Raw genomic sequence first — 102,125 nt, 5'->3', positions numbered from 1 at the left:
CCGCGGGGCCGTCGCCGGGCCGGGGGGGCGGGGGGGGGGCGGCCGCGGCGGGGGGGGGGGGGGGGGGCGCGGCGCCCCCCCCCCCCCCCCGGCCCCCGCGCACCGCGGCCGGACGGCGCGGCCCCGGTCCGGCCGGTCCCGAAGCCCGGTCCCGGGGAAAGGGCCTAGGCGCGGCGCAGACTCGGTTTGAGGTCCTTGAACCGGCCGAGCAGACCGTTCACGAAGGACGGGGAGTCGTCGGTGGAGAACTCCTTCGCGAGCTGGACCGCCTCGTCGATCACGACCGCGTCCGGGGTGCCGTCCACCCACACCAGCTCATAGGCGCCGAGCCGCACGATGTTCCGGTCGACGACCGGCATCCGGTCCAGCGTCCAGCCCACCGAGTAGGTGGAGATGAGGTCGTCGATACGGTCCGCGTACTCCGCGTACCCCTCGACCAGCTCCATGGTGTACTCGCCGACCGGCGGCTGCCGGTCGTCGGTCCGGGCATGCCGTATCCAGTCGGCGAGGACCGTCTGCACGGACGCCCCGCGCTGGTCGGCCTCGAAGAGAATCTGGAAGGCGCGCTTACGGGCCTTGTTCCGGGCAGCCACGGTTAGCTGTTCACCCGGCCGAGGTACTCACCGGAGCGGGTGTCGACCTTGATCTTCTCACCCGTGGTGATGAAGAGCGGGACACCGATCTCGTAACCGGTCTCCAGCGTGGCCGGCTTGGTGCCGCCGGTGGAGCGGTCGCCCTGGACGCCCGGGTCGGTGTGCTGGATGGTCAGCTCGACGGCGGCGGGCAGCTCGACGTAGAGCACCTCGCCCTCGTGCGTGGCGACGCTGGCGGTGAAGCCCTCCAGCAGGAAGTTGGCGGCGGCGCCGACGGCCTTGCGGTCGACCATGAGCTGGTCGTAGGTCTCCATGTCCATGAAGACGAAGTACTCGCCGTCCATGTACGAGAACTGCATGTCGCGGCGGTCAACGGTGGCCGTCTCGACCTTCACGCCAGCGTTGAAGGTCTTGTCGACCACCTTGCCGGAGAGCACGTTCTTCAGCTTGGTGCGCACGAAGGCCGGGCCCTTGCCGGGCTTGACGTGCTGGAACTCGACGACGGACCAGAGCTGGCCCCCGTCGAGCTTGAGCACCAGGCCGTTCTTGAGGTCGTTCGTGGAAGCCACGGTTGCGGAATCTCCTGGACTGAAGCTGGTGGACGACCGAGGGTGTGCGCGGTGCCTGGGCACTAGAGCGCGAGCAGTTCCTTGGTCGTGATGGTGAGTAGCTCGGGTCCGCCGTCCGCCTCGGGGCGGACGACGAGCGTGTCATCGATCCGGACACCGCCCCGGCCCGGGAGGTGGACCCCCGGTCCGACGGTGACCGGCACACAAGCGTCCAGTTTACCCATGGCGGCGGGGGCGAGCTGCGGGTCCTCGTCGATTTCGAGTCCGACACCGTGTCCCGTACGGGGCGCGAGCCGCTCACCGTGCCCCGCGGCCTCCAGCGGCTGCCGGGTCACCCGGTCCACCTCGCGGTAGCCGGTGCCCGGCACGAGGGCCTCCCGACCTGCCCGTTGTGCCGAGAAGACCAGCTCGTACAGGTCGATCTGCCAGTCGGCGGGGGAGGTTCCGATGACAAACGTACGACCGATCAGACACCGGTAGCCGCGGTAGTCGGCGCCGAGGCTGACGGAGAGGAAATCGCCCTCCTCGACCCGCCGGTCCGAGGGAAGGTGGCCCCAGCGGCCGGAATGGGGGCCGGTGGCCACGGCGGTGGGGAACGCGGGGCCGTCGGCGCCGTGGTCCACGAGCCGGCGCTCCAGCTCCAGCGCGAGATGCCGTTCGGTGCGGCCGACCAGGATCGATTCCAGCAGTTCGCCCAGCGCCTGGTCGGCGATCTCGGCGGCGATCCGCAGACAGGCGATCTCCGCCTCGTCCTTGACGATCCGCAACTGCTCGACGGCGCACCCCAGGTCCGCGAGACGCAGCCGGGGCGCGACGGAGCGGACGGCCCGGTGCCGGGCGACGGTGAGGTGGTGCTCCTCGACGGCGAGCGACTCGACGGCGGGCGGGACGAGCAGGCCCGCGGCGGCGGCCACGGGGTCACCGGCGGTGGACAGGACGGTGAGCCCGAGCTGGTCGTCGAGCCGCGCCTCGACGTTCTCGCCCGCGTGGGTACGGGGGCAGAGCAGCGTGTCCTCGCCGGGGCCGAGCAGCAGCACGGCACCGGGCGGCGCCCCGCCCGCGAGATAGCGGACGTTCGCGGGCCGCGAGATCAGCGCGGCCGCGCTGCCCGCCGCGGAGCACCGGTCACGCAACCGCGCACGGCGGACCGCGAACACGTCTGACATGAACCGAGCGTATGAGCGCGGACGTGACCCGGCCGGTTCAGCGCGTCCGACCGGGGGGCGCGGGCAGGGGCGCCCGGCGCGCCGTCACCAGCTCGGCGGGCTCGTCAGGGCGCGCGCCAGCACATCGTCGAGGACCCGGGCGGTGGTCTCCACGTCGAAGCTGGAGTTGTCGATGATGGGCAGCCCCGAGCCGTACCAGCCGGCCATCCTGCCGTGGATGCCCGCCACCTCCTCGTCCGCGAGCCTGCGGTTGCCGCTGCGCTCGGCGTTGCGCTCCAGCACGATCTCCAGTCCCGGCAGCAGCACGACGGGCAGCAGCCCCGGGCCGACATGGCGCTTCCAGCCGCCGAGCCCGACGACCGGGCGGTCCGGGAAGACGGCGTCGTCGAGGATGCAGGAGATCCCGTTGGCCAGGAAGTTCCGCGCGGCGAAGCCGCAGGTGCGGCGGGCCAGCCGGTACTGCGCCTCGGAGTGGTCGTTCCATCCGCTCTGCGGGTCCGCGAAACCCGAGCGGACCCATTCCCGGACGTCGTCGAGGCTGATGTGGGCCGTGGGCACCCGCCGACTCGCCGCCCAGTGGCGGGCGACGGTCGTCTTGCCCGCGCCGGCCGGGCCGATGAGCAGGACGGCGAGGGTCGCCGTGCCCGTGCCGCCGTCGGGGGCGGGCGGCGGAGCGGGGATCGGCACAGGACCGCCGGGCGGCAACCGGATGTGCCCGGTGGAGTCCGGGGGCGGCGGCGGACCGGCCGGCGGGCCGGGAGGCGGCGCGGGCGGCTGCCGGTGGGCGCCACCGGGAGGCGGCACATAGGCGGACCCGGGAGCCTGATGCTGCCCCGGCGCCTGATGCGGGCCGGGAGGCTGGTGCTGCGCCGGCACCTGGTGCTGTCCGGGAGGCTGGTGCTGTCCGGAAGGCTGGTGCTGTCCGGAAGGCTGGTGCTGTCCGGAAGGCTGGTGCTGTCCGGAAGGCTGGTGCTGTCCGGGAGGCTGGTGCCGGCCCGGGACAGGGTGCTGCGGTCCCGGCACCTGGTGCGGTCCCGTCCAGCCCGGGGCGGGCTGCTCCCCCCGTGACGGCCGCGGGATCCCCGGCCCCGTCGGCGGGCCGGGAGGAGGAGCCTGCTGCGCCCATCCGCCTGCGTGCTGCATCCGGTGCCACTCCGTCTCGTACGACTGACGCTCTGGCGGCCCCGCGGGCCAACGCGTTACCGAACGGTACCGCCCCCGGCCGCCGCACGGGCAACGACCGGGGTCCGTATCCGGGACCGGGGCGCCGGTCACCGCCGCCCCGGCGGGGCGCCCGGCACCGGAGGGCGCCCGGTCAGCCGGTCAGTTCCTCCGCCAGGGCCCGCAGCGCGAGCCGGTACGAGCCGATCCCGAAGCCCGCGACCGTACCGCTGGCGACGGCGGCGACCACCGAGGTGTGCCGGAACTCCTCGCGCGCGTACGGGTTCGAGATGTGCACCTCGATCAGCGGGGCGGTGCGCTGCGCCGCCGCGTCCCGCATGCCGTACGAGTAGTGCGTGAAGGCGCCCGGGTTGAGCACGACCGGGACCGATCCGTCCGCCGCCTCGTGCAGCCACCGGATCAGCTCGCCCTCGTCGTTCGTCTCCCGTACGTCGACGTCGAAGCCCAGCTCCTTGCCCAGCGTCCGGCAGGCGTCGACCAGTCCGGCGTACGACGTCGCCCCGTACACATCCGGCTCGCGCGAGCCCAGACGGCCGAGGTTTGGCCCGTTGAGCACGAAGACCCGTCGGGTCACGCCGACACCTCCCCGTACGCGGCGAGCAGCACCGCCGGGTCGGGCCCCTCCAGCACGGTGGGCTTGGCCAGACCGTCCAGCACGATGAAGCGCAGCAGATCGCCGCGGGACTTCTTGTCGACCCGCATGGTCTCCAGCAGCTTGGGCCACTGGTCGCCGCGGTAGGTCAGCGGCAGCCCGACGGACTCCAGTACCGAGCGGTGCCGGTCGGCGGTCGCGTCGTCGAGACGCCCGGCCAGCCGGCCCAGCTCCGCCGCGAAGACCATGCCGACCGAGACGGCCGCGCCGTGCCGCCACTTGTACCGCTCGTTCTTCTCGATGGCGTGCGCCAGGGTGTGGCCGTAGTTGAGGATCTCGCGGAGACCGGACTCCTTGAGGTCGTTGGAGACGACCTCGGCCTTGACGCGGATGGAGCGCTCGATCAGCTCGGCGGTGTGCGCTCCGGACGGGGTGCGGGCTCCCTGGGGGTCCGCCTCGACCAGATCGAGGATGGCCGGGTCCGCGATGAAGCCCGCCTTGATGATCTCGGCCATGCCGCTGACGTAGTCGTGGACACCGAGCGAGTCCAGCGCGGCGAGATCGCAGAGGACCCCGGCGGGCGGATGGAAGGCGCCGACGAGGTTCTTGCCCTCGGCGGTGTTGATGCCGGTCTTGCCGCCCACCGCCGCGTCGACCATGGCGAGCACGGTGGTCGGTACGGCGATCCAGCGCACCCCGCGCAGCCAGGACGCCGCCACGAACCCGGCGAGATCGGTGGTGGCACCGCCGCCGACCCCGACGATGACATCGGTCCGGGTGAAGCCGGTCTGCCCGAGCGCCTTCCAGCAGTACGCCGCGACCTCGACGGTCTTGGCCTCCTCGGCGTTGGGCACCTGGATGGCCACGGCCTCGTACCCCTGGTCGGCGAGATCCTGGCGCAGCGCCTCGCCTGTCCCGGCGAGCGCCTCGGGGTGGATGACGGCGACCCGCCGGGCCTTCTGGCCGATGAGGGCGGGCAGCTCCCCCAGCAGCCGCCGGCCGACCAGCACCTCGTACGGATCGTGTCCCGCCGTGCCACCGACCTGGATACGGGTGACTGCCTGGTCCGTCATACCTGCTTCTCCTTGCCGGGGGTCCGGGACCCGTCCGCGGGGTGCTGCTTCAGCCCGAGTGCGTCGAGGACCGCGTCGGCGACCTCCTCGGGGGTCCGGTCGTCGGTCGCGACCACCACGCGTGCCACGTCCGTGTAGTGATGGCGGCGTGCGTCCAACAGCTCCTTCCACTGCTTGCGGGGGTTGACCACCAGCAGCGGGCGCGCGGTGTTCAGTCCGACGCGCTTGACCGCCTCGCCGACCTCGACCGAGAGATAGACGACGGGCAGCCCGGTGAGCAGTTCGCGGGTGCCGGCGTCGAGGACCGCGCCGCCGCCGAGCGCCAGGACACCGGGGTGCTCGGCGACCGCCTCCCGTACCGCCGCGCGCTCCAGCTCACGGAAGTACTCCTCGCCCCCCTCGATGAAGAGGTCCGAGACCGGCTTGCCCTGCGCGGCGACGATGTCGGCGTCGCTGTCGCGGAAGCCCGTGCCGAGCCGCTCGGCGAGCAGCTCGCCCACGGTCGTCTTGCCGACGCCCATCGGACCGACCAGGACGACCACCGGTCCCGGTCCGCCCGCCGGCTCCGGGGCGCTCATCGGATCGTGAGGTTGTCGAGATACGACCGGACATTGCGGCGCGTCTCCGTGACACTGTCGCCGCCGAACTTCTCGGCGACCGCGTCCGCGAGGGTCAGCGCGACCATGGCCTCGGCGACGATGCCCGCGGCGGGCACGGCGCACACGTCGGAGCGCTGGTGGTGCGCCTTCGCGGCTTCGCCCGTGACCACATCGACGGTGGCGAGCGCCTTGGGCACGGTCGCGATGGGCTTCATCGCGGCCCGTACGCGCAGCAGCTCACCCGTGGTCAGACCGCCCTCGGTACCACCGGAGCGGCCGGACGCGCGCCTGATGCCGTCGCCGGTCGCCACGATCTCGTCGTGCGCCTGGGAGCCCGGTACCCGCGCCAGGCCGAAGCCGTCGCCGACCTCGACACCCTTGATGGCCTGGATGCCCATGAGCGCGGCGGCGAGCCGCGCGTCGAGCCTGCGGTCCCAGTGGACATGCGAGCCGAGCCCGACCGGCACGCCGTACGCCAGCACCTCCACGACACCGCCCAGGGTGTCGCCGTCCTTGTGGGCCTGGTCGATCTCGGCGACCATCGCCTTGCTCGCGTCCGCGTCCAGGCAGCGCACCGGGTCGGCGTCGAGCCTCGCCACATCGGCGGGGGCCGGGTACACGCCGTAGGGGGCCTTGGCCGTGGCCAGCTCCACGACATGGGAGACGATCTCGATCCCGGCCGTCTCCTTGAGGTACGACCGCGCGACGGCGCCGAGCGCGACCCGGGCGGCGGTCTCCCGGGCGCTGGCGCGCTCCAGGACCGGCCGTGCCTCGTCGAAGCCGTACTTCTGCATTCCGGCGAGATCGGCGTGACCGGGCCGGGGGCGGGTCAGCGGCTCGTTGCGGGCGAGCCCCGCGAGCACCTCGGGATCGACCGGATCGGCCGACATGACCTGCTCCCACTTGGGCCACTCGGTGTTGCCCACCATGATCGCAACGGGCGAGCCCATGGTCAGCCCGTGTCGTACGCCACCGAGGAAGGTGACCTCGTCACGCTCGAACTTCATCCGCGCGCCCCGTCCGTAGCCGAGGCGCCGACGGGCCAGATGGTCCGCCACCAGGTCGGTCGTGATCGGCACGCCGGCGGGTAGTCCCTCCAGCGTCGCCACGAGTGCGGGGCCGTGCGACTCCCCCGCGGTCAGCCAGCGCAACCTGCTCAACGGTGCTCCTCATGCTCGCGCCCTCGACTGGTGGTGGCGCGGCCGGTGCGCGGCCCTGGCCCGCCATGTCCGATCTTCCCACGCTCCATGGGAGGAACCGCCGTCACGTCCAGCGAACGGACACCACACCGGCCGGGACCGGCCAGGACCGGCCGGCACGCATCGAGCGGAGACCGCGACTCCAGTTCAGGAACGAACAGGAACGAACAGGAACAGACACGAAAGGTCACGAAAGGTCACGAAGGGAGGAGGGGGAGGAGACCCTACGCCTGCGCCCTGTCGCCGAGGGCCCGCTCGCCCGCCTTGCGCATCGGCGCGAGGGGTGCGGGCGAGCGGCCCGTCATCCGCTCCACCTGGAGTACGGCCTGGTGCACGAGCAGGTCGAGACCGGAGACGACCGGGCCGCCGCGCCGCGACCAGGCGGCGGCGAGGCCGGTGGGCCAGGGCTCGTAGAGCACGTCGAAGAGGGTGCCGGGCCGGTCGGGGACCGAACGGGCCAGCGCGTCGGTGGTGCCCGCCGGGGTGGTGGCGATCACCAGGGGTGCCTCGAAGGCCTCGGCGGCGTCCGCCCACGCGGCCGTACGGACCTCGGCACCGAGCCGCTCGCCCCAGCCGCGCATCTCGGCCGCGCGGGCCTCGCCGCGTACATAGGCGGTGATCGGCCCCGTACAGATCCGGGAGAGGGCGGCGACGGCGGACGAGGCGGTGGCGCCCGCGCCCAGGATCGCCGCGGAGCCGGCCGTACGGACGCCTCGCTCGTGCAGCGCGGCGATCATGCCGGGGATATCGGTGTTGTCCCCCGTGCGCCGACCGTCCTCACCGAGCAGGACCGTGTTGACCGCCTCGACCGAGGCCGCCGTATCGGTGATCTCGTCCAGCAGCGGGATGACGGCCCGCTTGAGCGGCATGGTCAGCGAGAGCCCGGCCCACGAGGGGTCCGCGCGAAGCCCGTCGAGGAAGCCGAGCAGCCCGGCCTCGTCCACCTCGAACCGGTCGTAGGACCAGTCCGTGAGGCCGAGGCCGGCGTAGGCGGCCCGGTGCAGCACCGGCGAGAGCGAGTGCGCGATGGGCGCCCCGAGAACCGCCGCCCGCCTGCGTGGATTCACCGCTTCGAGTTCTCCTTCTGGTACTCGGCACGGTTGCGCTCGTGCTCCTCGTTGGTCTCGGCGAAGAGCGTCTTGTCCTCGGTGACCGAGACGAAGTAGTACCAAGGACCGGGTGTCGGGTCGAGCGCCGACTGAAGGGCTTCGGCACCCGGGTTCCCGATGGGACCGGGCGGGAGACCCTTGATGTCGTACGTGTTGTACGGGTCCTTGATCTTCCGCAGGTTGTCGACGGCGCCGATGTCCAGCCTGCTCGTGCTCTTGATGTAGTTGATCGTGGAGTCGAATTCGAGACGGCCGACGGTCTCCGTGTTGTCCGGTTCCAGACGGTTGTAGACGACGCGGGCAACCTTGTCGAAGTCGTGCTTGTACTTGCCCTCCGCCTGGACGAGGCTCGCGACGGTGATGACCTCCAGCGGGGACCTCAGACCCAGCTTCTCGGCCTCGTCCGCCAGATCCACCTTGCTGTACTCGGCGTTGGCGCGGGCGACCATCTTCTTCAGGATGGTCTCCGGCTTCATGCCCTTGGCGACCGGGTAGCTCGCCGGGAACAGGAAGCCTTCCAGCGGGTCCTTGATGTCCTTGGAGCCCTTCGCCCAGGCCGGCAGTCCGAGGTTCTTGGCCTGCGCCTTGGCGATCGCCGCGGTCGAGCCCTTCTTGAGTTCGAGCCGCTTGTCCATCTGCTCGTAGACCCAGACATTGCGCTTGCCCTCGGGAATGATCAGCGCGTTGTGGCTGGTCGGGCTGAGCATCGTCTTCACGGCCTGGGCCGCGGACATGCCCTTGCTGAGGGTGTAGACGCCCGCCTGGATCGAGTTGCCCTTGGGGTTCTGCCGCTGTGCGGCGACGAACGCGCCCTGGCTCTTGACCACGCCGCTCTTCACCAGGATCGAGGCGATCTCGTAGCCGCCCGCGCCCTGGGGGATCTCCACCTGGACGGAGCCGGAGCCCTCGCCCACGAAGTCCGGCGGCGCGCCGAACTTGGACTGCCAGAACTGGTAGCCGACATAGCCGACGCCGCCGACGCCGCCGACCAGCACCACGCTCAGGAAGAGACAGGCGAAGCCGTTGTGGCTCTTCTTCTTGGTCCTGCCCCGGCGGTCCCGGCCGTTGCCCCGGCGGTCGGTACCCGGTTCGTCCCGCTCGGCGTCATCGCCCTCGTCGCCGTCGTCGCCGGTGAAGAAGGGGTGGGCCTCGTCCTCCTGGCCCTCCTCCCACTCGCCGTCCGGCTCGGGTTCGGCCTTCCGCTGCGCGGGCGGCTGCGGTGGCGGATACGCGTCGGGGGTGCCGTAGAAGTCCTGGTTGGAGCCGTAACCGACATCGTGCGAGCCGTCGTAGGGGCCTGCGGGATTGCCGGCGTACGGCATGGTGGCCTGCTGGCCGGTGTCCCAGGCGCCGTTGTACTGCGTGTCGGTGTACTGGGGTTGCTGCGGCTGTTGTTGCTGCTGGTGCTGCTGCTGCTGCTGGGGATGGTGGGCCTGCGGGTGGTGTGCCTGCTGGGGATGTGCCTGCTGCGGGTGGTGCGGCTGCGGCTGCTGCGGACCGCCGTACTGCTGGGCGGCGTACTGCGGCTGTCCTGCCTGCTGTCCCACATGCGGCTGTCCGGTGTGCTGCTGCGCACCCTGCTGCTGCCCGACGTGCGGCTGCTGTCCGGTGTGCTGCTGCTGCCCGCCCTGCTGCTGGCCCATGTACGGCTGGCCGCTCTGCTGCTGGCCGTACTGCTCCGGGTGGTACTGCTGCTGGTACGGGTCCTGTCCGCCCCCGTACTGCTGCTGGGGCTGCTGCGCGTGCTGCTGCGGATACTGCTGCTGCGGCTGCCCGCCGTAAGGAGCCTGGCCGTCCGTGGACTGCTGCGCTCCCCACCCCGGGTCCCCGTACAGGGGGTCCTCGGGGTGCCACGGTTCGGAGCCGGGGCCCCGGCCATAGTCAGTCATCGATCCCCTAGAGCCGCGAGGCGGCGGTGGCTGAGCGGTGGCACGGCATCCGTTTCGCCTCTTTGTTGTGCGGTGATTGTTCGAACACCACCGCATCGCGCGGAACGTTACCGTATCGCGATCAGATGACCACTTCGACGCCCTCACCCGGGGGCTCACCAGAGACCCGTTCGGCCTCCAGCGCGCTCTGAAGGATGACAACCGCCGCCATTTGGTCGATAACGGACCGGCCTTTCTTGGACTTCACGCCCGAAGCGCGCAGTCCCTGACCGGCAGTCACCGTACTCATCCGCTCATCGACCAGTCGTACCGGCAGCGGCGAGACGCCCCTGGCCAGCTCCTGTGCGAACACACGTACCTTCGCCGCGGCCGGTCCCTCGCCCCCGTTGAGGGACCGGGGAAGCCCGACCACGACTTCGACCGGCTCGTACTCCTCGACAAGCTGCCGCAGCCGCCGGTGGGCGGCCGGGACATCACGTCCCGGCACGGTCTCCACCGGTGTGGCGAGGATCCCGTCGGGGTCGCACGAGGCGACCCCGATCCGGGCGTCCCCGACATCGATCGCGAGCCGACGTCCCCGTCTCATCCGGGATCAGATCCCTTTCCGGCCGTGTGACGACCGGTCCGCGCGGTGCGCGGGCCGGCCGGCCGGCGCCGGGTCGGCCCCGGCCGCCGCGTGTACGCCGGTCACGAGGTCTCGGCGACGAGGCGCTCGACCGCGGCCACGGCGTCCCCGATGGCGTCGGGGTTCTGGCCGCCGCCCTGGGCCACGTCCGGCTTGCCGCCACCGCCGCCCCCGAGGGTCTTGGCGGCGGCACGCACCAGGTCACCGGCCTTGAGACCGCCCCGGCGGGCGGCCTCGTTGGTGGCGATGACCGTCAGCGGACGTCCGTTGGCCGTGGTGAACAGGGCCACGACGGCCGGCCGGTCGACGGCCCCCGACTGCTGGTCCAGCCGGCCCCGGACATCGAGGACGAGCTTGCGCAGATCGTCGGCCGAGGTGCCGTCCGGCACCTGTCCGGTGACCAGGGCCGTGCCCCGTACGTCGATGGCGCTCTGGGCGAGCCCGGCGGCGGCGGCGAGGACCTTCTCCGCGCGGAACCTCTCGATCTCCTTCTCGGCGTCCTTCAGCTTGGCGAGCATGCCGGAGATCTTCTCGGGCAGCTCCTCCGAGCGGCCCTTGACCAGCTCCTGGAGCTGGGCGACGACGGTGTGCTCCTTGGCCAGGAAGTTGTACGCGTCGACGCCCACCAGGGCCTCGATACGACGGACACCCGAACCGATGGACGACTCACCGAGCAGCTTCACCAGGCCGAGCTGGGCGGTGTTGTGGACATGCGTACCGCCGCACAGCTCCTTGGAGAAGTCGCCGATCGTGACCACGCGGACCCGCTCGCCGTACTTCTCGCCGAACTCAGCGATCGCGCCCTGCTTCCTGGCCTCGTCGATGCCCATGACCTCGGCATGGACATCCAGCTCACGGGCGAGGACCTCGTTGATCTTCTGCTCGACATCGAGCAGGACCGTGCCGGGTACGGCGGCGGGCGAGCCGAAGTCGAAGCGGAAGCGGCCCGGCGAGTTCTCGGACCCGGCCTGGGCGGCCGTCGGGCCGAGGGCGTCGCGCAGCGCCTGGTGCGTGAGATGCGTGGCGCTGTGGGCACGGGCGATGGCGCGGCGGCGGTTCAGATCGATGGCGGCATAGGCGGAGGCGCCCACCGTCACCTCACCGACCTGCACGGATCCCTTGTGCACGGAGACACCGGGGACCGGCTGCTGGACGTCGCGCACCTCGATGACCGCGCCGGTGTCGAGCCTGATCCGGCCCTGGTCGGCGAGCTGGCCGCCGCCCTCGGCGTAGAAGGGGGTGCGGTCGAGCACGATCTCGACCTCGTCGCCCTCGGTGGCGGCGGGCGAGGGCACTCCGTCGACGAGCAGTCCGACGATGGTCGACTCGTTCGCGGTGGCGGTGTAGCCGGTGAACTCGGTGCTGCCGCTGGCGTCGGCGACCGCGCGGTAGGCGGACAGGTCGGCATGGCCGGACTTCTTGGCCCTGGCGTCGGCCTTGGCCCGGTCGCGCTGCTCCTTCATCAGCCGGCGGAAGCCGTCCTCGTCCACGGACAGGCCCTGTTCGGCGGCCATCTCCAGGGTGAGGTCGATCGGGAAGCCCCAGGTGTCATGGAGCAGGAAGGCCTGGTCGCCGGAGAGGACCCGGCCGCCGGCGGCCTTGGTCTCGGTGACGGCCGTGTCGAGGATGTTGGTGCCGCCCTTGAGGGCCTTGAGGAAGGCGGCCTCCTCGGCGAGGGCCACGGTCTCGATGCGCCGGCGGTCGGTCTCCAGCTCCGGGTACTGCTGCCCCATCGTCTTGATCACGACATCGGTGAGATCGGCGACGACCGCGTCCGTGGCGCCGAGCAGACGCATATTGCGGATGGCGCGGCGCATGATGCGGCGCAGCACATAGCCGCGTCCCTCGTTGCCGGGGGTGACCCCGTCGCCGATCAGCATCACGGAGGTACGGATATGGTCGGCCACCACACGCAGGGCGACATCGGTGGAGTGGTCGGCGCCGTACCGCACCCCCGTCAGCTCGGTGGCCTTGTCCATGACCACCCGCAGGGTGTCGGTCTCGTACATGTTCTGTACGTCCTGGAGGATCATGGCCAGGCGTTCGAGGCCGAGACCCGTGTCGATGTTCTTCGACGGCAGGTCCCCGAGGATCTCGAAGTCCTCCTTCGAGGTGCCCTCGCCGCGCTCGTACTGCATGAAGACCAGGTTCCAGATCTCCACATAGCGCTCGTCGTTGACGGCGGGGCCGCCCTCGACACCGAACTCGGGGCCCCGGTCGTAGTTGATCTCGGAGCAGGGTCCACAGGGTCCGGGAACGCCCATCGACCAGAAGTTGTCCTTCTTGCCCAGCCGCTGGATGCGCTCGGCCGGTACGCCGATCTTCTCGCGCCAGATCCGCTCGGCCTCGTCGTCGTCGAGGTAGACGGTGATCCACAGACGCTCGGGGTCCAGCCCGTACCCGCCGTCGGCCACGGGAGTGGTGAGCAGCTCCCAGGCGTAGGTGATGGCGCCTTCCTTGAAGTAGTCGCCGAAGGAGAAGTTGCCGCACATCTGGAAGAAGGTGCCGTGCCGGGTGGTCTTGCCGACCTCTTCGATGTCCGGCGTGCGGACGCACTTCTGGACGCTGGTGGCGCGGGGGGCGGGCGGCTTGACCTCGCCGAGGAAGTACGGCTTGAAGGGCACCATGCCCGCCGGGACCAGCAGCAGAGTCGGGTCGTCCGCGATGAGCGACGCCGAGGGCACGACGAGGTGCCCGCGCTCCTCGAAGAAGCTCAGCCAGCGGCGGCGGATTTCAGCCGACTCCATCAGTGGTCCTCTTTCCGGTTGTGCGGGTTGTAGGGGTGAGTGGTGCGGGGAGGCTCGGTCCGCTCGATGGCGGCCAGCCGCCGGGGCGCGGGCAGGGCACGGGCGTCCGGTGCGTCCAGCCCCAGTGCCTCGCCCAGCTCGGCCTCGCGGCGCGCCATGCCCGCTCTGACGTCAACGGCGAATTCCCGCACCTTGTGCCCGGCGTCGATCGCCTTGTTCGCCGCCTGGGCGGCGAGGCTCTCGGGGGTGAGCTGCCTGAGCTTGCGGTGGACCTTGGTGGTGGCCCAGACGCCGGCCGCGGCGCCCGCGGTGAACCAGAACGTACGGCGGAGCATCGCTGCGTCAGCCCTTCTTGTTCCTGCGCCGGGCGGCCGGGAGCGTACGTCCCGTGACCACTCTGCGGCGGGTGGCCGGTTCGGCGGCCCCGTTCTCCGTGGCGGCCGGTCCTCTGCGTCCCATGGCCTGGCGAACTCCGTAGCCGAATGCCGCGACCTTGACGAGGGGTCCGCCGAAGGTCGAGGCAACCGTCGTGGAGAGCGCCGAGGCGTTGGAGGTGACTTCCTGGACGTCCGTCGCGATGGCGTCGACGCGGTCGAGCTGGGTCTGTGCGGAGCGGACCGTCGCGGAGGCGTCCGCCAGCAGCGGAACCGCCTGCTCGGTCACCTCGGCCACGAGCCGGGTGGTCGCCCTGAGGGTCTGGGCCAGCCTCACCAGCACCACGGCCAGGAAGGAGACCAGGATGGCCCAGAACACGGCCACCAGGATCCCGGCAACCTCTCCACCGGTCACGCCGCACCGCTCCCTGATCGTCGACGGTCTTCTGGAAAGCGACTGGAAAGTCGTCCTCCGACCTTATCGCGCCGGGGGTCGCGCCCCGTACCGCATTACGTGCTCCCCGGACGGGGACCGCCGCCCAGGATTGTACGGAGTGCGGCGGGTTGAGTACTCTGCGTGTCCCATGCGACGGTCCTTCCGCTCCGGTCCCTCCGCCGACGCGCCTCCCCCGGTTCCCGGCAATCTTCCCGCTGAGCTGAATCGCTTCGTCGGACGCGACGACGAGCTGTCCGGCCTGACGCGCCTGCTCGGTGAGTCCCGGCTGGTCACGGTGGTGGGAGTCGGCGGGGTGGGCAAGACGCGGCTGGCGCTCCGGACGGCCGACGTTCTGAAGAAACGCTACTTCGATGGCGTCTGGCTCGCCGAGATCGGTACGCTCCACGACCCAGAACTGCTGGCGCACTCCCTGGTCGAGGCGCTCGGGCTGACGGACCAGAGCGGCCGGCCCCCGCGCCGGGTGCTCGTCGAGCACCTCGCCACGCGCCGGCTGCTGCTGGTGCTCGACGGATTCGAGCAGCTCGTCGACGCGTGTGCCGAACTGATGCGGGAACTGCTGCGCCGGGCACCGCAGTTGACGGTACTCGCCGTGGGACGGCGCCCGCTGCGGGTGGAGGGCGAACTGATCTTCAGGCTGGCCCCGCTGCCGGAGCGGGACGCCGTGCGGCTCTTCACCGACCGGGCCGCCGCCGGATCGCCCGGCTTCCGGCCGACCGGGGCGCGTGAGAGCGCCGTACGGGAGCTGTGCCGGCGTCTCGACGGGATCCCGCTCGCGGTGGAGCTGGCGGCGGGACGGCTGCACGCCCTCTCCGTGGAGCAGATCCTGGAGCGGATCGACGACCGCTTCCGGGTGCTCACCGAGGGCCTGCGGGGCGCTCCGGTCCGCCATCGGACGCTGCGGACGGCGATCGGCTGGAGCCATGAGCTGTGCACCGCGCCGGAACGGCTGCTCTGGGCACGGCTGTCGGTCTTCGCGGGCCCCTTCGACCTGGAGGCGGCCGAATACGTCTGCGGCGGCCCCGAGTTACCGGCCGAGTCCGTGCTCGATGTGCTCTCCGGGCTGATCGCCCAGTCCTTGGTCGTACGGGAGGAGACCCCGGCCGGGGTGCGCTACCGGATGCTGTCGACGGTCGCGGCCTACGGGGCCGAGTGGCTGGCGGCCCTGGAGGACACCGCGCGGATGCGCCGGCGGCACCGTGACTGGTACATGGGGCTCGCCACCTGGTACGAACTGGACTGGTTCGGCCCGCGCCAGGCCGAGGTCGCGGCCGGCACCGAGAGCGCGCTGCCCAATCTGCGGGCCGCCCTGGAACTGTGTCTGGACTCCCCCGACGAGGCGCATCTCGGCCAGCATCTCGCGGGCACGCTGTGGTTCTGCTGGGTCGGCTGCGGACGGCTGTCCGAGGGGCGGCACTGGCTGGACCGGGCGCTCGCCCTGGACTCCCCGCACGAGGAGTCACGGCTCAAGGCGCTGTGGGTGCTGGGGTATGTGGCCGTCCTCCAGGGCGACAGCGCGGCGGCGATGGGCGCCCTCTACGAGTGCCGGGAGGAGGCGGCCCGTACGGACAACGCGCTGGCGGGCGCGTACGCGGTGCACCGGCTGGGCTGCCAGGCGCTGCTGTCGGACGACATGCCCCGGGCCGAACGGCTGCTGCGTACGGCGCTCACCGCCTACCGGGAGCTGGGCGAACTCAACAGCAATGTGCTGATGGGGCAGACCGAACTGGCCATGGCGCTGGTCTTCCAGGGGGATCTGGAGACGGCCGTCGCCCTGTGCACGGAGGTCCGGGAGATCTGCGAGGACAGCGGTGAGCGCTGGTCGCGGGCGTACGCGCTGTATGTGCTGGGCTACGCGCACTGGACCCGGGGCGAGCACACCGAGGCACGCGCGCTGGTCGCGGAGTCCGTCGCCATCCACCATCTCTTCCACGATCTGGTGGGGCTGGTGCTCGCCGTCGAGCTGATGGCCCTGGTGACCGCGAGCGAGGGCGATCCGGCGGAGGCTGCGGTGCTCCAGGGAGCCGCGTCCGGGCTCTGGGAGTCGGTCGGCCCGCCGCTGTTCGGATCGGCGTACTTCAGCGGGCCCCGGGTGCTGTGCGAGCGGCAGGTGGGCGAGGTGCTGGGTCCGGCGGAGTACGCGCGGTACGAGAGCGAGGGGCGCGGGCTCCCGGTGGACACGGCGGTGCGCAGGGCACTCGCCGAACGCCCCCGGCCCGCGACGGTGCCGCGCCAGTCGCCGGGACCGCGCAGAACGTCCCGCGGCACACGGAAGCCCGCCGGCTCCCCCACCGGGAAGGGCGGGGAGACGGCGGGCTGACGGTGCGCGAAGTGCCGTGGAATCAGGCGCTGTCGAGCGACCGGACCCGGATCAGCGGGCGTAGTACTCGACGACGAGCTGCTCGTCGCAGATGACCGGGATCTCCTTGCGCTGCGGGTCACGGTCCAGGCGGAACGCCAGGGCCTTCAGGTTGACCTGGAGGTAGCGCGGGGTCTCGCCGTCGGTGTCGTAGCCACCCTCACGCGCGACCTGGAAGGGGACCTTCTCGCGGCTGCGCTCGCGGACCATCACGACATCGTCGGGACGGACGCGGAAGGACGGCTTGTCGACCTTGCCGCCGTTGACCTCGATGTGACCGTGGACGACCATCTGGCGGGCCTGGTAGATGGTGCGGGCGATGCCCGAACGCAGGACCAGCGCGTCGAGACGGCGCTCCAGCTCGACGACCAGGGCCTCGCCCGTCTTGCCCTCGGCCTTCTTGGCGCGGTCGTAGGCGCGGGCCATCTGGCGCTCGCTGATGTCGTACTGGGCGCGCAGACGCTGCTTCTCCAGCAGACGGACCTTGTAGTCACTGTTCTGCTTGCGTCCACGACCGTGCTCACCCGGCGGGTAGGGACGGGCCTCGAAGTACTTGACGGCCTTCGGCGTCAGCGCGATACCGAGCGCACGGGACTTCTTGACCTTGGGACGCGACTGGTTAGGCACGTTCTCCAGACCTCCGTTGTAGGTTAGGTTAGGCTCACCTTACTCAAGGAGATCGCATGTCCAGCTCCGGGAACACCACGCGCATCACAGACAGCCTCGACGCGCAGGGCACCGATTCGACGGAGGTCCGATCAGCTCATGGTCAGCCGCGTCCCAGCGGGCTTGAAATCGATCGGATGCCGTCAGCAGCCGAGCGCACACGAACTCTCGTACAGAGTACATGCTCGGCGGTGCTGCTCATCCCGGGTCTGGACCGGGCGGCGCCCCACCAGCTCATGCCCGAGACCAGGACCGTCGGGCCCGGCGGCGAGGTGCTGCTCGTCCTCCCCGCCGGCTCCCCCGCCGTACGGGCCGCCGCCCGCGCGCCGGAGGACGGACTGACGGCGGTGCTGGAACTGGCGGATGTCGCGCCCGTCTCCGTGCCCCACCGTATACGGGGCCGGGCCTGGCTCTCGGGAGCGCTCACCCTGGGCGACGCGATCCCGGCGGAGGCCGGGCGGACGGCTCTTCGGCTGGCGGTGGGCGAAGCGCATGTGGACGATCTCTGGGGCACCGGCCGGGTGGAGCCCGAGGACTTCGCGGCGGCCGTGCCCGACCCGCTGACCGAGCACGAGGCGGAGCTGCTCCAGCATCTCCACTCCACGCACGGCGCCGAGGTACGGGCCCTGGGCGGGCTGCTCGGCAAGCGCTCCGGGTCCCTCTCGGCGGCCGGGACCGCTGCCGTGCCGGTCGGGCTCGACCGCTTCGGGCTGCGGGTGCGCTTCACCGGGGTGCGGTGCTTCGACGCCCGCTTCGACTTCCCCGAGCCGGTACGCGACATGAGCGAGCTGCGCCGGGCCCTGCACACGCTCTTCGACGCGGCCTCGCACTGAGCCCCCGGCTTCGCGCCGGGACGGCGGCCCGCACGCCTCAGCCGTCCCGGCCGCCGTCGCCCCGCAGCCGTTCGCGCACCTTGTCCACCACGTCCGCGTACCGCGCCTCCGCGCCGTACCGCGTGGGCTCGTAGTAGCGCTTGCCCCGCACGGCGTCCGGGGCGTACTGCTGGGCGGCGATACCGCCGGGCACATCATGCGGATAGACATAACCCTGAGCGTGGCCGAGCTTGGCCGCGCCCTTGTAGTGACCGTCGCGGAGATGGGCGGGAACGGGTCCCGCCAGCCCCTTGCGCACATCCTCCAGCGCGGCCGAGATCGCGGTGGTGGCCGCGTTCGACTTCGGCGCGAGCGCCAGCGCGATGGTGGCGTGGCTCAGCGTGAGAGCGGCCTCCGGGAAGCCGATCATGGCCACGGCCTGGGCGGCGGCGACCGCGATCGGCAGCGCGGCCGGGTCGGCGAGGCCGATGTCCTCGCTCGCCGAGATCATCAGCCGCCGGGCGATGAACCGGGGGTCCTCGCCCGCGTCGATCATCCGGGCCAGATAGTGCAGCGCCGCGTCCACGTCGGAGCCGCGGATCGACTTGATGAGCGCGCTCGCCACGTCGTAGTGCTGGTCGCCGTCGCGGTCGTAGTTCACCGCGGCGCGGTCGACGGTCTCCTCCACCGTGGTGAGGGCGATCTCGCCCTCACCCTTGTCGAGCGCCGCGCCGGCCGCCGCCTCCAGCGCCGTCAGCGCGCGGCGGGCGTCACCGCCCGCGATCCGCAGCAGATGCGCCTCGGCGTCCCCGGGGAGGGTGAGCGCGCCGCCGAGCCCGCGCTCCTCGGTGAGCGCCCGGCGGAGCAGACCGCGCAGATCGTCGTCCGTGAGCGGCTCCAGCGTGAGCAGCAGCGATCGGGAGAGCAGTGGGGAGATCACCGAGAAGTACGGATTCTCGGTGGTGGCGGCGATCAGCGTCACCCAGCGGTTCTCCACGGCGGGCAGCAGGGAGTCCTGCTGGGCCTTGCTGAAGCGGTGGATCTCGTCCAGGAAGAGAACGGTGTCCTTGCCGAAGCCGCCGGAGGCCCGGCGGGCCCCGTCGATGACGGCCCGTACCTCCTTGACGCCCGCCGTGATCGCGGACAGCTCCACAAAGCGCTTGTTGGTCGCCTTGGAGACGACATACGCGAGGGTCGTCTTACCGGTGCCCGGCGGGCCCCAGAGGATCACGGACGAGGGGCCCGCGGGGCCGCCGCCGCCTTCCCCCACCAGCCGGCGCAGGGGCGATCCGGGCTTGAGCAGATGTGCCTGCCCGACGACTTCGTCGAGGACACGCGGGCGCATCCGGACGGCCAGGGGGCTGCTGGACGGATCCTTCTCCTGGCGTTCTTCGGCGGCTGCGGTAAAGAGGTCGGGCTCCACGCGTGAAGCCTATGCCAGACCACCGACAACGCAGGTCCGGACGGTCGCGGCACGCTCGCCGGACGGTCGCGGCACGGCCGCCGGACGGTCCCTCGGCTCGTGCCGCCGGACGGCCCCTCAGCTCGTCCAGAAGTCCCACCAGCGCGTCAGGATCAGCATCCCGATGATCCCGATGTGCAGCGCGGGCAGTACCCAGGTGAACTCACCGAGGAAGCCGCGCAGCGCGCCCGGCGCGGGCAGCACTCCCTGACGCACGTTGTGCGAGGTGACGTACCAGAACATGACGATCGTGGCGACCCAGGCCAGACAGCACCACAGGCAGAGCGAGTTGATGCTGTAGAGCGACTGGTACTGGAGCCAGGTGCAGAACCCGACACCGAACAGCGTGCCCGCGTTCAGCCCGAGCCAGAACCAGCGCCGGTAACGCGCCCCGGCCAGCAGCCCCGCACCCACCGCGATCACCACCGCGTACGCGACCAGACCCAGCACCGGATTCGGAAAACCGAACACCGACGCCTGCTCGCTCTTCATGATGTTGCCGCAGGACACCACCGGATTCAGACTGCACCCCGGCGTGAAACCCGGATCCTCCAGCAACTTGAACTTGTCCAGCGTGATCACCCACGCCGCCAGCAGCCCCGCCGCCCCCGTGACCACCAGCAGCAGCGCGAACCCCCGGCCACCGCCCGCCGCGTGTGCGGTGCTCCGCTCCTCCCGCTCGGAGGAGACGTCGTCCAGTGCTGCACTCGTCATGTCGGTATCGCCGTTCCCTCACTCTGGGGCCGTCCGGGGCATCCGGGGCCGTCCGGTGGGCGCAGGCTCATTGTGCCGCACACCCGCCCCGGGCCACCGTTCGCCCGGCATAAGGAACGGGACGAACGGAAGGCCCGGACGGTGTTCCCGTCCGGGCCCCCTGTGTCCCCGCCCTCAGCCGAGCCGCCGTGTCAGCTCCGTCACCAGGGCGTCGAGCGCGACCGGCGCCTGCTCGCCGCTCTCCATGTCCTTGAGCTGGGCCACACCCTCGGCGAGATCGCGCTCGCCCGCGACGATCGTGTAGCGGGCACCGGACCGGTTGGCGTTCTTCATGGCGCCCTTGAGGCCCTTGCCGCCGTACGCGAAGTCGGCGGCGACACCGGCCCTGCGCAGTTCCGTGACGACCCCGAAGAGCGCGCGCCTGGCCTCCTCGCCCAGCGGGACCGCGAAGACGCTGGTGGCGCCGGGAAGGTCGAGCCGGATGCCCTCGGCCTCCAGCGCCAGCACCGTACGGTCCACCCCGAGCGCCCAGCCGACGGACGGCAGCGCGGGGCCGCCGATCATCTCGGAGAGACCGTCGTACCGGCCGCCGCCGCCCACCGCGGACTGCGCGCCGAGACCGTCGTGGACGAACTCGAACGTGGTGCGTGTGTAGTAGTCGAGACCGCGTACGAGCCTCTCGTCGTCCTCGTACACCACACCCGCCGCGGTCAGCAGCTCCCTGACCTCCTCGTGGTAAGCCTTGCAGGCGTCGCAGAGGTAGTCGCGGAACAGCGGCGCCCCGACGAGCTGCCGGCGCACGTCGGCGCGCTTGTCGTCGAGGACCCGCAGCGGGTTGATCTCGATACGGCGGCGGGTCTCCTCGTCCAGGTCGAGGGCGCGCAGAAAGGCCTGGAGCGCCTCCCGGTAGACGGGCCGGCACTCCTTGTCGCCCAGCGAGTTGAGCAGGATGCGGAAGTGCCGCAGACCGAGCGAGCGGTACGCCTGGTCGGCCAGAATGATCAACTCGGCGTCCAGCGCGGGGTCCTCCGCGCCGATCGCCTCGGCGCCGACCTGTGAGAAGTGCCGGTAGCGGCCCTTCTGCGGGCGCTCGTAGCGGTAGTACGAGCCCGAGTACCAGAGCTTGACCGGCAGGTTCCCGGTCTTGTGGAGGTTGGCCTCCAGCGCGGCGCGCAGGACGGAGGCGGTGCCTTCGGGGCGCAGCGCCAGCCTGTCGCCGCCCTTGGTCTCGAAGGCGTACATCTCCTTGGAGACGATGTCGGTGGACTCGCCGACGCCGCGGGCGAACAGCTCGACGTTCTCGAAGCCGGGCGTCTCGACATAGCCGTAGCCGGAGTTCCTCAGCGGTGCGGAGATGGCCTCGCGCACCGCGAGGAAGACCGCGGAGGCGGGCGGGATCAGATCGTAGGTGCCCTTGGGGGCCTGGAAAGTACTCATGAGGATCCGGTGCGTCACATTCCTCGTCGCGGAGCGGCGGCGGGGCCGCTTCCGTAGCCGGCGGCCACATCCCTCAGATAGGGGTTGGTGGCGCGCTCGCGGCCGATGGTCGTCTGGGGGCCGTGGCCGGACAGCACCACGGTCGAGTCGTCGAGCGGCAGGCACACCCGGCCCAGCGACTCGATCATCTCGGCGTGGTCGCCGCCGGGCAGGTCGGTGCGTCCGACGGAGCCGGCGAAGAGCAGATCGCCCGAGAAGAGGACCGGGGGGACATCTCCCCCGCCGGCCGCCTCGGGCATTCCGAACGTCACCGACCCCTTGGTATGGCCGGGCGCGTGCGCGACGGTGAACTCCAGGCCCGCCAGCGGCAGTCGGGCACCGTCGGCCAGCTCCTGGACATCGTCCGGCTCCCCCACCGTCAGCTCGCCCATCAGCGGCATCCCGATCGAGCGGCCGAGCGCCTTCTCCGGGTCGCTCATCATGTACCGGTCGGCGGGGTGGATCCACGCGGGCACGTCATGTGCTCCGCACACCGGGACTACCGAGGCGACATGGTCGATGTGCCCATGGGTGAGGATGACGGCGACGGGCTTGAGCCGGTGCTTTCGTACGGCGTCCTCGACACCCTGGGCGGCCTGATGGCCGGGGTCGATGATCACGCACTCCTCACCCGCGGCGGGGGCGACCAGATAGCAGTTGGTCCCCCAGGCCCCGGCGGGGAACCCGGCAATGAGCACGATCGTCCTTATATGTCGTCCGTCGGAAGAATGCAGCAGATCAGAGCCTACCGGCGCTGCTCATTCCACAGCCAACCCAGATACCGTACGGGGCCAGGCCCGTACGGCCGGACCGACAGGATCACTTACACATACGAGGAGTAGACCCGGTGGTCAACAGCGATCAGCGGCGGCGCCAGCTCGCCCGGGAGAAGTTCGAGCGGCAGCAGCAGCGCCGGGCGGAAGCCAGGAAGAAGGCGAATCGCCGCAACACCATCATCGCCGTCGTACTGGCCGTCGTGCTCGTGGGCGGCGCCGCCGCGTACGCCACCGGCTCCCTGAGCGGCGACGACGAGGACAAGGCCACCGCGGCGGACTCGGCACCGTCCGCGGAGGCGACCCCGTCGCCGTCGCCGTCGGCGAGCGAGAGCAGCACGCCCGAGCCCAAGATGACGATCGACAAGTCGGCGAAGTACACGCTGTCGGTCAAGACCAACCAGGGCGACATCGCGATCACGATGGACGCCAAGAAGACACCGCACACGGTGAACTCCTTCAAGGCCCTCGCGGACAAGGGCTACTTCGACAACACGAAGTGCCACCGGCTGACCACGGAGGGCATCTTCGTCCTCCAGTGCGGCGACCCGAAGGGCGACGGGACCGGCGGCCCCGGCTACACCATCCCCGACGAGAATCTGACCGCGCTCGGGAAGGCGGCGGCGGACGGCAGCGTCACCTACCCCGCGGGAAGCGTGGCCATGGCGAATACCGGCCAGCCGCACACCGGGGGGAGCCAGTTCTTCCTGGTCTACAAGGACACCAAACTCCCGCCCAGCTACACGCCGTTCGGGACGATGGACGAGACCGGGCTCACGACCGTGAAGAAGGTGGCCGAGGCCGGTGTGACGGGTGGCACGGGCGACGGTGCGCCCAAGAAGGCCGTCACCGTGGAGAAGGGCACGGTCGACAAGGCGTGACCCTCTGAATTTCGGCCGTGCTGAGTGCGGACAGCCGGGCGGCCGGTCGCCTAGATTGGCGTTGTGCAGGGCGGGCGCAGCCCGTTCCAGGAAACTGTGGATGATGCCCGGGGCCGTGGCCCTGGTGGGCATCAGGTGGAGGAGGCGCTGTGAGCAGCGACCCGTGGGGCCGCGTCGACGAGACGGGCACCGTGTACGTGCGGACGGCCGAGGGCGAGCAGGTCGTCGGATCGTGGCAGGCAGGCTCTCCGGATGAGGCTCTCGCCTATTTCGAGCGCAAGTACGAGGGCTTGGTTGTCGAGATCGACCTCCTCGAACGGCGGGTGAAGACCACCGATCTGTCCGCGAAGGACGCGCAGACGGCCATCGAGCACCTTCGCGGACAGATCGACGAACACCACGCGGTGGGCGATCTCGACGCACTGCGCAAGCGGCTCGACGGACTGGTCGCGACGGTCGACTCCCGCCGTGAGGAGCGCAAGGCGCAGCGGGCCAAGCAGACCGACGAGGCGCGTCACGCCAAGGAGGCCCTGGTCACCGAGGCGGAACAGCTCGCCCAGAGCGACCAGTGGCGTTCGGCCGGTGAACGGCTGAGGGCCCTGGTGGACACCTGGAAGGGCCTGCCGAGGCTGGACAGGAAGTCCGACGACGAGCTGTGGCACCGTTTCTCGCACGCGCGCTCGGCGTTCTCCAAGCGTCGCAAGGCCCACTTCGCCGCGCTCGACGCGCAGCGCGAGGACGCCCGTAAGACGAAGGAGAAGCTGGTCGCGGAGGCCGAGTCGCTCTCCGGCTCCACCGACTGGGGCACGACGGCCGCGCGCTACCGCGAGCTGATGACGGACTGGAAGGCGGCGGGCCGCGCCCAGCGCGAGGCCGAGGACGATCTGTGGAACCGCTTCCGCGGCGCCCAGGACGTCTTCTTCGCCGCGCGCGGTGAGGTCTTCGCCGAGCGTGACGCCGAGCAGACCGAGAATCTGAAGCTCAAGGAGGAACTGGCGGTCGAGGCCGAGCGGCTGCTGCCGGTCACGGACCTCAAGGCGGCCAGGGCGGCCTTCCGGGCTCTCAACGAGCGCTGGGAGGCCATCGGCCATGTGCCGCGTGACGCCAGGCCCAAGATCGAGGGCCGGATGCACACGGTGGAGCGGGCGCTCCAGGAGTCCGAGGAGAACGAGTGGCGCCGTACGAACCCGGAGGCGCGTGCGCGTGCCGCGGGTCTGACGGGGCAGCTCCAGGCGGCCGTCGACAAGCTGCGTAGCCAGATCGACGCGGCGCGCGCGGCGGGCAACAACGCCAAGGCGGACAAGCTCGCCAAGGAACTGGAGGGGCGCCAGGCCCTGTTGGACCAGGCGCTGAAGGGTCTCCAGGAGTTCGGCGGCTGAGAGCAGCCGGCACCTGATCAGAGATACCCGGCACCTGATCAGAGATACGCGGAAGGGCCCCGTACCCGCTCGGTACGGGGCCCTTCCGCGTTCGTGTTCGTACGGGACCGTGGCCCGCGTCCGCTACGGCCTGCGGGCCGAGGTGACCCGGTAGACGTCGTAGACGCCCTCCACGCCGCGTACCGCCTTCAGTACGTGCCCCAGGTGCTTCGGATCGCCCATCTCGAAGGTGAACCGTGAGGTGGCGACCCGGTCGCGGGAGGTCTGGACGGCCGCGGACAGGATGTTCACATGCTGGTCGGACAGGACACGGGTGACGTCCGACAGCAGCCGCGAGCGGTCCAGCGCCTCGACCTGGATGGCCACCAGGAACACCGAGGACTGGGTCGGGGCCCACTCGACCCCGAGAATCCGTTCGGGCTGCTGGGAGAGCGAGTCGACGTTGACGCAGTCGGCCCGGTGCACCGAGACACCGCTGCCACGGGTCACGAAGCCGATGATCGGGTCACCGGGAACCGGCGTACAGCAGCGGGCGAGCTTCACCCACACGTCCTCGACGCCCTTGACGACCACACCCGGGTCGGCGTTGGAGCGGCGCTTGGCGCGTCCGCGCGAGGGCGGCGCGCTCTCGGCGATGTCCTCGTTGGCGGCCTCCTCGCCGCCGAGGGCCTGCACCAGCTTCTGGACGACGCCCTGCGCGGCCACATGGCCCTCGCCGATCGCCGCGTACAGCGAGGAGATGTCGGGGTAGCGCATCTCGTGCGCGAGCGTCACCAGCGAGTCCCCGGTGAGGATGCGCTGGATCGGCAGGTTCTGCTTGCGCATGGCGCGCGCGATGGCGTCCTTGCCGTGCTCGATCGCCTCGTCGCGGCGCTCCTTGGAGAACCACGCGCGGATCTTGTTCCTGGCCCTCGGGGATTTGACGAAGCCCAGCCAGTCGCGCGAGGGACCGGCCCCGGAGGCCTTGGAGGTGAAGACCTCGACCAGATCGCCGTTGTCGAGGGTCGATTCGAGCGGTACGAGCCGTCCGTTGACCCGTGCCCCTATCGTGCGGTGGCCGACCTCCGTGTGGACGGCGTACGCGAAGTCCACGGGGGTCGCACCGGCCGGCAGCGCTATGACATCACCCTTGGGGGTGAAGACGAAGACCTCGTTGCGCGACAGGTCGAAGCGGAGGGACTCCAGGAACTCGCTGGGGTCCTCGGTCTCCTTCTGCCAGTCGAGGAGCTGGCGCAGCCACGCCATGTCATTGACGGTGTCCTGGCCCGCGCCCTTGCCCGCGTTCCTGGGCACGTCCGTACGGACCTTGGAGGCCCCGGCGACGGCCTCCTGCTTGTACTTCCAGTGGGCGGCGATGCCGTACTCGGCGCGGCGGTGCATGTCGAACGTACGGATCTGGAGCTCGACCGGCTTGCCGTTGGGCCCGATGACCGTCGTGTGCAGCGACTGGTACATGTTGAACTTGGGCATCGCGATGTAGTCCTTGAACCGTCCGGGCACCGGATTCCACCGGGCGTGGACGGTGCCGAGCGCCGCGTAGCAGTCACGGACGGTGTCGACGAGGACCCGGATGCCCACCAGGTCGTAGATCTCCGCGAAGTCCCGGCCGCGGACGATCATCTTCTGGTAGACGCTGTAGTAGTGCTTCGGCCGGCCGGTGACGGTGGCCTTGATCCGGGCGGCGCGCAGATCGGACTGGACCTCGTCGGTCACTATGGCCAGATACTCGTCGCGCTTGGGGGCGCGCTCGGCGACCAGCCGGACGATCTCGTCGTACATCTTGGGGTAGAGGATCGCGAAGGCCAGGTCCTCCAGCTCCCATTTGATGGTGTTCATGCCCAGCCGGTGGGCCAGGGGCGCGTAGATCTCCAGCGTCTCGCGGGCCTTCTTCTCCTGCTTCTCCCGCTTGAGATAGCGCATGGTGCGCATGTTGTGCAGCCGGTCGGCGAGCTTGATGACCAGGACGCGCGGGTCCTTGGCCATGGCGACGACCATCTTGCGCACGGTCTCGGCCTGGGCGGCCTCGCCGAACTTGACCTTGTCCAGCTTGGTGACACCGTCGACGAGCAGCGCGACCTGGTCGCCGAAGTCACGGCGCAGGGTGTCCAGCCCGTACTCGGTGTCCTCGACGGTGTCGTGCAGCAGCCCCGCCATCAGGGTGGCCGGGTCCATGCCCAGCTCCGCGAGGATCGTCGTCACCGCGAGGGGGTGGGTGATGTACGGGTCGCCGCTCTTGCGCTTCTGGCCGCGGTGCCAGCGCTCGGCGACCTGGTAGGCGCTCTCGATCTGGCGCAGTGTCGCGGTCTCGATCTTGGGATCGTTGCCCCGTACGGTCCGCAGCAGCGGCTCCAGGACGGGGTTGTACGGGGAGGAGCGCTGCACCCCGAGACGGGCGAGCCGGGCCCGTACGCGGTTGGAGGAGCCCCCGGAGCGCTGCGCGGCCGTGGCACCGGGTTTCGGGGCGCTGACGGGCGTCGAGGGGCGCTCCGGCGCGGGCCTGGCGGCCTGGGCGGGCTCCACGGGCTCCGTGGGCCGGGCGTGCGAGATCTCGGCAGGGGTCCGCGCGGCCTTCGCGTCGGCGCTCGCCGCGGCGTTGTTCCGTGGTGCGGCTGTCGCCGCCGCGGTCTGCTCGGCGTGGTGATCGGGCGTCGCGGCGGCCAGTGGCTGGATCTCTTCTGGCAAGAGCGCTCCTCGTGCGGATCCAGGTCCCCGGTCAGGCCCGGATCTCCATGGTATCGACCTCGGGCGTCCCTCTCGCCCCAGGACCGGGACTCCACCGAACGCGGGACGGGCACCCGGTTGTTCCCGGGTGCCCGTCCTGTCGCTCGGTATTCCGCTCAGCGCGTGGTCAGAGCGTGATCAGCGCGTCCAGCGGGGCGCCGCGCAGTTCCGGTTCCAGCCGGGGCCGGCCGCCCAGGAATCCCAGTTCCATCAGGACCGCGACCCCCGCCACCTCGGCGCCGGCCCGTCGGACGAGCTGGAGCGCGGCCTCGGCCGTGCCTCCCGTGGCGAGGACGTCGTCGATGACGAGGACACGGTCCGTCGCGTCCAGGTCCTCGGCGTGGACCTCCAGCTCGGCCGAGCCGTACTCCAGGTCGTACGCCTGCGAGAGCGTCGCGCCGGGGAGCTTGCCGGCCTTGCGTACGGGGATGAACCCGAGGCCCGCCCGGACCGCCACGGGGGCGGCCAGGATGAAACCACGCGCCTCCAGGCCGACGACCTTCGTCGCGCCGTGCCGCGCGCACAGCTCGGCGAACGCCTCGGTCAGCGCCGTGAAGGCCTTGGGGTCGGCCAGCAGCGGGGTGATGTCCTTGAACACCACCCCCGGCTCGGGGTGGTCGGCGACATCACGGATACGGCTGAGCAGCAGTTCCCGTGTGGCGTCGTCCGTCATCGGCGTCTCCCGGACGGGCGGCCGCGGCCACCGCGGTTGCGCGGACCGGCCACGGCGGCGGCGGGTGCGGCGGTCCCGCCCGGCTCCACGTCCTCGGGGTCGTCGTCGAAGTCCGTCTCGACGGGCTCCTCGGCCGGCTCGCCCTTGGCGGCGGCCGACGCGCGCTTGGCGAGAACCCGCTTCTTCAGCGCCTTGATCCGCGGGTCGCGTTCCTTCAGGTCGGCGACGAGCGGGGTGGCGATGAAGATCGAGGAGTACGCGCCGGCGGCGAGGCCGACGAAGAGCGAGAGGGAGATGTCGTTCAGCATGCCGGCGCCGAGGAAGCCACCGCCGATGAAGAGCAGACCCGCCACCGGCAGCAGCGCGACCACGGTGGTGTTGATCGACCGCACCAGGGTGCTGTTGATCGACCGGTTGGCGATCTCGCTGTAGGTCCAGCGGCTCTGTTTGGTGATGTCCTTCGCCCCCTCCTTGAGACTGTCGAAGACGACGACGGTGTCGTAGAGGGAGTAACCGAGGATGGTGAGCAGACCGATCACCGTACCCGGCGTGACCTCGAAACCGACCAGCGCGTACACACCGACGGTGATGGTGAGGTCATGGATCAGGGCGATCAGTGCCGCGACCGCCATCCGCCATTCGAAGGCGATCGCGAGATAGATCACCACCAGGATCATGAAGATCCCGAGACCCGTCCACGCCTTGTTGGCGATCGTCTCGCCCCAGCTCGGCCCGACCAGGTCGGCGTTGATCTTCGCCTCGTCGACGTTCAGGTCCTCGGCGAGCTGGGTCTTCACCGCGTCGGCCTGCTTGGTGTCCAGTTCGGTGACCTGGATCCGCAGTCCGCCGTTGCCGAGCTTCTGGACGATCGCGTCGTGCCCGGAGGCCTCTTCGGCGTCCGTCTGGGCCTGGGACACGGAGACGCTCGTGCTCGGGAGGGTGAAGACGGCACCGCCCTTGAACTCGATGCCCATGTTGAGGCCGCGCACCGCCAGACCGACGATGGCCGTGATGGTGATCAGGATCGAGATCCCGTACCAGATCTTGCGCTTCCCGACGAAGTCGTAGCCGACTTCGCCGCGGTAGAGCCGGGCGCCGAGTGCGCCGAGTCGCGACATCTCACGCCTCCTTCGGGTCGGTGGGAGCGGCGCCAACACGGCGGGAGCGGCGCAGCGGCGGCTGGGCGCCGAGCCGCTGCGGGTCCAGTCCGGACCACGGGTGTCCGCTGGCGAAGAACTTCTTGCGGGCGAGGACCGTCATCACCGGCTTGGTGAAGAAGAACACCACGACCACGTCGAGGACGGTGGTCAGGCCGAGGGTGAACGCGAAGCCCTGGACCTTGCCGACGGTGACGAGGAAGAGCACCGCGGCGGCGAGGAACGACACGAAGTCGGAGACCAGGATCGTGCGGCGGGCACGGGGCCAGGCGCGCTCGACGGCCGGCCGGAGCGTACGGCCCTCGCGGATCTCGTCCCGGATCCGTTCGAAGTACACGATGAACGAGTCCGCGGTGATACCGATGGCGACGATGGCGCCGCAGACCGCGGGCAGGTTCAGCGCGAAGCCGATACCCGGGCCGAGCAGGGACATGATCGTGTACGTCATGACCGCCGAGGCCGCGAGGCTGAGGACGGCGATCAGGGACAGTCCCCGGTAGTAGGTCACCAGATAGATGACCACCAGGGCGAGACCGATCGCACCGGCGATCAGACCCGCGTGGAGCTGCTCACCGCCGAGCGCGGCGGTGACCGTGGTGACGCTCTGCTCCTCGAAGGTCAGGGGCAGCGCGCCGTAGGACAGGATGTTCGCCAGGTCCTGGGCGGACTGCTGGGTGAAGCTGCCGGAGATCTCGGCGCTGCCGCCGAGCGTCTGGCTCACCGAGGGCGCCGAGACGACATTGCCGTCGAGGACGATGGCGAACTGGTTCATCGGCGGCTGCTGCTGGGAGAGCTTGCCCGTGATGGACTGGAACTTCTTGGTGCCGGCACCGGTGAAGTCCATGGTGACGATCCACATGCCACGCTGCGGGTCGAGGACGCCCTTGGCGTCGTCGACGTCCGTGCCCTCCAGCTCGGCCGGGCCGAGGACGTACTTCTCCCACGAGCCGGCGGAGTTCTGGCCGCAGGCCACGATCGTGTCCTTGGGCGCCGCTCCCTGGTTGGCCCTGGTGCGCGCGGCCTCCTTGGTGCAGTCCAGGTCCGTGAACTTCTTCTCCAGCGCCGCGGTGGCGGGATCCGGGGACGGAGCGGCCGAGGGGTCCGGGGCGGCCGAGGAGCTGGGCTTGGCGTCCGGGGCGGAGGCACCCGGGGAGGGCGTCTCGTCCTTCTTCAGGGCGTCCGTGACGGCGCGGCCCTGGGTGGTGGCGCTCGCCGAGGGGCTCTCGCTCGCCGGAGAGGACGGGTCACCGGCCGTCGCCTTGTCCGGCGAAGCGCTCGACGAGGGGCTGGGAGAGCCGCTCGGTGAGCCGCTGGCCGGGGGCGCCGGGGCGGTCTTGCCGCCGGCCGCGACGGTCAGCACCGGCCGGAAGTAGAGCTGGGCGGTGGTGCCGACCTGCTCCCTGGCCTGCTTCTCGTTCGTCCCCTTGGGGATATTGACGATGATGTTCTCGTCACCCTGGGTCTGGACCTCGGCCTCGGAGACACCAAGACCGTTGACACGCCGATCGATGATGCTGACGGCGGTGTCCATGTTGGTCTTGTTGATCGCGTTCGGCTTGCCCGGCGTGTTCTTCGCCTGGAGCGTGATGCTCGTGCCGCCCGCGAGGTCGATTCCCAGTCGTGGCGTGACATGACCGGACCAGAACATCCCGCCCGTGAGGGCGACCATGGCAATCAGGAACAGTGCCAGGGTGCGGCCCGGCCTGCCTGGGGACCCCGCTTGCCTTCGGCCCTTATTAGGTGCTGCCACCTTCTCGTTTCTCCCTGTCCAACCGCCCCACGCCGGGTGTGCGCCGGAGCGGCCACGAAGTGTTGTGGGGACCTGCCCCCGCAGAAATCAGCACGGACCGTGAGCCGCGACGGGCCTCGGTGCGGCCCGCCGTGACGGCGTGACTACTTCGCGCCGGCCTCGCCGTCGGCCTTGCCGTCCTTGGGCTCGGCTCCGTCGGCCTCGGTCTCCTTGACCAGGTCGACCTTGGCGTCGTCCCGAGGGGCGGCGGCGTCGGCGTCGAGCAGCGAGGAGGCGTCGTCCGGCACGACCGTACCGTCGGCCGTGAGGTCGTCGCCGTGCACGATGCGGTTGTACTCGTCGTCGTCCAGGACGGCGCCGATGGCGTTCTTGGCGTAGACGGCGTGGACGCCGGGAGCGACCTCCAGGAGGACGGTGTCGTCGTGCACCTCCTTGACGGTGGCGTACATGCCGCCGATGGTGCGGACGCCGGTGCCGGGCTGCATGTCGTTGCGCATCTGCACAGCGGCCTGCTGCTTCTTCTTGGCGGACCGGGTCATCAGGAACATGGCCCCGATGAGCACGACGAAGGGGAGGAGGGCTGCGAGACTCACGGGAGGGTACTTCCTTCACACGACCGCGCTGTGGAACGGCCTGGTATCCGGGGGTGGGTACGCCGACCGGTAGGGGCGGCATCGGCGGAGTCTAAGCGAGTCCGCGTCGTTGGAACAACGCCCAGCACCGCACGCGGGTTCCTGACCCGGGCGGTGTCTTCGTCCTCACGTCCCGAACAGACCCTGCTGACCACCCGCGCCGGAGGCCTGCGGCGGTGGTGCGAGTCCGAGGTGGGCCCAGGCCGCGGGGGTGGCCACCCGGCCCCTGGGAGTACGCGCGAGCAGTCCCTCCCGGACGAGGAAGGGCTCCGCGACCTCCTCCACCGTCTCACGCTCCTCCCCCACGGCCACCGCCAGGGTCGACAGCCCCACGGGTCCGCCGCCGAAGAGCTTGAGGAGTGCCTGGAGGACGGCCCGGTCGAGCCGGTCGAGGCCGCGCGCGTCGACCTCGTACACCGCGAGGGCGACGGCCGCGACCTCACGGTTGATGTGTCCGTCGGCCTTGACCTGGGCGTAGTCCCGCACCCGGCGCAGCAGCCGGTTGGCGATCCGGGGCGTGCCGCGCGAGCGGCCCGCGATCTCGGCGGCCCCCTCGGTGTCGATCTCCAGATCGAGGAGCTGGGCCGAGCGGTGGATGACGCGCTCCAGTTCGGCGCTCTCGTAGAACTCCATATGGCCGGTGAAACCGAACCGGTCGCGCAGCGGGGGCGGCAGCAGTCCGGCCCGGGTGGTGGCGCCGACCAGGGTGAAGGGGGGCAGCTCCAGCGGGATGGCGGTGGCGCCTGGCCCCTTGCCGACGATCACGTCGACCCGGAAGTCCTCCATCGCCATGTAGAGCATTTCCTCGGCGGGCCGGGACATCCGGTGGATCTCGTCCAGGAAGAGAACCTCACCCTCCTGGAGGGACGAGAGGATCGCGGCGAGATCGCCCGCGTGCTGGATGGCGGGTCCCGAGGTGATCCGGATCGGGGCGTTCATCTCCGCCGCGATGATCATGGAGAGAGTGGTCTTGCCCAGCCCCGGCGCCCCGGAGAGCAGCACATGGTCGGCGGTGGCGCCGCGGGCCAGGGCCGCCTTCAGCACCAGGTCGAGCTGCTCGCGCACCCGCTCCTGGCCCACGAACTCGTCCAGTGACTTGGGGCGCAGCGCCGCCTCGACGGCCTGGTCCTCGCCGTCCGCGGACGCGCCGACGAGCCGGTCCGCCGCGTCGAGGGGCGTCTCGTCGCTGGTGTCGTCCCAGTTCACTCTGTGTCTCACCTCGGGGTAGGGCCCCGGGGCCTGGGCCCTCGGGGTGTCGCGTGCTCCGTGCCGGCCGGGCCGTCGCCGGGCCGGCGCGTTCTTGGCCAGGGTCTTCCGTTCGGATCAGGCTGGAGCCCAGCCCGATCCGAACGAAAGGCCCTAGCGCGTTCTGTTCAGGCTCTGGAGCGCGGCGCGAAGGAGCTGCGGTACGGGGGGCCTGGCCCCCTCGGCCACGGCGGCCTCCGCCTGGGGCGTCACCAGGGCGACCGCCTCGTCGGCCTCACGGGTGGCGTAGCCGAGGCCGATCAGCGCGGCGTGCAGCTGGTCGCTCCAGGAGGCGGGGGCGGCGGCGACCCCCTGGCGGCCGACGACCGCGCCGACCGGCTCGCCGAGCCGGTCCTTCAGCTCCAGCAGCAGCTTCTGGGCGCCCTTCTTGCCGATTCCCGGGACGGCCGTGAGCGCCTTCTCGTCCCCGGTGGAGACGGCGACGCGCAGCGCGTCGGGGGTGTGCACGGCGAGCATCGCCTGGGCCAGCCGGGGTCCGACGCCGCTGGCGGTCTGCAACAGCTCGAACACCTGGCGTTCGTCGTCGTCCGCGAAGCCGTAGAGGGTCAGTGAGTCCTCCCGCACGACCAGGGAGGTGGCGAGCTTCGCCTGCTGGCCGATCCGGAGCGCGGCGAGGGTGCCCGGGGTGCACTGGACGGCCATCCCGACCCCGCCGACCTCGATCACGGCCGTGGTCGGGGCGAGCGCGGCGACCGGGCCGCTGACGAAGGCGATCATCGCGTGACCTTCCGTACGGAGGTGCTGATGGGGGGACGGGAGGCGCCCGCCGCCGCCCGCGCCCGCTGGGCCGCCTGCGCCTGCGCCTGCGCCTGCTGGGCAGCCTGGGCCTGCTGGGCAGCCTGGGCCTGCTGGAGTCGGCTGAGGGCGGGGGCACGCCAGATATGGCAGATGGCGAGCGCGAGGGCGTCCGCGGCGTCGGCGGGTTTCGGCGGGGCGTCCAGCCGCAGCAGCCGGGTCACCATCGCGCCGACCTGGGCCTTGTCGGCCCGGCCGCTGCCGGTGACGGCCGCCTTGACCTCGCTGGGGGTGTGCAGCGCGACGGGGATGCCCCGGCGCGAGGCACAGAGCATGGCGACCGCACTGGCCTGGGCGGTGCCCATGACCGTACGCACATTGTGCTGGGCGAACACCCGCTCCACCGCGACGAGTTCGGGCCGGTGTTCGTCGAGCCAGGACTCGATGCCCCGCTCGATGGCGACCAGTCGCGGACCGGTGTCCGCGTCGGCGGCCGTACGGACCACACCCACGCCGAGCATCGTCAACGGGCGGCCGGCGACGCCCTCGACGACGCCGACACCGCACCGGGTCAGCCCGGGGTCAATGCCCAGCACCCGCATCGCGCCCTCCCCCTCGCTCAGTTGTTCGCGCTGATCAGCACAGTAGCGGCAGGCACCGACAACGCGACGGGCCGACGGAGGTGTGTCCCCGTCGGCCCGTCGGCTGAAGCCTCGTCAGACGCCGGCTCAGGCGCCCCTCAGGCGTCGACCTTCTCCATGACGTCGTCCGGGACGTCGAAGTTGGCGAAGACGTTCTGCACGTCGTCGCTGTCCTCCAGCGCGTCGATCAGCTTGAAGATCTTGCGCGCGCCCTCCTCGTCCAGCTCGACCTGCATGGTCGGGACGAAGTTGGCCTCGGCCGAGTCGTAGTCGATCCCGGCGTCCTGGAGCGAGGTGCGGACCGCGACCAGATCGGTGGCCTCGCTGAGCACCTCGAAGGACTCGCCGAGGTCGTTGACCTCCTCGGCACCCGCGTCCAGCACGGCGCCCAGGACATCGTCCTCGCCCAGCTCGCCCTTGGGGACGATCACGACGCCCTTGCGGTTGAAGAGGTACGAGACGGAGCCCGGGTCGGCCATCGAGCCGCCGTTGCGGGTCATGGCGACGCGGACGTCGGAGGCGGCGCGGTTGCGGTTGTCGGTGAGGCACTCGATCAGTACGGCGACACCGTTCGGGCCGTACCCCTCGTACATGATCGTCTCGTAGTCGGCGCCACCGGCCTCAAGACCGGCGCCGCGCTTGACGGCCGAGTCGATGTTCTTGTTCGGCACGGAGCTCTTCTTCGCCTTCTGGATGGCGTCGAAGAGGGTCGGGTTGCCGTCGATGTCGGCGCCACCGGTGCGGGCCGCCACCTCGATGTTCTTGATCAGCTTCGCGAAGAGCTTGCCGCGCTTGGCGTCGATCACGGCCTTCTTGTGCTTCGTCGTAGCCCATTTAGAGTGGCCGGACATCTGCCTGTCTCCTTCGCGTAACCGGTTCTGCCTCTGCTCGGCAGAGATCCTACCGGGACGAGCGCACCCGCCGCCCCGGCCACCGCCTCTCAGGGAGCGCCGGTGGCCGCGCCCCGCGAACCGGCCCGCACCAGCTCCACGAAGAAGCGGTGGAGCCGGTGGTCGCCCGTGAGTTCCGGGTGGAACGAGGTCGCCAGGGCGTTGCCCTGCCGTACGGCGACGACATGGCCGCCGTACTCGGCGAGCACCTGGACCTCGGCGCCCACCGACTCCACCCAGGGCGCCCGGATGAAGACGCCCTCGACCGGGCCGCCCGCGACCCCGGCGATCTCGACGGCCGCCTCGAAGGACTCGTTCTGCCGGCCGAAGGCGTTGCGGCGGACGATCATGTCGATGCCGCCGATGGTCTCCTGGCCGGAGCGCGGGTCGAGGATCTTCTCCGCGAGCATGATCATCCCGGCGCAGGTGCCGTACACCGGCATCCCGGCCCGTACACGCGCCCGCAGCGGCTCCAGCATGCCGAAGAGCGCGGCCAGCTTGGACATCGTGGTGGACTCGCCGCCGGGGACGATCAGACCGTCGACCTCGGCGAGCTCCTCCGGGCGCCGTACGGTCCTGGCCTCGGCGCCCGCCGCGGCCAGGGCGCCGAGATGCTCCCGGACATCACCCTGGAGCGCCAGGACGCCGATCACAGGGGTGCTCATCGGTGGTTACCAGCCGCGCTTCGCGTAGTGCTCGGACTCCGGCAGGGTGTCGATGTTGATACCGACCATGGCCTCGCCCAGGTTCCGGGAGGCGTCCGCGATGATCTTCGGGTCGTCGTAGAAGGTGGTGGCCTTCACGATCGCGGCGGCGCGCTTGGCCGGGTCGCCGGACTTGAAGATGCCCGATCCGACGAAGACGCCCTCGGCGCCGAGCTGGCGCATCAGCGCGGCGTCGGCGGGGGTGGCGACACCGCCCGCGGAGAAGAGCACCACGGGCAGCTTGCCGAGCGCGGCGACCTCCTTGACGATCTCGTACGGCGCCCGCAGCTCCTTGGCGGCGGCGTACAGCTCGTTGTTGTCGAAGCCGCGCAGCTTCGCGATCTCGTTCTTGATCTGGCGGAGATGACGCACCGCCTCGACGACGTTGCCGGTGCCGGCCTCGCCCTTGGAGCGGATCATGGCCGCGCCCTCGGCGATCCGGCGCAGGGCCTCGCCCAGATTGGTGGCACCGCAGACGAAGGGCGTGGTGAAGGCCCACTTGTCGGAGTGGTTGACCTCGTCGGCGGGGGTCAGCACCTCGGACTCGTCGATGTAGTCCACCCCGAGGGACTGGAGGACCTGGGCCTCGACGAAGTGGCCGATCCGCGACTTGGCCATCACCGGGATCGAGACGGCCTCGATGATGCCCTCGATCATGTCCGGGTCGGACATCCGGGCGACGCCGCCGTCCTTGCGGATGTCGGCGGGGACGCGCTCCAGCGCCATCACCGCGACCGCGCCGGCGTCCTCGGCGATCTTCGCCTGGTCCGGTGTGACGACATCCATGATCACGCCGCCCTTGAGCTGCTCGGCCATACCGCGCTTGACGCGCGCGGTGCCGGTCTCGGCGGACTGCGGGGTGACGGGGAGCGTGGTGGACACGAAATCGACCTCACTGGCTGAAAACGATGGGAAACCGCACGGACAGGTAACGCCCGGGAAGCAGTCCACAGCAAGGGCCAATGAACAGCCGGTGGATCCTTCTCCTCGTCGAGGGGCCGCGGCGGGACGCCGGAACGGGCGGCCGGGCGGAGCGCCGGGCCGGGCGGCGCGGCCGGCGCCCGGGGCTCAGACCGAGGAGCCGGGGCTCAGACCGAGGAACCGGGCCGGTCCGCCAGCGCGACGGGCGGTTCGTCGTCCATCTCGAAGGCGAGCGGGAACGGAGCGTGCCCGGCGAGCCTGAACCAGCGCACCTTGCGGTGCCGGCGCAGGGCGCGGGCGGCGCGCACGGCGTCGTTGTGGAAGCGCCGTGCCATGGGCACGCGCCGTACCGAGGCGGCCAGTTCGCCCGCGGCCTCCTCGCCGCCGGGAGCCACCCGTACGGCCTCCACCTGTGCCTGCTCCCCGAACACGGCCCGCAGCGCCTGGCTCAGCTCGCTCTCCGCGACCTCCCGCTGCTCCTCCTCGGCCTGCCGCGCCGCGTGCGCGGCCTGGTACAGCACGATGGACGCGGCGGGATCGAGCACACCGGAGGTCGCCAGTTCCTGGGTGACCGAGGCCCGCCGCAGCAACTGCGCGTCGAGGGCGGCGCGGGCGGCGTCGATACGGGTGTGCAGCCGGTCGAGGCGGCCGGCGGTCCAGCTCAGATAGAGCGCGCAGGCGACGACGGCGACGACGATCCAGATGAGAGTTTCGGTCACGCGGGCAGGCTATCGGGGCGCGCGGCGGGCCGGACGGGACGCTCCCCTCCCCGCCCCCGGAGCCCGGCCCCGGAGGCGGCCGTCCGCACCGTCAGTCGAGCGCGGGGCCGGGGTGGACGGCGGGAGCGGTACGCGCGCGGAAGTGGGCCTCGCCGCTGGTCTCGCCCTCCACCCGGCGGCGCAGCCGGCCGCGCAGTCCCGTGCGTTCGTCCGCCGCCACCGACGCCGCGCCGTCCGTCACCGTCTCGTACACCGCCAGGATGTCCGCCCCCACCGTCGCCCAGTCGAACCGCCGGACATGCGCGCTCCCCCGCTCGCGCAGCGCCTCGCGCCGCTCCGCGTCCCCCAGCAGCCGTACCGCCGCGCCCGCCAGCGCGTCCGCGTCCTCGTTGGTGAACAGCTCGCCCGCCGCCCCCTGGTCGAGCACCTGCGCGAACGCGTCCAGATCGCTCGCCAGCACCGCGGCGCCCGCCGACAGCGCCTCGACGAGGATGATGCCGAAGCTCTCGCCGCCCGTGTTGGGCGCGACGTACAGATCGACGCTGCGCAGCAGCCGCGCCTTGTCCTCGTCGCTCACCATCCCCAGGAACTCGACCCGCGACCGCATCTCCTTGGGAAGCGACTCCACCGCCTCCTTCTCGTCCCCGCGGCCCGCCACCAGCAGCCGGGTCTCCGGATAGACGGCGAGGATGCTGGGCAGGGCCTTCATCAGCACGGGCAGCCCCTTGCGCGGCTCGTCGATCCGGCCTATGAAGCCGATCGTGCGCCCCTGCCACGCGGGATTGACCTCGGCCTTGGCGAAGAAGTCGACATCGACACCGTTCGGGATCACCACGGCGTCACCGCCGAGATGCTCCACCAGCGTCCGCCGCGCGTACTCGCTCACCGCGATCCGCGCGCTGATCTTCTCCAGCGCGGGCTGGAGGATCGGATACGCCGCGATCATGGCCCGCGACCGCGGATTCGACGTGTGGAACGTGGCGACGATCGGCCCCTGCGCGGCCCAGCAGGCGAGCAGCCCCAGCGACGGCGAGGTCGGCTCATGGATGTGGATCACGTCGAACGTGCCGTCGTGCAGCCATCGCCGTACCCGGGCCGCCGACAGGAAGCCGAAGTTCAGCCGGGCGACCGAGCCGTTGTACGGCACGGGCACGGCCCGGCCGGCCGAGACGACATACGGCGGCAGCGGTGTCTCGTCGTCCGCGGGCGCCAGCACGGACACCTCATGACCGAGTCCGATCAGATGCTCGGCGAGATCCCTGATGTGGAACTGGACGCCGCCGGGCACGTCCCACGAGTACGGACAGACGATGCCGATCCTCACCGGGGACTCCCCCCGGGACCGGTCCTTCCGGGTTCGAGATCCGCGAGCCACAGCCGTTGCAGCATGTGCCAGTCCTCCGGGTGCTCGGCGATTCCGGCGGCGAAGACATCGGCCACCGCCTGTGTCATCACAGACGTCTTCTCGGCGCGGGTACCTGTCTCGGGAACCTCGACCGGGGGATGCACCTGTCCCCGCATCACCGGCGAATCGTCGAACCAGAGCGTCGCCGGCAGCAGCAGCGCCCCGGTCTGCTGGGCCAGCAGCGCGGGCCCCGCCGGCATCCGGGCCGTCTCGCCGAAGAAGTCGACCTCGACACCGGAGGACGACAGATCGCGGTCGGCGACCAGACAGACCAGGCCGCCGTTCCTCAGCCGCCGCGCGAGAGCGCCGAACGCGGAGCCGCCCGTGTGCGGCAGCACCTCCATGCCCAGGCTCTGGCGGTAGGCCACGAACCGGTCGTACAGCGACTCGGGCCTAAGCCGCTCGGCGACCGTCGTGAACGGCACCCCCTGTCCTCGGGTGAGCCAGGCGCCCGCCAGATCCCAGTTGGCCAGATGCGGCAGCGCGAGCACCACGCCCCGCCCGGCCGCGAGCCCCTCCGTCAGACAGTGGATGTCCTTGATCTCGACGCCGCCGCTGATCCGCTCCTTGCTCCAGGCGGGCAGCCGGAAGGACTCCATCCAGTACCGCGTGTAGGAGCGCATCCCGGCGCGGGACAGCTCGGCGAGCCGCTCGGGCCCGGCGTCCGGCACGACCCGCGCGAGATTGGCCTCCAGACGCAGCACGCTCGCACCGCGCCGCTTCCAGACGGTGTCCGCGACGGTCCGGCCGAGCGCGACGGCCACGGGCTCGGGGAGCTTCTTGACGGTGCTCCAGGCGAGTCCGTACAGAGAGTCGGTCAGCCGCTCGCTCGCACCGCTCATGAGGCGCTCCCGCTCCCGCGCGGGGTGCTCCCGGTGTTCCCGTGCCCGGCACCGGACGCGGCGGCGTCCGCCTCGGCGGACTCCCGGCGTACGGTGACGACGCGCTGGCCGAGCGTCACCGCACTGCCCACGGCCACGATCCACAGCGCGATGGGCAGCAGGATGTCGATCCCCGGCACACCGAACGCGTGCAGCCCCGCCAGACCGGCCGCGACCAGGGAGATCACCAGCCGCTCGGCCCGCTCGACCAGCCCGTTGACGGCGACCGGCAGCCCGATGGACTCACCGCGGGCCTTGGTGTACGAGACGACCTGGCCGCTCGCCAGACAGAAGATCGCGACGGCGCACAGCACGTTGTTGTCGCCCCGGCCCGCGTACCAGAGCGCGAACCCGCCGAAGATCGCGCCGTCGGCCACCCGGTCGAGCGTCGAGTCGAGGAAGGCGCCCCAGCGGCTGGAGATCCCCGCCTGCCGGGCCATGTTGCCGTCGACGAGGTCGGAGAAGACGAAGACGGTGATGACGATCGTGCCCCAGAAGAACTCCCCCCGGGGGAAGAAGACCAGCGCACCCGCCATCACCCCGGCCGTGCCGATCAGAGTGACCGCGTCCGGAGTCACGCCGCGCCGGAGCAGAAACGCGGCGAACGGTGTGAGGACACGCGTGAAGAATGCACGCGCGTACTTGTTCAGCATGGCCTTCCCGAGGTTCGGTGGGCCGAGCGGCCCCGACGGCCACCGGCTAGGCCCTGTCCGGCCGCTCTTCGCGGGCCCGCGACGGCCGGCACGACACCTCGCCGCACGGCCGGAGTCGTCGGAATCGTCCAGGTACGTCCAGTACGCGCACGATCCCCCGCCTCGCGGTGCCCCTCGTGACCGCGAGGGGCACGAGGAGGTACCCCCTCCACCAGGCGCCACGGCTGACCACGAGGACCGGCCGGACAGGACCGGGCCCATCGTAGCCACGACCCCCACACCGTACCGCCGGGCACCCGGACCGTGCCGCCGCGTACGACGTATGGACGCACCATGGCCGGAGTGCGAAGCTCGAAGGACCACCGCGGGCATCGCCGGAGCTGCCGCGGCGGCTCCCACGGCCCGCGCCTCTCTCCAACTCCTCACCGCGATCGACCGGGAGGCAGGAATCATGGGCGACAAGGCGCACACACACCCCGGGGCCGCCGGAAGGGCGAGGGCGGCCGACCGTCCCGCGTCCGTACGGAACGTGGTGCTGGTCGGCCACAGCGGATCGGGCAAGACGACCCTCGTCGAGGCCCTGGCGCTCACCGCGGGGGCGGTGAACCGGGCGGGCCGGGTCGAGGACGGCGGCACGGTCTCGGACTACGACGAGATCGAGCACCGCCAGCAGCGTTCGGTACAGCTCTCCCTCGTCCCCCTCGAATGGGGCGGGTACAAGATCAATCTGTTGGACACCCCCGGCTACGCCGATTTCGTCGGGGAACTGAGGGCCGGTCTGCGGGCCGCGGACGCGGCCCTTTTCGTTGTCTCGGCCGCCCAGGAGGCGGAGGCCGTGGACGGGGCCACCCGCACCGTGTGGGAGGAGTGCGCGGCCGTCGGTATGCCGCGCGCGATCATCGTCACGCATCTCGACACGGCACGCACCGGTTTCGACGAGATGACCCGGGTCTGCGGGCGGATTTTCGGCGGTGACGACCCCGACGCCGTCCTGCCGCTGTATCTGCCGGTGCACGGCCCGGAGGGCCCGGACGGCCATGCCCCGGCCACCGGACTCGTCGGGCTGCTCACCCGGCAGGTCTTCGACTACTCCTCGGGCGAGCGCCGGGAGACTCCGCCCGGTCCCGGTGAACTGCCGCTGATCGACGAGGCACGCGACCGGCTGATCGAGGGGATCATCGCCGAGAGCGAGGACGAGACGCTCATGGACCGCTATCTGAGCGGCGGCGAGGTGGATCCCAAGACGCTGATCGGGGATCTGGAGAAGGCGGTGACGCGCGGCATCTTCCATCCGGTGCTCGCGGCGGCCCCCGCGCCGCCCGGCGCCCGGCAGGGTCTGGGCACCGTCGAACTGCTCGATCTGATCGCCGCCGGATTCCCGAGCCCCCTGGAGCGGCCGGCCCCCGCGATCACCACCCCGCGGGGCGCCCCGCGCCCCGCCGTCCCGTGCGATCCGCAGGGCCCGCTCGTCGCCGAGATCGTCAAGACCGCCTCCGACCCGTATGTCGGCAGGATCTCCCTGGTCCGGGTCTTCTCGGGCACCCTGAGACCGGACGAGCCGGTGCATGTGTCGGGCCACGGCCCCACCGGCCGTGGAAACGGCGGCCGTGGAAACGGCGGCCGTGCCTCCCGTGAGACGGACGAACGGACCGGCGCGCTCTCCTCCCCCTTCGGCAAGCAGCAGCGGATCCTGGGCCACTGCGTCGCGGGAGACCTCGCCTGTGTCGGGAAACTCTCCGGCGCCGAGACCGGGGACACCCTCTCCGACACGGACGATCCGCTCCTGGTGGCACCCTGGAGCATGCCCGACCCGCTGCTGCCGCTCGCCGTCCAGGCCCACAGCAAGGCGGACGAGGACAAGCTGTCCCAAGGGCTCGCCCGGCTGGTCGCCGAGGACCCGACGATGCGTCTCGAACAGAACCCGGAGACCCGTCAGGTGGTGCTCTGGTGCCTGGGCGAGGCCCATCTGGATGTCGCGCTGGACCGGCTGCGCAGCCGCTACGGGGTCCATGTCGACGCCGTACCGTTCAAGGTCGCGCTCCGGGAGACCTTCGGCGGGAGCGCGACGGGGCGCGGCCGCCATGTGAAACAGTCCGGCGGCCACGGCCAGTTCGCGATCTGCGAGATCGAGGTGGAGCCCCTGGCGCCGGGCTCCGGTGTCGAGTTCGTCGACAAGGTGGTGGGCGGCGCGGTGCCACGGCAGTTCATCCCCTCGGTGGAGAAGGGCATCCGGGCCCAGGCCGCGCGCGGTGTCGCGGCGGGCCGTCCGCTCGTCGACATCCGGGTCACCCTGCTCGACGGGAAGGCCCACTCGGTCGACTCGTCCGACGCCGCCTTCCAGACGGCGGGCGCGCTGGCGCTGCGCGACGCCGCGGGCGAGGTCTCCGTCCATCTGCTGGAACCGGTCGCCGAGGTCCAGGTCCTCGTCCCCGACGAGTACGTGGGAGCGGTGATGAGCGATCTCTCGGGACGGCGCGGCCGGGTCGTCGGCACCGAACAGGCCGGTGCGGGAAGGACCTTGGTCAGGGCAGAGGTGCCGGAGGTGGAGATCGGACGGTACGCGGTGGACCTGCGGTCGGTCACCCACGGCACCGGCCGCTTCAGCCGCGCCTACGCCCGCCACGAGCCGGTGCCGCCGGCGGTCGCGGACCGGCTCCGCGAACAGGAGGGCGTCCTGGCGTAGGAGCTGTCCGGTCGGTCCTCCGCGGCCTCGTGCCCGGTGGGGTGCCGGTGCGTGCCCGGTGGGGTGCCGGTGGTGCGCTCCGCGCCGGGGGCGGCCTCGGAGCCGCCCAACCGGGCCCGTACAGGCGGTTCCTGGCGATCCGTGGCGGGCATGTGGCCGAACCTGTACGGCCGGTGGCCGGTCCGATATACGCCGGTGGCTGAAGAGAGCCAGTCCCATGACGCGGGCACCGCCTCCCGGTTACGCTGGGGTGCCCAGCTCAGCACGTGTGCGGGGCGCGCGAGCCGGGAACAGTTCGCGACAGCGGATCTTGCGGCGAGGGGGATGCGGTGGCGGACGGATTCGACTTCAGCCCAGGGGCACAGATCCCGCTCCAGGGGTCGGCCGGGCAGACCGCGGCGACGAACGCCCTCGCCTCGGCGTCCTACCGGGACACCCCGATGGAAGAGATCCTCAAGGCCGACAACGACGTCCACAAGTCCACGGTGACCAAGGGCAGGTTCACGCTCTTCGAGCCGAATCTGGGCGAGGCGTTCGCACGGGCCCTCCAGCTCCGTACCCTCGGCGGCGGCCGGGGCGCGCTCATCCAGTCCTTCGGCATGGAGCCGCAGACGGTGGTGCTGCACGCCCTCGCCGCGACGCGGATCCGCAAGGACCGCGACCTCAAACTCACCGCCGTGACCGCCGTGTTCGGGGTGCTCTTCCTGCCCGGACTGCTGGTCTGGCTGGGTGTCTTCCAGCTCCGCCGCACGCTCGCGGGCTCCAAGGACCGGCGGGCGGGGCTGATCGGGACCGTCCTGCTGCTGGGCGTGGGTCTGCTGGCCGTGATCCTGCTGCTGCGGCTGCCGTTCGACGGCTTCCTCGGCTGGTATGTGCGCGGCATGATCATCGCCCCTGTCATCGGCTGGGTGCTGGCCCGGCGGATCTGCGAGTCCACCGCCAAGGACCTGCGCGCCCGCTGGTCCGATCTCCTCGCCGGCGGCGGCCTCGGCGCCAAGGTCCCCGAGGCCGTCCCCGGCAACCCCGGTGACGCGACGAGGGAGGCGGTGCGCCAGGGCATCGAGAAGCTCACGGCCGAGCAGCACTCCAACGTCGCCTTCTACGCCGGCCCCAAGGGCATACTCGGCATGGGCACCCGCTGGGGGAGCTGGCAGCTCGCCGAGGCACTGGTGCCCAAGGACCCGGCCAAGGAGATCCACCAGTTCCGCAGCTACGACGTGATACGCGCGATCCACGACCAGCTCAAGCTGCTGGAGCGCGGACCGATCAACTCCGGCGGCTTCCCGCCCCCTTCGGTCAAGCACTGGATCGTCTCGCCCGTCGGTGAGGGCGCCGGCTCGGTGTCCAGGCCCGAGGGCCAGGACGTGGACGCCTACCAGGTCAAGCCCCATGAGATACAGCGGATCTGCAACCACCAGCAGTTCGGCGCCGGCAACCGCCACTATCTCGGCGTGCAGTTCGTCCTCTGGGACGGCCAGCTCGTGATCACCATGATGATCACGGTGACCGTGCTGCACGAGACCCTGCGGATCGAGGTCTCCGGCCATGCCCTGGGCCCGATCCACGGGCTCTTCTCCTCGGGACCGTCCGCCAAGACCGTGAGCCGGCCCAAGACCGTCCGGTTCTGGGAGACCACCTCGCGGACGCTGCCCCTGGTCGAGCCGAAGGAGGCGGTCCGGCTCGCGGTCCGCGCGCCCCTCACCTGGTATCCGCCGGTTCTCGACTTCCTCGGGGGCAAGCTCGCCCTGCCCGAGCCGTTCGGCCTGCGGCACGCCTGGGCCGATCAGCCCTGGCGCCACCGCTTCATGGCCGACGACGCGATGCGCGCCGCCACCCCCGTCCTGCGTGTGGTGCACAAGGCGGCGCTGCGGGTGCTGGACGAGCACGGCGTGGACACCTCGGGCTTCAGCAGCCGGGCCGCTTCCCTCTTCGGCGCGGTGCAGGACCCGTCACCGAAGAAGGTCGACGCGTACGACGCGTAGGGTTCCGCACGGAGACCGGTCCGGCGCGAGCCGGACCGGGCCGCGGGCTACGGCTGTACGGGCTCCGGCGGTATGGGCCAGGCGTCCGCGAGCATCGCACGGGTGTCGGCGAGCAACTGCGGAAGCACCTTCGTATGCCCGACGACCGGCATGAAGTTGGTGTCACCGCCCCAGCGCGGCACCACATGCTGATGGAGATGGGCGGCGATCCCCGCCCCCGCCGCGACGCCCTGGTTCATCCCGATGTTGAAACCGTGCGCGCCCGAGGCGGTACGCAGCGCGGTCATCGCGTGCTTGGTGAACAGACCGAGTTCGGCGGTCTCCCCCTCGTCCAGGTCGGTGTAGTCGGCCACATGACGGTAGGGGACGATCATGGAGTGGCCGCCGTTGTACGGGTAGAGGTTGAGCACCGCGTACACCCGCTCACCGCGCGCCACGATCAGCCCGTCCTCGTCCGACTTGGACGGAATGGAGCAGAAGGGACAGCCGTCCTCGGCGCCCGGCCCGGTGGGCTTGTTCTCGCCCTGGATATAGGCCATCCGATGGGGCGTCCACAGGCGCTGGAACGCGTCCTGGGTCCCCACTCCGATCTGCTGCTCCGGCTCACTCGTCATGCTGTGCAGCATATGACTCCGCCGCCGTGAAGCGTGGTGCAGGGCCCTGCCCCGGTGGCCCCCGGAAGCCCGACGCTCCCGGGGGCCCTCCCCGTGTCCGTGAGGTGACTGCCTGGCGCGGGCGTCAGACCTGGACGCGGCGCTCCACCACATCGACCAGCTTCGCCAGCGCCAGATCGCGCGGGATGCCGTTCTCCTGCGACCCGTCGCGGTGGCGGAAGGACACCGTGCCCGCCTGCATGTCCTCGTCACCGACGATGATCATAAAGGGCACCTTGCTCTTCTGGGCGTTCCTGATCTTCTTCTGCATACGGTCCGAGGACGCGTCCACCTCGACGCGCAGCCCCTTGCGCTTCGCCTCCGCCGCGAACTCCTGGAGGTAGGGCACGTGCGCGTCGCCGATGGGGATGCCGACCGCCTGCACGGGCGCCAGCCACGCCGGGAACGCGCCCGCGTAGTGCTCCAGCAGCACCGCGAAGAACCGCTCGATCGAGCCGAACAGCGCGCGGTGGATCATCACCGGGCGCTGCTTGGAGCCGTCAGGCGCGGTGTATTCGAGGTCGAAGCGCTCCGGCAGATTGAAATCGAGCTGAATGGTCGACATCTGCCAGGTGCGGCCGATGGCGTCCCGTGCCTGCACCGAGATCTTCGGACCGTAGAACGCGGCGCCGCCCGGGTCGGGGGTCAGCGGCAGGCCCTGCTTCTCGGCCACCTTGCGCAGCACTTCGGTGGCCTCTTCCCAGGCCTCGTCCGAGCCGACGAACTTGGTCTCGTCCTTGGTCGACAGCTCCAGATAGAAGTCGGTCAGACCGTAGTCGCGGAGCAGGTTCAGCACGAACGTCAGCGTCGAGTCCAGCTCGTCCGCCATCTGTTCGCGGGTGCAGTAGATGTGCGCGTCGTCCTGGGTGAAACCGCGGGCCCGGGTCAGCCCGTGCACGACGCCCGACTTCTCGTACCGGTACACCGTCCCGAACTCGAACAGACGCAGAGGCAGTTCACGGTAGGACCGGCCCCGTGCGTCGAAGATCAGGTTGTGCATCGGGCAGTTCATGGGCTTGAGGTAGTAGTCCACGCCCTCGTCGAGCTGCATGGGGGGGTACATGCCGTCGGCGTACCAGTCGAGATGTCCGGACTTCTCGAACAGGGCGCCCTTGGTGGCGTGGGGCGTGTAGACGAACTCGTACCCCTCCTCCTCGTGCCGCCGGCGGGAGTAGTCCTCCATGGCACGGCGGACGACGCCGCCCTTGGGGTGGAAGACCGCGAGACCGGAGCCGATCTCCTCGGGGACGGAGAAGAGATCCAGTTCGCTGCCGAGCTTGCGGTGGTCGCGCTTCTCGGCCTCTGCGAGGAACTCCAGATGTGCCTTCAGCTCCTCCTTCGACGGCCAGGCGGTGCCGTAGATGCGCTGGAGCTGCTTGTTCTTCTCGCTGCCCCGCCAGTACGCCGACGCGTTCCGCATCAGCTTGAACGCCGGGATGGCGCGGGTGGTGGGCAGATGCGGGCCGCGGCACAGATCCCGCCAGCACAGCTCGCCCGTCTTGGCGTCCAGGTTGTCGTAGATGGTCAGCTCGCCGCCGCCCACCTCGACATCCGCGCCGTCGTCGGTGGAGGCGGAGCCCTTGATACCGATCAGTTCCAGCTTGTACGGCTCGTCGGCCAGCTCCTCGCGGGCCGCCTCGTCGGTGACGACGCGGCGGGAGAACCGCTGGCCGCGCTTCTGGATCTCCTGCATCTTCTTCTCGATGGCCTTGAGGTCATCGGGGTGGAAGGGGGCGTCCACGTCGAAGTCGTAGTAGAAGCCGTCCTTGACCGGCGGGCCGATACCCAGCTTGGCCTCGGGGAACAGCTCCTGCACGGCCTGCGCCATCACATGCGCGGTGGAGTGGCGCAGGATGTTGAGGCCGTCCTCCGAGGAGATCTCGACGGGCTCGACGACCTCGCCCTCTCCGAGTTCGTACGCGAGGTCCTTCAGCTCGCCGCCGACGCGGGCGGCGATCACGGTGCGCTCTCCGGGGAACAGCTCGGCCGCCGTAGTGCCCGTCGTCACCACGCGCTCTTCCCGCTCGGAATCGCGTTGGATGATCACACGGACGTCTGACACCGGTCTCTCCTGACTCTGGGGCGCGGCAGTGGACACTGCGCGTCTGAATCGTACCGAGCCCGAGGGGGCGCTCGGAAACGGTTACCGGGGCCCGGCCCGCCTCCGGGGCGCACGCCGGTGCGGCCCGTCACGGCCGGCCGCCGTCAGTCACCGCCGCCGCACGCCTCCTCGAAGTAGTCCAGGTTCTCCTGGAGCGACTTCATCAGCCGGTCCCGCTCGGCCTCGTCCACCTGGACGGGCACCACACCGCTGGCGTCGGTGAGCCTGCGGAATCCGCCCCGGCTCTCCAGTCTGCCGACCACCCGGATCGGCAGGCCCACGAGATGCGCGTGTCCGGCGACGCGGTAGGACTCCTCGTCGAGCGCGACCCGTACATGGGGGATCTCCGCCCCGGCGAGGACCCGCAGCCGTACGGATCCGTCGCCGGCGGTGCCGGCCCGGCGCATCCGGATCACCGCGCCGGTGATCCGTACGGGTACGGACGGCTCGTCGCGCAGATACCGTTTGCCCGCCTCGCGGAGCACGGGCAGATCGCCGGGCGAGAACTCCACCGGCTCGGGACGCGCGGCACATCCGTCGGGCACTCCGGCGCCCGGCGCCCAGGCCAGCGCGACCCGCGCGCCTTCCGTGCCCCGTACGAGCGCCACCAGCGCCTCGGTCAGCTCCCGGCTCACGCCGGCCTCCACCGCGGAGTCGAACGCCTCCATGCCCCCGGTGGCCCGCTGGTAGTCGGCTGCCTCGCGGGCCGCGGAGAGCGCGTGGTGGAGCTGTACGGCCACGGCCCGGCCCGTCGTCACCGGCAGGAAGGCGGTCAGCTCGCGGCCGCCCGGCGAGGGTCCGACCAGCACCCGTTCCAGGGAGTCCTGAGCCTGCCTGCGGTGGCGGGCCCCGTAGTAGCCCGCCCGGCCGCGTACGGCGAGCGCCCCGGCGAGCAGCAGTTGTCTGGCCGCCGTACGGAGCTGTTCCTGCACCGTCCACTCCGCCACGCCGGAGGGGCCCGGCGGCACATCGCGCCACCAGCGGATCTCGTCGCTGGGGACGGCGAGCCCGACGAGCACCTCGCGCGCGGACGGCGCCGCGCTGCGGGCGAGCGCCGTGAGGGCCTCGGCGAGCAGGTCCTCGCAGTCGGGGAAGGCGCGGCTCTCGGGGACGAGCAGGCTGGTGCCGCGTCCCGGTCCCGGCGGGGTCCACCGGGCATAGCGCCCGGCGGCGCCGCCACGCCGCCGCCAGCCGTGCCGGGCGAGCAGGGCGCCGAGGACGGCGGGGTCGGTGGTGGTGGGGTCCGGTTCCGAGACGGCTCCCCCGCCCCAGGGTTCCGCGCCGGCCAGGGGCTCCGGAATCCCGGTCGGCGACGGGTGGGAACGTACTGGCTCGTCGGACGGCCCACGCATCACGGTCTCCCTCCCGACCCGACACGGGTCATGATCTCGCAGAGCGCCCGGTCGTCGAAGATCCGCGCGGTGGGCACCCGCACCGTGGTGCGGTACCGGCCGGTCACGGGGTGTCCGGCCAGATTGATCCAGTAGCAGCAGTGTCTGAGGTCGAGCCGGTCATGGCTGGCGCGCAGCCAGTCGTCCTGGGTCCTGGGCACGAGCATCACGACCAGGATCTTGTGCACGGAGACCGGGGTGCGGGCCAGTTTGGCCAGATGGGCGTTGTCGAGGGTGAAGGAGAAGGCGGGCCCCGCCGGACGCGGGGGTATCTGGTAGGTGCTCTTGAGCTGCACCTTGATGGTGACCTCGTCGTCGACGAGATGTCCTGGCGCGCTGTGGCTCACGTGCCAGTCGATGCCGTTGTCGGGAAAGGGCTGGCTGAGTGAGCAGCCCGCCGCGGCGGCGACCGCGTGGAGGTAGCCCACCTGGAGTGTCTCCATGCAGGCGGTGGTGGCGAGTGCTCCGCGGAGCGGTGCCATCCGCTCGGGCAGCAGCCCACCCGGTTCGGGCTTGGCGAGCGCCATGGCTCTGGGTGCCTTCCGGGCCGTACCGGTCAGTTGGAGCGACGGGACGTCAACTCACGTGCCCGACACCTGTGTTGTCACCGTACGGAGCCTCTCGTAAACGGCGCGTACCGAACGACCTGTCCGGGTATCACCGATTCGGGCAGTGGCGTGACGCCATCTGCCGCTCATGCGCGAGGAGTTCGGGGATGACGCGTTGGTATGAGGGACCACTGGCCGCATTCGACACCGAGACGACGGGGGTCGACGTCGAGGAGGACCGGATCGTTTCGGCCGCTCTCGTCGTCCAGGACATGGCGGGTGCCAGGCCCCGGGTGACCCGCTGGCTGATAGATCCGGGCGTGCCCGTGCCCCCGGCCGCGACCGAGGTGCACGGTCTGACCGACGACTTCCTGCACCGCAACGGCCGCTGGCCGGCGCCCGCGATCGAGGAGATGTCCAGGGCGCTGGCCGAGCAGTGCGCGGCGGGGCATCCACTGGTGGTGATGAACGCCCCGTTCGATCTGACCCTGCTGGACCGTGAGTTACGGCGTCACCGGGCCTCGTCCCTGGCCGGCCGTCTGGAGAACGTCCCGCTCTGTGTGCTGGATCCGCGTGTCCTGGACAAGCATCTCGACCGGTACCGCAAGGGCCGCAGGACCCTGGCCGACCTCTGCGCCCATTACGAGGTGGAGCTGGAGGGGGCGCATGACGCGGCCGTCGACGCGACGGCGGCGCTGGAGGTGGTACGGGCGGTCGGCCGCCGGTTCGCGACGCGGATGGAGCGGCTGAGCGCGGCGGAGCTGCATACGCTCCAGGCCGTCTGGCACGCGGCGCAGGCGCGGGGTCTCCAGGCGTGGTTCGCGCGCAACGGTACGGAGGAGTCGGTGGATCCGGCCTGGCCGCTGCGGCCCGAACTGCCCGCCGCTGCCGCCTGACCCGGAGCCGGGTGCCTGTCCTGTTCGGCTGCCCGGAACGCGCGAAGGCCGGTCCGTCGGGGACGGACCGGCCTCTCCCGGTGGGCGATACTGGGTTCGAACCAGTGACCTCTTCGGTGTGAACGAAGCGCTCTCCCACTGAGCTAATCGCCCGGGAACGCACTGAACCATACAGGTCCCGGCGGGTGTCCTTCAAACCGGTTGCCGGGTACTCACCGCCGTATCTGAGTACGGCAGCCCATGGCGTGGCGTGTGGCGCGGACCACACTCGCTGTTATGAAGAACGCTCCGCCGCCCGCCCGGGAGCTGGCGACCATCGACCAGGAGCTGGTCCGACTCGACGCGCGCAGGGGTCAGTTGCTCGCGCGCAGGGCTTATCTGCTGAGTGCGGTGGCCCTCCGGCCGCCGGAGCCCTTCGCGGCGCCGGATCCCTTCGCGCCGCCGACCGCGCCCCTGCGGCCCGCTCGGCCCCCGCATCTCGCCTCGGCCTCATCAGCCGGGCACGCCGCGAGCGGCCCCCACGAGACCTCTCCGCCCCACGCGCAGAACGCGCTGCTCGTCCTCGGCGGGGTGCTGCTGGCGGTCGCCGCGATCGCCTTCACCCTGGTGAGCTGGGGCCGGATGGGGATCGGCGGCCGTGCGGCGGTGCTCACCGGCGTGACCCTCCTGGCGCTGGCGGCGCCGGTGCCCCTGCTGCGCCGGGGGCTCGGCTCGACCGCGGAGGCGGTGGCCGCGCTGGGCCTGGTGCTGACCGTCCTCGACGCGTACGCGCTGTACCGGGTGGGGCTGCCCGGGACGGACGCGCTGGGGTACACGGCCGCCGCCACCGCCGTGCTCGCCGCACTCTGGGCCGGGTATGGAACGGCTCTGGGCGCCCTGCGCGGCCCGCTGCCCGTGGCCGTGCTGACGGCTCAACTCCCGCTGCCGCTTTGGGCACTGGCCGATGGCGCCGCCCCGCTGACCGTGGCATGGGCGCTGCTGGTGACGGCGGCGCTGGACACGGCGCTCGTTCCGCGGACGGGATCCCGTACGGTACGGGGCTTCGCGGGCGCCGCCGCCGGGGCGACGGGGGCCGGGGCACTGCTGACGGCGGGGGCGCTGTCCGTGTCGGCGGGAACGCCCCTGGCAGCGCTCGGGCCGGCTGTCCTGCTGCTCGCGGGCGCGGCCCTGGGGCTGCTCGTGGCCCTGCGCGGGGGAGCCGTCGCTCTTGTGTGCGCGGCGGTGGCGGGCCTGGCGGCGGTCGCGGGGGGCGGCGCGGTGCCGCGTACGGCCGTGCCGGACGGCTGGGCCGTTCCGGTGTACCTGTTCTGTGGCGCCGCGCTGGTGACGGTGGTGCGGACCCGGCTGCCCCGGGCCGTGGTCCGGGGAGCGGCCGCGGCGGCGGGGGCGGTCGGAGCCCTGTCGGTGCTGTGGGCGCTGCCGTCGGTCGCCGTCGCGCTGCTGGGCGGGGTGGTGGCGGTCCCGGAGATCTGGACGGGGATGCCGGCCGTGGCGTGGCCGCGCCCGCCCGCGGCACCGGTGGTGCTGCTGACGACGGCCGTGGTGCTCGCGGCCGTCGCCCACCGTGCCCGGCCGGAGAGCGGGGCCGCCGGAGCAGGCGTTCCCACGGGCGCGCGTACGCCCGCCCTCTGCGGCTCCCTGGCCATCGGCTGGGCGGGGATCCTGGTGCTGCCGCTCACCCTGGACGCCGGCTACCCGCTCGCCGTGGCGGTGCCTCAGATGCTGACGGCGGCGGCGCTCGCGGTGGTCGTAGGGCCCCGGGTCCCCGGGGGTTCACCGGTGGCGCTGACCGCGCTGGGCTGCGCCCTGACGGGCTCGGTCGGCGGCTCCCTGATGTCGCTCGGCACCCGGGCGGCGACGGTGACCGCGCTCGGCGTCATGGCGGCCCTGTTCACCGGGGCCGCCGTGGTCCGGGTGGTGGCCCTGGTCCGCGCGGACTCCCCGCCCTCGGAGGGACCACGTGACGCAGAGGCGCCCGCGCGCGTACGGAGCGGAGCCCGGCCGGTGGCGGCGATCCTCGCGGGTACGGCCGTCGGGTACACGACCGCGCTGGTGGCGACCGCGTGCGCGGCGGCCGGACTGCCCGCCGGGCACACGGCCCTGGCCGTTCTCGTGGTGCCCGCGGGGGTGGCGCTGCTGGGCCATGTCCGGGGCGCGCGGCCGTACACGCGTCCGGTGGCGGCCCCGGTCGAGATCACGGCGGCCGGAGCCGCTCTCCTCGCGGTGCTCCTCGCCTCGGGCCGGGCGTCCGGACTGGCGCTGGTGCTCGCGCTGTGCGGGGTGATCGCGGCGGGCACGGCGGTCCGCCCGGAGCGCCGCACGGTGGCCGGGTACACCGCCACCGCGCTGTTCGTCCTGGCCGCCTGGGTCCGGCTGGCCGCCTCGGACGTGTCGGTGCCCGAGGCGTACACCCTGCCCGTGACGGTCCCCGCGCTCCTGGTCGGGCTGCTGCGGCGCCGTCGCGATCCACGGGCCTCCTCATGGACGGCGTACGGCCCGGGACTCATGGCGACGCTGCTGCCGAGCCTGCTCGCGGCGTGGGGCGACACACACTGGTCGCGGCCGCTGCTGCTGGGCCTCGGCGCCCTGGCCCTCACCCTCGTGGGCGCCAGGACGGGGCTCCAGGCGCCGCTGGTCCTGGGCGGCGCGGTCCTGGGTCTGGTGGCGGTGCACGAGCTGGCGCCGTATGTCGTGCAGGTCGTGGGAGCGCTGCCGCGCTGGCTGCCGCCGGCCCTGGCGGGACTGCTGCTGCTCGCGGTGGGCGCCACCTACGAACAGCGCCTCAAGGACGCCCGCAGGGTGCGCCGGAGCCTGGGCCGCATGCGCTGAGCGGGCGGACGGAGGCGGGGCGCACGGAGGCGGGGCGCGTACCGGGAACGGGGACGCACCGGCGACGGCACGCGTACCGGGAACGGGGACGCACCGGCGACGGCACGCGTACCGGGAACGGGCGAGGCCCCGAAGACCTGTCGGTCTTCGGGGCCTCGGTTCCGGGTGGGCGATACTGGGTTCGAACCAGTGACCTCTTCGGTGTGAACGAAGCGCTCTCCCACTGAGCTAATCGCCCCGGGTGCACCGCACACATTACCCGATGTCAGCGGCGTCCCACGACGCGTGCCGGGTCAGGCCGCGATCTTCCAGGGCATGACGATCCCGAACTTCCAGACGTAGATCCCGAGCAGCGCGGCGATGATCACCAGACCGATAGTGGTCAGGATCATGTTCCGCCGCCGGACCCTGGGATCGAGCGCCTTCTGGGCCGCTTCCGTGACCTTGCGCCGGGTCCAGCGCAGCACCAGCTGGGCCCAGACGAACTCGGTCGCCCAGATCGCCATCCCGCCGAAGATCACCAGCCAGCCGGGGCCGGGCAGGACGAGCATCGCGGCGCCCGCCCCGACCACGGCGAGACCGACCACGAAGACGCCGACCTGCCAGCTCAGATGGAGTGTCCGCGACGCCTGGATGAATCCCGGCGCGCGCGAGCCGAGCTCACGCTCCGGGGCGGTCCCCGGGCCTTCCGTCACATCCCCCGTGGCGGGTCCGGCGGTCGTCGGTACGACGACACTCCCCCGCTCGTCACTCTCCGCATGCATAAGGCCCAACCTACCCGAACCCCTCACATCACTGGAATGGCCGTATGACCTGAAGTCATACACCGCCGTACGAGGTACCTGAAGGCGCACAAAAGAGACAGAGGGGTTTACAACGGCACCATAGGTGGCATGTCGAATTCGCCGACGTGCGAATCCCCGAGCGCACACTGAGCGAAAGGCCCTGGCGCTTATGAACACCACGGTCAGCTGCGAGCTGCACCTGCGCCTCGTTGTATCGAGCGAGTCCTCACTGCCTGTACCTGCGGGCCTGCGGTATGACACGGCCGATCCCTATGCCGTGCACGCCACCTTCCACACCGGAGCCGAGGAGACGGTCGAGTGGGTTTTCGCCCGCGACCTTCTCGCCGAGGGGCTGCACAGGCCCACCGGCACGGGCGACGTCCGGGTCTGGCCGTCCCGCAGTCACGGTCAGGGCGTCGTCTGCATTGCTCTGAGCTCCCCGGAGGGAGAAGCGTTGCTCGAGGCCCCGGCGCGGGCCTTGGAGTCGTTCCTCAAAAGGACCGACGCCGCGGTGCCACCGGGCACCGAGCATCGTCACTTCGACCTCGATACGGAGCTCTCACACATCCTGGCCGAGAGCTGAGCCAGGCAGAGGGCTGCTCGGCGCCGTCCTACTCGGGGAGACGGCGCCGCGCGGACAATCGCATACAGGAGGACACCGGCGCCGACGCCGCGGAACCCACCGCGACGCCGGCGCCGATGCGTTCCCGCGTCGGTGTGCCGGCCGACGGCCCGTTCCCCGCCCGGCCGCTCGGGGCAGCCGCTAAAGTCAGCGGGATTCGGCGGGCACCGGCTCGCGGCAGGCCAGGGAGCGCAGCGTGCTGATTCCCCACGACACCCGGATCGCCCTCGACACGGTGGTCGATCTGGTGAACACCGCCCCCGACGACGGCACAGGCGGCACGGGTGGCACGGGCGGTACGCGGAACGGCACCTCCGACGGTCTCGGGGACATCGAGGCGCTGTACGGCTTCGTACGGAGCCACAACCTCAGCGGCGTGAGCGAGCTGGGCCGGCGCGATCTGCGGGCCGTACTGGACGTACGGGCGCGTTTCGCGGAGGTCTTCGCGGCGGCCGACGCCCGCGCCGCGGCCGATCTGATCAACCGGCTGGTCGCGGGCGCGGGGACGACTCCGCAGCTCACCGACCACGACGGCTACGACTGGCATGTGCACTACTTCGCGCCGGGGGCCTCGGTCGCCGATCATCTCGCCGCCGACTGCGGTATGGCGCTGGCGTTCATGGTCGTGGCCGGCGAACAGGAGCGGCTGCGCCGCTGCGAGGCCCCGGACTGCGGGCACGCGTTCGTCGACCTGTCGCGCAACCGCTCACGCCGTTACTGCGACAGCCGCACCTGCGGCAACCGGCTGCATGTGGCCGCGTACCGGGCTCGCCGCAAGGAAGCGGCCGGCTGAAACTCACAGCAGGAAAAGATCGTGCACCGCTGCCATCAGCAGCAGCGAGCCGATCACCGTCAGGAAGATCATCAACGGCGGCTGGGACAGCGCGAAAAGGCAACCGCGCTGCTCATCGGTGGGTACCGGGGCTTCATCCCGGGAGGTATCGAGCATCTCGGGGCGATCATGACGTACCCCGGAGCACGCCCATGACCAAGAGGCCTTTTCGGCCCGGGAGTTCATCCTATTCCGTGGACAAATCACTGGAACCGCCACCGGAACGCCGCTCACCTGCGATCCTCTCGCGCGATCACCCGGTGGACGGGGGGCGCGAAGATCGTCGGGGGGAGCGCGGAGGAGGCGCGCAGAGCCCCGGAGGCGGGTCGGACGCCACGCTTGTCTCAGACACCATGCTTGCCTCAGACGTCGCGCTTGTCTCAGATGCCGTGCTTCTTGAGGATGGCCTCAATGTCGCTGAAGTCGTCACCGGGCTGCGCCGCGCGCTCGTCGGCCTTGGGCCGGGCGACGGTCCCGCCGCCGGGGCCGAGCGAGGGTGCGGACGCGGCGGGCTCCACCGCCCCCTGCCGGGCCGCCTTCGCGGCCTCCCTGCGCTGCTTACGGGTCCGGCCGCCGCGCCGCTCCACCGCGCGCGTCGTCAGGAAGAGCAGCCACGCCACGGCGAGCAGAGCGAAACCCACCCACGCCGTCAGGCTGAAGGCCGTACCGGCGGCCCACTTCACGAGGCCCGTCATCACCAGGGCGACCGGCACCAGCGCGTAGGCCAGGATCCGCGTCGCGGCGAGGAATCGCTTGCGGTAGGCCGTGATCGCGGCGATGCCCACACCCGCTGCTGACACCGCGGAGCAAATGGTCTCGGCAATCATCAGGTCCTCCAGGCAGAGCGGGTCGTCGGCCGAACACCTTCCCGTCCTCCATCCTGCACCTGACCACCCGCTCGGGGCCACGGTGCGGAACGCCGGCCGGCGGATCTCGGGGAGATCTGGGGGACGGTGTCCTCCCCAGGTCCCGGTTTTGGGCGGGGGCGCCACGTGCTGGGAGACTGCCGCCATGAGCGACTTCACCACCGCGGGACCCGTCGTCCTCGACGTCTGGTTCGATCTCCAGTGCCCGGACTGCCACACCGCCGTGGAGGATCTGCGCGCGCTGCGCGCCCGGTACGGCGACCGGCTGGAGACGCGGCTGCGGCACTTCCCGCTGGAGCGGCACCGGCACGCCTACGCCGCCGCGCAGGCCGCCGAGGAAGCGGCGGAGCAGGGCAGGGGGTGGGAGTACGCGGAGGCCCTCCTCGCCAGGACGGCGGAGCTGACCGCCGGGGGCGAGCCCGTCCTGCTGAAGATCGCGCGTGAGCTGGGCCTGGACGCCGAGGAGTTCGACACCGCCCTGATCGACGGCCGCCATCTCCTGGCCGTCGACGCCGATCAGGCCGAGGGCAAGGCGATCGGGGTGACCGGCACCCCGACGTACGGGATCGGCGGGGAGCTCCTCGACGGCGGCGGGAGCCAGGAGGGGCTGCGCGCCCGGATCGAGGAGATCGCCGACCGGCTACTGGCCGTCTGAGGTCGTGCGCGGAGTCGCGGAGCAGCGATGCCGGTACGCGGGCGTACGCGAGGCCGGTACGCGGGCGTACGCGAGGCCGGTGTGCGGGGCGCTCAGAGGAGCTGCTTGAAGAAGTTGAGGTGGGTCGTCCGGTAGCCGAGTGATGTGTACAGCCCGATCGCCGGGGTGTTGCCCGTGAAGACATGGAGTCCGAGCAGCGTCGAACCGGCTTCCAGGGCGATCCGTTCGGCGAGCAGCATCAGCGCCCGGCCGTACCCCTTGCCGCGCTGGTCCTCGGTCACGGCCACGTCGTACACATACGATCCGGGCCTGCCGGGGCGCACCTCGCGGGGCGCGACCCAGACATGGCCGACCCTCCGTCCCTCGTGGACCAGGACATACAGCTCGGCGCCGGGGGTGGCCGGTCCTTCGGGCAGCAGGTCGCGGTGGCTGGCCGCCGCCTTCGCGTAGGCCTGGTCCGGCGGCGTGCCCCGGTCGATCCAGCTCCGTGCGTAGTTCTCGACGGCCCGCGCCTCCCAGGCGCCGTACTCCGCCTCCGTCATGGGACGGCCGGCCACGTCCTGGGGCAGGGCGGGCGGTCCGGGCGGGAGTTCCTTGTCCATGTTGCGGCTGCGTTCGACATAGCCCAGGGACTCCACCATGCGCAGCGCGGGCAGGGCGTCGGGCGGTACGGAGGCCAGCACCTGGGCGCAGCCCCAGCCGCGCAGGACCTCCTCGGCGGCGAGCGCGGCGACGGTGGCACGGCCGCGCCGCCGGTCGGGTTCGTCGATCCGGAGCGCCCGGATGCTCCCGGCGGTGTGGCCGAAGCCGGGCTCCGTGGCGATCTCTGTCGTCCCGACGGGACGGCTGTTCACGCATACCTCGTAGGAACGTGACTTTCCGCCGTCGTCGGTCTGCCGGAGCGGCCCGGTCGGCCGCAGGGTGGTGGTCATCAGGGGAGTTGTACCCGCCACACGCGGTCGAGTCATCCGGTTTTCGGACCGGAGTCCCCGCCCTGCGGACCGGAGCCGCCGCCCTGCGGACCGGAGCCGCCGTTTTTCCCCGCCACGGACCGGGCGGGCCGGGGAACGGCGGCGCCCGACGGCCATCCGCCGTCAGCCGTCAGCCATCAGCCATCAGCCATCAGCCGTCCAGGATCAGGGACGGCGGCGCCCAGGCCTCAGGGGTCCAGGTCCGCCCCCGCGCGCTCCTCGAAGAGGCGCATCGCCTTGCTGGTCACCGGTCCCGGGGCGCCGGGGAGTTGACGGTCGTCGACCCGGTGCACGGCCTGCACATCGCGCAGGCTGGAGGTCAGGAAGATCTCGTCCGCGCGCTCCAGGACGTCCATCGGCAGATCGGTCTCGCGGGCGCCCGCCCACTCGGCGGCCAGGGCGCGGGTGATACCGGCGAGACAGCCGGAGGCGAGGGGCGGGGTGTGCAGCTCTCCGTCGAGGACGACGAAGACATTGGAGCCCGTGCCCTCGCAGAGCGCTCCGACGGTGTTGGCGAAGAGCGCCTCGGAGGCGCCCCGCTCGTGCGCGCGGGCGAGGGCGACGACGTTCTCGGCGTACGAGGTGGTCTTGAGCCCGGTCAGCGCGCCGCGTTCGTTCCGTGTCCAGGGGACGGTGACGACGGCGGTGGTGTCGGAGCGGCGCTTCGTCGCGCTCGCCGCGACGATCAGGCTCGGGCCCTCGTCGCCCCGGTCGGAGCCGAGCGGGGCGAGTCCGCCGGTGTAGGTGATCCTCAGCCGCCCCAGCTCCATCGGGTTGGCGTCGAGGACGGCCGTACAGGCGTGCCGTATCTCGTCCGGATCGGGTTCGGGCAGCCCGAGGCCCCGGGCCGAGCGGGCCAGCCGGTCCAGATGGCGGGTGAGGGCGAAAGGCTTGCCGTGGACGGCCTTGACCGTCTCGAAGATTCCGTCGCCCACGGTCAGTCCGTGATCGAACACGGACACCCGCGCGGCTTCGGCCGGCCGCAGTCCGCCGTTGACCCAGATCCTCATGACGCGGTCCTTCCGGTTGCCTCGTACACGCCCGACGCTATCGCGAGCAGCCGGGACGCCTTCAGTTCGGTCTCCTCCCACTCCCCCTCGGGGTCGGAGCCCCAGGTGATCCCGGCGCCCGCGCCGAAGCGCAGGACGGGTCCCGCACCCGTGGCACGGTCGATCCAGAAGGTACGGATCCCGACGGCCAGGGCCGCGGTGCCACGGTCCGCGTCGACCCAGCCGACGCCCCCGCAGTAGGGACCGCGCGGCGCCGTCTCCAGCTCCTCGATGATCCTCAGGGCGCTGGACTTGGGGGCGCCGGTGACCGAGCCGGGCGGGAAGGTGGCGGGGAGCAGCTCGGGCCAGCCGGCCTTCTCGGCGAGTTCCCCCCGTACGGTCGAGACGAGATGGACCAGGCCGGGGTGGGGCTCCACCGCGCACAGGGCGGGGACGGTCACGGAGCCGGTGGCGCAGACACGGCCGAGATCGTTGCGGACGAGGTCCACGATCATCACGTTCTCTGCGTAGTCCTTCTCCAGCAGGTCGGAGGCGGTGCGTCCGGTGCCCTTGATCGGCCCGGACTCGACGGTGTGGCCGGCCCGCCCCAGAAACAGTTCGGGCGAGGCGGTGGCGATCTCCACACCGTGGGACGGCAGCCGGATCGTGCCGGCGTAGGGCGCGGGATTGTCGCGCGCGAGCAGCGATGTCAGCGCGTCGACGTCGGCGGCCGCCGGATCGGGCAGCGGCGCGGAGAGAACGCGGCAGAGGTTGACCTGGTAGACATCGCCGGACGCGATGTGCTCGCGGATGCGCCGCACCCCCTGGGTGTACGCGGCGTGATCGAGGGACGACGTCCAGTCGCCGGGACCGGGTCCGCGCCACCGGCCCGGTACGGGAACGGGTACGGGTTCGGTCCGTACCTCCCCGAAGCGGGCGCAGGTGAGCCGGCCTTCGAAGTCCGCGGCGACAGCCCAGAAACCGGCGGAGTCGAGCGCCTCCGGATCATGGGTGACATCCAGCAGACCGGTGGCGACGAGGTCGCCGAAGCGTGCCAAAGGAGCGAGGTCGTGCACGGTTGCGAGTCTAGAACAGGCCCCGTTGGGCCGCTCCGGCCCGAACGCACGGTGAACGCACCGCAGCACGCTGCGGAAACGCGTTTTTGTGCTGGCCCCGGAATCCGCTAGAGTTCAACACGTCGCCGGGCCGTGCAGACGGTCCGGGAAACGACAGGCGGACGTGGCTCAGTTGGTAGAGCATCACCTTGCCAAGGTGAGGGTCGCGAGTTCGAATCTCGTCGTCCGCTCGATGTGGGGGATCTTTTCCTGTCCCCACTGCTCCTGGTGGAGTGGCCGAGAGGCGAGGCAACGGCCTGCAAAGCCGTCTACACGGGTTCAAATCCCGTCTCCACCTCCAAGGACGATTAGCTCAGCGGGAGAGCGCTTCCCTGACACGGAAGAGGTCACTGGTTCAATCCCAGTATCGTCCACTGGATCCTTCTGGATTCCCGCGCGATTAGCTCAGCGGGAGAGCGCTTCCCTGACACGGAAGAGGTCACTGGTTCAATCCCAGTATCGCGCACGCAGTACCCGCACCGGATCGCGAGATCCCGGGAACCAAGATCGCGGGAATGTGTGGAAAACGCAGGTTCACCTGCGCGATTAGCTCAGCGGGAGAGCGCTTCCCTGACACGGAAGAGGTCACTGGTTCAATCCCAGTATCGCGCACAGTCCGGAGCCCCCGGCCGTTTCGACGGCCGGGGGCTTCGTCGTACCGTCTCAGGAGTCTCAGGAGGAGAAGAGCATCCGTCCGAAGCTCTTCTGCCGGTGGTGGCCGCCGTGGTGGCCGCCGTGGTGCGGGGCGCCCCAGGCGGGCGCGGGGGCGGCCGGGTAGGCCTGCGGGGCCGGCGGCACGGGCGGGGCCTGCTGTCCCCACTGGGACTCCAGACGGGTCAGTGCCTCCAGCTCGCCGTAGTCGAGGAAGATCCCCCGGCAGCCGCTGCACTGTTCTATCTGGACACCGTTGCGGTTGTACGTGTGCATCGCTGCGTGACACTTGGGACACTGCATCGTCGGCTCAGCTCCTCGCCGTTCGTCCGTCATCGCCGGAACACCTGCCCGGCGACGGTCGGTTCAGCCTACGACGAGCGAGGGCCCTCCAACGGGGCGGGGAGCGAAGCGATTCGGGCACAGGCGTCGATCATCAGACGCTCGACCTCGTCGAGCGCCCGGTTCTCCGCGACGGACTTGGCGATGGCGAGAGCGGCCGTCTGGACAGTGAGGGCGCGGGCGGGGATGTCGAGCCGTGGCCAGGGGTCCGCGCCGGGGGCCCCAGCGGGTTCCAGGGCAGGATCCACGGCGGGATCCACGGCGGGGCCGCGCGCCGCCCGGTAGGCCCCGAGGAAGCGCTGCCAGACCTCCGGCGCCAGCAGCCCCGCCGCATACCAGGCCGCCGGGCGCGCCAAGTCCCAGGCGGGATCACCGAGTCCGAGATCGTCCACGTCGATGAGCAGCCAGGGGCCGTCGGGGGCGGGGTGGCGGACGAGCTGTCCGAGGTGCAGGTCACCGTGGCAGAGGGTGTGCGGCCCCGGCGGGGGCGCCTCGTCGCGCGCCCAGGCGGGGAGCCGCTCCCAGGCACGCCGTACGGGGCCGGCGGCGGGGTGCGGTCCCGCGGCCCGCATCCGGGCGAGGGCGCGGGCGGCCTTGGCGGGCCCGCGCATGAAGGGCAGTCCGCCGTCCGCCCGCACGCTCCGCGGCGGTACGGAGTGGAGCCGGGCGACGAGTGCGCCCGCCTCCTCCCAGGGGGCCGCGTCGGGGTCGGCGGGATCGACGGGGCTCCCGTAGGGCCACGCGGTGACGGGGCGGCCGTGCACCGTCCCGGCGTCGGCCGGGAGCGGCGGCAGCAGAATCCCGGCGAGGCGCGGGTGCGCGGCAAGGGCGAGCCTGGCGCGGTGCCCGGCGGGATCCGTACCGTCCGCGTGCGCCTTGGCGACGGCCTTCCCGTGGCGTACGACGACTCCTCCGCCACGCTCGGCGAGCACGGCCTCCGGATGCCCGCAGGCACGGCAGCGCGAGGGGGCCGTCCCGGCGTCCGCCCGGGGATCGGTCCCGGGATCGTGGCTGGGATCGTGGCTGGGATCGTGGCTGGGGTCCGCCGCGTGGGCGGCGCGGCGGGCGACACGGCCGAGTGCGTGGACGACGGATGCGGTCATGGCCCCCCGATGCGATGAATTCCCACGAGAACCTTACGATCGGCGCCCACCCGCCGAAAACGCCCCCGGCCCTTCCCCCTGTCCTGTCGTGTCGGGTCGGGTCCGCTTAGTGCCGGGGCGCAGGGTCCCAGGGCGCCGGCCGGCAGTTCGCGGTGTCGGCCGGCTGTGCGGGAAAAGGCGTCGGGGGGCACCCGGGAGGCGTACCGTTGTCCGGGCAGCGCGATGGCCGGTCAGCTCCCCAGCTGACCGGCCAAACGCTGCCGTCCGCCGCACCCCCGTCCCCACGGGGTTGTTGGCCGGATGTCCCCGACCCGGGCCGCTCTCCCGGGTCCGGGGCGCCGCTCAGCGCCCCAGCATCACGCCCACGGACGACGCTTGTGTGACCACCGCTTCCCAGCCGCCGAAGACGACCACGAGCAGTGCCGCCAGAGGAAGGACCATGGCCGTCGCCACCAGCGGGTGGCGCGGTCCGGACCGGCGTCCGCCGAACGCGTCGAACGCTCTGCGTCCCTGCGTACGGATCGCTGCCCGCGGTGCCGTGCCCGCCATGGTCCCTCTCCCCTGTTCTGTCCGGAGAGCGGCGAGTGTCGACCTCGGGGGACGAGTGCTGCACCCGCCGCTCAACCTCCACACTAGGGACGCGCCAGGCCCGGGTCGTCATGCCCGCGTACCGATTACCGGGCCTCCCGGAGGATGAGCCTCCTGCCGCTGGAGTACTCCCCTGGGTGGAGAGAACGCCGCAGGACCGAGGGTCATCCCGGAGACGAGGCGACGCCCCGGGGATGTCTCCGGCGGGTCACCGGGGCGCGGTTCTAGGCGGTGGGGCCGTCCCGGAGGGGGCGCTCCGAGGCGTCCTGCCGTGGCATGGGCTGCTCGACCAGCGCGAGGACCCGCGTGGCCATGAAGCGGGCCGTCCGGACCACCGACCCGTTTCGGGTGACTTCGCTCACTTCCACCACGCCCCGGCGCACCGCCGTCTCCACCCGGCGGCCCGCCCTGCTCGCCACCACTTCATACGTACGCGTCGTGTCCCCCGCGTCCACGACTATCTCCACCCGGTCACCCTTCACGATCCAATCCCCCTTCTGCGACGGACCTTTGAGATCTCGCACGGGCCAGGAGGACTTGGGATCCACCATCCTCCGACCACCACTCAAGTTTCCCACCCCGCACTGACAATCGGTCGGTCCACGAGGGCGCGGCCTATGAGCGCGCCGGGGCGCGGGTACGTAAGCTGTGCCACGTCACACGGACGACCGGGCAGCGGGGATGGACATGGCGATGATGCGGCTCCGGCGCGAGGACCCGCGTGTCGTCGGTTCGTTCCGGCTCCACCGGCGGCTGGGCGCCGGCGGGATGGGCGTCGTCTATCTGGGTTCCGACCGGCGCGGGCAGCGGGTCGCGCTGAAGGTGATCCGCCCGGATCTGGCGGAGGATCAGGAGTTCCGGTCGCGGTTCGCCCGCGAGGTGTCCGCCGCGCGCCGGATCCGCGGCGGCTGTACGGCACGGCTGGTGGCCGCCGACCTCGAGGCGGACCGGCCGTGGTTCGCCACGCAGTATGTGCCGGGCCCCTCTCTGCACGACAAGGTCGCCGAGGAGGGCCCGCTGCCGGCCGCTGAGGTGGCCTCCGTCGGGGCCGCCCTGTCCGAGGGCCTGGTGGCCGTGCACGAGGCCGGGGTCGTCCACCGCGATCTCAAGCCGTCGAACATCCTGCTCTCGCCCAAGGGTCCCCGCATCATCGACTTCGGTATCGCCTGGGCGACCGGGGCGAGCACGCTGACGCATGTCGGAACGGCGGTCGGTTCGCCCGGGTTCCTCGCCCCCGAACAGGTGCGGGGCGCCACGGTGACCCCGGCGACGGACGTGTTCTCGCTCGGCGCCACGCTCGCGTACGCCGCGACCGCCGACTCCCCCTTCGGACACGGCAGTTCCGAGGTCATGCTCTACCGGGTGGTGCACGAGGAAGCCCATCTCGACGGAGTGCCCGACGCTCTCGCGCCGCTGCTGCGTGCCTGTCTCGCCAAGGATCCCGACGAGCGTCCCAGCACACTCCAACTGTCGATGCGGCTCAAGGAGATCGCGGCCAGGGAGGCCCAGGGACTCTCGGACAGCCGGCCGCCCGCCCAGCGGGTACGCGAGGCACAGGAGCTGCCGACGGGGCGGCTGACCGAGCGGTACACCGAGCGCTTCGTCGAGCGGGCCCCCCAGAGCCGTACCCCGGGCGGCTCGGGGCCGTCCGCGTCCCGTTCCGGATCCGCGCGGTCCACGGGCTCCTCACCGCGCACGGGAGGCTCCTCACCGCGTTCCGGCGGCGCTTCCTCCCGTACGGGGGGCTCTTCGTCCCGTACCGGCGGCTCGCGTCCGCAGCAGCCGCGCGGCACCGGGCGTACGGGCGACCGCAGACCGACCGGCGGGCGCTCGACCTCGGCGGGGCGGCGGCCCGCCAATCCACGGCTGCTGCGGCAGCGGCTGATCGTCTTCGTCGTCGTGACGCTGATCGTCGCCCTGGGGATCGCGGCGGCCCAGCAGCTCTGAGCAGGGCCCGGGGCCGGGGTCCGTGGCCGGGGTCCGTAGCCCCGAGTCCGAGGCCGGGGCCCTGAGTCCGGGGCCGGGGCCCTGAGTCCGTGGTCCGGGGCCGGGGTCCGCCGGGTCCCGCGCGGCGTTTCAGGTCCGGTCGTCAGTTCCCCGGCCGGCCCGTTGTCACGGCGTAGAACGCGACCGCCGCCGCGGCGCCGACGTTCAGCGAGTCCACCCCGTGCGCCATGGGGATACGGACCCACTCGTCGGCGGTGTCGAGCGCACGCGCGGAGAGACCGTCACCCTCCGCACCGAGCATCAGCGCGACGCGCTCCAGCCGGTGCGGTGCGGCCTCGTCCATCGCGGACGCGCGCTCGTCGGGGGTGAGCGCCAGCAGTCGGAAGCCCGCTTCCCGTACGGTGTCCAGCGCCCGCGGCCAGCCGTCGAGCCGGGCGTACGGCACGGAGAACACCGCCCCCATCGAGACCTTCACCGAGCGGCGGTAGAGCGGATCGGCGCAGTCCGGCGAGAGCAGGACGGCGTCCATGCCGAGGGCCGCGGCGCTGCGGAAGATCGCGCCGATGTTGGTGTGGTCGTTCACGGCTTCCATGACGGCCACCCGGCGGGCCGTACGGAGGATCTCGGCCACCGGGGGCAGCGGCTTGCGCGCCATGGAGGCGAGGGCGCCGCGGTGGACGTGATAGCCGGTCACGCGCTCGGCGAGACCGGGGCTCACCGCGTACACCGGGGCGGTGGCCTCGTCGATCACATCCCGCATGGTGTCGATCCACTTGGCCGACAGCAGCATCGACCTCATCGCGTATCCGGCCTGGCCTGCCCGGCGGATGACCTTCTCGCCCTCGGCGATGAAGAGGCCTTCGGCGGGCTCGCGCCTGCGGCGCAGTTCGACGTCCGTCAGGTCGGTGTAGTCGCGCAGGCGCGGGTCGTCGGGGTCGTCGACGGTGATGAGTTCAGCCACGGGGTGACACAGCCTTGTCCGATCGGGTCCGGGCGGGGGGCGGAAGCGGTCAGCGGCCGTCGCCGAGGGCCACGACGTCGCCGATGACGATGACGGCGGGAGGCCGTACCCGCTCGGCCCGTACGGCCTCCGCGACGGTCGCGAGCGTGGCGTCGACCCGTCGCTGGGCGGCCGTGGTGCCCTCCTGGACGAGGGCGACGGGGGTGTCGGGTGCCTTGCCGTGCGCGACCAGCGCCTCCGCGATGGCGCCGATCTTGTCGACGGCCATCAGCAGGACGAGCGTGCCATGGAGCCGGGCGAGCGCGGCCCAGTCGACCAGTGAGCGGTCGTCGTCGGGGGCGACATGGCCGCTGACGACGGTGAACTCATGGGCGACTCCCCGGTGGGTGACGGGGATTCCGGCGGCGCCCGGCACGCTGATGGAGCTGGAGATCCCGGGCACGACCGTGCAGGGGATCCCGGCCTCGGCGAGCGCGTGGACCTCCTCCATGCCCCGGCCGAAGACGAACGGGTCACCGCCCTTCAGCCGGACCACGGCCCTGCCCGCCTTGGCGTGCTCGATCAGCGCGTCGTTGATGGCCTCCTGGGCCATGGCACGGCCGTACGGGATCTTCGCCGCGTCTATCACCTCGACATGCGGCGGGAGTTCGTTCAGCAGGTCGCGCGGACCGAGGCGGTCGGCGATGACGACGTCCGCCTCCGCGAGGAGCCTGCGCCCGCGCACGGTGATCAGATCGGGGTCGCCGGGGCCGCCGCCGACGAGGGCGACACCGGGGGTACGGGTGCGGTGGTGGGGCGCGGCGAGGGTGCCGTCGCGCAGGCCCTCGACGATGGCGTCCCGCACGGCGGCGGAACGGCGCGGGTCGCGTCCGGTCAGCACGGCGACGGTGACGCCCTCGCTGCGGCCGGTGGCGGGGGTCCAGGCGGTGGCGGCCTCGGCGTCGTCGCTGCGTACGCACCAGACGCGGTCGCGTTCGGCCTCGGCGGAGGCGGTGCGGTTGGCGGCGGGGTCGCTGGAGGCGATGAGGGCGTACCAGGCACCGGCGAGGTCGCCCTCCTCGTAGCGGCGCCGTTCCCAGCGGATCTCGCCCGCCTCCGCCATGGCCTCGACGGACGCCTTCGCGGAGGGCGAGACGAGCACGATGTCGGCACCGGCCGCGATGAGCGCGGGCAGCCGGCGCTGCGCGACCTGTCCGCCGCCGACGACGACGACGCGCCGCCCGGACAGGCGGAGTCCGACGGGGTAGGCGGGGTGATCGGCGTGCGCGGCGTGCTCGGCCATGTCGGTAGGGGCTCCTCGGGCGGGCGTGTGGATGTGCGGGACGGGGACTGTCCGAAGACGGGCGGGGTGCGGGGACGGGACGGTGGCCGACCCCCGGTGTGGCGGTGAAGCGGCTGGTGGGACGGGGTACGGTCCCGGCGACCACCTTACGGGGAGGGGGCGCGCGGGTCACGGTCGGAGCCGGGTCCGTGGTGACGGGAGCCTTTCTCCCGCGCCGTCCCTTCCCGGAAGCGGGGGCCGGCCCCGGACCCCGGTTCCGCGCAGGGGCGGGGCGGGGCCGGTGGCCCGTAGGGCACGTGCCGTACGGCGGGTACGAGCGGTCCGCGTCCGGTCGGCCGTGGGCGGGGCCGGCACCCGCGCCGGGCCGGGGCGCGCGACGCCCGCGACGGCGGCCCTCCACAGCCCTCGGTACATGCCGCATGCCACACGGCGCGTACCGAGGGAGGACGGCGCCGGCGCCGATGGGCCGACCGGCCCGTCGATGCTCCGGGCCGCCCCGGCGGCGCGTGCCCGCCCCCTCGGGCCCGAGGGGGCGGGACAGCCGGGACAGCCGGGACAGCGGTACGCACGGCGTGGCACCGGACCGTACGCCCACCGCCTGGCGCGTGCCCGCGGGCGGTGGGTGGCGCCGCGGGCACCGGAACAGGACGTACGGCGGGCGGGCTACTTCTCCGTGACTCCCGCCGAGTCGAACGTCGCCACCTCGTGCATCGCCCGCGCCGCGCTCTGCACCACCGGGAGGGCAAGGAGCGCGCCCGTGCCCTCGCCCAGGCGGAGGTCCAGGTCGACCAGGGGGCGCAGACCCAGCTTGTTGAGAGCCGCCACATGCCCCGGTTCGGCGCTGCGGTGGCCGGCGATGCAGGCGGCCAGGGCCTCGGGGGCGATGGCCCGCGCCACCAGGGCCGCCGCGCCCGCGCTGACGCCGTCGAGGATCACCGGCGTACGCAGGGACGCCCCGCCGAGCAGGAAGCCGACCAGGGCCGCGTGCTCCAGACCGCCGACCGCCGCGAGAACGCCGACCGGGTCGGCCGGGTCCGGCTGGTGGAGTTCGAGGCCACGGCGGACGACATCGACCTTGCGGGCGTGCATCTCGTCGTTGATGCCCGTACCCCGCCCGGTGACCTCCATCGGGTCCTGGCCGGTGTAGACACAGATCAGCGCGGCCGAGACCGTCGTGTTGGCGATGCCCATCTCCCCTGTGAGCAGTGCCTTGTTGCCCGCCGCCACCAGATCACGGGCCGTCTCGATGCCGACCTCGATCGCGGCGAGCACCTCCTCACGGCTCAGCGCGGGACCCGTCGTGAAGTCCGCCGTACCGGCCCGGACCTTACGGGGCAACAGGCCCGGCGTCGCCACGAGTTCACCCGCGACGCCCACGTCGACCACACACACCTCCGCGCCCACCTGCGTCGCGAACGCGTTGCAGACCGCGCCGCCGCCCAGGAAGTTGGCCACCATCTGGCCGGTGACCTCCTGGGGCCAGGGGGTCACGCCCTGCGCGTGCACACCGTGGTCGCCGGCGAAGATCGCGACCGCCGCGGGCTCCGGGATCGGCGGGGGGCAGAGCCGCGACAGACCGCTGAGCTGAGCCGAGATGATCTCCAGCATGCCGAGCGCGCCCGCGGGTTTCGTCATCCGCTTCTGCCGCTCCCAGGCCTCCCCCAGCGCCTTGGCGTCCAGCGGACGGATGCTCGAGATGGTCTCCTGGAGGAGATCGTGCGGCTCCTCGCCGGGCAGCGCCCTGCGGCCGTACGTCTCCTCGTGGACGACCCACGACAGCGGCCGTCGCTTCGACCAGCCCGCCTGGAGCAGCTCGGGCTCCTCGGGGAACTCGTCGACGTAGCCCACGCACAGATACGCCACGACTTCGAGGTGCTCAGGCAGCCCCAGCGCGCGGACCATCTCGCGCTCGTCGAAGAAGCTGACCCAGCCGACGCCGAGGCCTTCCGCGCGGGCGGCGAGCCACAGGTTCTCGACGGCCAGCGCCGAGGAGTACGGGGCCATCTGCGGCTGGGTGTGGCGGCCGAGGGTGTGCCGGCCGCCGCGTGTCGGATCGGCGGTGACGACAATGTTCACCGGGGTGTCGAGGATGGCCTCGATCTTCAGTTCCTTGAACTGCTTGGCCCGGCCCTTGGGCAGTGACTTGGCGTACGCGTCACGCTGGCGCTGTGCCAGCTCGTGCATGGACCGCCGGGTCTCGGCGGAGCGGATGACGACGAAGTCCCAGGGCTGCGAGTGGCCGACGCTGGGCGCGGTGTGCGCGGCCTCCAGGACGCGGAGCAGCACCTCGTGCGGGACGGGGTCGGAGCGGAAGCCGTTCCTTATGTCGCGGCGTTCGCGCATCACCCGGAGCACGGCCTCGCGCTCGGCGTCGTCGTAGCCGGAGGCGGCGGCGGTGCCCTGCTGCGGGGCGGGCACGGTCTCGGGGGCGGCCTCGGGCGCGACGGGGAACTCGGGCGCGGCTTCCGTCTCGGGCACCGCTCCGGCGCCCGAGACGACCTCGGCCCGGGGCCCGTCCTCGGGCACGGGCAGGCCGTCGGGCGCCTGCGCGTCGTCGGCCTCCGGTGCGGGCGCGGTCTCGGCCTCGGCCTGTGCCTCGGCCCCGGCCTCAGGCACGGTCACGGCCCCGGCCTCGGGCACGGTCAAGGGCACGGACTCCGGCTGAGGCTCGGGGGCCGCCTCGGTCACGGACTCGGCCTCGGACACCGTCACGGCCTCGGGCACCTCCGCGCCCGACGGCTCGGACTCGGACTCCGCTACGGGGGTGGCCTCCACGGGGGCCTCCGCCACAGGTACGGCTTCCGGCACCGGCTCGGCCCGCGGCGGCGGTACGGGCCCGGACTCCGGCTGGGGATCCGGTACGGACTCGGGGACAGCCATGGCCAGAGGCTTCGCGGAGGCCGACGGCTCTTCCGGCGCCTCGGCGGCCTGCTGGACGGGCTCGGCCTGGGCCTGGGGCTGGGGCTCGGTCTGCTGGACCGGCTCCTCGGCCGCGGCCGGCTCCACCACCTGCGACGGCGCGGGCTCGGCCGCGGGCTCGGGCTCGGGCTCGGCCTCGGGCGGCCGAACGGCCTCGACCGGCCCGGTGTCCTGGGCCGACTCCGTCTCCGGCTCCGGCTCCGTCTCCGGCTCCGGCGCCGCCTCCGCCACGGGCTCGGGCGGGAGCTGGGTCTCGGGCTGCGCCGGGGTCTCCGGCACGACCGTTTCTGCGTGCGCCTCCGTCACCACCGGTCCCGCCGACGGCTCGGGGCCCCACGGCGCGCCGGGCTGCGGCGGAATCTCGCTGAGCTGTGGTCCCGCCGGCACGGCCGCCGGTACGGGCGGCTCCTCGCGCGGGACGTCCAGATACTCCGGTCCCGTGGTGGCGGGCCCCTGGGTCTGAGCCTGGGCCTGGGCCTGGGCCCGGATCTGCACGGACTGGGTGTGCGCACCCGCGGGCCCCCGGTCGGCGAGCGAGCGCACCACTCCGCCGGTCGCGTCGGGCACGGGCGGGCCCATGTGCAACGGACGGCGGGGCGGGGTCGGGGCGGCTACGGGGGGAGCGGTCGCCATGGGCGGCGGCATCCGTACACCGCTCAGGTCCACCGAACCGGAATCCCGCCCGCCCGCCTCGTGCGCGCCCTGGTGCAGATTCCGTCCCCGCCCGATGGACCCCTGCTGCGGCTCCTGGGACGGATCCGGCTGTGCTTCCCGCTGCGGCTCCGCTCCCTGGGGCGCGGCCGGCGCCGCCGCGGGCCCGGCCGGGGGTCCGGCGGGGGCTTCCTGGACCGGCACGGCGAACTGGCCCGAGGCATCGGCGGGAGCCTCGGCCACCGCGACCGCGCCCTGCTGTGCCTGAGTCTGCGCCTGCGCCTGCGCCTGCCCGTGCGTCTGCGCCGGGAACTCGGGCTGTCCCCCGTACTCCTGCTGTCCCATGGACGCGGACCCCGTCCGGAACCCCTGCTCGGCGGGGAACTCCTGCCGCGGCTGATACGCGTCCGGTGTCTGCGCGGGCTGCTGAACCTGCTGCGCCTGCGGCACCTGGGCATGCGCCTCCACCGGAGGCTGCGCCGGGATCTGGACCTGGACCTGTGACACCGGCTCCGCCATCGGCGCCGGCTGTTCTATGGGCGGCGCCTGCTGCTGCACCGGCATCTGCTCGGGAGCCGCGTACCCTTCCGGACCGGCGTACCCCTCGGGAGTGAAGCCCTCCGGAGCGAAGCCCTGGGGCGCGGCGAACCCCTCGTGCCCGGTGAAGCCCTCGGGTGCCGGATAGCCCGCGGGCGCGGCGTATCCGTCCGGGGCGGCATAGACGGGGGGCGCCTCCGCCGGGACCACCTGGGGATCGCTCCACCCCCCCTGCGCGCTCGGCATCAGGAGCAGATCCTCGTCCTCGGTGACGCGACCGGAGGGGTCCAGGTAGGTGTACGCGCCGGGAGCGGGGATGCCCGGCTGCTCCACCATGCCTGCGTTCTCCGGCAGTCCCTCGCCCGGAACCTGGCCGGTGTCAGTCATGCGTACCCCTCGCCCATTGGTTCTGCTCCTTCGGCCCTTCACCCGGGGCGCCCGATCCGCGGCGCCTCCGGCGCCCGTCAGGAACAACGAGCGTGAGCGCCGCGCGGCACGAACGGCGCGCGGTCACCCCGAAGTCTCGCGGCTTCGCGCGGCCTTTCGCGGCCGTGGCGGAGGTTCCGCCCCGGCCCCGCTGTGGACTGCGCCACGTCGCGCGTCCCCCCGGTTCGCCGTACCACATGAGGGTCCAAAACGGGCCCCTTTTCCGGACATTGACTAACGAAGTGATGAACGCCCGGCCGCGGTACAACGATCTGCCAGCCTACCGCGCGCGGCGCCGGAACAGGGTCAGGGGGCGCTGTCCGGTCGCTGTCCCGCGACCAGGAAAACGACGGAACGCTCCCGCTCCGTCCACGCGCCCGTGTCGAGGCCGACGGACTGGAGCAGGACGCACTCCACCTCATATCCCCCTTCGGCCAAGGCAGTTCCGACGGCCTCGGCCTCGTCGCGGGTGGCCGCGTGGGTGACGATCCGCTCGGGCCTGCGGTCGGCGCAGGCGGTGACCACATCGATACCGCCGCCGCCGATCCGTACGACATCGGGTTCCGGCAGCCGCTCCAGCACCTGGGGCGCCCGGCCCTGGACGACCTGCATCTGCACGCCCGCGCGGCGGGCGGCGGCGGCCGTGCTGGCGCAGGCCCCCGGCTCGTCGTCGACCGCGATCACCGCCGCCCCGAACCGGGCGGCCTCGGCGGCCAGCGCTCCGCTGCCGGAGCCGATGTCCCAGATCAGATCGCCGGTACGCGCGCCCAGCCGGGCCAGTTGGGCGGCGCGCAGCCAGGTCGACTCGCCCTCGTCGAGCTCGATGCCGTACTCCGCGGTGGGCAGGGCCCAGCCGCGGTCGGCGGGCGGATAGCCGGGGTCGCGTCCGGCGATCCAGCCGCCGGTCGGGGAGACGGCGGTGCCGATCCCGCCAATGACGATCACGACATTGGGGTCGCGCCAGACATGGTCGGCGGCCTTGTCGGAGGTGAGGACGCTGACCTGTTCCCGCTCGGTGCCCAGTTCCTCGCAGATGACGAAGGTGCGGTGGACACCGTCGAGGAGCAGGGCCAGTTCGGCGGGTCCGGCGCCCGGGGAGGTGAGGACGGCGACCTTGGGGTGCGCCCGGCAGACATTGACGGCGCGGCGGAGCGTACGGCGGTGGGCGACGACGATCTGGGCGTCGTCCCAGGCCATCCCGGCCCGTGCGAAGGCGCCGGCCACGGCGGAGACCGCCGGGACGACCTCGACCTCCAGACCGTGTTCGGGCGCGCGGAGTGTCCGTACGACACCGAAGAAGCCCGGGTCGCCGTCGGCGAGGACCACGGCGCTGCCGCGGTGCCCGGCGATCCGCCGGGCCGCCAGGTCGATGGAGCCGAGCCGGATGCGTTCGGCGTCGGGGGGCACCTCGGGGAGGGCGAGATGGTGGGCGGCTCCGGCCACCAGTGTGGCGGCCGAGAGGGCGGACCCGGCAGCGGCGGTGAGCGGCGAGCCGTCCCAGCCGATCACTGTGACGCGGTCGGCCATCGTCGTCAGTCTCCCGAAAGTCGTCGCTTGGGCTCTGCATGGGTCACGTGCGCCGTCGCACGGGCGCGCGTGGTCGTACCTGGAGCGGACGCGGCCTGTACGGCGGTTCGTCGCCGGTGGCCGTGGGCACCACGAGGCACGGTGAGAGTACCTGGCCCGGCGCGGACGCCGACGGGCGGTGGGGGTCCGTCGTCGGGCCGTGACACGGGTGGCGGGGTGCCGCCGTCAGTTCCAGTCGGTGAAGGACGCGTAGCCGCCCGCGTCGGCCATCTGCTCGGCGACCCCTTCGAGGTCCTCGGGCAGCAGGCCCCAGACGATGAGGTCGGTGCGGATATCGGTCCAGCCGCCGTCCTCGGTCTGGGTACGCGCTATCCAGGCATTGCGCAGGACACCCTCGCTGATGCAGCCGATCTTCTGCGCGACCTGCTGCGAGGCGGTGTTGTCGGCGGGGGTGCGCACTTCGATGCGCTCGAACTTCTGGTCCCGGAAGAGCCACTGCGCGACCGCGAGCGCCGATTCCGTCGCGTATCCCTCACCGCGCGCCCAGGGGGCGGTCACATAGGCCATCTCGGTGGAGAGCGCGTGCCAATTGGTTCTGCGCAGCCGCACGATGCCGACGAGCCGCTGCGTGAGGAACTCGGTGACGGCGAAGGCGATTCCGCGCCCCGCGACGCGTTCGGCGGGGGCGATGCTGGCGACCCACTGGTCGGCGTCCTCGCGCGTATACGGATGAGGCACGGGCGTCCACGCCGTGATCAGTTCGTCGTTCATCATTTCGATGTGCGCCGGGATGTCCGCCGCCTCGAAGGGGCGCAGCACCAACCGGTCCGTGCTGATGGAAACGTCCGGAAAGGTGGTAGTCATGCGCAGCTCCATGCCTCAGTCCGTCGTAAATGCACAGCATGCAGCATCGGACGGGGATGCGCATGGCCGGGTCCGGGTGGATGCGCGGGCCCCGCGTACGGAAGACGTACGCGGGGCCGCACCGAAAGACTCGGAGACAAGAACGTTACTGCTCCGGCCACTTGAGCGGCACACGGGCCGCCCGGAAACCGCCGGAGTTACTGGGCGGGGCCGAAGGCGGGGACGACCGAGCCGTCGTAGGTGTCCTCGATAAACTTCTTGACCTCGGGAGTGTTGAGAAGGGTCGCGAGCTTCTGCACGCGGGGGTCGTTCTCCTTGCCCCGCTTGACGGCGAGGAAGTTGGCGTACGGGTTGCCCTCGGACTTCTCCAGGGCGAGCGAGTCCTGCGCGGGCTTGAGGTCGGCCTCGAGGGCGTAGTTGCCGTTGATGATGGCGGCGTCGACATCGTTGAGGGCACGCGGCAGGGTGGCGGCCTCCAGCTCCTTGAACTTGATGCCCTTGGCGTCCTCGATGTCGGAGAGATTGGCGTCGATTCCCGCGTCGGCCTTGAGCGTGATCACACCGTTGTCCGCGAGCAGCTTCAGCGCGCGGCCCTCATTGGTGGTGTCATTCGGAATGGCGATGCTCTGGCCGGACTTGATGCCCTTGAGATCGTCGATCTTCTTGGAGTAGAGACCGAGCGGTTCCAGATGGACATTGACGACGGGCACGATGTCGGTGCCGTTCTTCTTGTTGAAGTCGTCCAGATAGGGCTTGTGCTGGAAGAAGTTGGCGTCGACCTCGCCGCTCTGGGTCGCGGTGTTCGGCAGCACGTAGTCCGTGAACTCCTTGACCTCCAGCTTGAGGCCCGCCTTCGCCGCCAGATTGTCCTTGACGAAGTTCAGGATGTCGGCGTGCGGTATGGGGGACGCGGCGACGAGCAGCGGCTTGGCCGTGTCGGCCGAGGCACCGGAGCCGGCCTTGTCCGAGGAGCCCGGGTCCGAGGACGTGCCGCAGGCGCTGAGGCCCAGGGTGAGGACGACGGTGGCGGCGGCGGCCGCGGTGAGCTTGGCGGTGGTACGCACGAAGAGTGCCTCTTTCCACTGATACGGGTGTCGAGGCCCGGACAAGGAGTACGGGCCGTTGGGCGGTACGGATGTGGGGGTCTGGTGGCTGGGGGGTCTGGGGGCGGCCTGGGCCTGGGCTTCAGGCGGTACGGCCGCGGCGGGACAGCAGCCGTACGACGCCGTCACCGAGGAGCTGCACGACGGTGACGATCACGATCAGCACCACGACCGTGGCGATCATGAAGCCGTTCTCGAAGCGCTGGAATCCGTAGGTGACGGCCTTGGATCCCAGGCCTTCGCCGCCGACCGCGCCGGCCATCGCCGAGTAGCCGATGAGGGCGATGACGGTGGTGGTGACGCCGGAGATCAGCGACGGCAGGGACTGCGGCAGCAGCACCTTGCTGACGATGGTCGGGACGGAGCCGCCCATGGCCTGGACGGCCTCGACCAGGCCGTGGTCGACCTCACGGACGGCGGTCTCCACGAGGCGCGCGAAGAACGGGATGGCACCGACCGCGAGCGGCACGATCATCGCGGTGGGCCCGATGAAGGTGCCGACGACCAGTGTGGTGAACGGGATCAGCGCGATCAGCAGGATGATGAACGGCAGCGAGCGCCCGATGTTCACGATCACCCCGACGGTCTTGTTCACCGGGGCGTTCTGGAGCAGCCCGCCCTTGTCGGTGAGGACCAGCAGAACGCCGAGGGGCAGTCCGCCGACGATGGTGACGAGCGCGGACCACAGCACCATGTAGAGGGTGTCGAGGGTCCCCTGCCACAGCAGCGGCTGCATTTCCGACCAGGTCACTTGACATCTTCCTTCACCAGTGCGGGCGCCTCGCCCTCGGCGGACTCTTCCTCGCCGGACCGTGGGCCGCCGGACGGTGTGCCGGCGGACCGGCCGTCGGTGGACTCCTCGTCCACGACCTCGGCCTGGAGTCCCTGCTCACGCAGGAAACCGATCGGCACGACGTTCTCCTCGTAGCCGCCGGGCAGTTCGATCCGCATCCGGCCGAGCTGCCGGCCGCCGACGGTGTCCATCGCGGCGCCCAGGATCGAGATGTCGAGGTTGTACGTACGGGAGAGCTGCGAGATCACCGGCCGGGTGGCGGCCTCTCCCTGGAAGGTGACGTCGATGACCGTACGGCCGGGGCCCGAGGGCGCGCCGGCCACGGGGAACAGCTCCTGGGCGAGCTGCGAGCCCGGGGTGGCGAGCAGTTCACCGACCGTGCCCGACTCGACGACCTGCCCCTTCCGCATCAGCGCGGCCGAGTCGCAGATCGCCTTGACCACGCCCATCTCGTGCGTGATGAGCAGCACGGTCAGCCCGAGCTGCTGGTTGAGGTCGCGCAGCAACTGGAGGATCGAGCGGGTGGTCTCGGGGTCGAGGGCGCTGGTCGCCTCGTCGGAGAGCAGCACCTTGGGGTCGCCTGCCAGGGCGCGGGCGATACCGACCCGCTGCTTCTGGCCGCCGGAGAGCTGCGAGGGGTACGAGGCGGCCTTGTCGGCGAGCCCCACCAGGTCCAGCAGCTCCAGGGCGCGGCGGGCACGCTCCTGGCGGGTGATGCCGAGGATCTCCAGCGGCAGTTCGACATTGTCCTTGACCGTGCGGGAGGACAGCAGATTGAAGTGCTGGAAGACCATGCCGATGGAACTGCGCGCCCGCCGCAGCTCCTTGCCGGCCCGCCGGCCGCGGCCCGCGAGGGCGGTGAGGTCCTGGCCGTTGACGACCACGCTGCCCGAGGTGGGACGTTCGAGGAGATTGACGCACCGGATGAGCGAGGACTTGCCGGCGCCGCTCTGTCCGACGACACCGAAGACCTCACCTTCCCGGACATGGAGGTCCACGCTGTCGAGCGCGGTGACCTCGCGGCCTCGTGACGAAGCGGACCGGTAGACCTTCGTCAGGCCCGTAGTAGTGATCACAGGGGTATCCGTCACTGTCGAGTGCGCGGCGAAGGGTCCGCCGGCACGGGGCATGGGTCATTCCGACGCATCACGCCGGGACGGTGGGTGACACCGGGGGCGGCGTGGCAGGGGCGGGCCCGCTCACCGCGGTCCGGACCATGGCGCGCATGGCATTCGGACTCGGTGCGGCGGCGTGGCTGTCGGGTCTCGCTTCGGGGCGCGAGGCTCAGGCAGGGGCCCTCAGTTGGCGCACATTCGACACAGACAACGAGCACCGGGCGTCGTGATCGCCTCGGTCGCGGGGGCGCGGTAGCTCATCGTGGTCATGCGAGTAGTAAAGCAGACATCAAGACCGCCCCAGGGGGCTCATCCGTATATCGGACGTTTCTGTCTCACCATCCGTTCGCCGGCGCGTGTGGTCCCTTCTCCTGCCGTGACCTGCGCGGATGACGAAGAGTGCCCGATGGAGGGCAGGGCTTCGGCCGGCGCGGCCGGGTGGTGCGCTGTGTCCAAGGCCACGGTCCGCCGCCGTGCGCGGGCACGGGGGTGCGCGCGGGGTGCCTTTTGGGCCGTAATACGCTCGGGCCATGCTCGTCGCCCTGACGGTCGCGGTCTCCGTGGCCGCGCTCGCCCTCGCCGCCTGGTGCGGTTTCGCCGCCTACCGCGACCAGCCCACCAAGGACTGGCACTTCATCGGCATGGCCGTGGTCTCCGCGCTGGCGCTCGTCCAGCTCGTGATCGGGATCGCGCAGCTCGCGCGCGGGGAGAAGGCCGACCAGGGCTCGGTGATCTTCGTGTCGTATCTGATCGGCGCGCTGCTGGCAGTGCCGGCGGCCGGCTTCCTGTCGCTGGCCGAGCGGACCCGGTGGGGTTCGACGACGGTGGCCGCGGGAGCGGTCGTCCTGGCCGTGCTGGAAGTACGGCTCCATGACATCTGGGGAGGCTGACGATGGGCGAGCCCACCACCGGCGCGACGGCGGGACCGACGCGCGACGCGGAGCGGGCGGGCGACGCGGAGCGGGCGGGCCACACTGAGCGGGCGGGCGACCGGTCCGCGACCCGGCTGGTCCGTGGCCCCGGTCTGCTGCTGGTCTGGCTGTACGGAGTGATGTCCGTCGGCGCGGTCTCCCGGTCGCTCTACCAGATCGCGACCGAGTTCGGGCACGCGCCGCTGGCGTACTCGCTGTCGGCCGTGGCGGCCGTCGTCTACGCGTTCATCACCTACACGCTCGTACGCGGTGGGGAGACGGCGCGGAAGGCGGCGCTGGTGTGCTGCGCCGCCGAACTCGCGGGGGTGCTGGCGGTCGGCACCTGGACGCTGGCCGAGCCCTCGGCCTTCCCGGACACCACGGTCTGGTCGGACTACGGCATGGGCTACCTCTTCATCCCGGTCCTGCTGCCGGTCACCGGCATCCTCTGGCTGCGCAAGACCCGGCGTTGACCGGACACGGGCACCGACAGGGCCCGTGCCCGGTCCCGGCCCGGTGAGGGACGGCGGGGACGGCCGCCCCGGCGGTCGTGCGGACGCCGGTCGCGGCCGAGGCGGACGGGGTCCGTGTCAGGCGCTCGCCGCGTACGCGTCCGCGCCGGCCGGCTTCTCCATGGTGACGAGCCGCAGTCGGGGAGCTATCTGCTCCGTCGAGACGGTCGCGTAGCCCCGGCTGCGGTAGAGCCGCAGATTGCCCTCGCTGCGGTGGCCGGTGAAGAGCTGGAAGCGCTTGGCCGCCGGCTCCGCCGCGAAGTGGGCCTCGATGGCGTCGAGCAGTCTGCCGCCGAGGCCGTGGTGGCGCAGCCGCGGATGGACGATGAGCTTGGCGATCCGGGCGGTGCCGGTGGCATCGACGGATCCTCTGACGGAGGCGACCACTTCGTCACCGAGGCGCGCCACCAGGCAGTACCCGCGGTCGATCTCGGCCTTGAGATCGTCGAGCGTCTGGGTCAGCGGCTCGATGGTGTAGTCGCCGTACAGCTCGGCCTCGCTCTGGTAGCACAGGTACTGCAACTTCAGGATGTGCTCCGCGTCCTGCGCGCTCGCCGCCACGATGGTCACGCTCATGCCCATGTGTGCATGCCTCCCGCTCACCTGATCCGCCGATTGTCTACCGCTCCTTTCCCCACGGTTCAGGAGCCGCAACCTCCGCCGCCAGCATTCTGCGCAGGCATCCCAGACATCTCGAACGTAACGGCCCCAAACTGCCCTGTGACATACCCAACTCGCCTGCGATCTCGCGGTAGGTGGGGTCCTTCGGCGACAGCATCGCGGTCAGCAGCCGGGGGCAGTGCCCGGGGGTACGGCGCACAGCCGCGCGGAGGGTACGGCGGCGGTCGGTGCGCAGCGCGGCCCGCTCGGGGTCGGATTCGGGTCCCGCCGCGGGTTCGGCGGGTTCCGGGGGCTCGGCGGGTTCGTCGCGGTACAGGGGCTCGTGGCGCGTGTGGCGGCGGTACGGGCGGTCCCGGTACAGGTGCTCGTCGGCGGCCGTACGGCGGGCGCGGTGTGCTTCCTCGCGCACGGCCTCCCGTACCCAGTGCGCGAGGTCGCCGGGCGGCTCCTCGCCGTCGAGCCGTTCCAACAGCCTGACCCAGACGCTCTGTTCGAGGTCGACGGCCTCGATCCCGGTGCCGGGCACCTCGGCCGCCGCCTCCGCGCTCACCAGGGGGAGCAGCGCCCGGAAGAGGTCCGGCATCCGCGGCGGCTCCGGCCTCGCGGCCGGCGGCGCGGGATGAGGCGCGGGCGCCGGCGCGGAGCGGGCCGCGGGCGGCGCGGGAGGGTGCGCCACCGCGGCCGGCCGGCAGGCGGGGGTGGCGGTGCGGCGGGGCGAGGTGGCTCGCGTGGACGTCATGCCCGGCGTGACGTCCACGCGGTGACGGGCGGTTGCTCCCCGGCCGGGCGGTCACCCGACCGGGGAACGCGCGCTCAGCGGCTGACGAAGTCCGCCCGCGCCAGCAGACCCGTGTCCGGGTTGTCGGTGAAGATCCCGTCGATCCCCGTCGCGAAGTAGGCCCGGAAGGCGCCGAAGGCGTCGCCGTACGCGTTCGGGTCCGTGCCGCGGCGGAACTCGGCCGGCAGGAAGCTGTTCTCGTTGCGCATCGTGTAGGGGTGGAGGATCAGCCCCTTCGCGTGCGCGTCCCGCACCAGCGTGGTCGGCCGGGTCAGCCGGCCCGAGGCGTCCTTCGGGATGACCAGGTCGAGCGTCGGGCCGAGGCCCTGGGCGAAGGACGCGATCCACTTCAGGCCCTCGGGCTTGACCAGGTCGTCGACCGTGCGCGGGTCGCCCGTCGCCTCGAAGTCCCAGGGGCGGGTGCCCGCGCCGGACAGCAGGACCACCCGCGGCGAGCCGACCAGCTTGGCCAGCCGGCGCATGCTGGTCGGCTCGAAGGACTGGAGGAAGATCGCGGAGTCCTGGCGGTCACGCCCGTAGCGGCGCAGCAGCTTCGCGAGGGGCTCCTCCAGGCCGAGGCCGAGACCGCGGAAGTAGGTGGGGTGCTTGGTCTCGGTGTAGAGCCAGATCCGGCGGCCGAGGCGGCGGCCCTGCTCGTCGGCCCAGCGCAGCACCTCCTCGAAGGTGGGGATCTCCCAGCGGCCGTCGTAGACCGTGCTGTGCTGGCGGGTGCCCGGGATGCGCTCCTTGGCGCGCAGGGTCTTCAGCTCGGCGAGCGTGAAGTCCTCGGTGAACCAGCCCGTGAGGCTGACGCCGTCGACGGACTTGGTGGTCCTGCGGCTCGCGAACTCCGGGTGGTCCGCGACATCCGTGGTGCCGGTGATGTCGTTCTCATGACGGCAGACGAGGTGGCCGTCCTTGGTGGGCACCAGGTCCTGCTCGATCACATGCGCGCCGAGGTCCAGAGCGTGCTGGTACGAGCCCAGGGTGTGCTCGGGGCGGTAGCCGCTGGCGCCGCGGTGGCCGACGATCGTGGGCACGGGCAGCTCCGGGCGGGACGGGTGGTGGCCGCCGCTGCCTCCGCGCTCGGTGGCCTGCGCCGCCGCGGGCAGTGCCATGGCGGCGGCCGAGCCGAGCACCGCCGCTCCCAGTACGGTCCGCCGGCCGGGCGTGTTCCGCGCACCCTGTGTCATGAACGCTCCTTGATGTGGTGTTCTGTGCCTGTCAAGCGAGGCCGAGCGTAGGCGGCGCCGTCTTCCGCGTGGGAGACCTTGGACGAACGTGACGGAAACACACGTCAACACTGCGTATCCAGCCAGTGAACCCGATGTGCGAACCCCGTGAGCCGCGAGTAACGTGCTCACCTGCGGAGATGTTCGCCTCCGTCCACCACCGTCCCTCGCCACCGGAGGAACCGTTGTCCCGCTTCGCGCTCATCAAGGCAGCGCTCGGACCGATCATGCGCCTGATGTTCCGCACCCGTGTGGAGGGCGCCGAGAACATTCCGGGGAGCGGGCCGGTGATCCTCGCCGGCAACCATCTCACCTTCATCGACTCGATGATCCTGCCGCTGGTCTGCGACCGCCAGGTCTTCTTCATCGGCAAGGACGAGTACGTCACGGGCAAGGGGTTCAAGGGCCGGCTGATGGCCTGGTTCTTCACCGGTGTGGGCATGATCCCGGTGGACCGCGACGGTGGGCGCGGCGGTGTGGCGGCGCTGATGACGGGCCGTCGGGTGCTGGAGCAGGGCAATATCTTCGGTATCTATCCGGAGGGCACCCGCTCCCCCGACGGCCGGCTCTACCGGGGCCGTACGGGCATCGCGCGGCTGACGCTGATGACGGGCGCCCCGGTGGTGCCCTTCGCGATGATCGGTACGGACAAGCTCCAGCCGAACGGCACGGGCATGCCGCGCACCGGCAAGGTGACGGTCCGCTTCGGCAAGCCGATGGAGTTCTCCCGGTACGAGGGCATGGACCGCGACCGGTATGTGCTGCGGGCGGTGACGGACTCGGTGATGGCCGAGGTCATGGAGCTGTCCGGGCAGGAGTACGTGGACATGTACGCCACGAAGGCGAAGGCGGCGTAGCCCCCGCCGTCCATTCGGCCGACCGGCCGGACCTGGCCACCTGCCGGGTCGGCCGCACCGGTCGCCGCGCGGACCGGTCGCGGCGCGCCCGGGTCGCCGCGCGTCCCGGTCGCCGCGCGTTCCGCTCCGTATCCGCCGTCAGCGGGAACGGCGCGGGGCGGTGGCGAGGCCGTCGAGACGGCGGGCGACGGGGGCGCGGGGCGGAGGCTCCGGTTCCAGGCCCGCGCGGCCCCCGCGACTCCGGGCGACCTCGTGTGCCCCGCTTCTCCGGCCTCTCCGGCCTCTCCGGCCTCTCCTCAGTGTGTGACGGATTCCTCCAGCCGCTGTCCTCGCAGCAGGAACCAGGCCGCCACCGCGGTCGCCAGCAGGACCGCCGCGCCCACGCCCGCCGCCAGCCGGAACCCGTCGACGAAGGCGTCCTGCGCCGCGGCCACCAGGGCCGGGCCCGAGCGGCCTGGCAGGCCCGCCGCCGCCTCCACCGCCCCGCCCAGCGACTCATGGGCGGCCGAGGCCGTGTCCGCCGGGATTCCGGCGGGCGTGGGGAACGCGCGGTACACCCCGGTGACGACGGACCCCAGCAGCGCGATCCCGAGCGCCGCGCCCAGTTCGTACGCCGTCTCCGAGACCGCGGAGGCCGAACCGGCCTGTTCCTTGGGGACGCTGGAGAGGATCACATCCGCCGTGACGGTGAACGAGAACCCCGCGCCGACCCCGACGACCAGCAGCACCACACCCAGCAGCGGATAGCCGGTGGAGCGGCTGAGGACCGTGACCACCGCCAGCGCCAGCCCGATGGCCGCCAGACCGCCCGCCACCACCGCCCGTACCGAGTAGCGGCGGGCGACCGTCCCCGCGATCAGCCCCGCCGTCACGGCGCCGACCGCCGCGGGCAGTTCCGCGAGACCCGCCTCCAGGGGCCCGCGCCCCTGGACCAGTTGCAGGAACTGCGACAGGAAGAAGACCAGCCCCGACAGACCGAGGATGGTCAGCAGATCGGCCAGCACCGCGCCGGAGAAGCCCCGGTGATGGAAGAGCCGCATGTCCAGCAGGGGCGCGGGCAGGGTGAGCTGACGCCGTACGAACCGGTGCAGTGCCATCGCGCCGGCCGCCCCCGCGACCGCGACGTCCCAGCCAGGACCGTGTGCCGCCGCCTCCTTCACGGCGTATACGAGGCCGACGACGCCGACCAGGGACAGCAGCACACTGGTCATGTCCCACGGGCCCGGCGCGGGGTTCTTCGACTCGGGCAGCAGCCTGGCGCCGACGAGCACCAGCACCGCCATCACGGGCAGGTTGATCAGGAAGACCGAGCCCCACCAGAAGTGCTCCAGCAGAAAGCCGCCGACGACCGGGCCGACCGCGGCGCCCGCCGAGGCCATCGCTCCCCAGATACCGATGGCGAGGCTGCGCTCCCTGGGGTCGTGGAAGATATTGCGGATCAGGGCGAGCGTGGCCGGCATCAGGGTCGCGCCCGCCACCCCGAGCAGCGCCCTGGCCAGGATCATCATCTCCGGGCTCGACGCGTAGGCGTTCAGCACGGAGAGCCCGCCGAACGCGACCGCGCCCGTCAGCAGCAGCTTCTTACGGCCGATACGGTCGCCGAGGCTGCCCATGGAGACCAGCAGTCCGGCGATGACGAAGGAGTAGATGTCGCCGATCCAGAGGAGCTGTGTCCCGGACGGCGCGAGATCCTCGCTGAGGAACGGGGTGGCGAGGCCGAGTACGGTCGCGTCGACCGCCACCAGCAGGACGGCCAGGACGAGCACGGCGAGCGCGAGCCACCGTCCCGGACGGGGTACGGGCTTCGTCTCCGACGCCGTGGCCGTCGCCGTCCGGTGGGTGCTGGTCATGTCCTCACGCTCCGCTGTGCGCCGCCGAGCAGCAACTCGACGATCATGTACTGGAAGTCCTTGGTGGCGACCCGGCCGTCCTGGGTCACCCAGGCGCCCGCGCTGATCAGCCCGTAGAGCGCCTCCGTCAGCCAGACATGGCTGAGATCGATCCGGAACTCGCCCCGCTCCTGGCCGCGCCGGAAGAGCGCGGAGCAGCGGGCGTCGATCCGCGCCCAGCCGTCGGACACCTCGCCCTCGAAGAGCTGGTTCTCGGTGAGCAGGAAGGCGAGCAGTCCGGCCGAGGGCTCGATCCGGCCGACGAGCCTGCGCAGCGCCTCGGCCGCCGTGCCCTCGTCCAGCCGGGCGGCGTCGAGCGCCGTCTCCATCTCCTGGATACCGAGCTGCTCCAGCGCCTTGACCAGGGCGTCACGCCCCGCGAAGTGCCGGTGGAGCGTCGCGCGCCCGATGCCCGAGGCCCTCGCGACCTCGTCCATGGTGGCGGTCGCCTTACGGGTGAGAAGCGCGGCGGCGGTGCGCAGCACCTGATCACGATCGACGGTCATGAGCCAACCATAACCCACATGAGACATGGACGTCTCATTCCATACATGACCGCTCCGACTCACGCCCCTTGAGGGCGGGAAGGAACACGCGTATGAAGTCCTCGCGGAAGCCGCTTCTGCTGATCGACATCGACGGTCCGCTCAACCCGTATGCCGCACTGGCCGCCCCACGGCCTCCTGACGGTTATGCCCGCCATCTGATGCGGCCCTCGCTCTGGGCGCGGACGCGGCCGGGTCCGCTGCCCGTGCTGCTCAGCCCCGGGCACGGCACGGAACTGCTGGCGCTCTCGGAGCTGTACGAGCTGGTCTGGGCGACCACCTGGGAGAACGACGCCAACGAGTGGATCGCACCGTTGCTCGGGCTGCCGGAGCTGCCGTACATCGCCTGGCCCGAAACACACGGATGGGCCCCTCGCGGGACCCTGTGGAAGACGCAGTACGTGCTGGAGTACGCGGCCGGGCGGCCGTTCGCGTGGGTCGACGACGAGATCACGTCGTACGACCGTGCGTGGGTGGACCAGCGGCATCCCGCCGCCCTGCTGCTGTCGATCGATCCCTGGACCGGGCTGGCCCGGCCGGACTTCGAGGCGCTCGCGGAGTGGGCGGCGGCGCTGGAATGACGAGGAGCCGGCCCGGTACCCCGGACCGGCTCCCGCCGTACGTCCCGGCCGGGGCTTGTCGTACGTCCCGGCCGGCTCGTCTCGCCGGCCGGCCGGTTCCCGCTACTTCTTGGCGGCGGCCCAGGCGTGCTGTATCACCAGATCGGCCTTGACCTCGGAGAGCTGGACGGCCACGGCCGACGGGGCCGTACCGCCCCTGCCGTCACGGGACGCCAGCGCGCCCGGCACATTGAGCACCGACCGCACCTCGGGGGTGAGATGCGGGGAGATCTTCGCGAACTGCTCGTCCGTCAGCCCGTCCAGCTCGATGCCCAGCGCCTCGCACTCCTTGACGCACTCCCCCGCGACCTCGTGCGCCACCCGGAACGGCACCCCCTGCCGCACCAGCCACTCGGCGATGTCCGTGGCGAGCGAGAAACCGGCCGGAGCCAGCTCCTCCATCCGTGCCCGGTTGACGGTCAGCGTCGCCATCATCCCGGTGAAGGCCGGCAGCAGGACCTCCAACTGGTCGCAGGAGTCGAAGACCGGCTCCTTGTCCTCCTGGAGATCGCGGTTGTACGCGAGCGGCAGGGCCTTCAGCGTGGCCAGCAGGCCGGTGAGGTTGCCGATGAGCCGGCCGGACTTGCCCCGCGCCAGCTCCGCGATGTCCGGGTTCTTCTTCTGCGGCATGATCGAGGAACCGGTGGAGAAGGCGTCGTGCAGGGTGACGAAGGAGAACTCCTTCGTGTTCCAGAGGATGACCTCCTCCGCGATCCGGGAGAGGTTGACGCCGATCATCGCGGTGATGAAGGCGAACTCGGCGACGAAGTCGCGGGAGGCCGTGCCGTCGATGGAGTTGCCGACGGAGCCGCGCTCGAAGCCGAGGTCCGCGGCGACCGACTCCGGGTCGAGCCCGAGCGACGAACCGGCCAGGGCGCCCGAACCGTACGGAGAGACCGCCGTCCGCTTGTCCCACTGCCGCAGCCGCTCCGCGTCCCGGGAGAGCGACTGCACATGCGCCAGCACATGGTGGGCGAAGAGAACGGGCTGGGCGTGCTGGAGGTGCGTACGGCCCGGCATCGCGACGGCCGGGTGCGCCTCGGCCAGTCCGACCAGCGCGTCCTGGAGATCCGCGATCAGCCCGCCGATGATCCGGGCGTGGTCGCGCAGGTACATCCGGAAGAGCGTGGCGACCTGATCGTTGCGGGAGCGTCCGGCGCGCAGCTTGCCGCCGAGGTCGGGGCCGAGGCGCTCCAGCAGTCCGCGCTCCAGGGCGGTGTGGACGTCCTCGTCGGCGATGGTGCCGGTGAACGAGCCGTCGGCGACATCCGCTTCGAGCCGGTCGAGACCGGCGAGCATACGGGTCAGTTCGTCAGCGGTGAGCAGTCCGGCCTTGTGGAGGACACGGGCGTGGGCACGGGAGCCGGCGATGTCGTACGGCGCGAGCCGCCAGTCGAAGTGGACCGACGCGGAGAGCTTGGCCAGGGCCTCGGCGGGTCCGTCGGCGAAGCGGCCGCCCCAGAGCCGGACGTCACCGTTGTTGCTGCTCACAGCTGCTCCTTGAAGGGATCGGGAAGTACGACCGCCTCCCCGCCGCGGAGGAACGGGGAGGCGGACCGAGCGGGGGGACGGACCGCCGGGGCCGGCGGCCGTGTCGGCCGCCGCACCCGGCGTCCGCGTCGGGCGAGGGTGGGGTGAGGGCGAGAGTGAGGGCGAGTTCCGGCTAGGCCTGGAGATCGCGCCGGGCGGCGATCTTCGACGAGAGACCGAAGATCTCGATGAAGCCCTGCGCCTTGGACTGGTCGAAGGTGTCGCCGGAGTCGTAGGTCGCGAGGTTGAAGTCGTACAGCGACTCCTCCGACCGGCGCCCGCTCACCACGGCCCGGCCGCCGTGCAGGGTCATCCGGACCTCGCCGGTGACATGCTGGTTCGCCTCGTTGATGAAACCGTCCAGGGCCCGCTTGAGCGGGGAGAACCACAGACCGTCGTAGACCAGCTCGCCCCAGCGCTGCTCGACCTGCCGCTTGTAGCGGGCCAGCTCGCGCTCGACCGTGACGTTCTCCAGCTCCTGATGCGCGGTGATCAGCGCGATCGCGCCGGGGGCCTCGTACACCTCGCGGGACTTGATGCCCACGAGCCGGTCCTCGACCATGTCGATCCGGCCGATGCCCTGGGCGCCGGCCCGCTCGTTGAGCTGCTGGATCGCCTGGAGGACGGTGACGGGCCTGCCGTCGACGGCCACCGGCACGCCCTCCTTGAAGGAGATGACGACCTCGTCGGCCTCACGGGCGACGGCCGGGTTCTGCGTGTACTCGTAGATGTCCTCGATCGGCGCGTTCCAGATGTCCTCCAGGAAGCCCGTCTCGACGGCCCGTCCGAAGACGTTCTGGTCGATGGAGTACGGCGACTTCTTGGTGGTCGCGATCGGGAGGTCCTTCTCCTCGCAGAAGGCGATCGCCTTGTCCCGGGTCATCGCGTAGTCGCGGACCGGGGCGATGCACTTCAGATCGGGGCCGAGAGCGGAGATACCGGCCTCGAACCGCACCTGGTCGTTGCCCTTGCCGGTGCAGCCGTGGGCGACGGTGCCGGCGCCGTGCTTCTGGGCGGCGGCGACGAGGTGCTTGACGATCGTCGGCCGGGAGAGGGCGGAGACCAGCGGGTAACGGTCCATGTAGAGGGCGTTGGCCTTGATCGCCGGCAGGCAGTACTCCTCGGCGAACTCGTCCTTGGCGTCCGCGACCTCGGCCTCGACGGCACCGCAGGCGAGCGCGCGCTTGCGGATGACGTCCAGGTCCTCGCCGCCCTGGCCGACGTCCACGGCGACGGCGATGACCTCGGCGCCCGTCTCCTCGGCGATCCATCCGATGGCGACGGAGGTGTCCAGTCCGCCCGAGTAGGCGAGTACGACGCGCTCGGTCACGGGTATCTCCTTACGGTGCATTCACTGATGGGTATAACTATGCGGGACACCGTATGGTTTTGTCAAAGCGCTTCCTCGTGGCCTCATGCTCCGCCTCCCCCATGGCCTCCCCCGTGGCCTCCCTCGCGGCCTCTTCCGTGTGCTCCCCGGTGCGCTCCCCGGCGCACCTCCGCCGCCAGCAGCGGAGCGTGGGAGTACCGCAGATCCTTGGTGGCGGTGAGCAGCGTCAGCGTGTCCCCGTCGGTGAGTTCACGCAGCCGGCCGAGGGCCTCCGCGTGATCCGGTGCGGCCAGCTCCGCGCCGTACCGCTCCGCGAACTCCTCGAACCGCCCGGGGTCGTGCCCGTACCACTTCCGCAGCTCCGCCGAGGGGGCGGCGTCCTTGAGCCACGCGTCCAGCTCCGCCGCCTCCTTCGCCAGACCACGGGGCCAGAGCCGGTCGACCAGGACACGGGTCCCGTCCTCCGGCTCCGGCGCCTCGTACACCCGGCGTACCCGCACCTCGTGCTCCCGCTTCTTCGTCATCGCTCCATGGTCGGTCCGGCGGAGCGGTCCCACGACCCGGAATTCCCCCGTCGGACGGGCGCGGGCGCGGATAATCGGCGCCATGGGAAAGCGCTACGAACGGATCGACGGCCGGATTCGCACCTTCATCGAGGAACAACCCGTCTTCTTCACCGCCACCGCTCCCCTGGCGGACGACGGCCATGTCAATCTCTCGCCCAAGGGGCGGGCCGGCACGCTCGTCGTGATCGACGAGCTGACGCTGGCGTATCTCGACTTCGGCGGCAGCGGCGCCGAGACCATCGCGCATCTCCGGGAGAACGGCCGCATCACGCTGATGTGGTGCGCGTTCACCGGGCCGCCCAAGGTGCTGCGGGTGCACGGGCGGGGCGAGCCGGTCTTCCGTGACGACCCGCGCTGGGCCGCGTACATCCCGTACTTCAAGGACACCGACGGGCCCGGCGCCCGCGCGATCATCGTGATCCACGCGGTGCGCATCGGGGACGCGTGCGGATTCGCGGTGCCCTTCATGGACTACCGGGAGGAACGGACGCAGCACGCCGAGCACTTCGGCCGGAAGTCGGACGAGGAGTTCGCCGCGTACTGCGCGAAGAAGGACCATGTCGGGGTGAGCCTGGACGGGCTGCCCGCGCTGCCACTGCCGCTGCCCGAGCGGGTGGACGGAACGGTGGCCTGAGGACCGGACGGTGGGCTGAGGGCGAACGGTGTGCCGAGGGCGCGGGTACGCCGGTCGGCGGCCGTGTCGGGCGGACGGGTGGGTGACCGGTGTCCCGGACCGGGCGCGTGACCGGTGTCGCGTGCCGGCGCGGGACGGCACGGCTGTACGGAGTAACGCGGCGGCGGCCCGGGAGGCCGTGCCACGGGGGTCGGCATACGGTCCGAACCATGCGTACCGCTCTTGTGCTCGCCGCCGCACTGCTCGCCGCTGTCGCCCCCGCCCCCGCCGCACCGGCTTCCGCCGCCGTCCCGGCCGCCGCCCCAGGGACCGCCCCGGGGACCGCCTCCGTCGCCGGCATGACGCTCCCCGAACGGATGGCGGACACCGGCGGCGGCAGTCAGCTCATCACCGCGCAGGCCCGCCGCACCGGAGCGACCACGGGCCGGGTGACCTGGTGGGACCGGCGCGACGGGCGCTGGGTGAAGGCCGGGTCCGCCCCCGCGCGCTTCGGGGCGGGCGGTCTGGTGAACGGCGCCCGGCGGGCACAGGGAACGTCCACGACCCCGACCGGGCTGTACGACCTGCCGTACGCGTTCGGGATCGCCCCGGCGCCCCGGGGGACGAGGACGGGCTACCGCCGGGTGACACCCACGTCCTGGTGGTGCCAGGACACCGGCTCGCGCTCGTACAACCGCTGGGTGGAGGGCCCTCTGCCCATGGACTGCCGGGCGAGCGAGTCCGAGCGGATGGCCGACTACCGGCGCCAGTACGACCACGGATTGGTCATCGGCTTCAACTACGACCGGCCGGTGCGCGGCCGGGGCGCCGGGATCTTCCTCCACGCCAACGGCAAGGGGTCCACGGCGGGCTGCGTGTCCGTGCCGTCCGGGGCGATGAAACGCATCCTGACCTGGGCGGATCCGCGCCGCGCGCCGCATATCGCGATCGGCACCCCGTCCGGCCCGACCGCCATCACCGCCGTCGCCAAGTGACCCTCGGGCACCGCCTGGGCGCCGTCTGACCACGCTCGCAGGACCGGCCGGAGAACGAACTCGTCGCCTTCCCACGCCACTTCGTTGAACCCGCCGTCGCTCAAATCCGTATCGGCGGTCACGAAGGAAGGTGAGGAGCAGTCCTGTGGCGATTTTGCACAACGGCCGGGCCGCCAGACGGCAGACCATGCGCGCGATACGCCCGCGGAGGTCGGGCGCGCTGCCGCTGCTCGTGATGTGCTGGGCGGGCGCGGCGGCCGTCATGACCCTGTGGTGGCAGAACACCCCGGTCGTCCATCTCGACGCGGCCGAGTGGCTGCTCGGGGCCGGGCGGCTGACCGGGCTGCTCGGCGGGTACGCGATCGCCCTCGTGGTGGTGCTGATGGCACGCGTTCCCGCGCTGGAGCGACGGGTGGGGTCCGACCGGGTCACGCGCTGGCACGCGACGGGCGGGCGGTACGCGGTGGGCCTGGTGGTCGCCCATGTCCCGCTGACCGTCGGGGGGTACGCGCTCCAGGCGAATTCGGCGGTCGTGGCGCAGACCGTCACGGTCGTCACCGAGTTCCCCCGGATGATCGAGGCGACGGTGGGGACGGTACTTCTTCTGGTGATCGGCTTCGTCTCGGCGGGGGCGGTGCGCCGCAGAATGCGGTACGAGACCTGGTACTACCTCCATCTGCTCACCTATCTCGCGGTCTATCTGTCCTTCTGGCACCAGCTCGCCACCGGCGCCGAGTTCGTCGGGAACCCGGCGGCCCGCACCGCCTGGTACGTGCTGTACGGCGCGGCCGGCGCGCTGCTGCTCCGGTACCGCGTGCTCGATCCCATCCTGCTCAACCGGCGTCACCGGATGCGGGTCGAGCGGACGGTGTACGAGGCGCCCGGTGTGGTCTCCGTACTGATCACCGGACGGCGGCTGCACCGGCTGGGCGCCCAGCCCGGACAGTTCTTCCGCTGGCGGTTCCTCACCGACGGACTGCGCTGGAGCTCCAATCCGTACTCGCTGTCGGCCCCGCCGCGGCCGGATCTGCTGCGGATCACCGTGAAGGCGAACGGCGAGCACAGCGAGGCCCTGGCCCGGCTGGAGCCGGGCACCCGGGTCTGGGCGGAGGGGCCGTACGGGGCGATGACGGCGGAGCGGCGCAGCAGGGAGAAGGTGCTGATGATCGCGGGCGGCGCCGGGATCACGCCGATGCGGGCCCTGTTCGAGACGCTGCCCGGCGGGCCGGGCGATCTGACCCTGCTCTACCGGGCGAGCAAGACCGAGGATCTGGCGCTCTGGGCCGAGTTGCGGGCGATCGCGTCGGCGCGGGGCGCGCGGCTGCTGTACGCCGTCAACGGTCCGGACGGTGTACGCCCCGAGATCACCCCACGGCGGCTGCGGGAGCTGCTCCCGGACATCGACGACCACGATGTCTTCGTCTGCGGACCCGCCGGACTGGCCCGTCAGTCGTACGAGGCACTGCGCGAGGCGGGCGTGCCCACCCGTCGTATCCATCACGAGTCCTTCGAAATGTGAGGCAGCCGGTGAAGAGGAAGCATCCGTTCCGGCGGATCATGATCGGCGTCGCAGCGACCGCGTCGGGCGTCGTCCTGCTGCTCGCGCTGAAGCAGCCCGGCGGTTCGTCGGTGGCGAGCGCGACGGGTGCGGCGGACGCGGCGGGTGCGGCCAGGCCCGGTGGCGGGGTCGCCGCCTCGGCGGGAGCCGCCGGGACGGGGGCGGGGGCCGCGGCCCCGGGGAAGAACGCGGGTGCGGCCCCGGGCACGGGCGGCACGGCCGGCACGGATCCTGGCACAGGCGCGGGCACCGGCACGGGTACCGGCGCGGGCACAGGCGGAGGCGGGGGCACAGGCGGGGGCGGGGGCGCAGGCGGGGGCGGGGGCGCCCGGAGCGTGCTCGGGAACGCCGTGGACACCCAGTACGGCCCGGTCCAGGTACGGATCACCCTGAGCGGCGGCAGAATCACCGCCGCCGAGGCGGTCCAGTCCCCGGACGGCGGCATTTCCGCCAACGCCGTCCCCCGCCTCAACCAGGCCGCCGTCACCGCCCAGAGCGCCCGGATCGACGCCGTGTCCGGCGCCAGTTACACCAGCGAGGGGTACCAGGACTCGCTCCAGAGCGCCCTCGACAAGGCGGGGGTCTGATGCGCCACGGGGGCGGACGGCTCCGCCATGTGGAGGAGTCGATGGGCACGGTCTTCTCGTTCGACATCCGCGGGATAGGGGACGAGGAACGCGTCCGTGCCGGGCTGCGGGCCGCAGTGGCCTCGCTGCACAGCGCCGACGAGATCTTCTCGACGTTCCGCGCCGACAGCCAGATCAGCCGGCTGGCCCGTGGCGAGCTGGCGCTGTCCCAGTGCGCGGACGAGGTGCGCGAGGTGCTGGAGCTGTGCGCGATGGCGGAGCGGGAGAGCGAGGGGTGGTTCACGCCCCGGTACGCGGGCGGTCTCGATCCCACGGGCCTGGTGAAGGGCTGGGCGGTGGAACGCGCGGCCCGGACGCTCGTCTCGGCCGGGGCCTCCGCCGTCTGTCTCAACGGCGGCGGCGACATCCAACTGGTGGGCGGGCCTTGGCGGGTGGGGGTCACCGACCCGCTGCGCCCCGGTGGACTGGCCACGGTGATCGCCAGCGAGGGCACCCTGGGGGTGGCGACCTCGGGACCGGCCGAGCGCGGCTGCCATGTGCTCGACCCCCGTACGGGCCGGCCGCCGGTCCATGGCCCCGCGTCGGTCACCGTGGTCTGCCCCGGGGGACTGACCGTGGCCGACAGCCGGGCGACGGCCGCGTACGCCATGGGACGGCAGGCCCAGGAGTGGCTGGAGGGGCTGGCGAACACCGAGGGCTTCGGTGTGCTGGCCGACGGCCGCCGGTGGACGACCAGCGGTTTCGGCCGTTACACCGACTCCGTCGCCGAGGTGAGCGTCTGACCCGGTGCGGAGCGGAGCGGCGCGGACTCCGCCGGGTCCCGGGGCCGGACGCGCCGACGCCCCGGGACGGGGAGACGGGGGCCGGGACCCCGGGCCGGGGAGACGGGGGCGGGGCCCCGGCGCTGAACCGCCCGGCCCTCAGCGGTCGTTCTGGGCCAGCTTCAGCAGATGGTCCGCCAGCGCCTGGCCGCCCGCCGGATCACGGCTGATCAGCATCAGGGTGTCGTCACCCGCGATGGTGCCGAGGATGTCGCTCAACTCGGCCTGGTCGATGGCCGAGGCGAGGAACTGGGCCGCGCCCGGGGGTGTGCGCAGGACGACGAGATTGGCCGAGGCCTCGGCGGAGATGAGGAGTTCACCGGCGAGCCGGCGCATCCGCTCCTCCTTCGCCGACTCGCCGAGCGGGGCGTGCGGGGTGCGGAAGCCGCCCTCGCTGGGGACCGCGTAGATCAGTTCACCCCCGGTGTTGCGGATCTTCACGGCGCCCAGTTCGTCCAGGTCGCGGGAGAGCGTCGCCTGGGTGACGCTCAGCCCGTCGTCCCCGAGCAGTTTCGCCAACTGGCTCTGGGAGCGCACCGGCTGCCGGTTGAGGATGTCGACGATCCGGCGGTGGCGGGCGGTTCTGGTCTGCGGCACGGACTGCCCGCCGTGCTCGGTGCCCTGGGCCTCGGTCATCGTCGTCTCATTCCCCGGATCGTCCGTCCCCGTACGCGCTGTCGAGGATGCCGGGCAGCGCCCGCAGGAACGCGTCCACCTCGGCGTCGCCGATGATCAGCGGCGGCATCAGCCGTACGACGTCGGGGGCGGGCACGTTCACCAGGAATCCGGCACCCTGAGCCGCCTGTTGCGCCTGGGGCGCGCGGGGCTCGGTGAGCACGATACCCAGGAGCAGACCGGAGCCACGGACATGGGAGACCAGCGGATGGCCGAACGCCTCGATTCCGTCGCGCAGTTTCTCGCCCAGCCGCTTCACCTGGTCGAGGAGGCCGTCGGCCGCGAGTGTGTCGAGTACGGCGAGTCCCGCGGCGCAGGCAACCGGGTTGCCGCCGAACGTCGTGCCGTGATGGCCCGGCTTGAGCAGATCGGCCGCGACTCCGAAGGCGACCGTCGCGCCGAGCGGCAGACCGCCGCCCAGTCCCTTGGCGAGGGTGACGACATCGGGCTCGACCCCCTGGTGGGCCTGGTACTCGAACCAGTGGCCCGTGCGGCCCACACCGGTCTGCACCTCGTCCAGGACGAGCAGGGTGCCGGTGGCGCGGGTGATCTCCCGGGCCGCCTCCAGATAGCCCTTGGGCGGGACGACCACGCCGTTCTCGCCCTGGATCGGCTCGATGATCACGAAGGCCGTCTCCTCGGTGACCGCCGCGCGCAGCGCCTCGACGTCTCCGTACGGGACATGGGTGACCTCGTCGGGCAGCGGCAGGAAGGGCTCCCGCTTCGGCTGCTGGCCGGTGAGGGCCAGCGCGCCCAGGGTGCGGCCGTGGAAGCCGCCGTCGGTGGCGACCATGTGCCGGCGGCCCGTCAGCCGGCCGATCTTGAAGACGGCTTCGTTCGCCTCGGCGCCGGAGTTGCAGAAGTACACCCGTCCCGGCCGGCCGAAGAGCTGGACCAGCCGTTCGGCGAGGGCGACGGGCTGCTCGGCGACGAAGAGGTTGGAGACATGGCCGAGGGAGGCGATCTGACGGGAGACGGCCCCGACGATCGCGGGGTGCGCGTGGCCCAGCGCGTTGACGGCGATACCGCCGACGAAGTCGGTGTACTCCGTGCCGTCCGCGTCCCAGACCCTGGCTCCCTCACCGCGTACGAGAGACAGCTTCGGCGTGCCGTAGTTGTCCGTCATGACGTTCTGCCAGCGCTGTGAAAGCTCCTGGTTGCCGGTCACTTCGCTCCCTCTTCGCTTGCGTTGCGTGCGTGGACCCCGTCGGGTCCGTCGGGCACGACCATCGTGCCGATGCCCGAGTCGGTGAAGATCTCCAGCAGGATCGAGTGCGGTACCCGGCCGTCGAGCACCCGCGCGGTCCTGACACCGTTGCGTACGGCGTACAGACAGCCCTCCATCTTCGGCACCATGCCGCTGGACAGCTCGGGCAGCAGCTTCTCCAGCTCGGTGGCGGTGAGCCGGCTGATCACGTCGTCGCTGTGAGGCCAGTCCTCGTACAGCCCCTCGACATCGGTGAGGACCATCAGCGTCTCGGCGCCCAGCGCGGCGGCGAGCGCGGCGGCCGCGGTGTCCGCGTTGACGTTGTAGACATGGCCGTCGTCGGCGCTGCGCGCGATGGAGGAGATGACCGGGATCCTGCCGTCGCCGAGCAGCGCCTCGATGGCGCCGGTCTCGATGGCGGTGATCTCGCCGACCCGGCCGATGTCGACCAGTTCCCCGTCGATCCGCGGCCGGTGCCGGGTCGCGGAGATGGTGTGCGCGTCCTCGCCGGTCATTCCGACGGCGAGCGGGCCGTGCTGGTTCAGCAGTCCGACCAGCTCCCGCTGGACCTGCCCGGCCAGCACCATCCGTACGACGTCCATCGCCTCCGGGGTGGTGACCCGCAGCCCGGCCTTGAACTCGCTGACCAGCCCGTGCCGGTCGAGCTGGGCGTTGATCTGGGGGCCGCCGCCGTGCACGACGACGGGCTTGAGGCCGGCCTGCCGCAGAAAGACGACATCCTGGGCGAAGGCGGCCTTGAGGTCCTCGTCGATCATGGCGTTGCCGCCGAACTTGATGACGACGGTCCTGCCGTTGTGGCGGGTCAGCCAGGGCAGCGCCTCGATGAGGATCTGCGCCTTGGGCAGCGCGGTGTGCTTACGGGCGGTCATGAGCTGTACGCGCTGTTCTCGTGGACGTACTCGGCCGTGAGGTCGTTGGCCCAGATGACCGCGGACTCCGTGCCCGCGGCCAGATCGGCGGTGATCCGCACCTCGCGGTAGCGCATGTCGACCAGCTCGCGGTCCTCGCCGACGGCACCGTTGCGGCAGACCCATACACCGTTGATGGCGACATTGAGCAGGTCGGGCTCGAAGGCGGCGCTCGTGGTGCCGATGGCGGAGAGCACCCGGCCCCAGTTGGGATCCTCGCCGTGCACGGCGCACTTGAGGAGGTTGTTACGGGCGATGGAGCGGCCCACCTCGACGGCGTCGTCCTCGGTGGCGGCGTTGATCACCTCGATACGGATGTCCTTGGAGGCGCCCTCGGCGTCCCCGATGAGCTGACGGGCCAGATCGGCGCAGACCGTACGGACCGCCTCGGCGAACTCGTCGTACGCGGGGGCCGCACCGGACGCGCCGGAGGCGAGCAGCAGCACGGTGTCGTTGGTGGACATGCAGCCGTCGGAGTCGACGCGGTCGAAGGTGGTACGGGTGGCCGCGCGCAGGGCGGTGTCCAGCACGGACGCCTCGACATCGGCGTCGGTGGTCAGGACGACGAGCATGGTGGCCAGGCCGGGGGCGAGCATGCCCGCGCCCTTGGCCATGCCGCCCACAGTCCAGCCGTCACCGGCGGCGACGGCGGTCTTGTGGACGGTGTCGGTGGTCTTGATGGCGATGGCGGCCTTCTCGCCGCCGTGCTCGGACAGTTCGGCGGCGGCCTTCTCGATGCCCGGCAGCAGCTTGTCCATGGGGAGCGGCAGACCGATGAGCCCGGTGGAGGCGACGGCGATCTCGCCGGCGCTGTGCTCGGCTCCGCCCGGCCCGCCGGGTCCGTTGAGCACCTCGGCGGCCTTCTCGGCGGTGGCGTGGGTGTCCTGGAAGCCCTTCGGGCCCGTACAGGCGTTGGCGCCGCCGGAGTTGAGGACGACGGCGCCGACCTCGCCGCCCTTGAGCACCTGCTCGGACCAGAGGACGGGGGCGGCCTTGACACGGTTGGAGGTGAAGACGCCCGCGGCGGCGCGGCGCGGACCCCTGTTGACCACGAGGGCCAGGTCCGGGTTGCCGTTCTCCTTGATCCCGGCGGCGATGCCCGCTGCCGTGAATCCCTGCGCTGCGGTGACGCTCAAGGTGCCACTCCGATCGTGGAAAGTCCGGTGTCCTCGGGGATTCCGAGGGCGATGTTCATGCTCTGCACCGCGCCGCCGGCGGTCCCCTTGGTGAGGTTGTCGATGGCGCTGATCGCGATGATGCGGCCCGCGGACTCGTCGTGGGCGACCTGGATCTGTACGGCGTTGGAACCGTGGACGGACGCCGTGGCGGGCCACCGCCCCTCGGGGAGCAGATGGACGAAGGGCTCGTCGGCGAAGGCCTTCTCGTAGGCGTCCCGTACGTCCTGGGGTGTGGTGCCCGGCTTCGCCTTGACGGAGCAGGTGGCGAGGATGCCGCGGGACATCGGGGCGAGGGTGGGCGTGAAGGAGACGGTGACCCGCTCCCCCGCGGCCTCGCTGAGGTTCTGGATCATCTCGGGGGTGTGCCGGTGGCCGCCGCCGACGCCGTACGGGCTCATGGAGCCCATCACCTCGGAGCCGAGCAGATGGGGTTTGGCCGTCCTGCCCGCGCCGGAGGTGCCGGAGGCCGCGGTGATCACGGCCTCGGGCTCGGCCAGGCCGGCGGTGTACGCCGGGAAGAGCGCGAGCGAGACGGCGGTGGGATAGCAGCCGGGCACCGCGACGCGCTTGGACCCCTCCAGCGCGGCACGGGCGCCCGGCAGTTCGGGAAGCCCGTAGGGCCAGGTCCCGGCGTGGCCGGAGCCGTAGAACCGCTCCCAGTCGGCGGCGTCCTTCAGCCGGAAGTCGGCGCCCATGTCGATGACGAGCACCTCGTCCCCGAGCTGCTCGGCGACGGCGGCGGACTGTCCGTGGGGCAGTGCGAGGAACACGACCTCGTGCCCGGCGAGCACCTCGGCGGTGGTCGCCTCCAGCACCCGCTCGCCGAGCGGCAGCAGATGCGGCTGAAGCCCCCCGAGCCGCTGCCCGGCGTTGGAGTTCCCGGTGAGGGCCCCGATCTCGACCCCGGGGTGGCCGAGCAGCAGCCGCAGCAGTTCCCCGCCCGCGTATCCGCTCGCTCCAGCCACTGCCACGCGTACAGTCATCGAAAGTCCTCCTCCGGCGATGGCATGACTATACGTTCGCCCGCAGCATTATGCAATGGTGTGCTACGCCGCCGCCTGGGCCTGTTGTGACCGAGAATTTTAGTTGGCACACGGAGCGCGCTAGTTGGCAAATCTTGGATCCGTAACGCTGTGTTGCGGTCAGTACCGAAGAAGCGCCCCCATCGTCGGCCGAGCGGTGCTGCTCTAAGTGAGTGGGCGAGGCAGCGTTTGCGAAGATCCCGTCGGATTCAAGTCATCTGGACCAGCTTGTCACTGCGTACGACGGGGACGCCGGGCTGCAGGATCGGTTGCGGCTCGGCGATGACTGGGTACGTCGGTGGAGCTCGACATGGCAGGTGGGCGACGGCAAGATCTGCTGGCCGATCCGCGATATGGCTCACGTACCTGTGCTGTCGTCCCGGCCGATGCGGGGGTTCACGTGGCGGGCGAAGCAGCGGCACCGCCCCGGCCTGGAGGCAATGGCGTCAGCGGGCGGGAAGCATGGCTTCGAGTCGCTGAAGGAAGTGAGCCTGCTGGTCGCGCTGGACTTCTTGAGGGCATCGGAAGTGCTGTCGCAGCCGTTCCGGCTGGACTTCGAGCATGCGGGCGGGCATGCCTGGCACATCCCGGACTTCCTGGCCGTGATCGGCGGTGGGATGTGGTTGCTGGACGTCCGCCCGATGGAACTGATCAAGGAAGAGGACGCGCTGAAGTTCGCGGCGGCCAGGGAAGTGGCGGCTGCCTGCGGCTGGCGGTACTCGGTGGTCGCGGGCTGGCGACCGCATGTCTGGAGCGTCCTTGACCACCTGTCCTCGCGCCGGCGGCCGGCGAGGGACCTTCTCGGCATGCGCGAGCAGCTGCTCACCGCTATCAGCGGGCAGCAGGGGCAGGCGATGACGTTCTCCGACCTGGCGGAGGCGACCAGCGTGCCTTCCGTTGGCCGGGCGAACATCGTCCGGCTGCTCTGGCACCGCGAGCTCGGCGTTGACCTGGGCAGTCCCGCCACAGCTCACTGATCTGGGCGGTGTGATGGCTGCGAGGGGATTCTTGCAGATCGCGCCGGGTAGGCGGGTCGCGCTCAATGGCGTCGAGTGGACGGTTGGCGACGTCCACGGTCAACTCGGCCGGCTCGTCCTCGTGGATGACGACGGCCGCGCGGAGACCCGCTCGTTCCGTTGGCTCATCAACCATGCTGACCTGCGGCTTCTTCCGGCAGTCGAGTCAGGGCGCCCGCCGCCGGTCGCCCGGCAGCCGAGGACACTGGCCGACTTGACCAAGGACCAGTTAGAGCGGGCCCGGTTGCGGGCGGCGCACGTGCTGGAGGCCGAGACGGGGTTCCGGGAGGGCCACCCGGCTCGGGCCCTGCTGGGTGAGCCCCGGCTGGCCTACGACCCGGACCGCACGACGTTGACTCAGCGTCGGTACGCGAAGGCTGCGGAGATAGAGGCGATGCCCCGTCCGGAGGCGGTCCGGTGCGGTCTGCAGCACCTCAGCTACCGGACGCTGGTACGTCTGTCGGGACTGGCGGGCGACAGTCTCCTGCTGGCCTGCGCGGACGGGCGCTGGACGCGGCGACGCAGCGGGCACCGCACCATCACGAAGGAGGTCCGGGAGGCGATCTTCGCGGTAAAGGCCGAGTGCGGCCCACGCGCCCGCCTGAGCCAGGGTGCCAAGCACCGGTTGATGCACCAGTACATGCGTGAGCGGTTCCCGACGTTTCCCGCTGAGAAGATCCCTTCACGCTGGACGCTCGCGGCCGTCTGGAAGGAGTGGTTCGGGCCCGGCGGAGCTCGGCCGCGTTACGGGCGGACGGCGGAGGCGGCCGCGGAGGCCGGGGTCTCCGGCCGGGTGGTGGTCCACAGGCCGGGCCAGGTTCTGGTGCTGGACTCGACCCCGATGCCGGTGAAGCTGCGCGAGACCGTGTTCGGCGACGCGATCACCGCGACGCTGACCCTCGCACTCGATCTCTACACGCACGGGCTGCCGGCCTTCCGGCTCACGCTCCAGTCCGACACCTCGGTCGACATCGCGATGCTGCTGCGGGACGTGATGCTGCCGCTTCCGATGCGGGACGGCTGGGGCAAGGACATGGAATGGCCCTACGCAGGGGTGCCGGCCGAGGTAAATCGCCGAGTTCACCGGGCACCGGGTCGCTGCTCTGCCGTTCTTTGCCCCGGAGACGGTCACCACCGACCACGGGGGCCCCTACAAGAATCACGACCTGGTGGAAGCCGAAACGGAGATCGGCTGCCGGATCCTGCCTGCTCGCGTCCTGCGGCAGACCGACAAGTTCGCGGTCGAGCGCCAGTTCCTCACCATCCAGACCATGCTCTTCGAGCACCTGCTGGGATTCACCGGCGGTGACGTCGCGGACCGCGGGGCCGACCCGGAACGCGATGCGAGCCTCACGCTCGCGCAAGCCGAGCACATCATCGCGACCTGGATCGTCCAGATCTGGCAGAACCGTAAACTAGGCGAATACGCCCCGAGTTGGGCGCCGGGTGAAGACCACAGCCCCAACACCCTGTTCGCTGCCGCGATGGAACAGGGCGGCTTCGACCTGGACTTCCCCGAACCGAGCTTCTACTACAAGGTCCTGCGCAAACACCACGTGAAGATCCATCCTGGTCGCGGGGTGAAGATCCTCGGGCTCTGGTATCACCACCCGGTCTTCGACGAGCCGCGCTTCCAGCAACCCTCCGCCCGGGGCGGCGAACACGCGGGCAAGTGGGTTGTCCGCAGTGACCGGAGGGACCGCCGGCAGGTGTTCTTCCAGGACCCTGCCGACCACGAGACCTGGCATATTCTGCGCTGGAGAGGACTGCCGCCCGAAGGTGAGATCCCTGCTTTCTCGGACAAGACTGCCGACGCCCTGCTGACACGCGTGAGGGCGAACAAGATCAGGATCCATTCCGAGAGCGAGCTCCTGTAACATCTGCTCGGGATCCTCGGCTCGGTCACCCCAGTCGACCAATGGCCCAGCCAGGCCAAGAGGAAGGCCGGAAAGAAGCAGCGCGTCGCCCAAGCCCGCGAGATCACCCGCGCACAGGCTGCGGCCGCTGACCGCCCCGCCGCACCCGCCATCGCGGATGAGCTAGCTCCGGCTGAGATGCCCGCGGCCTGGGCCGAGCACGCCCGCACGATCGACCACGCGGTCGACGCCGACCGCCGTCGACGACGCGAAGAAGCCCTCGCCGACGTCAAGCCCGTGGCCCCGGCAACGCTGCACGAGGCCCTGAACCGGCGTCCCATGTTTCGGCTTCCGCCCCCCGACGGCTCGGAAGCCGATACACCTGTCCAGGAGGACCACACGTGACCCGAGCCCTCTCTCACGATGATCCGCTGGACGGTCTGCCTTCACGAGCCAGGATCGCCGAGCTGATCCTGGGCAGCCGCCCGCCCCTCGACACCTACGTTGGCTGGCAGCACTACCGCACCCACTACGACCTACTCGTCCCCGCTCCGACGATCTCCCCGCAAAAGTGGTCGATGCTCCCTGAGAGCCGCCGGTACGACTACGACCTCTACCGGGAGCTGACGAACGCGAACCTCCCGCTGCAGGACACCCCCATGCATGACAAGGTCGGCAAGCTGATCCGGCGCCGGTTGAGCGGCAACACGAGGAAGAAGAACGACCCGACCCGCGCCGGCATCATGATCAGCGGCTGGGGCAACTACGGCAAGACCGCGTCTGTCTGCTCAGCCGGGGCCGTCTTCGAAAAGCAGTGGCTGGAACTCCACAGCCACCTCAACCCCCAGGCTCTGCCGGGCACCCGTGATCTCCACGCACCGATCGTCTATGTCTCGACCCCGGTGACAGCAACCCCGAAAAGCCTTTGCACGTCGATCTTAGGCTTCTTCCGGGCCCCGACCCGCAAGTCGGCCACGCTGCCGGAACTGGTACGGCAGGTCGCCGACTCCCTTTAGACGTCGTTTCTTATGGCGTGGTCAGTCGTTGAACGATGCATGGCGGATCTGGTTGAGCGGTTGGTGCCGGATGAGTTGTGGGTGTTGTTCCGG

Annotated in this window: 93 protein-coding genes, 7 tRNA genes and 1 pseudogene; 30 read left to right on the top strand and 71 right to left on the bottom strand. The window is 71.5% G+C overall.

What is annotated here, in order from left to right; translation table 11 throughout:
* Positions 1-164: 164 nt before the first annotated feature.
* From nusB to ACFYYH_RS28435, 14 genes are all read right to left on the bottom strand, one after another.
* Positions 165-593 carry a transcription antitermination factor NusB gene (gene nusB / locus ACFYYH_RS28500; protein ID WP_388556766.1) on the bottom strand — a complete coding sequence of 143 codons (429 nt, stop codon included), beginning with the start codon at positions 591-593 and terminating at the stop codon, positions 165-167.
* Positions 594-595: 2 nt separating this feature from the next.
* Positions 596-1,162, bottom strand: a complete 567-nt coding sequence (gene efp, locus ACFYYH_RS28495; RefSeq protein WP_363086034.1) for an elongation factor P — start codon at positions 1,160-1,162, stop codon at positions 596-598.
* 62 nt (positions 1,163-1,224) lie between these two features.
* The gene (locus ACFYYH_RS28490; RefSeq protein ID WP_388556762.1) at positions 1,225-2,328 is read right to left on the bottom strand and encodes an aminopeptidase P family protein; all 1,104 of its coding nucleotides are present in this window, start codon (positions 2,326-2,328) and stop codon (positions 1,225-1,227) included.
* A gap of 84 nt (positions 2,329-2,412) precedes the next feature.
* Positions 2,413-3,471, bottom strand: coding sequence for an AAA family ATPase (locus ACFYYH_RS28485; protein WP_388556759.1), 1,059 nt, complete (start codon positions 3,469-3,471; stop codon positions 2,413-2,415).
* A gap of 172 nt (positions 3,472-3,643) precedes the next feature.
* Positions 3,644-4,084 carry a type II 3-dehydroquinate dehydratase gene (gene aroQ / locus ACFYYH_RS28480; RefSeq protein ID WP_388556756.1) on the bottom strand — a complete coding sequence of 147 codons (441 nt, stop codon included), beginning with the start codon at positions 4,082-4,084 and terminating at the stop codon, positions 3,644-3,646.
* Positions 4,081-5,175, bottom strand: a complete 1,095-nt coding sequence (gene aroB, locus ACFYYH_RS28475) for a 3-dehydroquinate synthase (RefSeq protein ID WP_388556753.1) — start codon at positions 5,173-5,175, stop codon at positions 4,081-4,083. The genes aroQ and aroB overlap by 4 nt, the downstream gene beginning before the upstream one ends.
* Positions 5,172-5,753 (bottom strand): shikimate kinase, encoded by a 582-nt coding sequence (locus ACFYYH_RS28470; protein WP_388556750.1) that lies wholly within the window; start codon positions 5,751-5,753, stop codon positions 5,172-5,174. The genes aroB and ACFYYH_RS28470 overlap by 4 nt, the downstream gene beginning before the upstream one ends.
* The gene (gene aroC / locus ACFYYH_RS28465; protein ID WP_388556747.1) at positions 5,750-6,934 is read right to left on the bottom strand and encodes a chorismate synthase; all 1,185 of its coding nucleotides are present in this window, start codon (positions 6,932-6,934) and stop codon (positions 5,750-5,752) included. The genes ACFYYH_RS28470 and aroC overlap by 4 nt, the downstream gene beginning before the upstream one ends.
* A gap of 263 nt (positions 6,935-7,197) precedes the next feature.
* On the bottom strand, positions 7,198-8,040 hold the full coding sequence (locus tag ACFYYH_RS28460; protein ID WP_388556744.1) for a shikimate dehydrogenase: 843 nt from the start codon (positions 8,038-8,040) through the stop codon (positions 7,198-7,200).
* Positions 8,037-9,971: an endolytic transglycosylase MltG gene (gene mltG / locus ACFYYH_RS28455; RefSeq protein WP_388556741.1), complete on the bottom strand. Its 1,935-nt coding sequence runs from the start codon at positions 9,969-9,971 to the stop codon at positions 8,037-8,039. Before mltG ends, ACFYYH_RS28460 begins: the two co-directional genes overlap by 4 nt.
* A 121-nt stretch (positions 9,972-10,092) precedes the next feature.
* Complete coding sequence (ruvX, locus tag ACFYYH_RS28450; protein WP_388556739.1) at positions 10,093-10,557, bottom strand: Holliday junction resolvase RuvX; 465 nt, start codon at positions 10,555-10,557, stop codon at positions 10,093-10,095.
* 101 nt (positions 10,558-10,658) lie between these two features.
* On the bottom strand, positions 10,659-13,343 hold the full coding sequence (gene alaS, locus ACFYYH_RS28445) for an alanine--tRNA ligase (protein WP_388556736.1): 2,685 nt from the start codon (positions 13,341-13,343) through the stop codon (positions 10,659-10,661).
* Complete coding sequence (locus ACFYYH_RS28440) at positions 13,343-13,678, bottom strand: DUF6167 family protein (RefSeq protein ID WP_388556733.1); 336 nt, start codon at positions 13,676-13,678, stop codon at positions 13,343-13,345. Before ACFYYH_RS28440 ends, alaS begins: the two co-directional genes overlap by 1 nt.
* A 7-nt stretch (positions 13,679-13,685) precedes the next feature.
* Positions 13,686-14,132, bottom strand: coding sequence for a DUF948 domain-containing protein (locus tag ACFYYH_RS28435; protein WP_388556730.1), 447 nt, complete (start codon positions 14,130-14,132; stop codon positions 13,686-13,688).
* 169 nt (positions 14,133-14,301) lie between these two features.
* Here ACFYYH_RS28435 and ACFYYH_RS28430 point away from each other — a divergent pair, with 169 nt between their 5' ends.
* Positions 14,302-16,491: an ATP-binding protein gene (locus ACFYYH_RS28430; protein ID WP_388556726.1), complete on the top strand. Its 2,190-nt coding sequence runs from the start codon at positions 14,302-14,304 to the stop codon at positions 16,489-16,491.
* Between the two features lie 51 nt (positions 16,492-16,542).
* Here ACFYYH_RS28430 and rpsD read toward each other — a convergent pair whose 3' ends face one another.
* Positions 16,543-17,157 (bottom strand): 30S ribosomal protein S4, encoded by a 615-nt coding sequence (gene rpsD, locus ACFYYH_RS28425; protein ID WP_161311511.1) that lies wholly within the window; start codon positions 17,155-17,157, stop codon positions 16,543-16,545.
* A gap of 176 nt (positions 17,158-17,333) precedes the next feature.
* Between rpsD and ACFYYH_RS28420 the strand changes: the two genes are divergently transcribed.
* Positions 17,334-18,029 (top strand): DUF2470 domain-containing protein, encoded by a 696-nt coding sequence (locus ACFYYH_RS28420; RefSeq protein WP_388556723.1) that lies wholly within the window; start codon positions 17,334-17,336, stop codon positions 18,027-18,029.
* A 37-nt stretch (positions 18,030-18,066) separates the two neighbouring features.
* On the opposite strand, the gene ACFYYH_RS28415 is transcribed toward ACFYYH_RS28420, so the two are convergent.
* From ACFYYH_RS28415 to ACFYYH_RS28400, 4 genes are all read right to left on the bottom strand, one after another.
* Positions 18,067-19,431, bottom strand: a complete 1,365-nt coding sequence (locus tag ACFYYH_RS28415) for a replication-associated recombination protein A (RefSeq protein WP_388556720.1) — start codon at positions 19,429-19,431, stop codon at positions 18,067-18,069.
* A gap of 117 nt (positions 19,432-19,548) precedes the next feature.
* Positions 19,549-20,184 carry a vitamin K epoxide reductase family protein gene (locus tag ACFYYH_RS28410; protein ID WP_388556717.1) on the bottom strand — a complete coding sequence of 212 codons (636 nt, stop codon included), beginning with the start codon at positions 20,182-20,184 and terminating at the stop codon, positions 19,549-19,551.
* 174 nt (positions 20,185-20,358) lie between these two features.
* Positions 20,359-21,621, bottom strand: coding sequence for a histidine--tRNA ligase (hisS, locus tag ACFYYH_RS28405; RefSeq protein WP_388556714.1), 1,263 nt, complete (start codon positions 21,619-21,621; stop codon positions 20,359-20,361).
* A gap of 14 nt (positions 21,622-21,635) precedes the next feature.
* Positions 21,636-22,358, bottom strand: a complete 723-nt coding sequence (locus ACFYYH_RS28400) for an MBL fold metallo-hydrolase (protein ID WP_388556711.1) — start codon at positions 22,356-22,358, stop codon at positions 21,636-21,638.
* A gap of 149 nt (positions 22,359-22,507) precedes the next feature.
* Between ACFYYH_RS28400 and ACFYYH_RS28395 the strand changes: the two genes are divergently transcribed.
* Both ACFYYH_RS28395 and ACFYYH_RS28390 read left to right on the top strand, forming a co-directional pair.
* Positions 22,508-23,314, top strand: coding sequence for a peptidylprolyl isomerase (locus ACFYYH_RS28395; RefSeq protein WP_388556708.1), 807 nt, complete (start codon positions 22,508-22,510; stop codon positions 23,312-23,314).
* 149 nt (positions 23,315-23,463) lie between these two features.
* Positions 23,464-24,693 carry a DUF349 domain-containing protein gene (locus ACFYYH_RS28390; protein WP_388556705.1) on the top strand — a complete coding sequence of 410 codons (1,230 nt, stop codon included), beginning with the start codon at positions 23,464-23,466 and terminating at the stop codon, positions 24,691-24,693.
* Between the two features lie 123 nt (positions 24,694-24,816).
* Here ACFYYH_RS28390 and ACFYYH_RS28385 read toward each other — a convergent pair whose 3' ends face one another.
* From ACFYYH_RS28385 to pgsA, 15 genes and pseudogenes are all read right to left on the bottom strand, one after another.
* Positions 24,817-27,375 carry a RelA/SpoT family protein gene (locus ACFYYH_RS28385; RefSeq protein ID WP_388556703.1) on the bottom strand — a complete coding sequence of 853 codons (2,559 nt, stop codon included), beginning with the start codon at positions 27,373-27,375 and terminating at the stop codon, positions 24,817-24,819.
* Positions 27,376-27,541: 166 nt separating this feature from the next.
* A complete protein-coding gene (locus ACFYYH_RS28380) occupies positions 27,542-28,087 on the bottom strand; it encodes an adenine phosphoribosyltransferase (RefSeq protein WP_388556701.1) in 546 nt (181 codons plus the stop codon).
* Positions 28,084-29,205: a protein translocase subunit SecF gene (secF, locus tag ACFYYH_RS28375; RefSeq protein WP_388556698.1), complete on the bottom strand. Its 1,122-nt coding sequence runs from the start codon at positions 29,203-29,205 to the stop codon at positions 28,084-28,086. The genes ACFYYH_RS28380 and secF overlap by 4 nt, the downstream gene beginning before the upstream one ends.
* A 1-nt stretch (position 29,206) precedes the next feature.
* Complete coding sequence (gene secD / locus ACFYYH_RS28370) at positions 29,207-30,994, bottom strand: protein translocase subunit SecD (protein ID WP_388556695.1); 1,788 nt, start codon at positions 30,992-30,994, stop codon at positions 29,207-29,209.
* 143 nt (positions 30,995-31,137) lie between these two features.
* On the bottom strand, positions 31,138-31,587 hold the full coding sequence (yajC, locus tag ACFYYH_RS28365; protein ID WP_388556693.1) for a preprotein translocase subunit YajC: 450 nt from the start codon (positions 31,585-31,587) through the stop codon (positions 31,138-31,140).
* A 165-nt stretch (positions 31,588-31,752) separates the two neighbouring features.
* Positions 31,753-32,832, bottom strand: a complete 1,080-nt coding sequence (gene ruvB, locus ACFYYH_RS28360; RefSeq protein ID WP_388556690.1) for a Holliday junction branch migration DNA helicase RuvB — start codon at positions 32,830-32,832, stop codon at positions 31,753-31,755.
* A gap of 153 nt (positions 32,833-32,985) precedes the next feature.
* The gene (gene ruvA / locus ACFYYH_RS28355) at positions 32,986-33,609 is read right to left on the bottom strand and encodes a Holliday junction branch migration protein RuvA (RefSeq protein ID WP_388556687.1); all 624 of its coding nucleotides are present in this window, start codon (positions 33,607-33,609) and stop codon (positions 32,986-32,988) included.
* Positions 33,606-34,229, bottom strand: a complete 624-nt coding sequence (ruvC, locus tag ACFYYH_RS28350; protein ID WP_388556684.1) for a crossover junction endodeoxyribonuclease RuvC — start codon at positions 34,227-34,229, stop codon at positions 33,606-33,608. Before ruvC ends, ruvA begins: the two co-directional genes overlap by 4 nt.
* Positions 34,230-34,366: 137 nt before the next feature.
* Positions 34,367-35,119, bottom strand: coding sequence for a YebC/PmpR family DNA-binding transcriptional regulator (locus ACFYYH_RS28345; RefSeq protein WP_388556682.1), 753 nt, complete (start codon positions 35,117-35,119; stop codon positions 34,367-34,369).
* Between the two features lie 89 nt (positions 35,120-35,208).
* Positions 35,209-35,823: a pyridoxal 5'-phosphate synthase glutaminase subunit PdxT gene (pdxT, locus tag ACFYYH_RS28340; RefSeq protein ID WP_388556679.1), complete on the bottom strand. Its 615-nt coding sequence runs from the start codon at positions 35,821-35,823 to the stop codon at positions 35,209-35,211.
* Positions 35,824-35,829: 6 nt separating this feature from the next.
* Positions 35,830-36,744 carry a pyridoxal 5'-phosphate synthase lyase subunit PdxS gene (pdxS, locus tag ACFYYH_RS28335; RefSeq protein WP_388556677.1) on the bottom strand — a complete coding sequence of 305 codons (915 nt, stop codon included), beginning with the start codon at positions 36,742-36,744 and terminating at the stop codon, positions 35,830-35,832.
* Between the two features lie 206 nt (positions 36,745-36,950).
* Positions 36,951-37,502, bottom strand: a complete 552-nt coding sequence (locus tag ACFYYH_RS28330; protein WP_388556674.1) for a hypothetical protein — start codon at positions 37,500-37,502, stop codon at positions 36,951-36,953.
* Positions 37,503-37,686: 184 nt separating this feature from the next.
* Positions 37,687-38,826 (bottom strand): annotated as a pseudogene (locus ACFYYH_RS28325) (glycosyltransferase family 4 protein); the annotation flags it as partial.
* Positions 38,823-39,749: a phosphatidylinositol mannoside acyltransferase gene (locus tag ACFYYH_RS28320; protein WP_388556671.1), complete on the bottom strand. Its 927-nt coding sequence runs from the start codon at positions 39,747-39,749 to the stop codon at positions 38,823-38,825. The pseudogene ACFYYH_RS28325 and the gene ACFYYH_RS28320, both read right to left, overlap by 4 nt.
* A complete protein-coding gene (gene pgsA, locus ACFYYH_RS28315; RefSeq protein WP_388556667.1) occupies positions 39,746-40,441 on the bottom strand; it encodes a phosphatidylinositol phosphate synthase in 696 nt (231 codons plus the stop codon). The genes ACFYYH_RS28320 and pgsA overlap by 4 nt, the downstream gene beginning before the upstream one ends.
* Before the next feature lie 451 nt (positions 40,442-40,892).
* Between pgsA and ACFYYH_RS28310 the strand changes: the two genes are divergently transcribed.
* Both ACFYYH_RS28310 and ACFYYH_RS28305 read left to right on the top strand, forming a co-directional pair.
* Positions 40,893-43,124: an elongation factor G-like protein EF-G2 gene (locus ACFYYH_RS28310; protein ID WP_388556879.1), complete on the top strand. Its 2,232-nt coding sequence runs from the start codon at positions 40,893-40,895 to the stop codon at positions 43,122-43,124.
* 329 nt (positions 43,125-43,453) lie between these two features.
* Complete coding sequence (locus ACFYYH_RS28305; RefSeq protein ID WP_388556664.1) at positions 43,454-45,106, top strand: hypothetical protein; 1,653 nt, start codon at positions 43,454-43,456, stop codon at positions 45,104-45,106.
* A gap of 47 nt (positions 45,107-45,153) precedes the next feature.
* On the opposite strand, the gene ACFYYH_RS28300 is transcribed toward ACFYYH_RS28305, so the two are convergent.
* From ACFYYH_RS28300 to ACFYYH_RS28285, 4 genes are all read right to left on the bottom strand, one after another.
* Positions 45,154-45,732, bottom strand: coding sequence for an HIT family protein (locus tag ACFYYH_RS28300; RefSeq protein WP_388556661.1), 579 nt, complete (start codon positions 45,730-45,732; stop codon positions 45,154-45,156).
* Positions 45,733-45,844: 112 nt separating this feature from the next.
* Positions 45,845-47,821: a threonine--tRNA ligase gene (thrS, locus tag ACFYYH_RS28295; RefSeq protein ID WP_388556658.1), complete on the bottom strand. Its 1,977-nt coding sequence runs from the start codon at positions 47,819-47,821 to the stop codon at positions 45,845-45,847.
* Between the two features lie 143 nt (positions 47,822-47,964).
* Positions 47,965-49,212 (bottom strand): hypothetical protein, encoded by a 1,248-nt coding sequence (locus ACFYYH_RS28290; protein ID WP_388556655.1) that lies wholly within the window; start codon positions 49,210-49,212, stop codon positions 47,965-47,967.
* Positions 49,212-49,778, bottom strand: a complete 567-nt coding sequence (locus ACFYYH_RS28285; protein WP_388556652.1) for a DUF4365 domain-containing protein — start codon at positions 49,776-49,778, stop codon at positions 49,212-49,214. The genes ACFYYH_RS28290 and ACFYYH_RS28285 overlap by 1 nt, the downstream gene beginning before the upstream one ends.
* A gap of 188 nt (positions 49,779-49,966) precedes the next feature.
* On the opposite strand from ACFYYH_RS28285, the gene ACFYYH_RS28280 reads away from it, so the two are divergent.
* On the top strand, positions 49,967-50,695 hold the full coding sequence (locus ACFYYH_RS28280) for a 3'-5' exonuclease (RefSeq protein ID WP_388556649.1): 729 nt from the start codon (positions 49,967-49,969) through the stop codon (positions 50,693-50,695).
* An 81-nt stretch (positions 50,696-50,776) separates the two neighbouring features.
* Here the strand turns inward: ACFYYH_RS28280 and ACFYYH_RS28275 are convergent.
* Positions 50,777-50,848: transfer RNA gene (locus tag ACFYYH_RS28275), tRNA-Val, on the bottom strand.
* Positions 50,849-50,971: 123 nt separating this feature from the next.
* Between ACFYYH_RS28275 and ACFYYH_RS28270 the strand changes: the two genes are divergently transcribed.
* On the top strand, positions 50,972-53,524 hold the full coding sequence (locus ACFYYH_RS28270) for an SCO7613 C-terminal domain-containing membrane protein (protein WP_388556646.1): 2,553 nt from the start codon (positions 50,972-50,974) through the stop codon (positions 53,522-53,524).
* Between the two features lie 166 nt (positions 53,525-53,690).
* Here the strand turns inward: ACFYYH_RS28270 and ACFYYH_RS28265 are convergent.
* A tRNA-Val gene (locus tag ACFYYH_RS28265) sits at positions 53,691-53,762 on the bottom strand.
* Between the two features lie 55 nt (positions 53,763-53,817).
* Positions 53,818-54,288, bottom strand: a complete 471-nt coding sequence (locus ACFYYH_RS28260; protein ID WP_388556643.1) for a TIGR02611 family protein — start codon at positions 54,286-54,288, stop codon at positions 53,818-53,820.
* A 190-nt stretch (positions 54,289-54,478) separates the two neighbouring features.
* On the opposite strand from ACFYYH_RS28260, the gene ACFYYH_RS28255 reads away from it, so the two are divergent.
* Positions 54,479-54,892 (top strand): SsgA family sporulation/cell division regulator, encoded by a 414-nt coding sequence (locus ACFYYH_RS28255; RefSeq protein WP_003959770.1) that lies wholly within the window; start codon positions 54,479-54,481, stop codon positions 54,890-54,892.
* A 235-nt stretch (positions 54,893-55,127) separates the two neighbouring features.
* The gene (locus ACFYYH_RS28250) at positions 55,128-55,724 is read left to right on the top strand and encodes a CGNR zinc finger domain-containing protein (protein WP_388556639.1); all 597 of its coding nucleotides are present in this window, start codon (positions 55,128-55,130) and stop codon (positions 55,722-55,724) included.
* A 3-nt stretch (positions 55,725-55,727) separates the two neighbouring features.
* Here the strand turns inward: ACFYYH_RS28250 and ACFYYH_RS28245 are convergent, their stop codons facing one another.
* On the bottom strand, positions 55,728-55,880 hold the full coding sequence (locus ACFYYH_RS28245; protein ID WP_388556636.1) for a hypothetical protein: 153 nt from the start codon (positions 55,878-55,880) through the stop codon (positions 55,728-55,730).
* 263 nt (positions 55,881-56,143) lie between these two features.
* On the bottom strand, positions 56,144-56,590 hold the full coding sequence (locus tag ACFYYH_RS28240) for a hypothetical protein (protein WP_388556633.1): 447 nt from the start codon (positions 56,588-56,590) through the stop codon (positions 56,144-56,146).
* 184 nt (positions 56,591-56,774) lie between these two features.
* Between ACFYYH_RS28240 and ACFYYH_RS28235 the strand changes: the two genes are divergently transcribed.
* On the top strand, positions 56,775-57,284 hold the full coding sequence (locus ACFYYH_RS28235; protein WP_388556630.1) for a DsbA family protein: 510 nt from the start codon (positions 56,775-56,777) through the stop codon (positions 57,282-57,284).
* A gap of 92 nt (positions 57,285-57,376) precedes the next feature.
* Here the strand turns inward: ACFYYH_RS28235 and ACFYYH_RS28230 are convergent, their stop codons facing one another.
* The 3 genes from ACFYYH_RS28230 to ACFYYH_RS28220 all read right to left on the bottom strand — a co-directional run bounded on the left by ACFYYH_RS28230 (position 57,377) and on the right by ACFYYH_RS28220 (position 60,320).
* The gene (locus ACFYYH_RS28230; RefSeq protein WP_388556627.1) at positions 57,377-58,216 is read right to left on the bottom strand and encodes a GNAT family N-acetyltransferase; all 840 of its coding nucleotides are present in this window, start codon (positions 58,214-58,216) and stop codon (positions 57,377-57,379) included.
* Positions 58,217-58,443: 227 nt separating this feature from the next.
* Positions 58,444-59,265, bottom strand: a complete 822-nt coding sequence (locus ACFYYH_RS28225) for an aminotransferase class IV (RefSeq protein WP_388556624.1) — start codon at positions 59,263-59,265, stop codon at positions 58,444-58,446.
* Positions 59,262-60,320: a chorismate-binding protein gene (locus tag ACFYYH_RS28220; RefSeq protein WP_388556621.1), complete on the bottom strand. Its 1,059-nt coding sequence runs from the start codon at positions 60,318-60,320 to the stop codon at positions 59,262-59,264. The genes ACFYYH_RS28225 and ACFYYH_RS28220 overlap by 4 nt, the downstream gene beginning before the upstream one ends.
* 157 nt (positions 60,321-60,477) lie before the next feature.
* Here ACFYYH_RS28220 and ACFYYH_RS28215 point away from each other — a divergent pair.
* The 5 genes from ACFYYH_RS28215 to ACFYYH_RS28195 all read left to right on the top strand — a co-directional run bounded on the left by ACFYYH_RS28215 (position 60,478) and on the right by ACFYYH_RS28195 (position 60,971).
* A tRNA-Gly gene (locus ACFYYH_RS28215) sits at positions 60,478-60,550 on the top strand.
* Between the two features lie 36 nt (positions 60,551-60,586).
* A tRNA-Cys gene (locus tag ACFYYH_RS28210) sits at positions 60,587-60,660 on the top strand.
* 1 nt (position 60,661) lies between these two features.
* Positions 60,662-60,733: transfer RNA gene (locus ACFYYH_RS28205), tRNA-Val, on the top strand.
* Positions 60,734-60,753: 20 nt separating this feature from the next.
* Positions 60,754-60,825, top strand: a tRNA-Val gene (locus tag ACFYYH_RS28200).
* A 74-nt stretch (positions 60,826-60,899) separates the two neighbouring features.
* A tRNA-Val gene (locus ACFYYH_RS28195) sits at positions 60,900-60,971 on the top strand.
* A 60-nt stretch (positions 60,972-61,031) separates the two neighbouring features.
* Here ACFYYH_RS28195 and ACFYYH_RS28190 read toward each other — a convergent pair.
* The 4 genes from ACFYYH_RS28190 to ACFYYH_RS28175 all read right to left on the bottom strand — a co-directional run bounded on the left by ACFYYH_RS28190 (position 61,032) and on the right by ACFYYH_RS28175 (position 63,525).
* Positions 61,032-61,313, bottom strand: a complete 282-nt coding sequence (locus ACFYYH_RS28190; RefSeq protein WP_388556619.1) for a zf-TFIIB domain-containing protein — start codon at positions 61,311-61,313, stop codon at positions 61,032-61,034.
* Positions 61,314-61,381: 68 nt separating this feature from the next.
* Positions 61,382-62,455: a phosphotransferase family protein gene (locus ACFYYH_RS28185; RefSeq protein ID WP_388556617.1), complete on the bottom strand. Its 1,074-nt coding sequence runs from the start codon at positions 62,453-62,455 to the stop codon at positions 61,382-61,384.
* Positions 62,456-62,797: 342 nt separating this feature from the next.
* Positions 62,798-63,004 (bottom strand): hypothetical protein, encoded by a 207-nt coding sequence (locus tag ACFYYH_RS28180; RefSeq protein ID WP_388556615.1) that lies wholly within the window; start codon positions 63,002-63,004, stop codon positions 62,798-62,800.
* Positions 63,005-63,267: 263 nt separating this feature from the next.
* Positions 63,268-63,525, bottom strand: coding sequence for a hypothetical protein (locus ACFYYH_RS28175; protein WP_388556612.1), 258 nt, complete (start codon positions 63,523-63,525; stop codon positions 63,268-63,270).
* Between the two features lie 205 nt (positions 63,526-63,730).
* Between ACFYYH_RS28175 and ACFYYH_RS28170 the strand changes: the two genes are divergently transcribed.
* Complete coding sequence (locus tag ACFYYH_RS28170) at positions 63,731-64,990, top strand: serine/threonine-protein kinase (protein ID WP_388556876.1); 1,260 nt, start codon at positions 63,731-63,733, stop codon at positions 64,988-64,990.
* A gap of 142 nt (positions 64,991-65,132) precedes the next feature.
* On the opposite strand, the gene ACFYYH_RS28165 is transcribed toward ACFYYH_RS28170, so the two are convergent.
* From ACFYYH_RS28165 to ACFYYH_RS28130, 8 genes are all read right to left on the bottom strand, one after another.
* Entirely contained in the window at positions 65,133-65,951 is an 819-nt protein-coding gene (locus ACFYYH_RS28165) for a TrmH family RNA methyltransferase (RefSeq protein ID WP_388556610.1), read from the bottom strand.
* A 49-nt stretch (positions 65,952-66,000) separates the two neighbouring features.
* The gene (cobA, locus tag ACFYYH_RS28160; RefSeq protein ID WP_388556607.1) at positions 66,001-67,233 is read right to left on the bottom strand and encodes a uroporphyrinogen-III C-methyltransferase; all 1,233 of its coding nucleotides are present in this window, start codon (positions 67,231-67,233) and stop codon (positions 66,001-66,003) included.
* Between the two features lie 663 nt (positions 67,234-67,896).
* Complete coding sequence (gene cobT, locus ACFYYH_RS28155; RefSeq protein WP_388556605.1) at positions 67,897-71,727, bottom strand: nicotinate-nucleotide--dimethylbenzimidazole phosphoribosyltransferase; 3,831 nt, start codon at positions 71,725-71,727, stop codon at positions 67,897-67,899.
* A 345-nt stretch (positions 71,728-72,072) separates the two neighbouring features.
* Complete coding sequence (gene cbiE / locus ACFYYH_RS28150; protein ID WP_388556602.1) at positions 72,073-73,293, bottom strand: precorrin-6y C5,15-methyltransferase (decarboxylating) subunit CbiE; 1,221 nt, start codon at positions 73,291-73,293, stop codon at positions 72,073-72,075.
* Positions 73,294-73,518: 225 nt separating this feature from the next.
* The gene (locus ACFYYH_RS28145; RefSeq protein WP_388556599.1) at positions 73,519-74,157 is read right to left on the bottom strand and encodes a GNAT family N-acetyltransferase; all 639 of its coding nucleotides are present in this window, start codon (positions 74,155-74,157) and stop codon (positions 73,519-73,521) included.
* Positions 74,158-74,354: 197 nt separating this feature from the next.
* A complete protein-coding gene (locus tag ACFYYH_RS28140; protein ID WP_388556596.1) occupies positions 74,355-75,221 on the bottom strand; it encodes a MetQ/NlpA family ABC transporter substrate-binding protein in 867 nt (288 codons plus the stop codon).
* Positions 75,222-75,342: 121 nt separating this feature from the next.
* Positions 75,343-76,011, bottom strand: coding sequence for a methionine ABC transporter permease (locus ACFYYH_RS28135; RefSeq protein ID WP_388556593.1), 669 nt, complete (start codon positions 76,009-76,011; stop codon positions 75,343-75,345).
* Positions 76,008-77,129 (bottom strand): methionine ABC transporter ATP-binding protein, encoded by a 1,122-nt coding sequence (locus tag ACFYYH_RS28130; RefSeq protein ID WP_388556590.1) that lies wholly within the window; start codon positions 77,127-77,129, stop codon positions 76,008-76,010. The genes ACFYYH_RS28135 and ACFYYH_RS28130 overlap by 4 nt, the downstream gene beginning before the upstream one ends.
* Before the next feature lie 569 nt (positions 77,130-77,698).
* On the opposite strand from ACFYYH_RS28130, the gene ACFYYH_RS28125 reads away from it, so the two are divergent.
* The gene (locus ACFYYH_RS28125; protein WP_388556587.1) at positions 77,699-78,058 is read left to right on the top strand and encodes a hypothetical protein; all 360 of its coding nucleotides are present in this window, start codon (positions 77,699-77,701) and stop codon (positions 78,056-78,058) included.
* Between the two features lie 2 nt (positions 78,059-78,060).
* Positions 78,061-78,552 (top strand): hypothetical protein, encoded by a 492-nt coding sequence (locus ACFYYH_RS28120; protein WP_388556584.1) that lies wholly within the window; start codon positions 78,061-78,063, stop codon positions 78,550-78,552.
* Positions 78,553-78,669: 117 nt separating this feature from the next.
* Here the strand turns inward: ACFYYH_RS28120 and ACFYYH_RS28115 are convergent, their stop codons facing one another.
* The 3 genes from ACFYYH_RS28115 to ACFYYH_RS28105 form a co-directional block, all read right to left on the bottom strand.
* Positions 78,670-79,173 carry a GNAT family N-acetyltransferase gene (locus ACFYYH_RS28115; RefSeq protein WP_388556582.1) on the bottom strand — a complete coding sequence of 168 codons (504 nt, stop codon included), beginning with the start codon at positions 79,171-79,173 and terminating at the stop codon, positions 78,670-78,672.
* 37 nt (positions 79,174-79,210) lie between these two features.
* Positions 79,211-79,795, bottom strand: coding sequence for a sigma-70 family RNA polymerase sigma factor (locus ACFYYH_RS28110; RefSeq protein ID WP_388556579.1), 585 nt, complete (start codon positions 79,793-79,795; stop codon positions 79,211-79,213).
* A 230-nt stretch (positions 79,796-80,025) separates the two neighbouring features.
* Entirely contained in the window at positions 80,026-81,183 is a 1,158-nt protein-coding gene (locus tag ACFYYH_RS28105; protein ID WP_388556576.1) for a glycerophosphodiester phosphodiesterase, read from the bottom strand.
* 179 nt (positions 81,184-81,362) lie between these two features.
* Between ACFYYH_RS28105 and ACFYYH_RS28100 the strand changes: the two genes are divergently transcribed.
* Positions 81,363-82,079: a lysophospholipid acyltransferase family protein gene (locus ACFYYH_RS28100; RefSeq protein ID WP_388556573.1), complete on the top strand. Its 717-nt coding sequence runs from the start codon at positions 81,363-81,365 to the stop codon at positions 82,077-82,079.
* Positions 82,080-82,375: 296 nt separating this feature from the next.
* Here ACFYYH_RS28100 and ACFYYH_RS28095 read toward each other — a convergent pair whose 3' ends face one another.
* Both ACFYYH_RS28095 and ACFYYH_RS28090 read right to left on the bottom strand, forming a co-directional pair.
* A complete protein-coding gene (locus tag ACFYYH_RS28095) occupies positions 82,376-83,929 on the bottom strand; it encodes an MFS transporter (RefSeq protein ID WP_388556570.1) in 1,554 nt (517 codons plus the stop codon).
* On the bottom strand, positions 83,926-84,474 hold the full coding sequence (locus tag ACFYYH_RS28090) for a TetR/AcrR family transcriptional regulator (protein ID WP_388556566.1): 549 nt from the start codon (positions 84,472-84,474) through the stop codon (positions 83,926-83,928). The genes ACFYYH_RS28095 and ACFYYH_RS28090 overlap by 4 nt, the downstream gene beginning before the upstream one ends.
* Positions 84,475-84,566: 92 nt before the next feature.
* Between ACFYYH_RS28090 and ACFYYH_RS28085 the strand changes: the two genes are divergently transcribed.
* Positions 84,567-85,094 carry a hypothetical protein gene (locus ACFYYH_RS28085; protein ID WP_388556565.1) on the top strand — a complete coding sequence of 176 codons (528 nt, stop codon included), beginning with the start codon at positions 84,567-84,569 and terminating at the stop codon, positions 85,092-85,094.
* 102 nt (positions 85,095-85,196) lie between these two features.
* Here the strand turns inward: ACFYYH_RS28085 and argH are convergent, their stop codons facing one another.
* The 3 genes from argH to ACFYYH_RS28070 form a co-directional block, all read right to left on the bottom strand.
* Positions 85,197-86,624 carry an argininosuccinate lyase gene (gene argH, locus ACFYYH_RS28080; protein WP_388556562.1) on the bottom strand — a complete coding sequence of 476 codons (1,428 nt, stop codon included), beginning with the start codon at positions 86,622-86,624 and terminating at the stop codon, positions 85,197-85,199.
* 172 nt (positions 86,625-86,796) lie between these two features.
* Positions 86,797-87,993, bottom strand: a complete 1,197-nt coding sequence (locus tag ACFYYH_RS28075) for an argininosuccinate synthase (RefSeq protein WP_388556561.1) — start codon at positions 87,991-87,993, stop codon at positions 86,797-86,799.
* A gap of 83 nt (positions 87,994-88,076) precedes the next feature.
* Complete coding sequence (locus tag ACFYYH_RS28070) at positions 88,077-88,517, bottom strand: DUF488 domain-containing protein (RefSeq protein WP_388556558.1); 441 nt, start codon at positions 88,515-88,517, stop codon at positions 88,077-88,079.
* Positions 88,518-88,599: 82 nt separating this feature from the next.
* Between ACFYYH_RS28070 and ACFYYH_RS28065 the strand changes: the two genes are divergently transcribed.
* The 5 genes from ACFYYH_RS28065 (at position 88,600) to ACFYYH_RS28045 (ending at position 93,094) form a co-directional block, all read left to right on the top strand.
* Positions 88,600-89,193 carry a pyridoxamine 5'-phosphate oxidase family protein gene (locus ACFYYH_RS28065; RefSeq protein ID WP_388556555.1) on the top strand — a complete coding sequence of 198 codons (594 nt, stop codon included), beginning with the start codon at positions 88,600-88,602 and terminating at the stop codon, positions 89,191-89,193.
* Between the two features lie 209 nt (positions 89,194-89,402).
* Positions 89,403-90,167, top strand: a complete 765-nt coding sequence (locus tag ACFYYH_RS28060) for a L,D-transpeptidase (RefSeq protein WP_388556552.1) — start codon at positions 89,403-89,405, stop codon at positions 90,165-90,167.
* A gap of 187 nt (positions 90,168-90,354) precedes the next feature.
* On the top strand, positions 90,355-91,686 hold the full coding sequence (locus ACFYYH_RS28055; RefSeq protein WP_388556873.1) for a ferric reductase-like transmembrane domain-containing protein: 1,332 nt from the start codon (positions 90,355-90,357) through the stop codon (positions 91,684-91,686).
* A gap of 8 nt (positions 91,687-91,694) precedes the next feature.
* A complete protein-coding gene (locus ACFYYH_RS28050; RefSeq protein WP_388556549.1) occupies positions 91,695-92,312 on the top strand; it encodes an FMN-binding protein in 618 nt (205 codons plus the stop codon).
* Entirely contained in the window at positions 92,312-93,094 is a 783-nt protein-coding gene (locus ACFYYH_RS28045; RefSeq protein WP_388556546.1) for an FAD:protein FMN transferase, read from the top strand. The genes ACFYYH_RS28050 and ACFYYH_RS28045 overlap by 1 nt, the downstream gene beginning before the upstream one ends.
* 138 nt (positions 93,095-93,232) lie before the next feature.
* On the opposite strand, the gene ACFYYH_RS28040 is transcribed toward ACFYYH_RS28045, so the two are convergent.
* From ACFYYH_RS28040 to argC, 5 genes are read right to left on the bottom strand one after another with little or no spacing between them, the layout of a single operon-like run.
* Positions 93,233-93,769, bottom strand: a complete 537-nt coding sequence (locus ACFYYH_RS28040; protein ID WP_388556543.1) for an arginine repressor — start codon at positions 93,767-93,769, stop codon at positions 93,233-93,235.
* A 7-nt stretch (positions 93,770-93,776) separates the two neighbouring features.
* Positions 93,777-94,976: an acetylornithine transaminase gene (locus ACFYYH_RS28035; protein ID WP_388556540.1), complete on the bottom strand. Its 1,200-nt coding sequence runs from the start codon at positions 94,974-94,976 to the stop codon at positions 93,777-93,779.
* A complete protein-coding gene (gene argB, locus ACFYYH_RS28030) occupies positions 94,973-95,905 on the bottom strand; it encodes an acetylglutamate kinase (RefSeq protein ID WP_388556537.1) in 933 nt (310 codons plus the stop codon). The genes ACFYYH_RS28035 and argB overlap by 4 nt, the downstream gene beginning before the upstream one ends.
* Positions 95,902-97,080, bottom strand: a complete 1,179-nt coding sequence (gene argJ / locus ACFYYH_RS28025; protein WP_388556535.1) for a bifunctional glutamate N-acetyltransferase/amino-acid acetyltransferase ArgJ — start codon at positions 97,078-97,080, stop codon at positions 95,902-95,904. Before argJ ends, argB begins: the two co-directional genes overlap by 4 nt.
* Complete coding sequence (gene argC / locus ACFYYH_RS28020; protein ID WP_388556532.1) at positions 97,077-98,105, bottom strand: N-acetyl-gamma-glutamyl-phosphate reductase; 1,029 nt, start codon at positions 98,103-98,105, stop codon at positions 97,077-97,079. The genes argJ and argC overlap by 4 nt, the downstream gene beginning before the upstream one ends.
* A 212-nt stretch (positions 98,106-98,317) precedes the next feature.
* Here argC and ACFYYH_RS28015 point away from each other — a divergent pair, with 212 nt between their 5' ends.
* From ACFYYH_RS28015 to ACFYYH_RS28000, 4 genes are all read left to right on the top strand, one after another.
* The gene (locus ACFYYH_RS28015; protein WP_388556529.1) at positions 98,318-99,121 is read left to right on the top strand and encodes a TnsA-like heteromeric transposase endonuclease subunit; all 804 of its coding nucleotides are present in this window, start codon (positions 98,318-98,320) and stop codon (positions 99,119-99,121) included.
* Positions 99,122-99,152: 31 nt separating this feature from the next.
* Entirely contained in the window at positions 99,153-100,469 is a 1,317-nt protein-coding gene (locus ACFYYH_RS28010; RefSeq protein WP_388556526.1) for a hypothetical protein, read from the top strand.
* Complete coding sequence (locus tag ACFYYH_RS28005; protein WP_388556524.1) at positions 100,432-101,037, top strand: hypothetical protein; 606 nt, start codon at positions 100,432-100,434, stop codon at positions 101,035-101,037. The genes ACFYYH_RS28010 and ACFYYH_RS28005 overlap by 38 nt, the downstream gene beginning before the upstream one ends.
* Positions 101,038-101,417: 380 nt before the next feature.
* Positions 101,418-102,032 (top strand): hypothetical protein, encoded by a 615-nt coding sequence (locus tag ACFYYH_RS28000; RefSeq protein WP_388556521.1) that lies wholly within the window; start codon positions 101,418-101,420, stop codon positions 102,030-102,032.
* Positions 102,033-102,125 lie beyond the last annotated feature (93 nt).

It is taken from the genome of Streptomyces sp. NPDC002018 (assembly GCF_042890865.1).
Classification (GTDB): Bacteria; Actinomycetota; Actinomycetes; order Streptomycetales; family Streptomycetaceae; genus Streptomyces.
Note: the sequence above shows the minus strand (reverse complement) of the source record. Positions and strands in the feature narration are given on the sequence as shown.

Bases quoted from the DNA above. Each gene is read 5' to 3' on its own strand.
- ACFYYH_RS28430 (WP_388556726.1), top strand. From the start codon at position 14,302: ATGCGACGGTCCTTCCGCTCCGGTCCCTCCGCCGACGCGCCTCCCCCG.
- pgsA (WP_388556667.1), bottom strand. From the start codon at position 40,441: ATGCTGAACAAGTACGCGCGTGCATTCTTCACGCGTGTCCTCACACCG.
- ACFYYH_RS28230 (WP_388556627.1), bottom strand. From the start codon at position 58,216: ATGACCACCACCCTGCGGCCGACCGGGCCGCTCCGGCAGACCGACGAC.
- aroB (WP_388556753.1), bottom strand. From the start codon at position 5,175: ATGACGGACCAGGCAGTCACCCGTATCCAGGTCGGTGGCACGGCGGGA.
- ACFYYH_RS28240 (WP_388556633.1), bottom strand. From the start codon at position 56,590: ATGATTGCCGAGACCATTTGCTCCGCGGTGTCAGCAGCGGGTGTGGGC.
- ACFYYH_RS28110 (WP_388556579.1), bottom strand. From the start codon at position 79,795: ATGCCGGACCTCTTCCGGGCGCTGCTCCCCCTGGTGAGCGCGGAGGCG.
- ACFYYH_RS28100 (WP_388556573.1), top strand. From the start codon at position 81,363: ATGTTCGCCTCCGTCCACCACCGTCCCTCGCCACCGGAGGAACCGTTG.
- argC (WP_388556532.1), bottom strand. From the start codon at position 98,105: ATGACTGTACGCGTGGCAGTGGCTGGAGCGAGCGGATACGCGGGCGGG.
- ACFYYH_RS28485 (WP_388556759.1), bottom strand. From the start codon at position 3,471: ATGCAGCACGCAGGCGGATGGGCGCAGCAGGCTCCTCCTCCCGGCCCG.
- argB (WP_388556537.1), bottom strand. From the start codon at position 95,905: ATGACCGCCCGTAAGCACACCGCGCTGCCCAAGGCGCAGATCCTCATC.
- ACFYYH_RS28145 (WP_388556599.1), bottom strand. From the start codon at position 74,157: ATGACTACCACCTTTCCGGACGTTTCCATCAGCACGGACCGGTTGGTG.
- ACFYYH_RS28225 (WP_388556624.1), bottom strand. From the start codon at position 59,265: ATGAGGATCTGGGTCAACGGCGGACTGCGGCCGGCCGAAGCCGCGCGG.
- ruvA (WP_388556687.1), bottom strand. From the start codon at position 33,609: ATGATCGCCTTCGTCAGCGGCCCGGTCGCCGCGCTCGCCCCGACCACG.
- ACFYYH_RS28470 (WP_388556750.1), bottom strand. From the start codon at position 5,753: ATGAGCGCCCCGGAGCCGGCGGGCGGACCGGGACCGGTGGTCGTCCTG.
- ACFYYH_RS28085 (WP_388556565.1), top strand. From the start codon at position 84,567: ATGAAGTCCTCGCGGAAGCCGCTTCTGCTGATCGACATCGACGGTCCG.
- mltG (WP_388556741.1), bottom strand. From the start codon at position 9,971: ATGACTGACTATGGCCGGGGCCCCGGCTCCGAACCGTGGCACCCCGAG.
- ACFYYH_RS28170 (WP_388556876.1), top strand. From the start codon at position 63,731: ATGGCGATGATGCGGCTCCGGCGCGAGGACCCGCGTGTCGTCGGTTCG.
- pdxT (WP_388556679.1), bottom strand. From the start codon at position 35,823: ATGAGCACCCCTGTGATCGGCGTCCTGGCGCTCCAGGGTGATGTCCGG.
- ACFYYH_RS28320 (WP_388556671.1), bottom strand. From the start codon at position 39,749: ATGAGCGGTGCGAGCGAGCGGCTGACCGACTCTCTGTACGGACTCGCC.
- ACFYYH_RS28280 (WP_388556649.1), top strand. From the start codon at position 49,967: ATGACGCGTTGGTATGAGGGACCACTGGCCGCATTCGACACCGAGACG.
- ACFYYH_RS28185 (WP_388556617.1), bottom strand. From the start codon at position 62,455: ATGACCGCATCCGTCGTCCACGCACTCGGCCGTGTCGCCCGCCGCGCC.
- secF (WP_388556698.1), bottom strand. From the start codon at position 29,205: ATGTCGCGACTCGGCGCACTCGGCGCCCGGCTCTACCGCGGCGAAGTC.
- ACFYYH_RS28410 (WP_388556717.1), bottom strand. From the start codon at position 20,184: ATGACGAGTGCAGCACTGGACGACGTCTCCTCCGAGCGGGAGGAGCGG.
- ACFYYH_RS28380 (WP_388556701.1), bottom strand. From the start codon at position 28,087: ATGACGGACGACGCCACACGGGAACTGCTGCTCAGCCGTATCCGTGAT.
- ACFYYH_RS28095 (WP_388556570.1), bottom strand. From the start codon at position 83,929: ATGACCAGCACCCACCGGACGGCGACGGCCACGGCGTCGGAGACGAAG.
- ACFYYH_RS28070 (WP_388556558.1), bottom strand. From the start codon at position 88,517: ATGACGAAGAAGCGGGAGCACGAGGTGCGGGTACGCCGGGTGTACGAG.
- ACFYYH_RS28255 (WP_003959770.1), top strand. From the start codon at position 54,479: ATGAACACCACGGTCAGCTGCGAGCTGCACCTGCGCCTCGTTGTATCG.
- hisS (WP_388556714.1), bottom strand. From the start codon at position 21,621: ATGAGTACTTTCCAGGCCCCCAAGGGCACCTACGATCTGATCCCGCCC.
- ACFYYH_RS28285 (WP_388556652.1), bottom strand. From the start codon at position 49,778: ATGGCGCTCGCCAAGCCCGAACCGGGTGGGCTGCTGCCCGAGCGGATG.
- ACFYYH_RS28270 (WP_388556646.1), top strand. From the start codon at position 50,972: ATGAAGAACGCTCCGCCGCCCGCCCGGGAGCTGGCGACCATCGACCAG.
- ACFYYH_RS28040 (WP_388556543.1), bottom strand. From the start codon at position 93,769: ATGACCGAGGCCCAGGGCACCGAGCACGGCGGGCAGTCCGTGCCGCAG.
- ACFYYH_RS28005 (WP_388556524.1), top strand. From the start codon at position 100,432: ATGCTCTTCGAGCACCTGCTGGGATTCACCGGCGGTGACGTCGCGGAC.
- ACFYYH_RS28125 (WP_388556587.1), top strand. From the start codon at position 77,699: ATGCTCGTCGCCCTGACGGTCGCGGTCTCCGTGGCCGCGCTCGCCCTC.
- ACFYYH_RS28345 (WP_388556682.1), bottom strand. From the start codon at position 35,119: ATGTCCGGCCACTCTAAATGGGCTACGACGAAGCACAAGAAGGCCGTG.
- ACFYYH_RS28065 (WP_388556555.1), top strand. From the start codon at position 88,600: ATGGGAAAGCGCTACGAACGGATCGACGGCCGGATTCGCACCTTCATC.
- alaS (WP_388556736.1), bottom strand. From the start codon at position 13,343: ATGGAGTCGGCTGAAATCCGCCGCCGCTGGCTGAGCTTCTTCGAGGAG.
- ACFYYH_RS28490 (WP_388556762.1), bottom strand. From the start codon at position 2,328: ATGTCAGACGTGTTCGCGGTCCGCCGTGCGCGGTTGCGTGACCGGTGC.
- ACFYYH_RS28055 (WP_388556873.1), top strand. From the start codon at position 90,355: ATGCGCGCGATACGCCCGCGGAGGTCGGGCGCGCTGCCGCTGCTCGTG.
- ruvX (WP_388556739.1), bottom strand. From the start codon at position 10,557: ATGAGACGGGGACGTCGGCTCGCGATCGATGTCGGGGACGCCCGGATC.
- ACFYYH_RS28190 (WP_388556619.1), bottom strand. From the start codon at position 61,313: ATGCAGTGTCCCAAGTGTCACGCAGCGATGCACACGTACAACCGCAAC.
- ACFYYH_RS28180 (WP_388556615.1), bottom strand. From the start codon at position 63,004: ATGGCGGGCACGGCACCGCGGGCAGCGATCCGTACGCAGGGACGCAGA.
- ACFYYH_RS28045 (WP_388556546.1), top strand. From the start codon at position 92,312: ATGCGCCACGGGGGCGGACGGCTCCGCCATGTGGAGGAGTCGATGGGC.
- ACFYYH_RS28245 (WP_388556636.1), bottom strand. From the start codon at position 55,880: ATGCTCGATACCTCCCGGGATGAAGCCCCGGTACCCACCGATGAGCAG.
- ruvC (WP_388556684.1), bottom strand. From the start codon at position 34,229: ATGCGGGTGCTGGGCATTGACCCCGGGCTGACCCGGTGCGGTGTCGGC.
- ACFYYH_RS28260 (WP_388556643.1), bottom strand. From the start codon at position 54,288: ATGCATGCGGAGAGTGACGAGCGGGGGAGTGTCGTCGTACCGACGACC.
- cobA (WP_388556607.1), bottom strand. From the start codon at position 67,233: ATGGCCGAGCACGCCGCGCACGCCGATCACCCCGCCTACCCCGTCGGA.
- cbiE (WP_388556602.1), bottom strand. From the start codon at position 73,293: ATGGCCGACCGCGTCACAGTGATCGGCTGGGACGGCTCGCCGCTCACC.
- ACFYYH_RS28235 (WP_388556630.1), top strand. From the start codon at position 56,775: ATGAGCGACTTCACCACCGCGGGACCCGTCGTCCTCGACGTCTGGTTC.
- ACFYYH_RS28090 (WP_388556566.1), bottom strand. From the start codon at position 84,474: ATGACCGTCGATCGTGATCAGGTGCTGCGCACCGCCGCCGCGCTTCTC.
- ACFYYH_RS28290 (WP_388556655.1), bottom strand. From the start codon at position 49,212: ATGCGTGGGCCGTCCGACGAGCCAGTACGTTCCCACCCGTCGCCGACC.
- ACFYYH_RS28300 (WP_388556661.1), bottom strand. From the start codon at position 45,732: ATGCTGCACAGCATGACGAGTGAGCCGGAGCAGCAGATCGGAGTGGGG.
- ACFYYH_RS28420 (WP_388556723.1), top strand. From the start codon at position 17,334: ATGCCGTCAGCAGCCGAGCGCACACGAACTCTCGTACAGAGTACATGC.
- ACFYYH_RS28115 (WP_388556582.1), bottom strand. From the start codon at position 79,173: ATGGGCATGAGCGTGACCATCGTGGCGGCGAGCGCGCAGGACGCGGAG.
- ACFYYH_RS28060 (WP_388556552.1), top strand. From the start codon at position 89,403: ATGCGTACCGCTCTTGTGCTCGCCGCCGCACTGCTCGCCGCTGTCGCC.
- cobT (WP_388556605.1), bottom strand. From the start codon at position 71,727: ATGACTGACACCGGCCAGGTTCCGGGCGAGGGACTGCCGGAGAACGCA.
- ACFYYH_RS28440 (WP_388556733.1), bottom strand. From the start codon at position 13,678: ATGCTCCGCCGTACGTTCTGGTTCACCGCGGGCGCCGCGGCCGGCGTC.
- ACFYYH_RS28310 (WP_388556879.1), top strand. From the start codon at position 40,893: ATGGGCGACAAGGCGCACACACACCCCGGGGCCGCCGGAAGGGCGAGG.
- ACFYYH_RS28120 (WP_388556584.1), top strand. From the start codon at position 78,061: ATGGGCGAGCCCACCACCGGCGCGACGGCGGGACCGACGCGCGACGCG.
- ACFYYH_RS28105 (WP_388556576.1), bottom strand. From the start codon at position 81,183: ATGACACAGGGTGCGCGGAACACGCCCGGCCGGCGGACCGTACTGGGA.